This window comes from Photobacterium kasasachensis (assembly GCF_050336885.1).
Lineage (GTDB): Bacteria > Pseudomonadota > Gammaproteobacteria > Enterobacterales > Vibrionaceae > Photobacterium > Photobacterium kasasachensis.
In genome coordinates this window covers 576,146-691,488 of the sequence record NZ_JAKJSH010000005.1, presented here as the reverse complement: position 1 = coordinate 691,488, position 115,343 = coordinate 576,146, and the positions used below count along the sequence as shown (strand labels likewise).

At 44.9% G+C, this 115,343-nt stretch carries 94 protein-coding genes and 1 pseudogene (2 of these 95 running past the window's edge); 36 read left to right on the top strand and 59 right to left on the bottom strand.

Features of this window, described 5'->3' with window-relative positions; genetic code table 11:
- Both L4D19_RS07460 and L4D19_RS07455 read left to right on the top strand, forming a co-directional pair.
- Positions 1-120, top strand: the 3' portion of a protein-coding gene (locus L4D19_RS07460; RefSeq protein ID WP_428451916.1) for a CPBP family intramembrane glutamic endopeptidase. Its footprint begins 393 nt before the window's first position; only the last 120 of its 513 coding nucleotides appear in the window; the start codon falls outside the window, past its left edge; it ends in the stop codon at positions 118-120.
- 102 nt (positions 121-222) lie between these two features.
- Complete coding sequence (locus tag L4D19_RS07455) at positions 223-618, top strand: GNAT family N-acetyltransferase (RefSeq protein WP_428451915.1); 396 nt, start codon at positions 223-225, stop codon at positions 616-618.
- Positions 619-644: 26 nt separating this feature from the next.
- Here the strand turns inward: L4D19_RS07455 and ppiC are convergent, their stop codons facing one another.
- Both ppiC and L4D19_RS07445 read right to left on the bottom strand, forming a co-directional pair.
- The gene (ppiC, locus tag L4D19_RS07450; protein ID WP_007465584.1) at positions 645-926 is read right to left on the bottom strand and encodes a peptidylprolyl isomerase PpiC; all 282 of its coding nucleotides are present in this window, start codon (positions 924-926) and stop codon (positions 645-647) included.
- A gap of 153 nt (positions 927-1,079) precedes the next feature.
- A complete protein-coding gene (locus L4D19_RS07445) occupies positions 1,080-1,766 on the bottom strand; it encodes a VC0807 family protein (protein ID WP_428451914.1) in 687 nt (228 codons plus the stop codon).
- 225 nt (positions 1,767-1,991) lie between these two features.
- On the opposite strand from L4D19_RS07445, the gene L4D19_RS07440 reads away from it, so the two are divergent.
- Both L4D19_RS07440 and L4D19_RS07435 read left to right on the top strand, forming a co-directional pair.
- Positions 1,992-3,536 (top strand): glutamate synthase-related protein, encoded by a 1,545-nt coding sequence (locus L4D19_RS07440; RefSeq protein ID WP_428451913.1) that lies wholly within the window; start codon positions 1,992-1,994, stop codon positions 3,534-3,536.
- Between the two features lie 130 nt (positions 3,537-3,666).
- Positions 3,667-4,206: a hydrolase gene (locus tag L4D19_RS07435; protein WP_428451912.1), complete on the top strand. Its 540-nt coding sequence runs from the start codon at positions 3,667-3,669 to the stop codon at positions 4,204-4,206.
- Positions 4,207-4,287: 81 nt separating this feature from the next.
- Here L4D19_RS07435 and L4D19_RS07430 read toward each other — a convergent pair whose 3' ends face one another.
- Complete coding sequence (locus L4D19_RS07430) at positions 4,288-5,049, bottom strand: DmsC/YnfH family molybdoenzyme membrane anchor subunit (protein WP_428451911.1); 762 nt, start codon at positions 5,047-5,049, stop codon at positions 4,288-4,290.
- A 417-nt stretch (positions 5,050-5,466) separates the two neighbouring features.
- On the opposite strand from L4D19_RS07430, the gene nagA reads away from it, so the two are divergent.
- Positions 5,467-6,591 (top strand): N-acetylglucosamine-6-phosphate deacetylase, encoded by a 1,125-nt coding sequence (gene nagA / locus L4D19_RS07425; protein ID WP_428451910.1) that lies wholly within the window; start codon positions 5,467-5,469, stop codon positions 6,589-6,591.
- Positions 6,592-6,676: 85 nt separating this feature from the next.
- Here the strand turns inward: nagA and L4D19_RS07420 are convergent, their stop codons facing one another.
- Positions 6,677-7,060 carry an NADH:ubiquinone oxidoreductase gene (locus tag L4D19_RS07420; protein ID WP_160649429.1) on the bottom strand — a complete coding sequence of 128 codons (384 nt, stop codon included), beginning with the start codon at positions 7,058-7,060 and terminating at the stop codon, positions 6,677-6,679.
- Positions 7,061-7,261: 201 nt separating this feature from the next.
- Here L4D19_RS07420 and L4D19_RS07415 point away from each other — a divergent pair, with 201 nt between their 5' ends.
- Positions 7,262-7,417 carry a hypothetical protein gene (locus L4D19_RS07415; protein WP_428451909.1) on the top strand — a complete coding sequence of 52 codons (156 nt, stop codon included), beginning with the start codon at positions 7,262-7,264 and terminating at the stop codon, positions 7,415-7,417.
- A gap of 166 nt (positions 7,418-7,583) precedes the next feature.
- Here L4D19_RS07415 and fdhF read toward each other — a convergent pair whose 3' ends face one another.
- Positions 7,584-11,735, bottom strand: coding sequence for a formate dehydrogenase subunit alpha (fdhF, locus tag L4D19_RS07410; protein ID WP_428451908.1), 4,152 nt, complete (start codon positions 11,733-11,735; stop codon positions 7,584-7,586).
- 824 nt (positions 11,736-12,559) lie between these two features.
- On the opposite strand from fdhF, the gene L4D19_RS07405 reads away from it, so the two are divergent.
- Entirely contained in the window at positions 12,560-13,498 is a 939-nt protein-coding gene (locus L4D19_RS07405; protein ID WP_428451907.1) for a chemotaxis protein CheV, read from the top strand.
- Between the two features lie 150 nt (positions 13,499-13,648).
- On the opposite strand, the gene L4D19_RS07400 is transcribed toward L4D19_RS07405, so the two are convergent.
- On the bottom strand, positions 13,649-13,834 hold the full coding sequence (locus L4D19_RS07400; RefSeq protein ID WP_428451906.1) for a hypothetical protein: 186 nt from the start codon (positions 13,832-13,834) through the stop codon (positions 13,649-13,651).
- A 14-nt stretch (positions 13,835-13,848) separates the two neighbouring features.
- Entirely contained in the window at positions 13,849-14,622 is a 774-nt protein-coding gene (gene pdsO, locus L4D19_RS07395; protein ID WP_428451905.1) for a sortase-associated OmpA-like protein PdsO, read from the bottom strand.
- A 269-nt stretch (positions 14,623-14,891) separates the two neighbouring features.
- Between pdsO and pdsR the strand changes: the two genes are divergently transcribed.
- Entirely contained in the window at positions 14,892-15,578 is a 687-nt protein-coding gene (gene pdsR, locus L4D19_RS07390) for a proteobacterial dedicated sortase system response regulator (RefSeq protein ID WP_428451904.1), read from the top strand.
- A gap of 12 nt (positions 15,579-15,590) precedes the next feature.
- The gene (gene pdsS / locus L4D19_RS07385; RefSeq protein ID WP_428451903.1) at positions 15,591-17,771 is read left to right on the top strand and encodes a proteobacterial dedicated sortase system histidine kinase; all 2,181 of its coding nucleotides are present in this window, start codon (positions 15,591-15,593) and stop codon (positions 17,769-17,771) included.
- 1,153 nt (positions 17,772-18,924) lie between these two features.
- Here the strand turns inward: pdsS and L4D19_RS07380 are convergent.
- The 3 genes from L4D19_RS07380 to L4D19_RS07370 form a co-directional block, all read right to left on the bottom strand.
- Positions 18,925-19,200: a hypothetical protein gene (locus L4D19_RS07380; RefSeq protein WP_428451902.1), complete on the bottom strand. Its 276-nt coding sequence runs from the start codon at positions 19,198-19,200 to the stop codon at positions 18,925-18,927.
- A 180-nt stretch (positions 19,201-19,380) separates the two neighbouring features.
- The gene (gene gcvT / locus L4D19_RS07375; protein WP_428451901.1) at positions 19,381-20,499 is read right to left on the bottom strand and encodes a glycine cleavage system aminomethyltransferase GcvT; all 1,119 of its coding nucleotides are present in this window, start codon (positions 20,497-20,499) and stop codon (positions 19,381-19,383) included.
- A 331-nt stretch (positions 20,500-20,830) separates the two neighbouring features.
- Complete coding sequence (locus tag L4D19_RS07370; protein WP_075767615.1) at positions 20,831-21,466, bottom strand: helix-turn-helix domain-containing protein; 636 nt, start codon at positions 21,464-21,466, stop codon at positions 20,831-20,833.
- Between the two features lie 574 nt (positions 21,467-22,040).
- Between L4D19_RS07370 and L4D19_RS07365 the strand changes: the two genes are divergently transcribed.
- The 4 genes and pseudogenes from L4D19_RS07365 to L4D19_RS07350 all read left to right on the top strand — a co-directional run.
- Complete coding sequence (locus L4D19_RS07365; RefSeq protein ID WP_428451900.1) at positions 22,041-23,336, top strand: serine hydroxymethyltransferase; 1,296 nt, start codon at positions 22,041-22,043, stop codon at positions 23,334-23,336.
- Positions 23,337-23,445: 109 nt separating this feature from the next.
- The gene (gcvH, locus tag L4D19_RS07360; protein WP_075767617.1) at positions 23,446-23,826 is read left to right on the top strand and encodes a glycine cleavage system protein GcvH; all 381 of its coding nucleotides are present in this window, start codon (positions 23,446-23,448) and stop codon (positions 23,824-23,826) included.
- Positions 23,827-23,957: 131 nt separating this feature from the next.
- Positions 23,958-26,837 carry an aminomethyl-transferring glycine dehydrogenase gene (gene gcvP, locus L4D19_RS07355; protein WP_428451899.1) on the top strand — a complete coding sequence of 960 codons (2,880 nt, stop codon included), beginning with the start codon at positions 23,958-23,960 and terminating at the stop codon, positions 26,835-26,837.
- 410 nt (positions 26,838-27,247) lie between these two features.
- Positions 27,248-27,529 (top strand): annotated as a pseudogene (locus L4D19_RS07350) (MazG nucleotide pyrophosphohydrolase domain-containing protein); the annotation flags it as partial.
- Positions 27,530-27,722: 193 nt separating this feature from the next.
- Here the strand turns inward: L4D19_RS07350 and L4D19_RS07345 are convergent.
- The 6 genes from L4D19_RS07345 to L4D19_RS07320 form a co-directional block, all read right to left on the bottom strand.
- On the bottom strand, positions 27,723-28,469 hold the full coding sequence (locus L4D19_RS07345; protein ID WP_428451898.1) for an RluA family pseudouridine synthase: 747 nt from the start codon (positions 28,467-28,469) through the stop codon (positions 27,723-27,725).
- An 80-nt stretch (positions 28,470-28,549) separates the two neighbouring features.
- Positions 28,550-28,741, bottom strand: a complete 192-nt coding sequence (locus L4D19_RS07340; protein ID WP_160650618.1) for a YwbE family protein — start codon at positions 28,739-28,741, stop codon at positions 28,550-28,552.
- Between the two features lie 141 nt (positions 28,742-28,882).
- Positions 28,883-30,175, bottom strand: coding sequence for a DEAD/DEAH box helicase (locus L4D19_RS07335; protein ID WP_428451897.1), 1,293 nt, complete (start codon positions 30,173-30,175; stop codon positions 28,883-28,885).
- A gap of 250 nt (positions 30,176-30,425) precedes the next feature.
- Positions 30,426-30,608: a hypothetical protein gene (locus L4D19_RS07330; protein WP_428451896.1), complete on the bottom strand. Its 183-nt coding sequence runs from the start codon at positions 30,606-30,608 to the stop codon at positions 30,426-30,428.
- 390 nt (positions 30,609-30,998) lie between these two features.
- On the bottom strand, positions 30,999-31,823 hold the full coding sequence (locus L4D19_RS07325; RefSeq protein WP_428451895.1) for a DUF4037 domain-containing protein: 825 nt from the start codon (positions 31,821-31,823) through the stop codon (positions 30,999-31,001).
- A gap of 254 nt (positions 31,824-32,077) precedes the next feature.
- Positions 32,078-33,343 carry a RidA family protein gene (locus L4D19_RS07320; RefSeq protein WP_428451894.1) on the bottom strand — a complete coding sequence of 422 codons (1,266 nt, stop codon included), beginning with the start codon at positions 33,341-33,343 and terminating at the stop codon, positions 32,078-32,080.
- A 634-nt stretch (positions 33,344-33,977) separates the two neighbouring features.
- Between L4D19_RS07320 and L4D19_RS07315 the strand changes: the two genes are divergently transcribed.
- Positions 33,978-34,742 carry a DUF3313 domain-containing protein gene (locus L4D19_RS07315; protein ID WP_428451893.1) on the top strand — a complete coding sequence of 255 codons (765 nt, stop codon included), beginning with the start codon at positions 33,978-33,980 and terminating at the stop codon, positions 34,740-34,742.
- A gap of 86 nt (positions 34,743-34,828) precedes the next feature.
- On the opposite strand, the gene L4D19_RS07310 is transcribed toward L4D19_RS07315, so the two are convergent.
- Positions 34,829-35,440 carry a GNAT family N-acetyltransferase gene (locus L4D19_RS07310; RefSeq protein ID WP_428451892.1) on the bottom strand — a complete coding sequence of 204 codons (612 nt, stop codon included), beginning with the start codon at positions 35,438-35,440 and terminating at the stop codon, positions 34,829-34,831.
- A 318-nt stretch (positions 35,441-35,758) separates the two neighbouring features.
- On the opposite strand from L4D19_RS07310, the gene L4D19_RS07305 reads away from it, so the two are divergent.
- The 5 genes from L4D19_RS07305 (at position 35,759) to L4D19_RS07285 (ending at position 42,019) form a co-directional block, all read left to right on the top strand.
- On the top strand, positions 35,759-35,896 hold the full coding sequence (locus L4D19_RS07305) for a DUF2256 domain-containing protein (RefSeq protein WP_428451891.1): 138 nt from the start codon (positions 35,759-35,761) through the stop codon (positions 35,894-35,896).
- 57 nt (positions 35,897-35,953) lie between these two features.
- A complete protein-coding gene (locus L4D19_RS07300) occupies positions 35,954-37,276 on the top strand; it encodes a DASH family cryptochrome (protein WP_428451890.1) in 1,323 nt (440 codons plus the stop codon).
- A complete protein-coding gene (locus L4D19_RS07295; protein WP_428451889.1) occupies positions 37,266-38,825 on the top strand; it encodes a cryptochrome/photolyase family protein in 1,560 nt (519 codons plus the stop codon). Before L4D19_RS07300 ends, L4D19_RS07295 begins: the two co-directional genes overlap by 11 nt.
- 366 nt (positions 38,826-39,191) lie before the next feature.
- The gene (locus L4D19_RS07290; protein ID WP_428451888.1) at positions 39,192-41,447 is read left to right on the top strand and encodes a bifunctional diguanylate cyclase/phosphodiesterase; all 2,256 of its coding nucleotides are present in this window, start codon (positions 39,192-39,194) and stop codon (positions 41,445-41,447) included.
- Positions 41,448-41,455: 8 nt separating this feature from the next.
- The gene (locus L4D19_RS07285) at positions 41,456-42,019 is read left to right on the top strand and encodes an HD domain-containing protein (protein WP_428451987.1); all 564 of its coding nucleotides are present in this window, start codon (positions 41,456-41,458) and stop codon (positions 42,017-42,019) included.
- 42 nt (positions 42,020-42,061) lie between these two features.
- Here L4D19_RS07285 and L4D19_RS07280 read toward each other — a convergent pair whose 3' ends face one another.
- From L4D19_RS07280 to L4D19_RS07270, 3 genes are read right to left on the bottom strand one after another with little or no spacing between them, the layout of a single operon-like run.
- Positions 42,062-43,252, bottom strand: a complete 1,191-nt coding sequence (locus tag L4D19_RS07280) for an MFS transporter (protein WP_428451986.1) — start codon at positions 43,250-43,252, stop codon at positions 42,062-42,064.
- Positions 43,253-43,263: 11 nt separating this feature from the next.
- Positions 43,264-43,950 (bottom strand): glutathione S-transferase N-terminal domain-containing protein, encoded by a 687-nt coding sequence (locus tag L4D19_RS07275; RefSeq protein WP_428451887.1) that lies wholly within the window; start codon positions 43,948-43,950, stop codon positions 43,264-43,266.
- Between the two features lie 33 nt (positions 43,951-43,983).
- Entirely contained in the window at positions 43,984-44,850 is an 867-nt protein-coding gene (locus tag L4D19_RS07270; protein WP_428451886.1) for an MBL fold metallo-hydrolase, read from the bottom strand.
- Positions 44,851-44,959: 109 nt separating this feature from the next.
- On the opposite strand from L4D19_RS07270, the gene L4D19_RS07265 reads away from it, so the two are divergent.
- Positions 44,960-45,856 (top strand): LysR family transcriptional regulator, encoded by an 897-nt coding sequence (locus L4D19_RS07265; protein ID WP_428451885.1) that lies wholly within the window; start codon positions 44,960-44,962, stop codon positions 45,854-45,856.
- 93 nt (positions 45,857-45,949) lie between these two features.
- Here L4D19_RS07265 and L4D19_RS07260 read toward each other — a convergent pair whose 3' ends face one another.
- On the bottom strand, positions 45,950-46,489 hold the full coding sequence (locus L4D19_RS07260) for a redoxin domain-containing protein (RefSeq protein WP_428451884.1): 540 nt from the start codon (positions 46,487-46,489) through the stop codon (positions 45,950-45,952).
- A 361-nt stretch (positions 46,490-46,850) separates the two neighbouring features.
- Here L4D19_RS07260 and L4D19_RS07255 point away from each other — a divergent pair, with 361 nt between their 5' ends.
- Positions 46,851-47,102 (top strand): hypothetical protein, encoded by a 252-nt coding sequence (locus L4D19_RS07255; protein WP_075762299.1) that lies wholly within the window; start codon positions 46,851-46,853, stop codon positions 47,100-47,102.
- A 108-nt stretch (positions 47,103-47,210) separates the two neighbouring features.
- Here L4D19_RS07255 and L4D19_RS07250 read toward each other — a convergent pair whose 3' ends face one another.
- The 4 genes from L4D19_RS07250 to L4D19_RS07235 all read right to left on the bottom strand — a co-directional run bounded on the left by L4D19_RS07250 (position 47,211) and on the right by L4D19_RS07235 (position 50,387).
- Entirely contained in the window at positions 47,211-48,419 is a 1,209-nt protein-coding gene (locus tag L4D19_RS07250; RefSeq protein ID WP_428451883.1) for an IS256 family transposase, read from the bottom strand.
- Positions 48,420-48,487: 68 nt separating this feature from the next.
- A complete protein-coding gene (locus tag L4D19_RS07245; RefSeq protein WP_428451882.1) occupies positions 48,488-48,946 on the bottom strand; it encodes a GNAT family N-acetyltransferase in 459 nt (152 codons plus the stop codon).
- A gap of 20 nt (positions 48,947-48,966) precedes the next feature.
- On the bottom strand, positions 48,967-49,650 hold the full coding sequence (locus tag L4D19_RS07240) for an MOSC domain-containing protein (RefSeq protein ID WP_428451881.1): 684 nt from the start codon (positions 49,648-49,650) through the stop codon (positions 48,967-48,969).
- Positions 49,647-50,387, bottom strand: coding sequence for a glutamine amidotransferase-related protein (locus tag L4D19_RS07235; protein WP_428451985.1), 741 nt, complete (start codon positions 50,385-50,387; stop codon positions 49,647-49,649). The genes L4D19_RS07240 and L4D19_RS07235 overlap by 4 nt, the downstream gene beginning before the upstream one ends.
- A gap of 81 nt (positions 50,388-50,468) precedes the next feature.
- Here L4D19_RS07235 and L4D19_RS07230 point away from each other — a divergent pair, with 81 nt between their 5' ends.
- Positions 50,469-51,254 (top strand): AraC family transcriptional regulator, encoded by a 786-nt coding sequence (locus L4D19_RS07230; RefSeq protein ID WP_428451880.1) that lies wholly within the window; start codon positions 50,469-50,471, stop codon positions 51,252-51,254.
- On the opposite strand, the gene L4D19_RS07225 is transcribed toward L4D19_RS07230, so the two are convergent.
- The 4 genes from L4D19_RS07225 to L4D19_RS07210 all read right to left on the bottom strand — a co-directional run bounded on the left by L4D19_RS07225 (position 51,249) and on the right by L4D19_RS07210 (position 54,350).
- Positions 51,249-52,298, bottom strand: coding sequence for a hypothetical protein (locus L4D19_RS07225; protein ID WP_428451879.1), 1,050 nt, complete (start codon positions 52,296-52,298; stop codon positions 51,249-51,251). The two genes, L4D19_RS07230 and L4D19_RS07225, sit on opposite strands and share 6 nt — an antisense overlap.
- Before the next feature lie 143 nt (positions 52,299-52,441).
- Positions 52,442-52,756 (bottom strand): DUF1330 domain-containing protein, encoded by a 315-nt coding sequence (locus L4D19_RS07220; RefSeq protein WP_428451878.1) that lies wholly within the window; start codon positions 52,754-52,756, stop codon positions 52,442-52,444.
- Complete coding sequence (locus L4D19_RS07215; protein WP_428451877.1) at positions 52,743-53,357, bottom strand: short chain dehydrogenase; 615 nt, start codon at positions 53,355-53,357, stop codon at positions 52,743-52,745. The genes L4D19_RS07220 and L4D19_RS07215 overlap by 14 nt, the downstream gene beginning before the upstream one ends.
- 24 nt (positions 53,358-53,381) lie before the next feature.
- Positions 53,382-54,350, bottom strand: coding sequence for a haloalkane dehalogenase (locus L4D19_RS07210; RefSeq protein WP_075762294.1), 969 nt, complete (start codon positions 54,348-54,350; stop codon positions 53,382-53,384).
- Positions 54,351-54,524: 174 nt separating this feature from the next.
- On the opposite strand from L4D19_RS07210, the gene L4D19_RS07205 reads away from it, so the two are divergent.
- Positions 54,525-55,385, top strand: a complete 861-nt coding sequence (locus tag L4D19_RS07205) for a LysR family transcriptional regulator (RefSeq protein WP_428451876.1) — start codon at positions 54,525-54,527, stop codon at positions 55,383-55,385.
- Positions 55,386-55,460: 75 nt separating this feature from the next.
- On the opposite strand, the gene L4D19_RS07200 is transcribed toward L4D19_RS07205, so the two are convergent.
- From L4D19_RS07200 to L4D19_RS07145, 12 genes are all read right to left on the bottom strand, one after another.
- A complete protein-coding gene (locus L4D19_RS07200) occupies positions 55,461-56,792 on the bottom strand; it encodes an MATE family efflux transporter (RefSeq protein ID WP_428451875.1) in 1,332 nt (443 codons plus the stop codon).
- A 119-nt stretch (positions 56,793-56,911) separates the two neighbouring features.
- Positions 56,912-58,921, bottom strand: coding sequence for a GNAT family N-acetyltransferase (locus L4D19_RS07195; protein WP_428451874.1), 2,010 nt, complete (start codon positions 58,919-58,921; stop codon positions 56,912-56,914).
- Between the two features lie 176 nt (positions 58,922-59,097).
- Positions 59,098-60,684: an aminotransferase class I/II-fold pyridoxal phosphate-dependent enzyme gene (locus L4D19_RS07190; protein ID WP_428451873.1), complete on the bottom strand. Its 1,587-nt coding sequence runs from the start codon at positions 60,682-60,684 to the stop codon at positions 59,098-59,100.
- Between the two features lie 523 nt (positions 60,685-61,207).
- On the bottom strand, positions 61,208-62,194 hold the full coding sequence (locus L4D19_RS07185; protein ID WP_428451872.1) for an acyltransferase: 987 nt from the start codon (positions 62,192-62,194) through the stop codon (positions 61,208-61,210).
- 322 nt (positions 62,195-62,516) lie between these two features.
- The gene (locus L4D19_RS07180; protein ID WP_428451871.1) at positions 62,517-63,521 is read right to left on the bottom strand and encodes an AbrB family transcriptional regulator; all 1,005 of its coding nucleotides are present in this window, start codon (positions 63,519-63,521) and stop codon (positions 62,517-62,519) included.
- A 152-nt stretch (positions 63,522-63,673) separates the two neighbouring features.
- On the bottom strand, positions 63,674-65,065 hold the full coding sequence (locus L4D19_RS07175) for an MATE family efflux transporter (protein WP_428451870.1): 1,392 nt from the start codon (positions 65,063-65,065) through the stop codon (positions 63,674-63,676).
- Entirely contained in the window at positions 65,046-66,140 is a 1,095-nt protein-coding gene (locus L4D19_RS07170; RefSeq protein ID WP_428451869.1) for a phosphotransferase enzyme family protein, read from the bottom strand. Before L4D19_RS07170 ends, L4D19_RS07175 begins: the two co-directional genes overlap by 20 nt.
- 391 nt (positions 66,141-66,531) lie before the next feature.
- Entirely contained in the window at positions 66,532-67,239 is a 708-nt protein-coding gene (locus L4D19_RS07165) for a GNAT family N-acetyltransferase (protein ID WP_428451868.1), read from the bottom strand.
- Positions 67,223-68,659, bottom strand: a complete 1,437-nt coding sequence (locus L4D19_RS07160) for a flavin monoamine oxidase family protein (protein ID WP_428451867.1) — start codon at positions 68,657-68,659, stop codon at positions 67,223-67,225. The genes L4D19_RS07165 and L4D19_RS07160 overlap by 17 nt, the downstream gene beginning before the upstream one ends.
- Positions 68,660-68,768: 109 nt before the next feature.
- Positions 68,769-70,040 carry a sensor histidine kinase gene (locus tag L4D19_RS07155; protein WP_428451866.1) on the bottom strand — a complete coding sequence of 424 codons (1,272 nt, stop codon included), beginning with the start codon at positions 70,038-70,040 and terminating at the stop codon, positions 68,769-68,771.
- Positions 70,040-70,708: a response regulator transcription factor gene (locus L4D19_RS07150; protein WP_428451865.1), complete on the bottom strand. Its 669-nt coding sequence runs from the start codon at positions 70,706-70,708 to the stop codon at positions 70,040-70,042. The genes L4D19_RS07155 and L4D19_RS07150 overlap by 1 nt, the downstream gene beginning before the upstream one ends.
- 136 nt (positions 70,709-70,844) lie before the next feature.
- Positions 70,845-71,045, bottom strand: coding sequence for a hypothetical protein (locus tag L4D19_RS07145; protein ID WP_428451864.1), 201 nt, complete (start codon positions 71,043-71,045; stop codon positions 70,845-70,847).
- A 260-nt stretch (positions 71,046-71,305) separates the two neighbouring features.
- Here L4D19_RS07145 and L4D19_RS07140 point away from each other — a divergent pair, with 260 nt between their 5' ends.
- From L4D19_RS07140 to L4D19_RS07130, 3 genes are read left to right on the top strand one after another with little or no spacing between them, the layout of a single operon-like run.
- The gene (locus tag L4D19_RS07140) at positions 71,306-72,637 is read left to right on the top strand and encodes an ATP-binding protein (RefSeq protein WP_428451863.1); all 1,332 of its coding nucleotides are present in this window, start codon (positions 71,306-71,308) and stop codon (positions 72,635-72,637) included.
- Positions 72,627-73,052, top strand: coding sequence for a hypothetical protein (locus L4D19_RS07135; RefSeq protein ID WP_428451862.1), 426 nt, complete (start codon positions 72,627-72,629; stop codon positions 73,050-73,052). The genes L4D19_RS07140 and L4D19_RS07135 overlap by 11 nt, the downstream gene beginning before the upstream one ends.
- A 5-nt stretch (positions 73,053-73,057) precedes the next feature.
- Positions 73,058-73,978: a tetratricopeptide repeat protein gene (locus tag L4D19_RS07130; RefSeq protein WP_428451861.1), complete on the top strand. Its 921-nt coding sequence runs from the start codon at positions 73,058-73,060 to the stop codon at positions 73,976-73,978.
- A 100-nt stretch (positions 73,979-74,078) separates the two neighbouring features.
- On the opposite strand, the gene L4D19_RS07125 is transcribed toward L4D19_RS07130, so the two are convergent.
- The 4 genes from L4D19_RS07125 to L4D19_RS07110 form a co-directional block, all read right to left on the bottom strand.
- The gene (locus L4D19_RS07125; RefSeq protein ID WP_428451860.1) at positions 74,079-77,147 is read right to left on the bottom strand and encodes an efflux RND transporter permease subunit; all 3,069 of its coding nucleotides are present in this window, start codon (positions 77,145-77,147) and stop codon (positions 74,079-74,081) included.
- Positions 77,148-77,220: 73 nt separating this feature from the next.
- Entirely contained in the window at positions 77,221-78,345 is a 1,125-nt protein-coding gene (locus tag L4D19_RS07120) for an efflux RND transporter periplasmic adaptor subunit (protein ID WP_428451859.1), read from the bottom strand.
- A gap of 214 nt (positions 78,346-78,559) precedes the next feature.
- Positions 78,560-79,990: an alanine/glycine:cation symporter family protein gene (locus tag L4D19_RS07115; protein WP_428451858.1), complete on the bottom strand. Its 1,431-nt coding sequence runs from the start codon at positions 79,988-79,990 to the stop codon at positions 78,560-78,562.
- A gap of 182 nt (positions 79,991-80,172) precedes the next feature.
- Positions 80,173-81,324 (bottom strand): amidohydrolase, encoded by a 1,152-nt coding sequence (locus L4D19_RS07110; RefSeq protein WP_428451857.1) that lies wholly within the window; start codon positions 81,322-81,324, stop codon positions 80,173-80,175.
- Between the two features lie 376 nt (positions 81,325-81,700).
- On the opposite strand from L4D19_RS07110, the gene L4D19_RS07105 reads away from it, so the two are divergent.
- Positions 81,701-83,227 carry a YfcC family protein gene (locus L4D19_RS07105; RefSeq protein WP_428451856.1) on the top strand — a complete coding sequence of 509 codons (1,527 nt, stop codon included), beginning with the start codon at positions 81,701-81,703 and terminating at the stop codon, positions 83,225-83,227.
- Positions 83,228-83,267: 40 nt separating this feature from the next.
- Here L4D19_RS07105 and L4D19_RS07100 read toward each other — a convergent pair whose 3' ends face one another.
- The 4 genes from L4D19_RS07100 to torR all read right to left on the bottom strand — a co-directional run bounded on the left by L4D19_RS07100 (position 83,268) and on the right by torR (position 89,180).
- Entirely contained in the window at positions 83,268-84,077 is an 810-nt protein-coding gene (locus L4D19_RS07100; RefSeq protein WP_428451855.1) for a tetrahydrofolate dehydrogenase/cyclohydrolase catalytic domain-containing protein, read from the bottom strand.
- A gap of 464 nt (positions 84,078-84,541) precedes the next feature.
- Positions 84,542-85,123 carry a PadR family transcriptional regulator gene (locus tag L4D19_RS07095; protein WP_428451854.1) on the bottom strand — a complete coding sequence of 194 codons (582 nt, stop codon included), beginning with the start codon at positions 85,121-85,123 and terminating at the stop codon, positions 84,542-84,544.
- 180 nt (positions 85,124-85,303) lie between these two features.
- Positions 85,304-88,360 carry a cache domain-containing protein gene (locus L4D19_RS07090; RefSeq protein ID WP_428451853.1) on the bottom strand — a complete coding sequence of 1,019 codons (3,057 nt, stop codon included), beginning with the start codon at positions 88,358-88,360 and terminating at the stop codon, positions 85,304-85,306.
- An 88-nt stretch (positions 88,361-88,448) separates the two neighbouring features.
- On the bottom strand, positions 88,449-89,180 hold the full coding sequence (gene torR / locus L4D19_RS07085; RefSeq protein WP_428451852.1) for a two-component system response regulator TorR: 732 nt from the start codon (positions 89,178-89,180) through the stop codon (positions 88,449-88,451).
- A gap of 228 nt (positions 89,181-89,408) precedes the next feature.
- Between torR and L4D19_RS07080 the strand changes: the two genes are divergently transcribed.
- Positions 89,409-90,293 carry an AraC family transcriptional regulator gene (locus tag L4D19_RS07080; RefSeq protein ID WP_428451851.1) on the top strand — a complete coding sequence of 295 codons (885 nt, stop codon included), beginning with the start codon at positions 89,409-89,411 and terminating at the stop codon, positions 90,291-90,293.
- 119 nt (positions 90,294-90,412) lie between these two features.
- Complete coding sequence (locus L4D19_RS07075; RefSeq protein ID WP_428451850.1) at positions 90,413-91,390, top strand: CE1 family esterase; 978 nt, start codon at positions 90,413-90,415, stop codon at positions 91,388-91,390.
- A gap of 44 nt (positions 91,391-91,434) precedes the next feature.
- Here the strand turns inward: L4D19_RS07075 and L4D19_RS07070 are convergent, their stop codons facing one another.
- A complete protein-coding gene (locus tag L4D19_RS07070) occupies positions 91,435-93,348 on the bottom strand; it encodes a methyl-accepting chemotaxis protein (RefSeq protein ID WP_428451849.1) in 1,914 nt (637 codons plus the stop codon).
- Between the two features lie 1,130 nt (positions 93,349-94,478).
- Between L4D19_RS07070 and L4D19_RS07065 the strand changes: the two genes are divergently transcribed.
- From L4D19_RS07065 to L4D19_RS07045, 5 genes are all read left to right on the top strand, one after another.
- On the top strand, positions 94,479-96,563 hold the full coding sequence (locus L4D19_RS07065; protein WP_428451848.1) for a hypothetical protein: 2,085 nt from the start codon (positions 94,479-94,481) through the stop codon (positions 96,561-96,563).
- Positions 96,564-96,752: 189 nt separating this feature from the next.
- Positions 96,753-97,463, top strand: coding sequence for an SGNH/GDSL hydrolase family protein (locus tag L4D19_RS07060; protein ID WP_428451847.1), 711 nt, complete (start codon positions 96,753-96,755; stop codon positions 97,461-97,463).
- Between the two features lie 188 nt (positions 97,464-97,651).
- Entirely contained in the window at positions 97,652-97,891 is a 240-nt protein-coding gene (locus L4D19_RS07055; protein ID WP_428451846.1) for a hypothetical protein, read from the top strand.
- Between the two features lie 169 nt (positions 97,892-98,060).
- Positions 98,061-98,375: a hypothetical protein gene (locus tag L4D19_RS07050; RefSeq protein ID WP_160650682.1), complete on the top strand. Its 315-nt coding sequence runs from the start codon at positions 98,061-98,063 to the stop codon at positions 98,373-98,375.
- A gap of 351 nt (positions 98,376-98,726) precedes the next feature.
- Positions 98,727-101,270 (top strand): Ig-like domain-containing protein, encoded by a 2,544-nt coding sequence (locus tag L4D19_RS07045; RefSeq protein WP_428451845.1) that lies wholly within the window; start codon positions 98,727-98,729, stop codon positions 101,268-101,270.
- A 63-nt stretch (positions 101,271-101,333) separates the two neighbouring features.
- On the opposite strand, the gene L4D19_RS07040 is transcribed toward L4D19_RS07045, so the two are convergent.
- The 4 genes from L4D19_RS07040 to L4D19_RS07025 form a co-directional block, all read right to left on the bottom strand.
- Positions 101,334-102,335 carry an adenosine deaminase gene (locus L4D19_RS07040; protein ID WP_428451844.1) on the bottom strand — a complete coding sequence of 334 codons (1,002 nt, stop codon included), beginning with the start codon at positions 102,333-102,335 and terminating at the stop codon, positions 101,334-101,336.
- A gap of 219 nt (positions 102,336-102,554) precedes the next feature.
- Positions 102,555-103,019: a GNAT family N-acetyltransferase gene (locus tag L4D19_RS07035; RefSeq protein WP_428451843.1), complete on the bottom strand. Its 465-nt coding sequence runs from the start codon at positions 103,017-103,019 to the stop codon at positions 102,555-102,557.
- A 13-nt stretch (positions 103,020-103,032) separates the two neighbouring features.
- Positions 103,033-103,794: a PhzF family phenazine biosynthesis protein gene (locus L4D19_RS07030; protein WP_428451984.1), complete on the bottom strand. Its 762-nt coding sequence runs from the start codon at positions 103,792-103,794 to the stop codon at positions 103,033-103,035.
- 182 nt (positions 103,795-103,976) lie between these two features.
- Positions 103,977-108,248 carry a hypothetical protein gene (locus L4D19_RS07025; RefSeq protein WP_428451842.1) on the bottom strand — a complete coding sequence of 1,424 codons (4,272 nt, stop codon included), beginning with the start codon at positions 108,246-108,248 and terminating at the stop codon, positions 103,977-103,979.
- 133 nt (positions 108,249-108,381) lie between these two features.
- Between L4D19_RS07025 and L4D19_RS07020 the strand changes: the two genes are divergently transcribed.
- Positions 108,382-108,558, top strand: coding sequence for a hypothetical protein (locus L4D19_RS07020; protein WP_428451841.1), 177 nt, complete (start codon positions 108,382-108,384; stop codon positions 108,556-108,558).
- 192 nt (positions 108,559-108,750) lie between these two features.
- Positions 108,751-109,392: a T3SS effector IpaJ family cysteine protease gene (locus L4D19_RS07015; RefSeq protein WP_428451840.1), complete on the top strand. Its 642-nt coding sequence runs from the start codon at positions 108,751-108,753 to the stop codon at positions 109,390-109,392.
- A gap of 176 nt (positions 109,393-109,568) precedes the next feature.
- Here the strand turns inward: L4D19_RS07015 and L4D19_RS07010 are convergent, their stop codons facing one another.
- From L4D19_RS07010 to cobD, 5 genes are all read right to left on the bottom strand, one after another.
- Complete coding sequence (locus L4D19_RS07010; RefSeq protein ID WP_428451839.1) at positions 109,569-111,200, bottom strand: methyl-accepting chemotaxis protein; 1,632 nt, start codon at positions 111,198-111,200, stop codon at positions 109,569-109,571.
- Between the two features lie 233 nt (positions 111,201-111,433).
- Positions 111,434-112,021, bottom strand: a complete 588-nt coding sequence (locus L4D19_RS07005) for a histidine phosphatase family protein (protein ID WP_428451838.1) — start codon at positions 112,019-112,021, stop codon at positions 111,434-111,436.
- Positions 112,018-113,382, bottom strand: coding sequence for a cobyrinic acid a,c-diamide synthase CobB (locus L4D19_RS07000; RefSeq protein ID WP_428451837.1), 1,365 nt, complete (start codon positions 113,380-113,382; stop codon positions 112,018-112,020). The genes L4D19_RS07005 and L4D19_RS07000 overlap by 4 nt, the downstream gene beginning before the upstream one ends.
- Positions 113,383-113,440: 58 nt before the next feature.
- A complete protein-coding gene (locus tag L4D19_RS06995; RefSeq protein ID WP_428451836.1) occupies positions 113,441-114,475 on the bottom strand; it encodes a nicotinate-nucleotide--dimethylbenzimidazole phosphoribosyltransferase family protein in 1,035 nt (344 codons plus the stop codon).
- Positions 114,476-114,537: 62 nt separating this feature from the next.
- Positions 114,538-115,343, bottom strand: partial view of a threonine-phosphate decarboxylase CobD gene (gene cobD / locus L4D19_RS06990; RefSeq protein WP_428451835.1) — the 3' portion only. Its footprint extends 217 nt past the window's final position; only the last 806 of its 1,023 coding nucleotides appear in the window; its start codon lies beyond the right edge, outside the window; its stop codon occupies positions 114,538-114,540.

Genomic DNA, 115,343 nt, shown 5'->3' with positions numbered 1-115,343 from the left:
GTCAGAATGAGAATTGGAAATATCTCTGCACTGATTCTTGTCTGCATGGCACATATTTTCTGGAATGTGTTGGCTATTTTTGGTATTCCAGCATTGTTTACTCTATTTGGTTTGGGTTAAATTGCATCATAACTGAGTTTGCAACGACTACTTAATATTAGCAGTTAAAAAATATGGAACTCGTTATAACTTAGCAGAGCTAGTATTTCGAAAGGATCTAATATGTACAAAGTAGTAAGTTGTAAGGATTACGTTGGTGGCTTTGACAAAGCTATCACTTATATTCATAGCAAATGGGGATCACCTGAGAACCTCCCCTTTTACTATGATGCAGCAAAAAACGCTCAGATAGAGAAAGGCAAAATACCAAAGTTCTTCGTATTGCTTGAAGGAGATGAAATCATAGGCTGTTATGGCTTAATCGCCAATGACTTTATCAGTCGTCACGATTTAGCTCCCTGGCTTAACAGTTTGTTCATTGAACCAGAAAAGCGTGGGAATCGTTTGAGTAAATTACTCTTTGAACACGCAAAAACGGAGCTGAAAAGATGGGGCATCCTAGCGACTGGAGTGTCCCAACCCTGTCCCAACCCTGCCCCAACATTCGCACTAAGTTAGTGTGTAACGCGTCAGCTAACTAAAGCTTAAGTACGGTACAGCACCTTGATGATGTGATACCCAAACTTGGTTTTAACCGGACCAATTGGCTCTAGTACTTTGCCGGTGAAAACGGCTTTATCAAATGCCGGAACCATCGCACCTTTACGGAACTCGCCCAGGTCACCACCACGCTTGCCGGATGGGCAGGTAGAGTATTTCTTTGCCAGGGTCTGGAACTTAGCCCCTTTTTTCAGTTGCTTCAGAATGTCGTCTGCTTGTTCTTTATGCTTTACCAGAATATGTAGAGCTGCTGCTGTTGAAGCCATGATACAAACCTAATGTAACCAATATTAAACCGGTGAAAGTGTGCGATAAATCACTAAAAGTCGCAAGCGCTATCTCGATGAAATTACTTAACGCATAAAAAAAAGCCAGTCGATATGTCGACTGGCATTCTTGTCTGTTCGCTTAGAGGCAGATTACTGCGTCTTGAAAATCTCAGCCGTTTCGAGATTGGTCATTTGACGGATCTGGCGCCAGATGAAATAGAAGATCCCCATCATCATCACCATCGAAGGAATAGCAATCATTGGGTAGCTCATCAGGGTCAGCTTACCCAACTCTTCATTGAAGGCTTGAGAACCCGACGGGCTTGTCACGATCATCGTTGCCAATACATAGTTCATCACCGAAGAGAACACGAACGTACCAGAGAACAGGTAGTTTGATTTAGCCAGGCAACGCTGAAAATCTTTCTCTTTACCATTCTCTCCCAACTTCTCTTTAATCAGAGACAAGTTTAGTACCGTGTCGTTGAACAACATTTTGCTCACTACCGGATACTTGGTAAATGTCGAGATAAAGACTCCCAATCCAATCAAGCCTGGGATAAGCGCCTCTTTCACTGCCAGCCACTTGGCATCGAGCTCCAACAAGCCGATACCACCAGTCAGCAATACGCTGACGAAGCCAAGCAACGAAATAAAGTTAAACTTCTTGTACTTAATTAACTCATAGCCACCAAAAACAATCGGGAATGCTAAAGCGACAACTAACGCGCCAACTGATCCCAGATGCTCGTCTCCACTCAATTTCATGAGGACAACAGACGGGACAATGACGTTAAAAATCAAATCAGTAAATGGGTTCGCTTTTTTTTCTGCCATAATCTCTTTCAAACGTTACCTAAAAGTTAATACCGTGCCATTGTTCCGTGAAACGGGGCTGGTGTAAAGGGTGTTGCAGTTACAAAGCGTAAATTATCATTCTTGATACGCATATTCTTCTGTTTACTGGCCTGCAAATTCGCTCATCCTCTCCCATACTCTATCAACATGTCTATGAATTACCTTGTTACTGTCATCCAGAAAAAATGAACAAGGAGCCAAGCAATGGCCAAGCCGCTAATCGCCAATAATAAACCCGTCAAAGTCAGCCTTGAAAAAGGTCAGGAGTACTACTTTTGCCGATGCGGCCGTTCAACAAAACAGCCCTTCTGTGATGGTTCCCATAAAGGTACAGGCATCACTCCACTCCCCTTTAAAGCCGAGCAAAGCAGCGAAGAGTACTTGTGTGCCTGCAAGCATACCGGAAATGCCCCGTTCTGCGATGGTACTCATAAACAGTTTAGTGGCTCTGACGTCGGAAAAGAAGGCCCAGGGGTAACCGCAACCAAGGATTCAATGCCGGTAGCCTCTGCCACAAAGGAAGAACCCACTGTCGCCTTTATCCATCAGCTTGCCCGGGAAGGATTATCGCAGATGGGGCATCACGGCCCGATGACAGCCATGGGAGTACCGCGTTATCAGCTTCCTGACTGGAATGATATTCAAATCATGGTAGCTCAAATGGCTACCAAGCCGCTGCTTGAAAATGCCAAGGTTGGCAAAGAGCTGGTCGTTGGCCCCAAAGCAAAACGTCCATTGGTGCTTGATATTCCTCTGCTTGTCTCTGATATGAGCTACGGGGCACTATCCGAGGAAGCCAAAACAGCCTTAGCCATGGGAGCTGAGATGGCCGGTACGGGTATCTGCTCCGGAGAAGGCGGTATGCTAGCAGAGGAACAACAGGCTAACAGCCGATACTTCTATGAACTCGCCAGTGCAAAATTTGGCTATCACGAAGGTCTGCTAAAAAAGGTACAGGCTTTCCACTTTAAAGGGGGACAAGGTGCGAAAACCGGTACGGGAGGCCACCTGCCTGCAGCTAAGAACACAGGAAAAATCGCTAAGACGCGTTGCTTGAAGGAAGGTACAGACGCTGTTTCTCCGCCCACATTTACCGACTTGAAAACCGTGTCCGACTTCGCCGAGTTTGCCGACAATGTCCGTGAGATCACCGGCGGGATCCCAATCGGCTTCAAGCTCAGCGCCAATCACATCGAGCGAGACATGGGCTTTGCCCTTGAGGCAGGAGCCGACTACATCATCCTCGACGGTCGCGGAGGCGGTACCGGCGCAGCGCCTCAAATATTTCGGGATCATATCAGCGTCCCCACTATCCCAGCCCTTGCCAGAGCACGGTATTTTCTCGACAGAACTGGTATGTCTGATCAGGTCACACTCATTATTACCGGTGGCCTGCGCGTTCCAGCCGATTTCGTTAAAGCCTTGGCACTTGGTGCTGACGGCATCGCTATCGCCAACAGCGCTATGCAGTCTATTGGCTGTGTTGCCGCGCGGATTTGTAACACCAACAACTGTCCAGCAGGCATCGCGACACAGAAAGAAGACCTGCGACAGAAATTAAATCCCGACAAAGCAGCCAAACAGCTCGCTAATTTTCTTACGGCCTCCACTGAGCTCATGCAAGTGATGGCCAGAGCCTGTGGACACTCCCATCTCAACGAATTCAATAAAGATGATCTGGCTACCTGGCACCATGAAATGGCTCGACTCGCTGGCATTGAATATTCCGGCTTTAAGCAACGCGAATAACAAGGCAACGGTTCTGTGAAATACTACTAACCTATTATAGTTAAAAGAATATACCTTGATATTCTGATATGCTGGTTTTAGAGCAAACGGCCATGCTCTATATTGCTCACTCTCAAAAAAGGACTTTAAAATGCTTAAAGCTGATAATACTGCCCTCGTCATTGTTGATGTCCAAGGGAAGCTGGCCCAGATAATGGATCAGAAAGATGCGCTGTTCAGTAACCTCGAAACCATTGTCCGAGGTGCCAAAATTCTTGAACTACCAATTGTATGGGTTGAACAGATCCCAGATAAACTGGGTCCGACGATTCCGCAAATTGCCGATCAGTTGCATGACCACCAGCCTATCGCCAAAAATAGCTTCAGCTGCTATAAGTCTTCTGCCTTTGTCGAAGCACTGGCTGAAACGCATTGCCAGAACGTTATCGTTGTTGGCATTGAAGCGCACATCTGTGTTTATCAGACCGTTCTCGAAATGCTCAGTGCAGGCTTCCATGTCGAAGTGATCACCGATGCTGTGTCATCACGAGACCCGCAGAACAAACACGTTGCCTTGAACAAGCTTCAGCATGCAGGCGCAGAGCTGTCATGTACGGAAATGGTACTGTTTGAGCTCCAGGAAGTCGCAGAGGGCGAACGTTTCAAGCAAATCCTGAGTATTATCAAGTAAGCTTTTTATAGCAAAAAGCCGATGGTTTCCATCGGCTTTAAATGCAGGCTATCCCCTTCCAATAGCCGATATAGCCTATCGTTAGTACCCCACACCTGCGCAATATGACGAGATAAATATCAAGCCCAGAGCAAACGTGATCACATGTAAAACAGGCTTACTTTTCGTCAAAGTCGGCATCAACCACACACCAACCGCAGCTAACAGCAACCCTAAGCTCAGAACATGCGCGATAAACGGTGATAACTCATTGTATGCTTCAGCACGGCTCGCAAGATCAGCAAGCTGGGGAATACCAGTAAAGAGGCAGACTACGGCAATGACGCTACCTAACAAAGGCAAGTAACGGTTAACCTCTTCTACTTTATGCTCTGCCCTAATCAATGCGGTATGGGCTAGCAAGGTTCCACCGCATAATGTTGTCGCAATAAAATGAACAGCTACCAACCACTGTTGGCTACGCTCTATCAAACCATGGCCAAAATAAAGGAAACCACTTATTAGAACAACTGCAAGCATCCCCTTTCTAATAGCATCACTACCTACTAGGGCTTTCTCGGCAAACCAGTAAAGCAAGGCAAGTACGAAGAATACGGTTGTCATCAACGCTTCAACACTGAAGCTGTATACCGAATGGGTATGAGACATCATCAAATTGATTTCGCGTAGGATCAACGAAGCAAATAGTAACATCCAGAGGACTGGCATCGTTTTATGCAGGCGATCACTTTGACCAAAGCACAACTTTCCGCTGAAAATCACCAAGCCCAAGACAATGAAAGATCCAATAGCAAGCTGAGCAAACACACTGGATAAAATAAATGGCCAATCAAACCAAGCCATGATCTACCTCTTCAATCTGACCCCTGTTTCGCCACAGGATGTTCAGAGATTATATGGAGTAATGAAAGCCGCGTATTGTGCCTGAAGCCGAACCGATGTGCCAGAATTGATAGAGTTAAGCGCATAGCCCAATACCTCAATCGTCAGACAATAATGGGCAAGCTCACAACAAAAGAATTTGCTTCAAGAAATAAGCATCATAAGATACTGCTCTGATCACAGGTTTGAGGCCTGACCATCAATTATCAGACAAAAAATATCGCTTAGTTGTTGACTAAAATCCTATCTATCCGCTATCTTATTTTTAGAGAAAAAATAAGTATCATTGGATTTGTACATTACGGTTGGAAGCGAAGAGGCCGCATTACTTTGCCACTCACTTCTGGAATTGAACAGATTAATTATTCAGAGACGCCTATGTTTGCAATAACTCACGTTGATGTATTTGATGGCAGTAGCATCCTTACTAATCAAGCCATACTCGTTAAAGGTGACACGATTCAAGCCGTTGTCCCGATGGATCACGCATCATTACCTCAAGAGACCTACGATGGTAGTGGGTTAACAGCAACAGCCGGTTTTATTGATGTTCAGCTGAACGGTTGTGGCGGTGTACTGCTGAACACTGATATCCGCAAAGAAACCCTGGATGTTATGAACCAGACCAATCTGCAGAACGGCACGACTCAGTATCTACCTACTTTCATTACTAGCGGTAACGACGCAATGCGTCAGGTCATCGATATGGTTGGTGATATTGATAACAGACCTGCAGAAGGTATTCTCGGCCTGCACCTCGAAGGACCTTTTATCAGTAAAGAGAAAAAAGGCGCTCACGATCCTATCCATATTCGTCACCTTGACGAAATGACGGCCTACTACCTGGCTGACCACGCCGATAAGATCAAGGTGATCACTCTGGCACCTGAAAACACCTCCCAATCTGTCATCGACATTCTCACCGAGGCGGGTATTACTGTCTCTCTCGGCCATACCAATGCCACTTACAAACAGCTTGATGAAAAGCACGGCATTACCATGGCAACTCATTTATACAATGCCATGAGCCCGCTTGGGTCACGCGAGCCCGGCGTCGTCGGGTACATTTTCGATAAAAAACCGCATGCCGGCATCATTGTCGACGGCATTCACTCTGATTTTGCTTCTGTGCGTATTGCCCATGAGATCATGGGAGAGAACCTGTTTATGGTCACCGATGCTGTTACCCCTGCCGGAACAGACATGACTGAATACGATATGGCCGGAACCAGAGGCTATGTCACCAACGGAAAGTGCCACTATGAAGACGGAACAATAGCTGGTGCTGCAATCACAATGATTGAAGGAGTGCAAAACCTAATCAATCATGTTGGAGTTAGTAGAGAGGAAGCATTACGGATGGCCAGCCTCTATCCAGCCAAAGCCTTAAAGATTGATGACCACTACGGTGTCATTGCCAAGGGCTACAAAGCAAATATCACCTTGCTGACACCAAACAACGAAGTTCACAGCGTGTATCAGATGGGTACCAAGCGCATTTGATAGGCAGTGTGAATCAATAAAGCCTAAAATATATCAAACATAAAAAAAGCGAGCCTTTAGCTCGCTTTTTTACTGAATGCTGCAATTAAGCTGTTTTCGCTTTTAACTTGTTTGCCTCAGTGGCTGCCGTAGCTCTGGCCATCTGAAACTCACGCAGTTTTGAGTAGAGATAAGTGACCACAATTGAAAAGAACAGGTACGACAGAGCAAAAACGATTGGTGAGTTAATCACGTTCGCCTCCAGGCCCCACATAACGCCAGCTATAGTGACCGCCATTTTGGCCATCATCCCCATCAATAGCAGCAATAATGCAAGCTGTGGGTATCGTGTTGAGCAGCGAAATGCCAGCCAGTAACCTGTACCTACAGCAACTGATGCAATACCTAACCCGGCCATGAATGAATGAAAATGTTCTCCAGAAAGCACGCCGCCTAAAGTCGACATTAGAAAAATCAGAGCGAACTTCATACATACTCCTCTAAAACGAATAAGAGAAAAACAACCTTTCAATGCTAATCATTGCTAACAGGGGTATTTTCCCATCTTTTGTTCAATAATCATACTTCCCCAAAAGAAGCCGAAACCTAAAAGAATGCTAAAAGCTTATATTTTTACATCCTGTAACATGCTAATAGCGTATTATTACAGGAATATTTCACCAGGAGTTAAATGATTGTTAAAGATAGCATGAATTGTAAGAAATCTTTTCAAATCGTTAATATTGAAATAAATCTTCTAGAAAAAACAAATTTCTTCCAAAAAAAGCAGCAGGAGAATTTATCAACAGACCAGATTGGTTTATTAAATATGGAATTTAAGATTTAGCGAATGGATATGTTTTTTGCGTGATTCTGGCGAGCTTTATGCCAAAAAATCGTTCAACAATTGACCACCCGCGCTTCCAGTAGCTGACTACAGATAAAAAAACACCCGACCGAGGCCGGGTGTTCGAAAGTTAGAGCTGATGCTATAAAGCTCAGTTAGATCAGTTCTATGCTATCGCTGCTTCCAGTTTTTCAACTTTCACCGCCGCAACCTTGAACTCAGGGATCTTGGCGTGCGGATCCGTCGCTGTAATCGTCAATCGGTTTGCCGGTGACTCAGCAAAGTGGAACGGCACGAATACAACGCCAGGCTGCATACGCTTAGTTACAAATGCCGGTGTCTCTATACTCCCCCTTCGGGTCGATACACGCAGCATCTCGCCATTGCCGATCCCCAATCGCTCTGCATCAGCCACAGAAATCATTGCACGCGGACCAGCCAGATTATCCAGCCCTTTAGTCTTACGTGTCATGGTTCCGGTGTGGAACTGCTCAAGCAGCCGCCCGGTTGTCAGGATTAATGGATAGTCATCATCCGGAAGCTCTGCCGCATAGCGGAACGGTATTGCAACCATTTCACCTTTACCACGGATAAACGTCTCCTGGTGCATAACCCGGGTACCCGGATGCTGGGCGTCCTTACAAGGCCACTGGATTCCGTCTCGGCCAACGCGCTCCCAGTGAATACCGGCATATTGAGGTGTTACCTGACAGATCTCTTCGGTAATATCCTGCACAGATTCATATCCCCAATCGCTACCCATTGCGTTGGCAATGCTCTGAATAATCCACCAGTCTTCCTTTGCCTCGCCAGGCGGATTGATGGCCGGTGCGATACGCTGAACACGGCGCTCGGTGTTGGTAAAGTGCCCTGACTTCTCGGCAAACGAGCATGACGGCAGAACAACATCGGCATACTGCGCAGTTTCGGTGAGGAAGATATCCTGTACGACAAGGAAGTCGAGCTGTTCCAGTGCCTCAATCACATGTGCCTGATTCGGATCGCTGAGTACTGGGTTCTCACCCATGACATATAAACCTCTCACCTCCTGATGGCAGGCAGCGTCGATTATTTCTGTCAGCGTCAAGCCCGATTCAGATGGCAAATCCGGTTTATTCCAGGCCTTGGCAAACTTGCTGTGGACATCCGGGTTATACACCTTCTGATAGCCCGGCAGGTTATTCGGCAGTGCCCCCATATCACATGCGCCCTGAACATTAGACTGACCGCGAAGTGGATTAATACCCCCGCCTTCAATACCAATATTGCCACACAATAGCTGCAAGTTGGCAATCGAACGAACGTTATCATGTCCTGTCGTATGTTGGGTGATCCCCATTGAGTAGTACACAGCGGTTCTGTCCGCAGTACCGATCATTTCAGCCATCTTAATTACATCAGCAGCGCGAACGCCGGTGATAAGCTCGATCTTATCCGGCGAATATTCATCACGCATCACTTCAGCTTTCAGAGCTTCAAAGCCTTCAACGCGATCAGCAATATATTGCTCGTCATGCCAGCCATTCTTAATGATCTGCTGCATAATGCCGTTCATTAGCATTACGTCTGTTCCCGGACGATGAGCCACATAGAGCTGTGCATGCTCTGCAATATCGATCTTCTTCGGATCGGCAACAATCAAACGCGCCGTTCCTTTACGGATCGCCTGCTTGATGTGCGAAGCAATGATAGGGTGGGCAGAGGTAGTATCCGAGCCAATAATGAACACGACGTCCGAATGCTGGATGCTCGGTATATCGTTGGTCATAGCCCCGCTACCAAGAGAGGCTTCGAGCCCTGTTACCGTTGATGCGTGGCACAGACGGGCACAGTGATCGACGTTGTTTGTCTCCAGCTCGCGGCGAATAAACTTCTGGAAGGCATAGTTATCTTCGTTGGTTGTTTTTGCCGACGAGAACCCTGCCAGTGCATTGCCGCCATATTGAGACTTAATACCACCAAGTTTCTCGGCAACCAGCGTCAGCGCTTCATCCCAACTTGCAGGCTGCAACTCGCCATCCTTACGGATCAGCGGAGTGTTCAGTCGCTCTTCGCTCTGGATAAAGTCAAAGCCGAAGCGACCTTTAACACACAACATACCCTGATTGACCGGTGAATCCTTGGCACCCTGTACATATCGAATTTTGTTAGTGATCTCATCAACAAACATGGTGACCTTGCAGCCCACCCCACAATAGGTACAAATCGTATCGACCGGTTTTAGCATTTCAATTCGGCCTTGCGATTTGTCCCGGCTATCAACCAGCGCACCAGTCGGACATACCTGAACACAGGCTCCGCATTGCACGCAGTTTGAATCGCCCATGCTATAGCCGTTATCAAACCCTGGGCGACATTCCGGACGTTTGGCACTGCTGCCGTCACTATCTTTCATGAAGCTAAGCGCACCATGGACTGCCTGCTCATTACAGGCCTCGACACACTGACCACAGCTGATACAGCGGTTAGCATCAAAGACAATAAACTCTGAGCTATCATCAACACTGAACTTCTGACAGCTGCCCAAATCCAGATCTTTGTTCTCAACCTTATATTCGGTGGCATAATCACGAAGGCTACAATCGGTATTAGCCTGGCACCCACACTCAAGGCAGCGCTCGGCTTCCCGGATAGCGTCTTCGTTCATAAAGCCAGTTTCTACTTCGGCAAAGCTAAGTTCACGCTCTTTGGTACTCAGCTCCGGCATGACAGAACGCATAACTTTTTTGATCCCGGCGAACTGCTGAGGGTCAACCTGCTTCACCTTAGGTGCCTTCTGGGAATTGAACGGCTTGACCGGGATCTTTTCCATATCGCCATTGAAGAAGCGGTCTATCGACTCAGCAGCAATACGTCCGTCTGCCACTGCCTCGATGGCCGTAGCCGGTCCGCGACGGAAATCACCGATACTGAAAATATTTTCCAACCCGGAGTGCATCGTATCCGGATCCGATTCCTGAGTGAGCCAGCGGGTAACAGGCAGTTCAATATCGTCGTTTTCAAGAAACGCCAAATCTGGTTTCTGTGAAACGGCTGCAATTACCGTATCAAAATCTTCGGTGAAGTATTCGCCAGTAGCCTCAGGACGTCGGCGACCCGAGGCATCAGGTTCACCCAATGCCATCTTCTCAAGCTTTATCTCGCAAACGCGGCCGCTTGTATCAGCAATATTCTCGACGGGATTGGTCAGGAAGTGGAATTTAACGCCTTCATGCTCTGCTTCCAGGATTTCATAATCTTCAGCAGGCATCTCATCACGGGTTCGACGGTAGATCAGTGTGGTATCTGCCCCATCACGAACAGCTGTTCGTGCACAGTCTATCGCGGTATTACCGCCACCGATCACAGCCACTTTCTTACCTGTCGTATACTGGTGCCCGGTTACATAGTCTTTCAGGTAATCGACACCAAGGTAACAGCCATCAAGCTCACTACCCGTATAGTTCATCTCGACAGCTTTTGATGCGCCTACAGCCAGGCAGACGGCATCATAGTCGTTAGCAAGCTCGGATAAGAGAAAGTCTTTACCCAGCACTTTTCCGGTTTCAACCTTCATACCGTTTCGGCACATCAGCTCGATTTCTTTGTCCAGTATCGCTTTCGGCAAGCGGTACTCTGGAATACCGTAACGTAGCCAGCCACCAGCATGAGGCATCGACTCAAACACAGTGACGTTGTAACCTTCATTACTGAGGTAGTAACCACAGGTTAATCCGCCCGGTCCGCTACCAATAATGGCAATAGATTTGCCTTTGGCAGGTTTTACTTCAGGAACATATTGTTCCTGTGCTTCCAAGTCAGCATCCGCTGCATGACGCTTTAGCTGTCTGATAGCCAGCGGTTCATCAACAAGTCCCCGACGGCATTCCGTTTCGCAGAATGCCGGGCAGACACGGCCGATAGAAAGCGGCATTGGCAAAGTGCGCTTGATTACTTCGACAGCTTTTTGATGATCATTCTGAGAGATATGATAAAGATAAGACTGAATATCAACCCCGGCCGGACAGGCCGTCTGACACGGTGCCTCACAGTCTGCGTAGTGATCAGACAAAATGCGATTCAATGCTTTTTTGCGCGCAGCAGATAATGCATCACTCTTCGTAGTAACATTCATCCCCTCGCTAGGATGAATTTCGCATGCGCGCTTTGTGCCCTGTCCTTCGACTTCAACTACGCATAATTCACAAGGAACTTTTTCACCGTTTTTATTTAAGCCACATAGAGATGGAATATCAATTTGGCATTGTGTAGCGGCTTCAAGCAATGTTTGTTGATCATCAACAACCACGGCTTGTCCGTCTATTGTGACATTTATCATATATTGCCTCTTTCTATTGCTTGGCGCTGCATCAAGGTAATGAGTTATACGGATAAGCCGGATTTATACTCAGCTATCAACTCGTAACTAACTTCTTGTTCATAGGGAAAGCCAGTACAGCGCTCACGGATGATTTAGATAAATCATCATTTTTTTGTTATTCCCCCAACGTATCAGGTTCAGGATAAAATTCCTTGATTTGAAACACTGTAGTGGATTATTTTCCAAGCAAAATAAAGCTAGCAATAATTGCTATACCGCCTTAAATAGTCATATATTGAAATATATTTACATTATTAATTTTCAGCCAACCTACCTCCAAGGCGGTATATATATAATTCCAAAGTGTTAATTTCGTTAAATCATCACGACAAACTAAGATTAAATTTATAAACATACTGCTGACAGAATTATTAAGTGAAACAATAATACACAAAATGTCTTTTTATTAGACGGTAAAATACATTCTCACCAATCAATTATTGCTTGACGATAAAACAAAGTTTTGTGCAATCAGTTAATAGCAATTTCAAGGCTAGATTGAACAGCCTTTCAAACATGGGTGAATTGTATTCGCATTATAAATGTCAGCAGATAGCAGATAGCAGATAGCAGATAGCAGAGTATGGTGAACCATGGCGTAGGCATACACCCCGTTCAGCTTTGGCGAAAGAATGTAGTGAGAAAGCGAGGATAATCACAGAGTTGCCACAAAATCCGTTACCAAGCTATCAGGAAACGTTATATAAGGCGTGACTTTTACTTAATGAACATCATATAATTTGATGATAATGTTAATAATTTTGTGAGCTGCCGGGCAAATTATGGCCAATATTCTAGATTCTGTTGATCAGCGTACCCAGCTTGTCGGTGAAAACCGACTCGAGTTACTAATCTTCCAGCTGAACTCATCACAGCTATTTGCCATCAATGTGTTTAAAGTTAAAGAGGTTGTTAAGCTTCCTCGACTGAACTCACTTCCAGGTTCGCACCCAAATATCACCGGTGTTGCCAACATCCGTGGCCAATCTATTCCTGTCATCGATCTACGCCAGTCAATTGGTATGCGCCCCGTCGATACAGACGGCGAAAGCAATATGATCATCACCGAATACAACCGTTCGGTACAGGCATTCCTTGTCGGTCAGGTAATGAACATCGAAAACCTAACCTGGCGTGATATCCAGCCGCCACCGAGCCAGGTTGGTAAGAACAACTACCTAACTGCCCTGACTAAATTGCAGCGTGATGGTGTCGACCGACTAGTAAGTATCATCGATGTTGAAAAAGTGCTGGCAGAGATCATTGACTATGACATTCAGATCTCCGAAGAAGTTCTTGATAACAATATCGTGAACCACTTCCATGGCCGCAAGGTACTGATTGTTGATGACTCTTCAACTGCTCGTGCGCAAATCCGCGACACCCTTTCTCAGCTAGGGTTGCAGATTATTGAAGCAAGCGACGGTCTGATGGCTCTGAACCTGCTTAAGGGCTGGTGTGATGAAGGCAAGAATATCAATGAAGAAATCCTGATGATGTTCACCGATGCAGAAATGCCGGAAATGGACGGATACAAGCTTACCCACGAAATCCGCAATGACCCAAGAATGAACGACCTATATATCGCGCTTAACACATCTCTCAGTGGTAGCTTCAACGAGGCAATGGTGAAAAAAGTCGGCTGTGATCGGTTTATCTCCAAATTCCAGCCAGATCTCTTGGTTGAGGTTGTGCAAGACAGGTTACGAGCAGTACTCTAACCATCTCAAAACATGAAGAACTCGCCTGCGGGCGAGTTTTTTCTTTCTTCATGCCCCCTCCCTAGAAAAAGAGCTAGCAATAAATAAGACTGAAATGAAGTACGGTCAGTTTCAACAACAAGGTTAACCACAACTGTTCATCAGCAAACATTATTCATACTCCTTATGGGCCACTGGCTCTAGTTCATTCCAGGCTTTAAGCGTTTCTCCGTGCAAAATATCGATTTTCTGCTCAGTCACGTCTTCAGCTTTAACCGTTAGCTGCATCGTTAGTAACATGATGATGAGAAGAGGAAGCACCCAATCAGGTGCTCCTTTTGGTGTCTTTGGGGTCATACGTCATCGCTCCCTCAGTGCGTATTTGCCGTACGAACCTGGCTCTGACTGCTACGAAGCGTTACACGTCGGTCAAAGAAGTCACCTTCAAAGTTCTGCTCTGCTTTCAGTGGCTCCTGATCACCGTAGGCTGATGCGAAGATCTGGCTACCATCCACACCACGTTGCTCCAGGTAATCTCGAACAGCATCAACACGTTGTTGCGACAAGTTGTAGTTCTTCAGGCTGTCACCACGACGGTCCGCATAGCCAGCCAGTTCCCATTTCACATCAGGCGCCTGCTTCATCAGCTCTGCCAGTTCTTCCAACTGGGCTTCAAAGTGCGGTTCGATCTGGGCAGAACCGGTACGAAAGTGCACGTTCATCTCCAGTGCCAAATCTATCTGGCGCTCCTCAAGGCTGTTTTGATCGATGATTTGCTGCTGCAGACGTGCAATCTCTATCTGTGACTGGTTATAGCGCTGGCTAATGCGCTCAAGTTCGCCGTTACGTGCTGTCAGCTCTAGCATTTCTTCGTCTTGAGCCTGAATATACTGCTCCTGCCCCATTGCTGTACCGGCAATCCCGCCAACAATAGCGCCAATCACTGCCCCTGCCGGACCACCAACCAGCGCACCAAATGCCGCGCCGGAACCCAAGCCGATTAACTGCTCATCCTGGCCTGCGGTATACGTATCCTGAGTTGAATTAAGCCCGGATGCTTGCCCCTCTGCAGCCTGTGTTGCCGGTGCAATAACAGAAGCCATCATGGTGGTTGCAATCAGTGTTGAAATAAGCTGCTTTTTCATTTTTCATTCCTCATCAGTAAACAATGTGCTGATTGGTTGTTTGGTATCGACATCGTGTTTAAAGCGTTTGGACTGTACCGATGTCGTTTCGATGAGGTAATTAAACCAACTGGATCTGGCAATTTTCGGGAGGAAAAAGGGCAATATGCTGATCAATTGTGGCAAAAAAATGGCAATTGGTTGATATGGCTTTTTTCAGGCATTTTTTGTTGTATAGTCAGCACATATCAACATCCCGTACTACCCATTAACACCCGCTAAGGTCATACATGAAGAAGATTGTGATTGTCGAAGACGAAGTCGCTATTCGCGAAAACTATATTGATGTGTTAAAGAAACACGGCTATAGCGTGCAGGGATATGACAACCGGCCTGATGCACAAGCGGCATTCGAACAGAGCCTTCCGGATCTCGCCATTATTGATATTGGCCTTCAGAATGAAATTGATGGTGGTTTTTCGCTGTGTCAGTCTCTTCGCGCGCTGTCTCCTACTTTACCTATTATTTTTCTGACTGCGCGGGATAGTGATTTTGATACTGTCTGCGGGCTGAGAATGGGCGCTGATGACTACCTGACCAAAGATGTTAGTCTGCCTCACCTCATGGCCCGAATCGCCGCACTGTTTCGTCGCAGTGATCTGCTTGCTGTTCCGACAGAGCAAGAAACGCTGATTGAGCGCGGGGCGTTAACGATTGATAAGAATAAGATGCAGATTTTCTGGAACAAGCAGCTGGTTGAACTCACCGTCACTGAATTCTGGATGGTCTATGCGCTGGCCAAGCGGCCGGGGCATGTCAAAAGCCGCCATGACCTCATGGATGAGGCTCAGGTCGTTGTCGACGACAGCACAATCACATCCCACGTAAAACGGATCCGAAAAAAATTCCTGCAATATGATGATAACTTCGACTGCATCAATACCGTTTATGGCATGGGCTACCGGTGGGGCTCATAACCGAGGTTGATCATGAATATGCCTAAATTTCGTATCGGCCTCAGATTAAAAGTCATTCTGATTTCAAGCTTTCTGCTCACCCTGCCCTGGGTTGGCTATAAATATATTCTTGAAATGGAAAAACTGCTGCGTCAGGGACAGGAGCAGACGCTGGTAGGCACAACGCGTGCTGTTGCCACAGCTTTGAACGAGCGCCCTAAACTGTTTAGCTCTCAAGCAAGCTTTCTGGAGTCAGTCAAAAAAGGGCGCGACCTATATGCCTATGAACTTCAGTCTCCCATCACGCTCAATGGCCAACTTGCGGACTGGACAGACTATGATGACCGAATGGTGCACTACGGACGGGAATATGTTCAGTTCAGCCGTCGCCCGTATAGCAATAACAGTATCAGCTTCCGCCATCTTGTCGGAAAATATGACGGCTACCTGTATGCCGCCTTCGAAGTGCAGGATAAGAACCCTATCATGCGCCGAAAGAACTCCGTTCGAGTTGACCGCAACGACCACCTGATCATCGCAATGACCTCACCAGACGGCGAGTTCTTCCGCTATGTTGTTGCCGCCCATGAAGATGGCTGGGTCAATGCATGGCAGATTACCGATGATATCACTGACTCAACCAACCTGATCCTGCAAAACCAAATTCAGGGCTATTGGCGAACGACCGACAAGGGATACAACATCGAGCTCAGGATCCCGCTCTCGTTCCTCGGCAACAAACTGGGCTTTGCGTTCTACGATGTCAATAACAGTCAGAACCGTGAAATCGAGACAATCATTGGTACCTCCAATACCTCTCATCTTAATCGCTTGGGCACAGTATTGGTTCCGTCCCCGGAAATCGAGAAAATCTTAAAGGGTATGGGACATACCAGCACCCGTATCTGGGTTATTGATCGCCACCAGCGCGTACTGGCACAAACAGGCAATATCCAAGACTCAAACGGCGTATGGTCGTCATCGGTTAAATATGCCGGTAATGATGATTCGTGGTGGTCAACTATCGAGAAAAAAGTGCTTCATCCGCTTTATTATCGCTACTTTATTTCCGAGCCTACCGAGTTTGTCGACTCTCTCAAGGATGAAGCCTTGGTTAAGGGCGTGCATGTCTCGCAGGCGCTGAGTGGACGCGGGTACTCCCACTGGCGGCAGTCAGAAGATGGGAAGGCTATGATCCTTGCTGCGGCCTACCCTATCTGGTTGGGCGACAATGTGATGGGAGCCGTAATTGCCGAAGAATCAACAGTCGGTATTCAAACCTTGCGTAACCGGGCAATGGAGCAGCTGTTTAACGCTATTCTGACCATAATGGCTATTGGTACCATCACTCTGTTTTTGTTCGCATCGAAAATTTCATCGCGGATCCGCCGCCTTCGTGACGAAGCCGAGCAGGCCATTGACAGCCAGGGACGTATTCAGCAACACATTTCACCGACCGAAGATACCGATGAAATCGGCGACCTCTCACGAAGTCTGGCTGCGATGGTAGGACGATTAGGGCAATATAACCATTATTTGGAGAATCTTTCTTCTCGTCTTTCGCACGAACTGAGAACACCGGTTGCCGTTGTTCGCTCCTCAATAGAAAACCTGTCAATGCACAACCAGGATGAAGACTCGCAACGTTATATCGCCCGCGCACAGGACGGCGTGCATCGCTTGAGTACCATCCTCTCAAGCATGACAGAAGCAACACGAATTGAGCAAAGCCTTCAGGGAGCAGAAAAAGAACGATTTCCACTCAACGAACTTGTGACGGGATGCATGCAGGGTTACCAAATGGCCTATCCGCATCAAGCTTTCGATGTACAGACTGGCAAGTCGGACATTTTCATTTACGGAGCACCCGATTACCTTGCCCAGCTTCTGGACAAGTTAATTGCCAATGCAGAAGACTTTAGCAAGGATGAAGATGCGATTGAGGTTTCATTGGTACAGAAAGGGTTGTCTGCAGTTCTCACCGTCAGCAACCGGGGACCATTACTTCCAGACAATATGTCGGATCAACTGCTCAATTCAATGGTATCGGTACGCAGTCAGCAAAAGCAAACTAAACCCCACCTAGGTCTTGGACTGTTTATTGCCCGTCTGATCACCCAATTCCATCATGGTGAAATCGAACTTAAAAACCGTCTTGATCAGCAGGGTGTCGAGGTTGTGATTACCCTTCCCGTACAAATCATCGATAAATAAAACTATACCCAAACTACTTATACCCAAGCTACCTCAAGATGCTCGTTTCAGCGAGAATTACTTGGCTTGTAGGCTAGGCACCGATTAGAAAATCTAGTAGCTCTAAATTAATAATCGGTAACAACGCATAGAAGCCAAGTAAACTCGCCCTTAGGGAGTGAGCCAGCGCGCCCATTTCTGTGTCAAATAACGTTGAAAGGGAATACCATTCCTACCGTTATTTTCCTTGAACTGAACACGCTGGTCTCACTCTGAATCCTGCATCTTGAGGTAGTTTGGGTATAGAGACATTTAAATAGTTTGGGTATAACATAGCACCTTAACGTGATTCACGTTTGCCTACACCACTGCTGTATACAATCCGATAGCAATCGTAATAGCAGCAATAGCTAACAGCACTTCAAAAAGCATATTTTGCATAAATTATCCAACCAGCAGTCCCGATTATACTTGGGACGCTTAAGATCCGATGAGTGCTACCACGCCAAAGCTATGCCTTCCCACCAGGAGCGAGCAAGTTACCGGGCTTTGTTAACAACAACGAAAGATGTGAACTGTATGACACAGGCTCCATTGATAAAAAAAGTTTGATTATTGATTAACTAGCTTAGCTCGGTTCGAAGCATGGAAATGTAAACTTCCCGGCTCAACCAGATCACCTTCAATGCCAGCAGCAGACGAATACGATGAGTTAGGCGTTGCTTTGAATGCACGAATAACGCTAATCGCCGTATAAACACTAACTAATACAAATAACAAACTAACAATGGTGTCCAATATGCCTTCCTCTGTTTAGATTACATTATTAATACTAACGGCTGAGGCTAAATCGAACCTGAACAGCACAACAGAAGCAGCTTTGTGAATGTAACTTTTTGATTTTTTGGCTTTTGAGCCTCTACTACTCTCATCATTACATTTCATTACTTGTCATCACTCGCAGAGTTAAACCTACCACTTTGAATAACAAAGTATGAAACGCCACATCAGCACTGTGATAATAAAGTTGTCAACTTACCTTTTAACCAATACAAAGACGTGATCCATTCACAATCAGCCCTGCACTCATTTCAGCACATGGCTTACAAGCGCTTTAGATCCTTTACCCGTAAAAACGCTTGAAGAATAGCGAGAGCAATTTATGTGTCAGAGCTTATTTAATTCTCTCATCTCGCAGCTCATCGTATGACGACGCTGGCATCCACGATTTCTGCTCACCATTATCGGCCTGCGCCATCAGCTCCTGCTCTTTCTTTTCGATAGCTTGGTATTGAGATTCGCATACACTTTTCGTCACCTTGTCTTCGCCATAGGTACTAAGACAACGATCCATGTATTCATCATATTTCATCAACAAGGTTTCTGAATGTACCGGCGCCATAAAGAAAACAGCCACACCAGCCATCAATAGTGCACTTCGTTTCATCATCATTCACACCAAGGTAATTTTTGACCTTTTAAGTGAAGTTGATGAACAACGACAACGCCAGCTTATTAATGAGACACTCAATAAAAAAGGAGCCATCGGCTCCTTTTCCTTCAGTATCAGACAGTTTAACTATCTACTCACCACGGTCGACTTTCTTCTTAACCACGGTAGGCTTTGTTCTTATCCACGGTAATAGTTTTGAGGCACGAAAGGCATTTTCTCGACAGTCATCGGAAGCTTCTTGCCACGCACTTCAGCAAATAGCTCGGTTCCAATCTGAGCCAGATCCGTCTTCACATAAGCCATTGCAACCGGGGCACCTTTAGTCGGACCAAAAGTACCGCTGGTTACGATACCCACTTCGTTATCGTCAGCATCAAATAGCTTGCTACCTTCACGAACAGGCGCCTTAGACTGACCAACCAGACCAATACGCTTACGGGCAACATCTTTAGTCTTGATTTGCTCAAGGATCAAATCTGCACCAGGGAAACCACCAGCGCGCTCACCGTCTGCGCGACGAGGCTTGCTGATACCCCACAACAGGCTAGCTTCTACTGGCGTAGTCGTCGGATCGATATCATTGCCGTACAAACATAGGCCACATTCCAGACGCAGTGAATCACGCGCACCCAGACCAATCCACTCAACTTCAGCGTTGCCAAGCAACTCACGGGCTAGTTCATCAGCCTTATCGGCAGGAACAGAAATCTCATAGCCATCTTCACCTGTGTAGCCAGATCGGCTTACCAGACACTCAGCACCAAGCAGATCAATAGAGACCGCATCCATGAACAGCATATCGCTGACAGCAGGATTCAGACGAGCCAGCACTTCTGCGGCTTTAGGGCCCTGAAGCGCAAGCAATGCACGGTCGTCAATTAGTTCCATCTCAACGTCTTCAGGCAAGTGCGCTTTGATGTGAGCAATATCCTGATCTTTACATGCCGCATTAACAACAACAAACAGGTGATCACCAAAGTTTGTCACCATCAGATCATCAAGGATCCCGCCCTGCTCATTGGTAAAGAAGGCATAGCGCTGCTTGCCTGCTGGCAGATCAATAATATCGACAGGAACCAGAGCTTCCAGTGCTTTCGCAGCATTGGCACCATGAAGGCGAAGCTGCCCCATATGCGACACATCAAACAGACCTGCTGCTTCACGGCAGTGAATATGTTCTTTGCGAACGCCTAATGCGTATTGAACAGGCATGTCGAAGCCAGCAAAAGGAACCATTTTTGCACCCATCTCAACATGAAGTGCGTGCAGAGGTGTTACCAGTAATTCTTGGGACATACGTTTATACTCCGTGAACCGCGAGCATGCGGCTATTTTCCATATCACTTGTTGCGACTATGTTAAACTAGGTTTCCTATAGTAAACAAAGTTTCTTTCAGTTCAAACTGCGCGACATCACATAATTTCACAAAGACGTAAAATATTTCCTTTTGTCTGACTTTGCAGTCATACAAAAACGAACGATACGGTAATCAAGAAGCCAGCTTTGCCCTGTTGTTAATAACCTGTATCACCTGTTCCGATGAGTTACAGCCCTCCGGGCTGGTCACGTTTGGAATGGCAATAAACATCATAGTTCATTGCCAAACAATCGCCCGTTGCGAGGTTGTCACGATGCGGTCACCCATAGGATGTGTGCATCCTCTTTACTGATAGACACCAGCATATGCCCCATTGTGGCATCGTAGTAAACGGAGTCACCTTCTTTAAGCTGCACCGGCTCGTAGAATTCAGAGAAGAAAGTGATCTCTCCGGAGAGAACAAGCAGGAACTCTTCGCCGTCATGGCGGATCCAATCAGAGTAGTCCTCAAACTGACGCGCTCTTACCCGTGATTTGAACGGCATCATCTTCTTCTTGGTCAACTGTGTGGCCAGCAGCTCATGCTCATAGGTCGTTGTCGGGTGAGGTTTACCTTCATCCTGACGGGTAATGTCTCTACGACCGGTTGCCTTAATCTGCTTGGGAGGCGCAAATAGCTGAGGAATATCAATTTCCAGGCCGCCAGCCAACTTTTGCATTGCCTGGAATGTCGGAGAAATTTGTTCGTTCTCAATCTTTGAGAGCGTCGAACGGGCAAGACCAGTACGCTTGCTGGCTTCTTCCAGTGTCAGGCCATGGGCCATCCGGATTTCTTTGAGTCGCTTGCCAAGTTTCAGCGGTTCGATTTTTTCGTCTTTATCTGCGCCCTGTTCTTTCGCCACCGTCATCGATGGGTAGACATCAAGCTGTTGTTCGTCACTCATTACATCCCTCCTTGGTACTACTGATACTTCATTTTGGCATAGCCGATCGGAAACTTAAAAGTCATACGAATAAAAAAGTTTGACCCATGCATCATATTTGAAACAAAGTTTCCAAAAGGAAACATCAACTTTTCTGCTTCCTTTTTGACCGCCTAACAGGGCAATAATTGCACTGCGGCACATTCCTTTCTCCCACATTACCTCATTTGCAAAATACTTACAAAACCCTTACCAGAACTGGGTTTGTTACCGAATCTAACTACATCGCAACAACACCAATAAACTTAATAATGACTAAGAAATTGGCCTTTTGGTAGAAATTCACATGACAAGACGCAAACGTTTGCTTAAAATGCACGACACTAAAGTGGACGATGTTCCACTATTGGAAATTTTCGTTTGATCGGCTATCTATAGAAAGGTATGTTACGCAGTTGTTAGGGTCAGTTAGACATTCGGAATCATTTTTTCGTCTGATTAGAGCAATAAGCTGCAGATATTATCCATAACAACAAAACAGCCAACGACTCTGGAAATGGAACACCCACTAGGGCGCACTTGAGGATAACGTGAAATGAAAGCTTCATACCAAAACCACGATTTAGAAATGTTCTTCTCCACCAACCTTGCTCAGGTGGACGGAGCAGTCAACGCAGGCATCGAGGCAGAACTAACCCGCCAGAACCAGCAAATCGAGCTGATTGCCTCTGAGAACATCGTTTCTAAAGCGGTTATGCAAGCACAAGGTAGCTGTTTAACCAACAAATACGCTGAAGGCTACGCAGGACGCCGTTACTACGGTGGCTGTGAACATGTCGACGAAGTAGAGAAAATCGCCATTGCTCGTGCCAAACAACTTTTCCAGTGCGAGTACGTGAACGTTCAGCCACACTCTGGCGCCCAGGCCAACGGTGCAGTCATGCTTGCACTACTTCAGCCGGGTGACACCATCCTGGGCATGTCTCTGGATGCAGGTGGCCACTTAACTCACGGTGCTCGCCCTGCCCTTTCCGGCAAGTGGTTCAATGCGGTTCAATACGGCGTCAGCGAAGGAAACTGCGAAATCGACTACGACCAAGTGCGTGAGCTTGCTATCGAAAGCCAGCCTAAGATGATTATTGCCGGCGGTTCAGCCATTCCTCGTCAAATCGACTTTGCCAAGTTCCGCGCAATTGCCGACGAAGTTGGCGCATACTTGATGGTTGATATGGCACACATTGCCGGCCTAATCGCCGCTGGTGAGCACCCTAACCCAATCCCACACGCACACGTTGTAACCACTACAACGCACAAGACACTGCGTGGTCCACGTGGCGGTATGATCCTGACTAACCACGAAGACATTAACAAGAAAATCAACTCAGCGGTGTTCCCAGGCCTTCAGGGCGGTCCGCTGATGCATGTTATTGCCGGTAAAGCGGTTGCTCTGGGTGAAGCCCTGGAGCCTGAATTCAAACTGTACATTAAAAATGTGATCAACAACGCGAAAGTATTAGCAGAAGTCCTGCAAGCTCGCGGTTGCGATATTGTTACTGATGGTACAGATACGCACCTTATGCTGGTTGACCTTCGTCCTAAGGGACTGAAAGGTAATCAGGTTGAAGAGGCACTGGAACGTGCAGGTATCACCTGTAATAAGAATGGCATCCCATTCGACCCAGAAAAGCCTATGGTTACATCAGGCATTCGTCTTGGTACGCCAGCGGGCACAAGCCGCGGCTTTGGCTCTGAAGAGTTCAAACAAATCGGTGAGTGGATCGGCGATGTACTTGACGGTCTGGTTGCCAACCAGGAAGACAACAGTGAAGTTGAGCAACGTGTGAAACAGCAGGTACAGAAACTGTGCAGCCGTTTCCCGCTATATCAGTAATCCTCTACGATTATTGATTAAGACAAACCGAAATCTGTGGCCCGGAGCCTTTTTATACGGGCCTGTAAAAATAAACAAAATCTGCGGAAGCATTGCGCAAGGAGTAAAAATGGAAAATACATTGAAGTTCGCTGAAAGCCATGAGTGGGTACGCGACAACGGTGACGGCACTATCACTATGGGTATCTCTAACCACGCTCAGGGCCTACTAGGTGACGTTGTATTCGTTGATCTTCCAGAAGTTGGTGACTCAACAGAAGCAGGCGAGTCTTTCTCTCTTGTTGAATCTGTTAAAGCAGCCTCTGACATCTACGCGCCTGTAACCGGTGAAATTGTTGAAATCAACGAAGAGCTGGAAGACAGCCCAGAGCTGATCAACGAAGAACCGTACGAAGGCGGCTGGATTGCTAAGATCAAAGTGGCCGATGTTGAAGAGCTAAGCAAGCTTATCGACGGTGAGAAATACCTAGCGTCTATCGACGAAGACTAATTGAATACCGGCTTTTAGGTAACGAGAAAAACAATTTTCCGCTTAAAAGCCGTTTTCAACCTACTCTCGATGACTTCCCACTATTGCATCATGCTCAGGTGTAATAGGCAGTAACTGTTCAGGAAAGAACCATGACCGACATGACTCTTCTAAATGCATTAAGTGACGATAAGGAATTCGCAGGTCGTCATAATGGCCCGGATTCAGCACAACAAAAAATCATGCTGGAAACTATCGGCGTTGCAAGCGTTGATCAGCTGATTGAAGAAACCGTCCCGGCGGCAATTCGCCTGCCAGAACCAATGAAGTTAGACCAGCCTCAAAGCGAAGCAGATATGCTTGCCAACCTAAAAGCCATGGCAGGCAAGAATATCATCAACCGCAGTTTTATCGGTCAGGGTTACTACAACACCTTAACGCCAAACGTTATTCTGCGTAACGTCCTGGAAAATCCAGGTTGGTATACAGCCTATACCCCTTACCAGCCAGAAATCTCTCAGGGTCGCCTCGAGTCGCTGCTAAACTACCAGCAGATGATCATGGATCTAACTGGTATGGAGCTGGCCAACGCCTCGTTGCTTGATGAAGCAACAGCAGCAGCCGAAGCCATGACTCTGTGTCAGCGTGCTGGTAAAAACAAGAGCAAAGCATTCTTTGTATCGAACGACCTACACCCGCAAACTGTAGACGTCGTTCGTACTCGTGCCGGTTATATCGGCATTGAAATCATCACTGGCTCTATCGACGAGCTGGACAACCACGACGTATTCGGCGCCTTGGTTCAGTACCCTGGCACCAGCGGTAACGTGGTCGACCTGACTGAAACTATCGAAAAAGCACACGCCAAGAAAACACTGGTTGCCGTTGCCTCTGATCTGCTTGCACTAACGCTTCTGAAATCACCTGGCGAAATGGGTGCCGACGTAGTTATCGGTAGCGCCCAGCGCTTCGGCGTACCAATGGGCTTCGGTGGTCCGCACGCGGGCTTCATGGCAACCAAAGACAAGCACAAGCGTACAATGCCAGGCCGCGTTATCGGCGTATCGAAAGACTCCAAAGATAACCAAGCCCTGCGTATGGCAATGCAGACGCGTGAGCAGCATATCCGTCGTGAAAAAGCGACATCTAACATCTGTACCGCTCAGGCGCTTCTGGCAAACATGGCTGCATTCTATGCCCTTTACCACGGTCCGGAAGGCCTGCGTAAAATCGGCCGCCGTGTCCACCACCTAACAGCAATTCTTGCTGCAGGCCTGCGCAACTCTAGCATCGAACTGGCACATGACACCTTCTTCGACACCATTACGCTAAACACTGGCAAGAAAACGAACGAGTTCTACAAAAAAGCACTTGATGCAGGTATGAACCTTCGTAAGTATGACACTCAGCTTGGTATCAGCATTGACGAAACCACCAAGGTTGAAGATATCGAAGAGCTATTGGCTCTATTCAGCGGTAATGACCTGAAAGCATCCATGTTCACGGCTGATATCGCTTCAGACGAATTTGCAGCAATTCCAGAAAGCTGCCGTCGTACCAGCAAGTACCTGACGCACCCAGTATTCAGTGAGCATCACAGTGAAACGCAGATGATGCGTTACATGAAGAAGCTGGAAAACAAAGACTACTCACTGACTCACGGCATGATCCCGCTAGGCAGCTGTACCATGAAGCTGAATGCTGCAGCTGAAATGATCCCTGTCACCTGGCCTGAATTCGGTGCCCTGCACCCATTTGCTCCTGCTGATCAGGCGAAGGGCTATGCAGAGCTGGCTGAGAAATTCTCTGAAATGCTGTGCTCGGTAACAGGCTACGATGCATTCTCGCTACAGCCTAACTCAGGTGCCCAGGGTGAGTACGCTGGCCTAATCGCAATCCAGCGTTACCACGAGTCTAACGGTGATTCGCACCGTAACGTATGTTTGATCCCAAGCTCTGCACACGGTACTAACCCGGCTTCTGCCGCCATGGTATCGATGAAAGTTGTGGTTGTTGGCTGTGACGACCTGGGTAACATCGACGTTGAAGATCTGAAAGCGAAGATCGAAAAGCACCGTGACAACCTGTCATGCATCATGATCACCTACCCTTCAACCCACGGTGTATACGAAGAAGCCGTTCAAGAAGTGTGTGAACTGGTACACGAAGCTGGCGGTCAGGTTTACCTTGACGGTGCCAACATGAACGCACAGGTTGGCCTAACCAGCCCAGGCTTCATCGGCTCTGACGTTTCGCACCTTAACCTGCACAAAACCTTCTGTATTCCACACGGTGGTGGTGGTCCGGGCATGGGTCCTATCGGCGTTAAATCGCACCTGGCTCCGTTCCTGCCGGGTCACACAGAAAGCTCTGAAAGCGACAAGCCTCAGTACGCTGTATCAGCTGCTGAACTAGGTTCTGCTTCAATCCTGCCAATCTCATACGCTTACATTGCGATGATGGGCGAAGAAGGCCTGACTGAAGCCACGAAACTGGCTATCCTTGGCGCAAACTACGTGATGGAGCGTCTACGTCCGCACTACCCTGTTCTGTACCGCGGTACGCACGGCCGAATTGCTCACGAATGTATTATCGACATCCGTCCAATCAAAGAAGCCTCTGGCATCTCTGAGGAAGACGTCGCGAAGCGTCTGATGGATTACGGCTTCCACGCGCCAACCATGTCATTCCCTGTTGCCGGTACACTGATGATCGAGCCAACAGAGTCAGAAGACCTGGCTGAACTGGATCGCTTCTGTGATGCGATGATCGCAATCCGCCACGAGATTGCCCGAGTTCAAGATGGCGAGTGGGATCTGGCAGACAACCCGCTAGTCCACGCACCACACACTCAGGCAGACTTGATGGAAACCGAGTGGAACCGCAGCTACAGCCGCGAGCTAGGTTGCTTCCCGTCAAACCAGACCAAGGACGCCAAGTACTGGCCGACGGTTAACCGGGTTGATAACGTATTTGGTGACCGTAACCTAGTATGTTCTTGCCCGGGTATTGAGAACTACATTGAAGACTAAGGGTTTGTAGTCGTCTATATAAAATTTGGACAAACCTAGTAAAAAATGGACAAACTTCGGTTTGTCCATTTTTCTTTCTCTTCACTAATTACTTGAAGATAACCAAAAGCAGAGTCGAGCTGAATCTAATCTGACGCGTTCTCTAAGTCACTTCTGCCCCTTCATTCGCTTGTGTAAAAGCTCATACACGTTCTGTTAATGTGCGTTTGCCTTACCAAAATATATCCGATTTCAACACATCTCGAAATTATGCTTCACTGTGCAACCTAACATCTTACCATGGTCACTAACCTATTGATTATAAATTAAAGTTCTCAATAAAAGACTGCATTATATGTGCATAAAATGCGGCGCTGAGCCGTATAGAAAGCGTTATACGCTAAGACGGAAAAGGCACAAAATAGGAAATTATGAAGTTATCTGAACTGCAAAGTCATATTAAAGAATTTGACCATGCCCCTGAACTACCAGAGCATTACTTTCTCAAGTTGATTGAGGAGGTTGGCGAATTATCAGAATCAATTCGCCAGGGTACAAGTGGTCAACCATCTTTAGAAGAACTCAAAGGATCCATCGCTGAAGAATTGTATGACGTACTGTACTATGTTTGTGCTCTGGCGAATATTTACGGTGTGAATTTAGAGAAAACTCATGACCTCAAAGAAACCTTAAACAAGGTCAAGTACAACCGTGAGAATGCTTATACAACGCGTTTAAGGCAGATTCCCAACGGTCGGCATTCTGAGTTCCATGCTGGGTTTAGTGCTTTCGGCACAAAGTTTAGGCTATTTAGCTGCATTGCTCACTAATTAACCTAGCGTTATGTTGCTAGGAGTAAATATGTTGAAATTTGAGCGCACAAGTTCGAAACAAGTATCTTATTACTTAAAATGGATTAGGGCTATGACCATGGATAGGCTCGCCTGTGACTGGGTGAGTGAAGTAAATATCGCTGGCATGGAGCATTAAGCGCTGTGATATGTTATTCGCTTCAAGGCTATTGCTTTGCTCTGGGTTGTTATACAGATCACAACCTAAAATAGGGTGTCCAAATTCAAGGCTATGGATCCGCAACTGATGGGTGCGGCCTGTAACGGGTGTGTATTGCACTAAAGTTCTAGGGGGGTTATCCAAACGACTAATTACCTGATAGTCGCTAGTGGCACTTTTCCCTGTATCGTGGCAAATCTTTACTCGGGGGAACAAAGCCTTATCTTTAGCAATAGGGGCAGATATTTGGCCACTGTCAGCTTCAACCCACCCTGCTAACATAGCGAGGTAACGCTTTTGCACTCTCCGTGCTTGAAACTGTTTATTCAGACTCTTAGATGCAGAATTGTTTAAACCCACCACCATAACACCAGAAGTCCCTAAATCTAGCCGATGTGGTAATTTGGCATCCTCAAAAGCAGGCGTTGCTTTTTCAGTCTGGGTGGCGCCTTGACCATTAACTAAACGATAATGCACTGAATCCCAATTAAGAAAGTTTTTACCCGATAAACTTAACAAACCACTCGGCTTACTAATCAATAAAATATCATCATCTTGATAAAGGATCTCTACCCTAGCCTGACACTTAGGGGCCACAAAATTATCAATTATTTCACTATTAGAAGAGTCAGATTTAGACATTTAAGTTATCCGATATTTCTCAGTCTCTTAAAATTCGCAACAAGGTTTTGCCCGAAGTGATTGCCATTTAAGAAAAATGACTAACAGATCACTTTCACACGACCAACATCACCATTTTCTAAGCGGACTTTTATTCCGTGAGGATGATTTGGTGACTTCGTTAAAAGGTCTTTTACAATGCCAGAGGTCAGTGTTCCGCTTCGTTGATCTTTTTTAAGGACAATTTTCACTTCTAATCCAGGGTGAATATTGGCTCGATTGGTTCCACTCATTTTCTCTACCTTATTGTTCAGTGTGTCTTTGATTAAACGCTTCTCAACTCAAGTAAGTTCAAGATACTTGAGTATATTATCGTGTCAGCAACTATCAACTGACACGATGTTTATCGCTTGGTTGATCGGTTAATTGCTTGGTTATGAATTTCTCAACCAAACATCAGATTGACCAAGCCCTTTCTTCTTACGCTTTTTCTTACCCGTACCTTCTGGTTTTGCCATTGGCTTACTGGCCTCTAGCATCTCTTGGGTAATGGTTTCATCGAGTTCGTACCCTTCTACCTGTTCATGTTCAAGACGAATTTTGTTCTTCTTCTCGATCACTTTAAAATGATGAAAATCTTCATAATCAATCAGAGATAGCGCTAGGCCAACTTCACCGGCACGGCCACTTCGGCCAATGCGGTGCATGTAGTCTGATGGGCTTCTTGGCAGATCGAAGTTAATCACCACTGGCAACTTTTCAATATCCAAACCACGGGCTGCGATATCCGTTGCAATCAATACATCAATCTCACCCGACTTAAAGGCTTCCAGTATACGGGTACGGTAGCCCTGCCCTTTATCACCATGAAACACTTCGGCTTCAATGCCGCGTTTATAAAGTTTGTCGGCTAAGTGCTCACAACTGTTCTTCGCATTAACGAAAACAAGCGCTTGTCGCCATTGATGCTGTTTGATCAAATGCGCTAGTACCGCAGTCTTTTCGCCTTTATTGACGTTAAAAACACGCTGTACGACGGTGCTGGCATCATCACTTTGCAGCTGGATTTCAACCGGGTCGTTAAGCAGTTCTTTAGTTAGCGTCTGTACTTGCTCAGGGAACGTCGCAGAGAACAACAGCGTCTGCTTTTGTTTCGGCAATTGACCCAACAATTCAGATAGCTCATCCGTAAAGCCAAGGCTTAACATCCGATCGGCTTCATCAAGCACTAAGGTCTTTACCTTATCTAGCTTGATCGCATTACTTGAAATTAAGTCGAGTAATCGACCTGGCGTTGCAACCAAAATATCGGTGCCGCCACGGAGCGCAAGCATTTGGGTATTTGCAGATACTCCACCGAAAACAGCCACCGTTTTAATTGCACCGTTAAAATGCACAGCATAGGACTTAACGCTGTCAGCAACCTGTTTAGCTAGTTCACGCGTTGGCACCAAAATCAGCCCAGTAACATAGTTACCTTTGCTGTCCCTCGAGTGCTCGGCATTTTTTTGAGTAAAAATATCCTGCAACAATGGCAGTGCAAAAGCCGCTGTTTTACCCGAACCTGTATTTGCACCTGCAATTAAGTCACGCCCCGCTAACACACTCGGGATAACTTTCGCTTGAATCGGTGTAGGTTGTTGATATTCAAGCTCTGTTAATCGTGCTAACAAAGGTTGAATTAAAGCAAGTTCAGTGAAGCTGGCTGGCGTTGTGGCAGTAGTCATTGGGGAATAAAGGCTCTAGCAAAGATAATGGCGTGCATCTTAGCGTATTTAAGCCCTATGAAGTAGCACAATGATAAGTCTAATCGTTCAATGGATGAAGTAACTTTCAGATACAAGAAAGGGGCGATTGCTTCGCCCCTATTATGTTTGCTTGGTTATTTATGACCTATAATCTCCGCCATTTTTCACCATCAACGAGTGGATTACCTCACAGATCACTATAAGCCGTTTAGGTTTAAGAGTGCTCAAACTAATCCAAAGTTCTAATCATATGATTGATTAGTTGGTCGATTTTTTCTAGGCCATATTGATCGCAGAGCTCTTTTCTATAACCCTCATCACCTATCGCCCTTACGATATCTTCATTAGCCGGATCTCCAATAATAGGAGTATGATGTACGTTATCACCTGTATACTGAGATTTGTCAGTCATCTCTTTATCTCCCTTATGTCTTGCATCGAAGTACGGGCTTTTGGAGCGTTACCGGATTCACTGTCCGTCCCCTACTCGCTTTCGACCCTGACCTCGATTGAGCTTACGCCGTAAACACTTTCAAGCGCTTTCTGCAAAAGCGACATTTCTATTGTAGCCAAACTTATTGGTATCTTGAGGCAAGAGGCGTATGTGGCTAAGGTGATAGTGTTGCTATTTCAGCACAGTGCTCATTCTGGCAACGACATTGAGTCTTACACTTATTCTGCAACATAACCAAGTTTTCTTTATTCATCTTAAATGCTGTAATTCGCTTACCCTCCCCTGTTTAACGAGAGTCGATAAGCGTTACTTCAGCAAAAGCAGTTAGTTAGCAAAAAAAGTATGAAATCAACAAACATGGTAATTGATGCCAGATTCATCAACGACGGCTTTCAAGTTCTCAGTGGCAATATTCAATGCCAGAGGCAATTCATTACTTCTAGTCCCGGCAAGAAACAGGAGGTTCTCCATTGTTTGCTCAAAATCAGCAGGTAAGCTTGAACACTGCTTCACCGCCACCTCAACCAAACGCTTTTCACCTGGATGAGGTATAAGATTTACGGCAAACAAAATATCAAAATAGCTCACCAGATATTCGGTTAGTCGATGCTGAACGCTGAGATAATCTTGCCGCTTTATCGCCTTGATTATCTGTTGTGGATAAGCAGGAGCCGCATCACAAAGCAGAGGCAAGTTTTTAGCGATCACTGCAGCGGCTAACTCTCGGCTGTAGTCTACGGTATATTTATCTTGAAGCCTCGTTAACTCATCATGTCGATCAAAGAAAACTTTCGAGCTCAGCAAGTTAGTCCAAAAGCACGTGCTATATCCCACGTTTGGCTGATGCTTGAACAACACACGCTCAAGTTCCTTGTCCAACCAATCTATGCTTCGATAAATGAGCTCGACCTCAGTTCCAGAGTTTAGTCGGCCATCATCCTCGGTTTCCCAATATTGGTTGTTTATCTCCATTTCACAACAATGATGTGAGGTTATCTTTTGCCTTACTTCAACCGGGATAGTTTCATTAACGTAGACATAAATATCATAGTCAGAAAGTGAATCGCTCATTTGCGTACCATGAGAACCGGCTATTGCTATAGCATCAACTTGTTTCAACCCGGCAAATTCATGTAACAATGCTAGCAATACATTATCTTTCACTTCTCTCATTTCTTTCTCCTCTCATCTTGACTTCAAGCTTGGAACAAAATAATCACCCCAAACGAGTGCCTAATCACAAAGAAGAAGATTGGGCTTAATTTATGCTTGCGGAGTGTGAGTTGAGTTACTGCATGAAAAATAAAGGGCAGGTTTTTATCATTTAGCAGTTAATCTAACTACCAAATAATAAAAACCTGCCCTGTTTTATTTGATGAATACAGCTGGTAGTTATATTTAACAACCAAACTGCAATCTATTAGCTATTAAGCTTGTGGAAGCGTACCTTCGCCGTTAGATACAACCGCGTCAATTTGCACTAGTGCGTCCATCTCGATTTGTGAAACACCCACTACTGTGCGAGCAGGTAGCTCGCCCTGGAAGAAGGTTGTATACACTTCGTTAATTGCATCGATATCAGCAACATCTTTAAGGTGGATGTTGATTTTAACGATGTCGTCCATAACGTGGTCAACACTTTCTACGATCGCTTTGATGTTCTTCAGGCATTGTTCTGCCTGCTCTTTCGCACCACCAGCAACAAGTGCATTTGTTGCTACGTCAACTGGAAGCTGAGCGGCAATGTGGTTGTAGTGAGAGAAAGCTACAGTTTGCGTGTGTAGCGGGCTACGTGGTGCTACATCTGTGTTGTTCGCACGAATTACGATGTTATGACGGTCTTCGACTTCTTGCGGTGGTGTGCCGTCACCGTGTGATACAGAAGCATCGATTTGAACTAGTGCGCCCATAGGTAGTGCATCTGCAGCGATGATAGAACGCGCAGGAACGTAAGCGACTGTACGTGCAATAGATGAATCAGGGAAGAACGTTGAATAAACTTCGTTCACTGCATCAACGTTAGCCAGATCAGTTACGTACAGGTTGATTTTAACGATGTCATCGAAAGGTACATCGATGCTTTCAAGAATCGCTTTCATGTTTCTCAAACACTGAGCTGTTTGCTCTTTCACGCCACCTTCAACAAATTCGCCAGTTTTAGGGTCAACTGGAAGCTGAGCGGAGATATTGTTGTAGTGAGAGAAAGCCACTGTTTGTGTTGCAAGTGCATTTTGAGGTGCATTCTCAGTGTTGCGAGATAGTTTTACTAGCGGGCAAGGCTCTTGAGGAGCAGTACCTTCACCGTTAGAGATTAGGGCATCCATTTGAACAAGTGCATCGCTCATTGGTAGCGCAGCAACTTGAACAACAGTACGAGTTGGAATTAGGTTATCGAAGAATGTAGCGTAAACTTCATTTACTGCTTCCATATCTGCAATATCTTTTAGGAAAACGTTGATTTTAACAACATCGTCCATAACGTGATCGATACTTTCAACGATTGCTTTAATATTAGTTAAGCACTGTTTTGCTTGTTCTTTTACATCACCAACAACAATCTCACCTGTTTTAGGATCTACAGGTAATTGTGCAGAAAAGTTATTGTAATGAGAAAAAGCAACTGTTTGTGAAGATAGTGTGCTTTGAGGTGCATTTGCAGTGTTTCTAGAAACTTTAATGATACCGCCACTCATGTCGATATTTATCCTTATATGTAGTACAGAGTTAAGAAATTATCTTTATAGATTTTTATTTAATTGAATGATGAAAGCGAAGCCATGTTAAGTGAAATTATCTTGGTTAATTGTGATACATATCAAAATATCATTTTACTAGCACATGAGACTGAACAGGATAAATAGTCACTTTACGAATAAATATCCGCCCTTTTATTAAAAATCTGGGTAAAATGACCGTTTTTATGCGAATAATTCGTCAGCCGTGAATATGTTCCCAGCAAATTAAATGCGACTTTTTCATATTTTCATCCAATTCTGATAAGTTGATCACAATAAGTTCACTCAATTTCAAGCATATGCTTTTTTAGAACATCTTTTATGTCGTTAAAAATGCATAAATTCCCTAAATCGACTCTATTAGCTACATTATTAGTGAGAAATGTTAACGAATGAGAAAGGTGCAGCCCTTAGTTTTGTGCAACCAGATGCACCAGCTTGATTATTTTCATGCAAACTTTAGTTCTGTTTAATCAAGTCTAATATTCTTCAGCCCCACCTTGTTAAACATACGTTATCAGATTGATTTTAATCATAACAATATACGCTGAATGACTTGCCTTTTTTATTGAGCTACTAGATCAGCATTTAATTGGACAATCCAGATTCATCAACCATCCTTTTATTAATGCAAACCAAGTGGAGAGAGATGATGATAACTGTCGATAATACATATCGCTCTATTAATATAAAAACGGCCTTGTTTGCCATTTTAGCATTGGGTATTACACTTATAGGTTGCACCTCTAAAACGACTAAAGAAGAAGAGTTTTCTGGCTTTCTCAGTGATTACTCCCAACTAACAAAGGGTTCCAGTGTTGATGGTGATAACGCTGTTGTTCTTAAATGGGTTAGTCCTGTCTTATCACAACGAAAATACACTAAGGTTATGCTTGATCCCGTTATTATCTACCCTGCCCCTCAACCTGGTCCTCAGCTTCGGGCTGAAGTTCTCAAGAGTATGCTGGCTTATTTAAATAAAGAAGCCAAACAACAAGTTGAGCAAGCATATGAAGTTGTCACTGAACCGGGAAAAGATGTCGTTCGGCTTCGAGCCGCGATAACTGGCGTGGAAACCAGCCCGGAAGATTTGGCAGCCTATGAGTATGTTCCCATAGCGCTTGCGTTGGCTGGCGTTTCAACGGCTACCGGGTCTCGATCGCAAATGGTCGAAGTATTCTTAGAGGCTGAACTGACAGACAGCTTATCCGGAGAAAGGCTGGCTGCTGCGGTAAGAAAAGGCTTTGGCGAACCAGTAGAAAACAAAGATGATCAAGTGGAACTCGAAGATGTTCGACCGGTACTGGATGGGTGGGCTCGTTCTGCAGTAAACCTTCTAAAAGCGACTATCAAATAGCGCTTCTGAGTATTAGCAACATTATATCGATATCGGGCGAATCGCTTTCCTCGCTTCCCCGATATCGACTATATTTCAGTTACTTATCAATTTTCCGATGTGCATTCTAAAGGTTCTCGCCTCAAGATGTAAGTTGTAATACCCTCAATTCGTTGCACTTTCTCAACAACAGTAAAGCCATAGTGCTCATACATGCCCACATTTTTCTCATTGTTAGTATCTGTTGAGCACACTAACTGGTTTTCATCCATATACGAGAGCATTGGCTTCATCAACTCTGATGCCAGACCTTTTCCCTGACACTCAGGAGCAACATATAACAGGTTTAGATAGTAGTCTGACCTACGTTTATTAAGGTCAATTCGCTTTTGTATTTCAGATAAGCGTTTGCCGTAAGTGCTGATCTCTTTAATACAACCACATGTGATCATCTTGTAATGACAATAAAGAACCTTAAATGGATTCCTTAACTTTTTAACACCGACACGTTCCCAAATCGCAAGCGCATTATAGCTATCATCAGCTGTGTATATAAACGTCTCGCCTTTGCTATTGTATAAGGCAAGCTGGCAAATTGAGATAATTGCTTTTTTTCGGGCCTTAATATCGGTTGTAAATAAGGAAAACAATGGATCACCGATAAAAGCATCGGCTTGTTTATCATATATCGTCTGATTAAGTTCATATATACGTTCCATACTTGCACTCCCTATACCCAGTAAGGTTACGACCATGTACCAACAGCTTTAATAAGACAGACTTGAATGACTTGTCTTAGCGTCAGTGCAGAATTAAGTGAAGAAAGCTTGTTGATATTAAATCATGTCAATGAGGATTAATCTGTTCAATAAATCAACATATTGAATTGATTCATATTTAAAGATGAAATAAGAAGCGTGTTTATCATAAAAAGTTGAAGGGTAAACAGGTTTGATCGAGGCCAAACTGCCTTACGTAATAGTTATCAGAAGGAAAATATCAATAAGCAGTACTAAGCACATGATGAGGAAGTTGCCGTGGCGCTCGATAAGAAACAACACTTACCTGCCAAGGTATGTGCCACATGTATGAGGCCGTTTTCCTGGCGAAGGAAATGGCAAGCATGCTGGGATAACGTCAAGTACTGCTCAGAACGTTATCGAAGGCAACGGTAAAACAAAGCAACGTAAAAGAAACAGCTAAGAGAACTGATACAGACAAGAGGCATAGTAATGATAACCGGGCTCTTCTTATTCCAAAACGATCTGCGTCTTCATGATAACCCGGCACTGCAGCTAGCAGCCCAAGAAGTGGACGCACTGCTCTGTGTCTATTGCATGCCTACAAGAAAACAGACACATCAACCTTACACCTTTAAAGAACTGGGTCGGCACCGTCAGCAATTTCTGCTGCAATCACAAAGCAGCCTTAACAATCAACTTAGCCGTTATCATCAATATCTGCTCGTAATACCCGATAACCCCCTAAGCACATTTCCTGAAATCATTACACGTTACAATGTCACAGCACTTTATCGTAGTCAGCATTGTGGCTACTATGAGAATCAAATCTGGCAGCAACTTAAACAACAGTACCCGTATCTCTCGTTTACGACAAAAGCCACTCATACGATCTTTGAACAATCAGAACTTCCTTTTGACGTTAATGACCTTCCTCCAACCTTTTCAAAGTTTCGAAAACAAGTTGACGATAAACCTGTACAGCCTTCTATCCCTAAAGTTGACTGGTTGCCTCCCCTACCAGCCAACCTGGTTCAGCCCGCTTCAATACCATTTCCATCGACAGCATTAACCAATGAATTTACAGGCGGTGAAACGGCAGCTCTTCAGCACCTACAGGCCTATTTTTCTACTACCCATCCCAGCCAGTATAAATTAACCCGTAATGCACTGGAGGGTTGGAATAAATCCACGAAATTTTCTCCCTGGCTGGCACTTGGCTGCTTGTCGGTACGCACATTACTTGAGACGTTAAGTCGGTATCAAAGCGAAATTAAACAGAACGCTTCTACCGAATGGATTAAATTCGAGCTACTCTGGCGCGAATACTTCCAATGGTACGCCCATTGTCACAAGGCGAAGCTGTTCTCGTTCAAGGGAATAAAGCCCCACGCACCAACAACCAGTTTTTATTTTGAACGATTCCGCCGCTGGTGTAACGGCAATACTCCCTTTCCGATCGTCAATGCCTGTATGAACCAATTAAATCAAACCGGCTATATGTCGAACCGTGGCCGTCAAATCGTAGCCAGTTGCCTGGTTAATGAATTAAGTATCGACTGGCGCTACGGTGCGACTTACTTCGAACAGCACCTAATAGATTATGACGTTGCATCTAATTGGGGAAACTGGCAATACCTGGCGGGAGTAGGCGCAGATCCCCAAGAACACCGCCACTTTAACCTGCAAAAACAAACCGAGACCTATGATCCCAACCTCAGCTTTATTCGTAAGTGGAGAGGCAATCAGACCGATGGCAACTTAGATGCAGTGGACGCAGCAGACTGGCCGATAGGATTTAGTGATGATGAATAAGAACTACAACACGCTTCGCTTAATACTTGGTGATCAACTCAATGCCTCGCACAGTTGGTACCGAGAAAAGGATGAACAGACCCTTTATCTCATTGCCGAAATGAAGCAAGAAACAAACTATGTGAAACACCACATCCAAAAAGTGTGTGCATTTTTTCTCGCAATGGAGCATTTCGCCAATAAACTCAAGAATGATGGACACCATATTCTGCACCTTACACTTGATGACACGTGCTCATATCACTCACTCTCTGACATGATCGCGTCACTCTGCAAACAGTACGCCATTAAACACGTTGAGTTCCAGCGGCCGGATGAATACCGTCTTTACGAGCAATTACACAGTCTGAATCTGCCTGAGAACACCTCCCTAAAAGAGTGGGATACTGAGCACTTTCTACTCGGTTATCATGAAATTATGGAGCTGTTCCCGCAAGGCGAGCATATATTGATGGAACATTTCTATCGCCGCATGCGAAAGCGTTACAACATTTTAATGGCAGAGGGTAAACCCTGCAGAGGTAAGTGGAATTTCGACAAAAAAAACCGCAACAAAATTAAACCTGCCGAACTGGCTGATATTCCCGCTCCCTTGATTTTTGCAAACCCGCTCTCTCAGATTTTAAAGCGATTAGGCCAGCATGGTATTACAACAATAGGCAATTGTGATGCTCTATTACTCTGGCCTGTTAATGAAGCGCAGGCCCAAGAGCTACTGGCGTACTTTTGCCGATACTGCCTGCCAAATTTTGGCCGATTCCAGGACGCGATGACCAACCAGACGGAACATCAATGGAGTCTCTACCACTCCCGCCTCTCTTTTTGCCTAAACAGCAAACTTCTCCATCCTATGCAGGTTATCAATGCCGCAATAAATGCGTATCACGACACAGAGCTACAGATAGACATTGCCCAAGTCGAAGGCTTTATTCGTCAGATCCTGGGCTGGCGTGAGTATATCCGCGGGGTCTATTGGGGCAACATGCCGTATTACCGGGATCTCAATGCGCTTGATAGCCATCGCGAACTGCCAGATTTTTTCTGGACCGGCAAGACTCAGATGGCATGTATGAAAGCCGCAATAGGCCAGTCTCTGGATTATGCTTACGCCCACCATATTCAACGCCTAATGGTTACCGGGAATTTTTGCCTGCTAACAGAAATTAATCCTGATGAAGTGGATGCTTGGTATCTGGGCATCTATATCGATGCTATCGAGTGGGTCGAAATGCCGAACACCCGCGGCATGGCCCTTTATGCTGACAACGGTATCGTAGCCACCAAGCCTTATGCCGCAAGCGGTAATTACATCAATAAAATGGGTGATTATTGCAGTGGTTGTCACTATAACGTCAAGCAAAAAACAGGCATACAGTCCTGTCCGTTCAATAGCTTATATTGGCGCTTTATGCACGTTCATGAAAAAACACTGACAAAAAATCCTCGTATCAGAATGATTTACCGCAGCTGGGACCAGCTCAGCGATGATCAGCGACAAGAAGTGCTTGACCGGGCTCGATATTGCCTCGACAACCTATCTTCCCTTTAATATCGATGCATCTTTGGTCGTTCCGAACTTATTATGCAAGCATGAGAGCAAGCAACTAGGTTAGTAATAATGTTTTATATAAATACAAATAACAACTTAACAAATATAATGATTAACATTGTAAGTTGGGCTTAGAAAATAACTACCACCACACACAATCAAGACTCATTAATTACTAATAAGAATCATACACTTAGTACAGGAAATATTAATTACCAAAATATAAGGGCCTGATTTAACGTATGTTTAGCTATGACTCGCGATGTCAATATATTGACTTATTTTCTGTTCATTCTACACGCGATTCAGTAATATATAGCAATATCAATAAATAAAATTCTAATTCAAATGAAATCTAATCCCCACTTGTTAACACAAGTAAATCAGTTACGGACTGAATTAGCTTCTGTAAACGAAACAAACGAGCTACTTACTAACGAGCTAAATAAAAGTAGCGAACGATTTGTCACTGCGATGCGTGGAGCGAACCAAGCAGTGTGGGATTGGAACCTTGACACTGACGAAGTCTATTACTCCCCTCTCTGGAAATCGATGCTGGGCTATGATGACGACGAATTAGACAACCATTTAGATACCTGGAAGTCGCTAGTTCATGCTGATGAGCAAGACGTAATTTTAGAAAAAGTAAAAAATTACATATCGGGCGAATCAGGATCATTTGAAGTAGAAATGCGTTTACGTCACAAAAATGGCAATTACGTATATATTCGATCGATCGCATTTAGTGTATCAAAGTCTTTTGATTCTAAGCCTAGTCGATTGGTGGGGTATCATGTCGATATATCGAAACACAAAAGAGCTGAGTTGTTCAGTACAAACCACACCAAGATCTTGGAAATGATCGCCAAAGGTTTTCCTACATCCGACATCTATACCGAAATAGCATTGATGTACGAAGGACTCTTTGTAGGAATGCGCTGTTCAATGCTTGAACTCGAAGGAGACACACTTCTTCATGGTGGTGCTCCGAGCCTACCCCAAGAGTATTGTGACGCAGTACATGGCCTTAAGATCGGCCCCAATATTGGCTCTTGTGGAACTTCTACCTATACGGGAAAAAGAGTTGTTGTTGAGAATATAGAAACGGATCCCAAATGGTCTGCGATTAAACACGTTGCCCTTCCGCATGGTATGCGTTGTTGTTGGTCTGAGCCGATAATAAGTTCAACAGGTAAAGTATTAGGTGCATTTGGTATGTATTATAACCACCCTGCACGACCGACTGAAGACGAGTCAGAGGCTTTAACTTCTGCAGCCATGCTTACTGGCATTGTTATGGAGCGAGATCATAACCAGAAGCGAATACGAGAACTCGCGTATACCGATGAGCTAACTGGATTTTCAAGTCGAAATTGCTTATATGCCAACCTTGAATCATTAATAAAACGATCTTCCAGCGAGAAAAGCCAGTTTTGTTTGTATTATCTTGATCTTGATAACTTCAAAGATATCAATGATAGCCTAGGACATGATGTTGGTGACAAGCACCTTCAGGAAGTAGCAAGCCGGATAGCCTCTGTTGGCCAGGGAGCGCATTTGTTAGCCCGACTCGGTGGTGATGAATTTTGCATCATTGTCAAAGAGGCTACGAATAAGGACACTGCAGCAAGCATTGCTGCTCGCTATCTTGACATAATAGCTAAGCCCTCCGACGTCTGTGGCAGAAAATTCATTCAAACATGTAGTATTGGAATCGCATCCTACCCAGAAGATGGGACAGATCTTCAAAGCTTGCTGAAAGCGGCAGACACAGCTCTTTACACAGCAAAAGATCAGGGTAAAAGCCAATATGCATTTTATAGCAAAGTGCTGGCAACAGAAGCTGAGTATCGTTTTAAGGTAGAGCAATACCTGAGAGAAGCCATCGAACAACAAACCTTATCACTTGTCTATCAGACCCAGCATGATTTAGATTCAGGTAAGATCGTTGGGGTTGAAGCATTGTCCCGGTGGCACCATCCTGAGTTGGGACAGGTTTCACCTATTCAATTTATCTCTATCGCTGAACGAATAGGCATGATAAAGCAGCTAACTGAACAAGTACTTATAACGGCATGTACACAATTAATCGCATGGAAGAAGCAAGGGTTAGCTTCTATACGCATGGCTATCAATATTTCTCCCAATCACTTTCTTGATCCTGACTTTGTTCCATTAATTTCAAGAGTTATTGCTGAAACAGGCATAGCGGCATCAGATTTAGAGTTAGAAGTGACAGAAACTGTCGTTCAAACACACCAGAAAAACCTATTAGTATTTCAGGAACTGAAAACACTAGGTGTATCGTTGTCTATCGATGATTTTGGCACGGGGTATTCGTCATTCGCCTCTCTCAAACACCTCACTGTAGACTGCATTAAAATTGATAAGTATTTCATTGATGATTTGCTTACCGACCAGAAGACACAGCTGCTAGTTGGCTCAATGATAGAAATGGCGCACAACTTAGATTGTAAAGTTGTCGCCGAAGGAATCGAAGAGCCGGAACAAACGCACAAATTGAAGCAACTTGGATGTGATATGGCGCAAGGTTATCTCTTCAGCAAACCTGCCCGCCCCGAAGACATTTCAGCAATGGTTAATGGTAACGAGCAAATATAATGATCCAAATGATAAACAAGATTGAAGGTGTACTACAATTTTTACGTGATGCCGAGCAACTGAAGAACACACTAAGAACGGCATGGACGTCCAACGGACGCCGGGAAAGTACTGCCGAGCACACGTGGCGATTATGTTTAATGGCCTTGTTATTGGAGGAGCACTACTCTCATCTGGATATGCTTAAAGTCATTAAGCTGTGCATTATCCATGATCTTGCTGAAGCTATTGGCGGAGACATCTCTGCACTTGAACAGCACGCAGGGCTTGATAAAAGCGCTATTGAGCGACGAGATCTGGAGAGCCTGATAGCCCCGCTGGATGACACCTTACAAAACGAAATCCTGGATCTGTGGCTCGAATATGACAATGCCTCCACCGAGGAGGCACGTTTGGCAAAAGCTTTAGATAAAATTGAAACGCTATTACAGCATACTCAAGGGCGTAACCCGGCAGACTTTAATTATGCATTTAACCTGCAGTACGGCAAGAAACACACCGACTATGATGAACTAACCAGTCAAATTAGAGCCATCATAGACCAGGATACAGAGCGTCTGGCATCACAATAAGTCGCCACGGCAAGTTAGCGCTAATAAATAGGCAACCACATCCTACTCAACGGCAGCTGCACTATGCACAGACTTTTTGTCCATCACAACAAACGCCAAGGCAAAGAAGGACAACAAATACACTACTGCTAACGTGGCAATACCAGATAAGTCCAGGTAACCGGATATTGCCACCAGCAACGCGCCACCTATCATCCTTAAGAAGCCGTCAATTGAGGAAGCCAGCCCCGCACAATTCTGAAAGGGTTCCAATGCCAAAGAAATCGCAGAGCCTGAAAGCAAGCTAAACCCTGCACTCCCTAAAGCCGCCATAGCAAAAAAGACATAAATAGCATCATTGGCTGTAAACAACAGCCCAATTCCAGCAACGACTACCAAGCTAGCCCCAGATAGCACTGTACTTTGTCGCCCCCATAATGCCATCAGTTTAGGTGCAACCAAACTGGCAATGACTTGCATCCCACCAATAACGCCAAACAAAACAGAGAACTCAACCTGACCTATTTCCCCGTCTTTCATGGAAACAATAGGGGCAACTGACACGTAAGTGAGCACACCTCCAAAACTCAACATATTGGCAAGAGAGTATGTTCTGAATACCTTACTGGAGAGTACATTTTTCAGGTTACATTTCAGCGCCTGCGTATTGTCGACATCAACTGTCACCGATTTGGTGCCTTTTGTTTCAAGCCCCAGCAGAGTCAAAACAATCAAAGCCAGAGCCAAAATCGCCATCAAATAAAAGCCCCCCGTCCAACCCCAAAACATCGCCAGCCCACTACCAATTAACGGGGCTATGGTCGGTATGGCACTGGTTACACCGCCTATATAGCTTAAAAGTCGCCCTGCATTCACCCCCTGGTAATTGTCTCTCACCCATGCCATTGCAGTAATCATGGTAAATGAAGCACCAACACCCTGTAGTGCCCGGGAGAGGTACAACTGAAGCAATGATTCAGATACAACAACAGACAAACTACCTGCGGCATACAGAAACAGCCCGAGCAACGCTGAGAATTTACGACCTCTTTTATCCGATATCGGCCCCGCTATGAGCTGACTCATTCCCAGAGCCAGCACATAAATAGCAATGGTTTGCCTTATTTCACTGTCAGATGCCCCAAATGCCTCAACCATTTGTGGAAATGATGGCAAATAGACATCAATCGCCAGCGGCCCCAACGGGACCAAAGAGAATACTATCGCCAATGCGAATTTTTTGCTTATTGCCATCATTCTTCTCACTAAACCTGACAGTTCTTACTAATAGACGGATACAAGGTGACCGTGGTCACTCCGGAGATATAATTGAGATACGCCAACAACCCGGCAGGTAGTTGTAAGTCCTCTACCATGGTTAAATTTCGTAGCTCGGCAAAGACAACAATGTCATTAATCGTTAGTTTTCGTTCGCCATTCAATAGCGCTTCTGTTTCTAGTTCGGCGTCCAATGCCAAAAGCGGCGCTTTGATTTCAGAAAGGTGATCTTCAGTATCTATTAACGCTTGTTGCAACGTTTTACCCAAATAGGCTTCTCGAGAGGTTGTAAAAGCCACCATAGCCGACTCTGTCGCCAACTCCGGTAAATTCAGGAACGGCATACGCGGATAACACAGCAATGCCTGCGGCTGCCTAAGAGCTAATAAATGCTGTTCAATCTCACCTGAAACTTCATACTCTTTAAAATATGCTTCTGTTAACTGGTCAAGCTTTTTAAAGATATTAAAGCTTTCAGTCATTACGGCCTTTTCGTTTATATCCTCAACCGGATACTCCAAAATAGGCACAGTAAAGTTTTCCAGTTTATCAACAATATCTGTAGGTAATTCCCCTAGCGCAAAATATTCGATCTTACAGTCAATATCTTTCAGCCCAATGAGCGCCCTTACTCTTGTGCAATATGGGCAACTATCAAAAGCGTATAGTTTCATCTTTTGTTCCTGTATTTAGTTCAGTGCTTCGGTTTAGTTCCCATGCCAGATTGAATAGGCCATTCTCTCAACGTGTGCGGGCAAATTTTCTTCGTAACCACGCCAGTGACTGAATTCAGGAAGTTTGACGGTATACTTAAGCTCTTCAGGTTTCTTACCTTCTTGCATCCCTTTCCAAACGGCATCAAACAGTGCCTGATTGAAACGGTAATCTTCTTTGAAGGCTTCAACGGAAGAGACTGGCATATGGCCACTGATAACCGTATCGAAATCGAGTTCACGATCGACACGCTTGAAGGTATTTAAAATACTGACGTAATTGTGGGTATTGAGCCTATGCGGTTCGTTGACATATCCCGGCAGGTGCCAGTCAACCGCTAGCAATACTTTATCTTCAGGCATATGAACAATGCTCATGCAGTCACCATCATTGGGCCCGTAATAATGAAGATCAATTTGCTTACCCCCCATAGTTACACTCATGTTGTTCTTATAGGTAACGTCAGGCGGTACCACACGGTCTTCTAAATCTCGGCTCAGCAGTTCAACGCATTTTTCCTGAGTGATGAATTCTGCACCTTCATCTTTAAAGATTTGCCCACCGCGAGAATGATCGAAGTGATCGTGCGAATAGATGACTTTTTTCACCGGTTGGTCGGTTAGCTTTCTGATCGCTTTTCGCATTTGCGCTGATCGCGCCTCACCAGACGGGTCGGTCACCAAAACACCGCCATCAGTGATCACAACTAGGCTGTTATAGAAATATTGTGTGTATTGATAAACCCCCTCTTTCAGTTTGGTCATTACAGGCTTCGTCGGATCAAACCCATCTGCCGCCTGGGCGTTTAGCCCCAGGCCAATCAAAAGAGAGAACACGGTTTTCTTTGTGAAGGCGTTCATCTTGTTACTTCCTCAGCTCAACATCATTTGGTATGAGCTAAAGATAATTTGTATACTTTACTTAAACAATTACGCTAAATATCACTTGATAATATACAAATAGTATCGAATGGATAAATACAAGAACATGCAGCTGTTTTGCACTGTTGTCGACAAGGGCAGCTTTGCAAAAGCAGCAAAAATGATTGGCGTTACTCCCGCGATTGTCGGTCGAAGAATTGCTGCATTAGAAAATTCTCTGGGATTCATACTCCTCAACAGAACCACCAGAAGTATGCAGTTAACGCCAGGGGGAAAAGCCTATTATGAAGGGGCTAAACAAATCATTGAGAATATTGAGCAGCTTGAAGACTCACTCAGTAGCGCTCATCAGGTCAACCCAGCTGGCTTGATCCGCTTGTCTGCCCCTGATGCCATGGGGCCTATCCTGATGCAGGCAATTAAGACCTTCAGAATAGACTACCCCAACATCCGGTTTGACCTAATGCTGGATAACCGCCAGGTTAACCTGATAGAAGACGAAATCGATCTGACCTTCCGCTTTTCATTCGACTTGCAGGATTCTTCGTACATCGCAACCAAACTCGGACAGACGACATTCGGATTATATGCTTCTCCTAGCTACCTTGAAGAGAGAGGAACGCCCGCTCATTTCAGTGAGCTCGAAGCGCATGACTGCCTGCACATGGGGGCCAACCGCTATGGAGATATCTGGAATCTCAACGTTGACGGCAAAAACATCTCTTACCGTCAGCCTTGGACAATCGTTGTATCAGACACCAATACTTTAATTAAAGCGATTGTCAGCGGAATGGGGATTGCCATGGTACCGACGATTTTTGTCACCAGCGATCTTGAGCAAGGTAAGCTTGTTGAAATTCAGGGGCTGACCAGTTTTCCGGAGATTAGCATTTACGGGATGTATCCGACCCGAAAACATACTCCCTATCGTCTTAGCCTGTTTCTTGATTTTTTGAAAAAATGGTTTCCTGAGTACCTAAAATGAATCTAGCTACACTATTTCATCTGCCCTAATCAATAGCTACCGGAAAGAATGCCAACAACTCATTGTAAGCATTCTTTCCATCAGTTCAGACTATCAATAATCCAGTGTGCCTCGGATAGGATAGTTGTTATCCGGATTTCGGATCCAGGCCAAACCGCGAGAAAGCGCACCAAGCTCAGGACGCACAAACGGGTTATTCGAAATATCAACCACATGCAAATTGCCGTGTTCGTTAACGACAAAAAGCCCCGGCTCTGAGAAATTATGATCGGTTTCTTGCTCGGAGCGTGGCAGTGAAATATACAAACCAAGATCTTTCATCTGCTCTTCCGTTAGCCCGTAAGCTATTGGAAAACTGATATCTAATGCATCCAGGTGGGCTTGCAACTGCTCTTTGGAATCACCAGACACGGCCAGAAGATCAACCCCTGCATCAGCAAAAGCTTGCTTGTAACTTTCGAGTTCGTTGAGATATTTGGTGCAAAGTGGGCAATGCTTTCCACGATAGACAAATACCGCTTGCCACGCTGCCCCATTTCGTGGCTTTCCGAGGGTTGCGACTGTACCATCAAGTAATGCCGCTTCCATCTCAGGAAATACATCCCCAGCCTTAAGTTTTACTGAACTAGCCATAGTTACTCCAAAAACAATTTCGCTTTCTAGATTCGAAATCTTATTGTGGGCACTGAACTAAAGGTATTCAAGTAGTTACCAAAAGGTAACCATGCAAATAATTTTGAATTAAGGCATTAAGTAGCATTACTATCATTGATTACATCTTAAGCTATCAAGCTGAAAATAGGCTTTTTTCATAACTCCCGACGCTTCGCAGGTTCTATTAATCATGCATCAACTGTAAAGTATATTCATTGATAACTCTCGCCTCTATACAAGATGTAACACAGTAAGGTATAGCCGAGTGAAGTACCTACTGGCTATCCGTCCTATGCTGTACTCAAGGGGTGGGTATACAAACAAGCAAAGTGATAATCATATGAAATTTGATGAAAGCGTGATTGACAACCTTGAAGAACTCGAGAACTTTCTTCGACTGGTAGAAAGTGGCGGATTGGGCCTGAAGAACGCCGCCGGTGTCGCTCTGGCAACTAACAATGCTGACGGCCGCCATTTTGTTGCAGTCCTTGATGACAAGCATCAACTGCTTCTCGGGCGCTGGGTGACTGAAGAAGTATACGAAAACGGTAAGGACCTTGTTCGTAACGGCCCTAAAAAGAAGCTGCACTAAAAGCTTTTAGCTGACTTAGCCTTTTCTGACAAAAACGCGAACTATTGGTTCGCGTTTTTGTTGTTTAATTTCAAGACCCTGTAAATAATTCTGTGTAACTGCCCTGAGTTACAAGTAATTAGTCAATCGATCTTCGAACATAATCATAAAGCGGTTCAGGGCTTGTCGCCAGTTTCTAATTGGCATCGTCCATTTTTTGGAGGCATCCTGAATCGCAAGATAGATAACCTTTCTGGCTGATTCATCCGTCGGGAACAGCTTACGCTTCTTAATCGCCTTTCTGATAACACTGTTCAGTGACTCGATGGCGTTGGTTGTGTAAATGGCCTTGCGTATGTCTTGAGGATAGTTGAACAAAGTATTCAGGTTATCCCAGTGAGCTGCCCAAGAGCGGCTGATTTGGGGATATTTGGCATCCCACTTATCAGAGAGTTGCTCAAGCGCCAGCAAGGCTTCGTCCTCGGTCGATGACTGGTAGACTCGCTTCAGATCAGCCGTCACCGCCTTGTAGTCCTTCCAAGGCACATATCTCACCGAGTTTCTCACCATGTGCACGATACACAGCTGGATTTGGGTTTGTGGGAACACGGAGTTAATGGCATCGGGAAAACCCTTTAAGCCATCGACACAGGCGATAAGGATGTCTTTGACCCCACGGTTTTGCAGCTCAGTCAGGACACCGAGCCAGAATTTGGCACCTTCTGCCTCGGACATCCACATCCCCAGCAGCTCCTTCTGGCCTTCAATATTGACGCCAAGGGCAAGGTAAACGGCCTTGTTGATGACCTGTTTGTCCTGGCGAACTTTGACCACAATACAGTCGAGGTAAACGATAGGATAAACCTCATCGAAAGGGCGAGATTGCCACTCGATAACCTGCTCCAGAACAGAGTCAGTCACCTTGGAGATAAGCGCGGGTGAGACGTCGGCATCGTACATTTCCTTGAACGTAGCGACAATTTCGCGAGTGGTCATTCCCTTGGCGTACAGGCTTAAAATCTTGTCATCCATCGACTGGAAACGGGTTTGGTGCTTCTTGACGAGCTTAGGTTCAAAGCTGGCATTGCGATCACGTGGCGCATCGATGGTGACCTGCCCGTCATCAGTGATAATTGTTTTGTTGGAGTAACCATTACGGAAGTTGTTCGACGGGTTTTCAGCATGTTTATCATAACCAAGGTGCTCATCTAATTCAGCATTGAGAGCCGTTTCGACGGTCACCTTGGTTAGCATTTGACGAAAGTCGTTGAGGTCACTTTCCGTCTTGATGGACTTTGCGGCTTCACGCGCAAGCGCTTCGAGTTGTTTTTTATCCATGAGCCTATCCTTAGCCATTACTGGCTTTAATAATAGGCAATTACACGAAGTTATTTACAGTCTCAATTTCAACCCTTATTGATAACCGACATATCTTTATCCATAAAAATTAGGGTCCTGCCATTAGACTCATCAGTCTTAAAAGTTTTATATCCCATTTTTTCATAAATATGTTTTCCTCGAGCATTCTCTTCAAACACATCAAGCCAAATTCGACTCGCTTTTAGGCGAGTAACCACAAATTGCTCCATTAACTTCATTGCTTTCTGGCCAATCCCCAGCCCCTTTTGCGATACAACAATACGTCTAAATTCGGCACTATTACTGTTTTCATCAACCACAAGAATGATAAATCCAGCAATCTCATTAGCATTTTTAATCGTTAGGTAATGGGTGTCTTCTTTCGAGTACTCGACAAGATGCTTCTCAGGCGTATTGGGAATGATATAGCTTGCGTTGTCAGCAAGCTGCTCCATTTCCACAAATTGGTTTAGCTCTGTTTCTAAAGATGAGGATAGCTGGACCATTACTATTTCCTTGTTTACATTCATGCGTGACCAAGCAGTCTGAAGTTCCAATTTTCAACCTTTCTCGTTTCCAACCGAAGCTCGACTTTACTCATCCAGCTTTGCGATAATCGATCTTGTTGTAGGAGCTTATTCAACCCTTCCTGGTTCAATGGGTCACCAAAATAATACTCGCAGACTTCTCGCACTGACATTGCACTCTCGACACGTTCTACCAGTACTAATGGCTCTTTCAGATTCACTTTACCCGGGCGAATAACACGGTAGAGCCAGCCACAACGGCTAATGTCTTGCATCTCTACCGCAAATTTTTCCACGCCCCAACGTTTGCTAAGTTTGAAACACGGCGAACGCGGCTGACTGACCTCAATAAGGGCTTCTCCCCATTGATAACGGTCGCCTATACATACTGTCTCTTCGGTCATCCCTTCCGAGCTAAGGTTTTCCCCCATTCCCGGCGCCTGCCATTCAGAGTCGGATTGGTATTTATTACTCCAATAACGATAGTGCTCCGCCGGATACTGATGGAGTGCGCGCTCAGCACCACCATGATGTTTCTGGTCTGCACACTCATCCCCTTCCAGCCCTTGCTCAGAAAGATAGATATCTACTTCCACCGCACTCTTATCAATGGCCGTTTTCATGCCATACCGACTGGCCACTTTGCCGCAATATACACCGCTAAGAGGGTACTTCTGTGTCATACCAACATCCTTCTGTACTTATTTTCGCAATAGGCTACCACCAGCCTATCTAAAAAGTCGCCTAAAATCTTATTCATACGGCTAGTGGGCGCGTTCAGGATGTCACTTTCAGGTTGTATATAACGATGCTTTTCTCGCTCGGAGAAATCATTTTGACTATGGGTAATTAACGCCGGTAACTGGGCAGCAACAAACTCTAAATGACATTGGAAACCGTATACCAAATCGGCGTAACGAACTATTTGTCTCGGGCAGCCACTACTACTTGCCAGCACGACAGCAGACTCGGTCAACCCCGGCATATCGTTATGCCAATGTCCCACCAACTCGGTCGACTCAAAAGCGCTGAGCTTGATATCGTTGCTCCCCTGCTCAGTTAACTTAATAGGGAAGTACCCTATCTCCTTTTCCGGGCTGGATTCATAACGAGCACCAAGAGATTCGCCAATCAACTGTGCACCGAGACAAACGCCGACTACCGCTTTATCTGCGTTAATCGCACTGCAGATTAACGTTTGCTCTCCCTTCGAATCAAAGTACGCGCATTCGGCTGTACTTGTAGCGGGGTTTTGCGGACCACCCAACACAATCAAACAGTCAAACTCTGCAGTACTCGAAGGAAGCGCTTCTCCAAGATATACACGCGAATAGCTAGCCAGATAACCGCGCTCTCGCACCCAATGGTCAAAATACCCCGCCCCTTCAAATGCTTCATGAACAATAAAATGGATCTTCATCATCTCTCCTTACTGACTTGATTGTTCAAGATGATAGAATTATTTACCCTTGACCAGGTAAGGCCATAAGGACACAAAACAATGCCAAGCCGCCATTTAAAATCTGCCAACGAAATGATTGCAGACAATCCTGACTCTCCGGTTTTAGTGAAGACCATTGATATGCAAAAAGGATATGTCGATAGCCTGCACCAGCATCAGTGGCACCAGGTAATATTTCCGCTCAAAGGTTTACTGCAAACTCAAGCTGATCGTTATCAGCACCTTGTTCCGCATACCTCTGCTCTATTTGTTCCGGCCAACCTATCACATGAATCAGTCGCCCTATCTAACACCACGTTTATTGGCATATATATCAATCCCAAACTTGGTCGCCCCTACGAAAGAGAGATTCGTACGATTTCCCTTACACCATTTATCCGCGAGCTACTCAAAGAAATTCACCGTTCAAGCCAGCAAAGTGGCAACCGGGACTCACTATCACGCCTTTTGGATGTATTGCATGATCAAATCGCTAAAGATGACTTACTGACTTTTAAGCTGTTATTACCGGAAGATAGGCGGTTAAAACTGATTTTTGAGACGTTGACCGACACTCCAGGGTTGGATTGGTCATTATTGAAGTGGGGAGAATGTGTTGGGGCTTCGGAACGCACACTATCAAGACTGTTTGCCAAAGAGTTCAATACCTCATTTTCTCTTTGGCGGCGCCACCTGAGACTTATTTATTCGCTGTCACTGTTGGATGAAAACTTGTCAATCCAAACTATCGCCGACAAAGTGGGATACCAAAATGACTCTTCCTATATCAAAGCATTTAAAGAGAGTTTCGGTACCACACCACAACAGTTTCGAACTAAGCTATGAAGCACTCAAACGTCTCATAATTTTAGGCTTTTGGGCTTCTTCAAATAACGATAATTTCGCTGACCAATCATAATGACAATAAAGCGCCATTTCGCTTTTAGTCATTTGCCCTTTTCTTTGTAACTTTTTCTCGCCTTCTGTTTGATGATGATAGATTACCTCACCTGACTTACAATGAGCCTGAACAAATATGTTCGGCTGATGCTTATTGAAAGTGAGTGTGGTGAAAATATATTCGCTCCACTGCAATTCTTTCGCCCCCTCACGCACAACAGGCATTACCATAGAGACAGAGTGAAGAACAGGACGATACCAACTCATTGGCTCTAACAGTTTCCCTTCAATATAGGAATAGTTTACTGCCTGCATCCACGGCCTTTTTTCTATTTGCGCCAAGGCATGCTTTTCAAACAGATATAACGGGTAACTCATATTAACGAATGAGACAAGCAATAATGACGTTACCCATACTGGGACGGCCAAAAATTCCACGCTAAGTAATTCTTTACACCAACCATGTGGAAGACAATCGGAAATTACTGTGCACACCAATACAACGGCGATACTACCGACGGAAGCAACGAGCAGAAGATCCAGGGCACCAATTGTACCAAGCATGTACATGAACCAAGATGTGGCATCTTTCTCAGAGATTGAAAAGCTATAAAAGCCCCATAACGGCGCAATGACATAAAAGAAAACAGTTAGGTGGTCTCCATAATCCTTTTCTGGTTTCAGTAAACCGAGTACGAATCTGATCAAGAAGGTCACCGCAAGCACGGTGAATAAAATGCCTACAGCGCTTTGTGTCGTCCAATTTTTCAGTGTTGTCAAAACATCATATTGCGAAAGACTAATATTGAAAACGATCAGAATAGAGCAGGCCGAGATAAAGACAGTAGATGACAATTTCCCATCTTGCTTAATCCCAAGTTTAAATTTATGAATTAAATAATTTACAAAATAAATAGCCACCAAGGCGGTTATTAATACGCCAAAAGGAGCTGTAAGCAACCAATTAATTACCGATTGTACCGTTTCCATTCACTCTCTCTTACCATCATAAAAATGCGGTCGTGAATGTTAACGATATCAATAAGATGTTTCAATATTTTCACTAGCTTAATTAATAACTTGAGTGGTATGAGTGATGTATCTCGACATCACTCATCAACATTAATTGCTATTTAGTCAATTGCGACCGAAAAATTACTGGCAATAATATCGGTTCTTAAATGTTTAATGGTCAAATATTCATCCGAGTTCAAGCAAGTTTTCAAATGCTGCATTGAGGGAAATTTAACCAGTGACAGCTTGGCATCTGAACCTAACCAATTACCTTCCAACACATCGACACTTTGATCCAAAGTTCCTGCCACCAAAATCTCAGCGCCATGAGCCTTGAATATTGGCATTGCAGCCTGAGCATAATCAGCCAGAGAAGCGTGCCCTTGTGGTAATTCAATTAATGCCACTAAATAGGCAGGTTTATGCTGACTCATATTGCCCCCCAACTGCATCAAACACGATCCCTTTGTATTGGCCATCAAGACTGGCCTGATAATACGTAGCGACATCCTTTGCTGGTATTCCAGTACTGCTATCGATACCCCAAAGCTCCATCGTTTCTTTTACCATGCCAGGGCTCACCGCATTGATTCGCTTGCCATCTTTTAGCTCCAAGGCTGCAGTTGCGACAAAGGCATTAATTGCTGCCACTCCCATGGCAATTGCAGTGGTGCCCGGCATCGGATGATTAGCCGCCTGACCCGACGTAAGCGTGATTGAGCCCCCTTCATTTAGATAATCAAGCCCCTGGCGAACCACGTTTACCTGGCCCATCACCTTGTTGTTTAGCACCTCAAGGAAAGCAGAATCAGGCATTTCATCCAAACTCCCCATTTGCCCATTGCCCGCCATGCTGATAATGGCATCGACCTTTCCGACCTTTTCAAACAGAGACTGGATGGACTCCTTGCTTTCAATATCAACCGTATAATCACCCTGGCTGTGTCCTACAGCAATAACTTGGTGATCTTGCTGTAGATGGCTAACAACCGCTTTACCGATAACACCGTTCGCGCCAATTGCTAAAATTTTCATCACTTCTCCTGGTAAATTTGTAAATTAATATTGTGTTTGCTCTAACCAACTAATGACTTTCGACGCCAGATGCTGAGATTGATCTTCTTGTAAGAAATGCGAGGCGTTTTTTACCGTTATATGTGGTTGGCCCTGCGCCCCACTAAAATTGTTCTGAAACTTCTTGTCATAACCTCGCTCTGCCAGAAACGGGTCTTTATCACTGAATAACGTAAGAACAGGTTTGCCCCACTGTTTAAGCTGCTTCCAGTCTGCATTGACCTGATCCAATTCCGAAGCCACTATTTCCGGCATTTTGCGAGGCGCGGCATAATAATCTGACGTCGGAAACGGCGCATCGTAAGCCTGCATTTCATCCTGACTAAGCTGCCTGGTCGTGAGGGTCTGGATGATTTCCCCTATTTCCAGTTGCTCTGAATGTCTGAAATACCCAGCCCAGTTACCGTAATTGATGTTATCGGCAAATTTACTGATGCTTGGTTTACCCGCCATCGCCGCCATCAGCTTAAGCACTTTAGGCACCATGAACTTTTCCAGACCTTTCATTTCAGCCAGTGCGGTATTAGATACTACTAACCGTTCCAGCCACTCAGGTTCCTTGGCAAGCACTCGTAACCCGATCATTCCTCCCCAGTCCTGCATGAAGGCCGCGGCATTTTTTATTCCTAATTGGCGAACAAAACTGGTCATCCAGCGAACATGATTACCATAGGAGTGAACATCGCTGCTAACCGGTTTATCTGACTTACCAAAGCCGATTAAATCTGGCGCAATGACTCGATAACCGGCATCAACAAACAAAGGCACCATGTGTCGGTATAAATAGCTCCATGAAGGCTGGCCATGAAGCAGAAATATTGTTTTGTCATTGCCTTTACCTTCATCGAGGTAATGCATTCGCATGCCATCAACTTCCAGGTAATTTGCTGCAAACGGATAATCCACTAGGGATGCGAACGCCTCGTCCGGAGTCCTGAGTATTTGCTGGTTCATTTCCATTTCCTCTCTGGCTGCTTTTCTTAATGGCCTACAATTTTGACCACCCTGTAAATGCCCTGCTCGTGACTGATTGAGGGCCCTTGGGTGCGGTTGATGTGTCTACTTTATTCGGAAATAACGGTCGAAAAAAGCATAGCTTTTAGACCGAAATGGTCATATTATTTGACCATGATTGCATTAGAACATTTGCACGTTATCAACGTGATCCATCAGGAAGGTAGTTTTCGCAAAGCCAGTGAGCGTCTGTTCAAGGCTCGCTCCGCTGTTTCATATTCAGTCAAACAGGTAGAGGAGTATTACCAGATAGAGATCTTTAGCCGAGACACCTATCGCCCGGAGCTCACACGCAATGGAAAGATTCTGATTAACAAGATTCAGCATTTGCTCAGTGAAGCCAATGACTTTGATATGTTCGCCCGCCAAATGAACAGTGAGGTTGAAGCCGAGCTGCGCATCAGTATCAGCGCTATATTTGCCATGGATAAAGTCACGAAACTGCTGGAAAAGCTCAAACAAGAATTTCCGAAAACCATTATCCACCTCGATATTGAGACAGCATCGGGGGAGCGGATGTTACTCGATGATCTGGTTGATATCGGTATCTATGGCGGGCTAGAACAAGATACAAGGGTGCAATACCGCTGTATTGACCATTGCAAGCTACCGGTGTTTATTTCAGACAAATTTCCCTTGGCTAATAAGAGCAGTATCAATCAGGCAGACTTAATCAACTTCCCTCAGGTAGTTGTTAAATCTTCATACAAGACCAGCCCAGACTCCGGCATCGTAAAAGATGGGATTCAGTGGTATGTCTCAGATCAGCACACAAAAAAATCACTGATACGCAGCGGACTCGGCTGGGGACGATTACCTGCTCATGACGTTGAACAAGAAGTTAAAGACAAAAAGCTTATTCCTATAACGACACAAAGGACAATGGAAGTGCCTGTCTATGTTGCCAAACTAAAAACCAAGGCCCTTGGGCCGGTAGGCATGACGGTGTGGCAATTCTTTGAAGATCACGAATAAATATACCCAAGCTACCTCCTTATCAACCAACTGGCTAATACTGGTGAATAAGGAGGAATAATCTTACTTGTGTTATCAGGTCAGGCTCTTGGCCCAATCCAATCTCACAACGCGCAGCCCACTTAGCATCAACTTAACCAATTCCCCTCCCCCAATTGCAATCAGGTATACATACATCACAGGCAGGTTGAGTTGAACACACGCAAGTGCAAGTGGTACCGACGTCCCCCACATGCAAATGGTATCAACCATAAATATGTACCGGGTTTGGCCACCAGATTTTAGCGTTCCCATCATATTGATCGAATTCACTGTAATTAGCGGCAACAGCATACAAAAAAGCAGCGTTATCTTTCTAGCCATCTCCCTAGTACTTGGCTCAAGCTCGTATAGCCCAATAATCGGTTCAACAACGTTCGCCAGAACAACAGCAACAACCGCAGCAAATATAGCCCCGATGATATTGAGCTCTTTAGCTATACTAACGGCCTTAGCAATATTATTTCGGCCAAGTTCATGACCGATAATAATGCCGGTCGCACAACTCATCGCAATGATCCCTGTGGTTGCTATTTTTTCAAGGCTGTTGAAAACATTGACTGACACCAATATGTCGGTTCCCATTCGGGCGTAGATGGCCGTTAATGTCGTCGTACCAAGAGCCCAGCACGTATAAGAACCAATCACCGGCAGAGCCGTCTTCAGGTAACGAAAAATAAACCCTCGCTCAATTTTTCTGAAATCATCAATCGATACAAATACCGGATAATCACGTTTGCGCGCCAAATAAAATAACAGCAGGCATTCGAAAAGTCTGGCACATGTTGTCGCAATAGCCGCGCCAACAACACCCAGCGCCGGAAAGCCAAAGTGGCCAAATATTAAGACATAGTTCAGCGAAACATTGATAACCAGCGCAAGTGCACTGGCATACATCGCTTCTTTGGTATGGCCGAGCCCACTGAGCATTTGTCCCAACGTAATAGACGCAGCTGAGAAAAAGTAAGATACCGCAACGATAACCAGGTATTCTTCCGCCAGATTAATCACCTGGGTATCTGCAGTAAACACCCGCATCAACTCATCAGGAATGAAGAATGCAGCTCCTACAAATGCACAGGTTACTAAAACGACAAGCATGCTGCAGAATGCAATCACCTTACGAATGCTGGCGAAATCTTTCACGCCATAGAACTGAGATACAAATATAACGCCTGCGCTGCTCACGCCGAACAATGAGATAATTAGCAGCATCATGATCTGGTTGGCAAGGCCAACGGCAGCAATAGCTGCTTCACCAACCTGGCCGATCATAAATACATCTGCCAGGTTAATGGTTGCGGTGATAAACCCCTGAAGCGTTATTGGAATCGCTATATGGAGCAGCTTCTTATATATATCTTTCACTGATTATTAGCTTCTATATGAAAATTGATAAACGTGCATCGCTTTAATAATTGAAATAGGACAGCTGTAAACCCAGTGCCAACTAGGTATCACAGCTATTTCAATGAGAATATACAGTCCTACCTGTCGGTCAGGTTATAAGCGAACAGCTGAACATTATCGAAGAAGATATCCTGTACATAATCAAACGTTCCGATAACTTCAAACCCCATCTTTTGATAAATGGCGAGCGCATCACTACTTTCATATACAGTAAGTACTACCCTGCTACATTGTTTCGCCTGAGCATCTTTTTTGACCCGGTTAAGCACCTGGGAGAAAACGCCCTGACCACGGGCACTGCTTTTAAGCGCAACGGTACTTATAAAATAATCATCATCTCTGAGATATGTCAGTACAAAATCATCGTATGCATTATCAACAGCTTTCATGTCATCACGATAATAATAGGGTGCCTTGATGGCATCGTATTGAGCACTGCTTCCCGAAATCACGAACCCCATAAATTCACTAGACGAGTAATCGTAAATACCATCCAGCAAAGAAAGATAAGGCTCAATATTTTGTTTCTTCTGTAACTCGGTAAGGTTTAATCCCAAAGCATTAGCTGCTGAGCAGTATTCCAGATAACTTGTTTCAAAAATTAGTTTTGCCATTTCATGGCGATCTGTTTCACTCGTTTGATCTCCGGGAGTAAATCTCACCGCCTCCCTTGCTGTTAAACGGTTGTGATTGTGGGGCTGTATATTTGCTTCGGCCCTCGACGTAACACCATGCCAAAACGATCCTTGCTCAATGGCCTGCTGATTACTGGCAATCATGAAATCACCAAACACTTGGTTTACTCGATCAAGGTATTCATCGGTACTTAGTACGTTGTAGTAATGATAATGCTCGATATCGGAACGAAGCTGCAGTGGATAGGCCATCCTGGGTACTTCATCGACATGGTAAACATCGCCCATTTGAGCCAAGTCCAGCGCGTTGTCTAATGCCCAGTCCGCCTGAGTCAGATTGGCTATGCAGCGATCATAACTTTGGCCCTCTTGCTCATCCAGCGGAAGGTGAATACCCGTAATAATGTCATGAGACAAACGCATCCCACGCATACCGCAAAGTACTGGCTCAGTTTGATGATCGAACAACACTGAGTAGGCCTGGGTGAGTTCATCATGGCTCATAAAGCTGCAGCCAATATGCAGCTTCCATTCATCATAAAGCTGTTCAAACACAAACAGTTCAAACTCACGGTTTTTATACGGCATATCCTGAGGCAGGCGCATGTACTGCTCATGCAGTTTATCGAGAATACTGCGCAGTGATTGGTTGTTCTTTCTTGCGACGATCAGCCCGGTTTCATCCAAAAACAAATTCATCCAGTCAAGATGATGACATTGCCACTCACCGGCATCATTTTGGACGTAATGGCTATAGTCAGGCACTTCAGGCTTGGCAAGGAACAGTGCAGCCGGTTTATAGGGAATCGTGTCACTGTCCATATACATACCGCCGAACTCAATCACAATCATAAACCTGAAATAGTCCGACAATGTTGCATAATAGCCTTTGTCATGCAGCAAATTAACAGCACTGAAGTAGTCTTCTGCCTTTGCCAAGGCCAGCATTTTTAATGAATTGACATGAGAGACATGATCACCAAAGCGATACTGACCAAGAGTGAACTCCCCGGTTCCTCCCGTCGAGACATAATGTGAGTCATTACGGAGTTGGTTCTCATCCCAGACCCAGAGGATACTCTTATACGCACTATCATTAACCGCCTGAATTGCATCGTCCCATTGAAGCATCGCACTTTTTGTTGGTTCAGGCAGACCCCCTCCCATCCAGACCCGATGAATGAGCTTTTCATCTTCACCCAGTTGCTGGGTCGGCACAGCGAACAACGACGAGCAGCGTGAAATATCTAAGTGATTCCGGCTAACCCATTCCCTCATTGCTTCCAGTTGCAAATGAAAATGCTCTTTGCATTCATCCGAATCTTGGTTCTTTTCCTTAAGGGATTGCTGAAGCTTGAGAAAATCCAATTTAAGCGAATTTATTTTTTTCTCAAATTCACCGTGAAGAATATTACTTGCTATTGTTTCAACATCTAAATTTATAGTCGCCATATATTAACTCGTTATCTTAGGTCATTCGTGATATTTAAATCCGGCACGCACCAGCAAACACAACCGATGTTTAATCAAACAATCCGCCTTTGTTGTATCTTCTGGTAATATGAGTTGCCAGCCAAAAGCCAAGCCAAGCCAAGCCAAGCCAGTTAACTGACTGATTAAGTAGTGAATTAACCAGTTTTCATGATATCGGGTTCAAACATTTCCGTACTGCATTGACTAGGCTCCACCTCGTCATAATAATCATGAACAGTGGGAGCTCTGAAGATATTTGAGGAACTAACCTTATCTTCTATGATATTGATATACTCAAGGTTTGAGTCTTCCAATCCTTGTACTGAAACATTAGTTGATTTGAGCATGTCGATATAACGGATTATTTCATCCGTAATTTCTTCTCCCGGATACAAAATAGGAATACCCGGGGGGTAAACCATAATAGACTCACCACTTTTTTTGCCCACGGCCTCAGTTATCAAACATCTGGTCTTAGGGGCAAAAAACGCCTCCCTGGGGTTATCAATCATTCTCGGTGTATTACTTATATAATTAACAACAGGGATCGTCTCATTATTTGTTTTTCGAACATACTGTTTTGAAATAGCACCAAGTGCTTGTAATACCACCATGAGATCATCTTTACTATCCGCATAACTGGTAATGAAAAGGACATTGTAGAAGTCTGACAATTCAACTTGAATATCAAATTCAGAGGTTAATATTTTCTCTAGTTGGAAACCGGTAAGCCCTAACGCCCTTGCACTGACAGTTATCTTGGTTGGATCAAACGCAAACACCCCTTGGTAATCTAGCACCTCTTCGCCGAAACAGTGCATCCCTTCTATGCCATTAATGGCTTGTCGAAGCCACCTTGCATTACTGATAGCCTGAGCCACCAACTCTTTCCCCTCTAGAGCAACTTGTTTCCTGGCAACATCCAGCGACGCCAACAGTGGGTAGGATGGCGAGGTCGTTTGCAACATACTCAATACTTGTCTTACCCTGCTCCCCTCAATCATATCGCCTTGAATGTGTAGTATGGATCCCTGCGTCAACGCTCCTAGCAGCTTATGTGTACTCTGGGTACAAGCATCAGCACCGGCAGCCATTGCCGAAATTGGAAGCTGCTCAGAAAAGCACAAATGCGGACCGTGCGCTTCATCAACAAGTAACGGAATATCATAGCTATGTACGAGATCGACAATAGAAACAAGATCAGTAGAGGTACCATAGTAAGTCGGATTAATCACCAAAACGGCCTTGGCGTCGGGGTGCAGAGATAGAGCATGCTCAACAGTTGAAGGGGAGACACCATGAATAATCCCGTTATTTGGGTCTATTTCAGGTTGCATGTAGACAGGAATAGCGCCGCTTAGAATAACCCCTGAACTCACAGAAACGTGGATATTCCGAGGAACCAGTATTTTCTCTCCCGGTTTCACAGCAGATAAGATCATTGCCTGAATGCCACCAGAAGTACCATTCACCGTGAAGAAGCTTTCTTTCGCGCCAAATGTGTCAGCTGTCAGGGCGAGCGCTTTCTTAATATGACTCTTGGGATGGTGAAGGCCATCAACCATCTCAAATATAGTGACATCTATCTTGAATATATTAGGGCCAATATAGTCGTAAAAATCTTTATCTATCCCACGCCCTTGCTTGTGACCGGGCACATGAAACGGGGCCATATTTCTTGCCGCATATTCATCTTTTAAGCTGCTGAATATTGGTGTCTCACTTTGGTCTAATTTCCCCATTTTTCGCCACTCTACTTATTCGTAACCAATATAATCTGTAGTGACTCACCTAAATAGATAGCCTCGCTAAATTGGAGCACCACTTAACCCAGCAAAAACCTTACTGTGATAAGTAATAACAGGACGTGTGTTTCTCTACAAAAGCCAGATGCTTAGGAAAACATATGTTTATAGCAACCAATTTATTGCGGTTATTATCACTGTTGCGAATCACATCAATAACCATAAGCAAAAGCATACAGGCGTAACATTAAACAATAAATCGAACAATTTGCTTTTGCGAAGCAGTTCAAGCAACAAAAAGAAACAGATTACAACGAAAGAAAACCTAAACAGATTCTGATATTAGAAGGAAACACTAGAGAAAAGTTACAGCGTTGTACTAATTATCACAAAACAAATCACAAGGTTTATTAAATTCACCGCTAACATTAACAGGCTCAATAACAAAGAGAGCTAACTTAACTAATAATGGCCTCTTCATTGTAAAAAGTGCACAATAAAAAGGCCACCTAAATGGTTTCTAGAACCCTACCCACTTGCCGATTTTCTTAACCTTGCTGAGGTAGTATATGAATACAAACGAGATCCCAAAGGTTGCAACAGCATAATAACTAGCATCTAATACCATTATGCCCGTAATGGATTCTCCAGAATAATTTACTAACAAATCCAATATCAAGTGATGAATACAGTAAACACCCATAGTGTAAATACTAAGCTTACTCAATACGCTCTCTTTACCTGTCAAACCGTTAAAAAACACATACAAGCAAATTGTTGCAATCGTCGTTGTGTACATAGTACTAGCTGAGAAGTTAAAAGCGATATCATTCTGTTGGTCAATGAAGTACACGGTAAAACCCACCGCTGTTAGCATCGATATCAAATAACTAAGTAGGCTAATTCGTTTCCCCTGATCCGTGACAACATAATCCTTTAATATGTCCCCCATTGTATAGTATCCAATATAGGTAAATAGCTGTAATATCTGAATTTTAGCTGTCATTTCGAATAGTGGTGCAATTAGTAATGACACGATGCTAAATATAACATATCCCTTTGGGGATAGTTTTTCCTTTATTTTGTATAATATTGGTGTAACTAGATATAAGCCGAAGATCATGTATAAGAACCACAAGTGAACATAAGGTACTCCCATAACAAAGTCCATTATATTGCTCTCTAGCGTACTACCTTCAACAAATACCAGTTTATATACACTATAAACTAAAGACCAAAACAGCAATGGGTATATTATTCGTTTCGCCCTTTTTTGATAAAACTCTTTCAAGCTAATCGAAGAAAGGCAACTCATCATATACCTACCGCTCACCATCACAAAAAGAGGTACAGCAACTCTGGTAAAAACAGCAATAGACGTTGAAACTTTCAAGTCAACATTATAATAGTCATAATTCGCAACTATATAGATGGCAAAACTGTGCAGTATTATAACCATCAAAATACCAACAACCCTTAAAGAGTCTATGTTATACTCTCGATTCATTTCCAGATCCTTCAACTGTTTTATTGTCAACCTTAACAATAATTATCACCATGACGTCATAATCTCATTGTCGTCGATGATAATTAGCAACCCGAACAATACAATATTTGCGTGTTACAAACCAAATCGAAATTTAAAATGACAGTATATACTTTCATTATCTATATAACTCAAGAGATAATCGTAAACTTTTTACGGCTCTTTATATATATGTCATATTGGAATCTTTTATTTATATATAATTCTTATTGAGAACTACTAAATTTGTAAAAGAAGAATTACCTCACAAAGAAGCTCAATAAATAATTAACACACTTAAATATTAACTCTTAGACATTCGATTCAATAAGTTATGCGCGACAGGCAAGCAGTGAAGTAGTAGTAGGCGAATAACATGACTCATCATTATCAATGCAGGTTCAAGCCCCAAATATATAGCCGCGATAGTCATCGCCTCGATACTACCTGGAACCCAAGACATAATCAGCACAAGCACACTCTTATCAAGCATATAACTAAAGCTAAATGCAAAAAAGACGGTAACTAGCAAACTGAGTAAGGTAGCAATAATGCCTGATTTGATGTTTAGAAAAAAATCTCTAAGACTTACCTCAGCCAAACGTACACCAATTAACGCACCTAAAGCAGAAGTTGCTATGAATATCATGACTGGTGGCATAGCATAGATTTCAGAAGGTAGTGATGCCACAAAGGTAATAGTCACCACCATTCCAGTAACCATATATGGTGCAGGAAAACCTATTTTTTCGAAAACGACTCCTGCTATCCAGGCCACTAGAATTATGGCAATTAGCATTGGTGACTCGCTACCCGCCATTTCTGGCGGCATTGAATCAATACTCCCAGACACGATTAAGCCAGATAGAACCGTTAAGCACACCAGCCTAACAGTATGGGTAAAAACAACTCTAGTAGAAGGCACATCCTGGGATTCATTCAATGCTAGTACCGCTGCCATCGCTCCCGGCAATGAGCCCAACAGACTATCGGTTTTAGACCACCCTTCTCGCTTATATAGCCAATAATAACAAATAGCTACTTGGCCAAGCATACAGCTTACAAGGCCGAGTAAGAGTGATATCGGGAATCCGCTATAAATCGCCTCAATGGGGACCATCAACCCAACAACCATACCTAAAATCAATTGAACAAAAGTAATGGTGTGTGTTGATAATGACATCGACAGCCCGAGTTTCCCCGCGATTATCACAGCAACCATTGCACCAAACATTGCCCCAAGTGGAATATTTAATAATGTTGCGGCAATCGATCCGGCCAGTGCGACAGAAACTGTAATAAATACCAAGCTAACTCCATAAACGCCAACAAATGTGATGCCATTTATGCCATATTTCAGACTCGTAATCCATCTTGAAACATTAGCTGTATTTACCTATATTCAAGCCTGCTCGAGCTATCGGCTCTATTCATTAAAAAGTGTACCCAACTTAAACCTCATCAGACTAAGCTCTTCAACCAAAACCCCGCCCTCATTCGACGGATAAATAGCCCGGCCTTAAATACTTCTTCCAAACAGATTCCGACAAAGGCGCCGATCAGACCCCAATCACACCATATACCAAGAACATAACTCGCGGGAGCTCCTACTATAGCGAAACTAAGAAGCGTAATGTTCATGACTGACTTAGCATCGCCTCCGGCCCTTAAGAGCCCAGGTATTACCGAGTTAATGGAAGTAAAATAAAGTGAAAATGCGAGAATCCAGATGCAGATATAAGCCAATTCACGTGTCTGGTCCTGAATTTTATACAAGCTCAATAAAGGGTTAGCAAATAGAATTAATAACAAAGCAGGAACCGTCATTATCAACAAACCAACCATAATTGCACTGTTAGCACTTGCCTGTGCCTGGCGAAACTTCCCTGCACCAAGCAGCTTGCCGATATGAATTGCGGTTGCTTGCTGCAGCCCTCCTACAGGAAGCATGAAAAGACTTTTAAACGTTCTGATAATTGCATATCCCGCATAAGCAATCGCCCCGACTGAATTCATCAGTACCGTATAAAAGACACGTGCCCCCTGCCAGTAAAAACCATCAATAGTGTTCGGATAACCAAGCTCTACGATTTGTCTAAGATAGTGCCACTCTGGCATTAGCAGGTTCTTGATTTTGAATTGACGTAATAAGCAGATCAGTAGAGTTATACTCTGCCCTACACTGGCAATAAGCGTTGCAAAAGCGGCCCCTCGAAGCCCTAGCGGCGTAAATAGTGACTCTGCAATACCAAGGATAGGAAGGCCAAAAATAAGAATATAGTTGCCTACAAAGTTCACCACATTGAAAAATATCGCTATCTTAACCGGTGTTTTTGTATTACCTGACGCGTTGAATACCGCAGATATCATTTGCGAGAGCAACATACAAGGAACGGCGAAAGCAACTATTCGCATGTAGCCACCCGCGATAGCAGGCACTTGAGACCAGTCATCACGAGGAAGAAAAATATCTGTCGTTAATACAGCTATCAATTCCTCAGCATATGAATAAAAGACAGCTCCCAGCAATACTCCACACAGCCAACCTGTTGCCACCATACTCTGTGCGACATGTACTAACTTTTGCGGCTGGCCTGCACCTGAGTATTGCGAAACCAGAATGCTTCCCCCCGTCGACAACGCAGCAAACAGCAGGAAGCTAAAAGATAACAGCTGACTTGAATTCCCCAGCCCAGAAATGGCACCTTCACCTAATTGGCCAATCATTAATGAGTCGACAAAACCCATCAAGGTAAAGAGCACCCCCTGAATCATAATCGGCAGTGCCAATTTAATGATAGGACGTGCCAGACTCGGCCTCACATATCGTAAACTATTTTGAATCAAGATCATTCAATACTCTCTTGATGACTGTTTGAAGCACTTGCCTATCTTTTTCCAGACGAGAAAGCTCCCACTCAAACCATTCGATATGCTCCAAGCATTCTTCTTCGCTATTCGTCAGTTCGAAAAACCGAACGATATAAAGAGGTACAGCTTCAACAAACAGATATATATACGACAGCTCTTCCGCAGTTAACTCAGCTATCTTACGATATTCACTGATAATCATTCGCCAATTATCAAATAATACTTGCTCAGCGACCTCTGGTGGAACATCAAAGTCATCTGAATTCAACTCTTCACGACTGTACCTTTTCCTCATCTCACTGAAAAACAATATCCGGCTCGTCCAGTAAATGTCAGCTAGACGATGGTCATAACGCGAAAAATCAAAATCGATCACCCCAGTGTAGCTGACATCCTGATCATAAAAGAGATTAAAACAATGAAGATCACCATGGATATAGCATTTACTCAATACACTCAGATCATGAGTCGCCATCTCATCCTCTAATCTGCTAGCAAGAGCAATTAGTTTCGGTAGCAAATGGGACATTTGCTTCACTGAATTTCTCGACTTGTCTGAAGCTTCAATCTGCACTTCTAAATCTGTTAGCCATCTTTTACATTCAACCATATCCAAAAATTGGATACGCAACCCCGGATACGGCTCTTTGAAGCTACGTGTAGCCTGATGGAAGTCAGCTAAAGCATGCACCGTTTCTCTGTAGGCTTTCTCTGGAATTTCGCTTTCCCAGTTATATGTCATATCAGGAACATACTCCGTCATGACATAGTAACTACCATCAAACTCAACAAATGGCGCTCCTGTCTTATCCGCAACAATTGCCGGTGTTGGGCAACCATTACGATTGAGGTGCTCTATCAATGCAACCTCATTGCTCAGTAGCTCATGCGTATTACTCTTAAAGCAGTTCTTTAGAACGTACTTGCCATCTTTGGTAGGAACAATGAATACTTCATTTGCCATACCGAAATAACATAATGTGACATTATCGTTGGGATACTTCTCATATACGTCTAATACAAACTGTAATCGACGCTGCACGGGTTCTGCAGCCATGCTTGAAACCTCTCCATGAATTCATAATATAAAAACATTTTCCCCAACAATTACAGCCTCAACAAACTTGAGTCCTGGAGAAACACCAATGCAATTTTATAAACAATTGTGGTTCATGTAGGTTTATCTAGAGCTATTAAACCAATCCCGTTGGCCTATGTTTGTATTCTACAGAAAGTTACCAATGTGGTTTTTAGGCTATCAATATCAACAGAAGACGGGTAAACCAGCGTCAGAAACCTATGATCGAATCAAACGAACGATTCAACCTAAAGCTGACGCTATATCATTAGATGATTACAGACTAAACACTCAATTAAAATTGCATAATTTGTAAAGTCTGCACCAAAAGCCTCTCACGTAACGTGATCTAAATCTCGGTTTATATATACTACTTAATGACGTCAATATAGAAAACCATCCCATTTTCTACTTCTGAACTGTTTTTCGCTTGATTTGAACATTTGAATTTCTGATGAAGTTTAAAACCGAACTTATGGTAAAAAGAATAATTACAATCCATATCTGTCCAGAGAAAAGCTGTTTCTATGGCGTTCTCTCGACAAAAACGCATGTAGCGATCCATAAGTTTTCGCCCAAGTCCCTTACCTTTTAGTTCAGGACTGACAATGAATAAGTTTACCTCACTGTCAAAGTACTCAGCATCAATTTCACCTTGATGATCGTTAAATGCAAAGTCCTCTAACAACTGCTCAGCTCTATCTCGATCACCAAAAGCACCAAGTCTTATTTTCTTGTTTTTCCACTTCTTAATTTGCCTTTCTTTCCTGAGATATACCAACTCTTTAAATACTGATGAGTCTTCCTTGCTAGCAAAAAGTAATCCTTTCACATTGCCATTCTCATCGACAATAACATCGAGGTGCTGATTCCAATTTAAGCATGTTTTGAAGTAATACTCATAAATGATGTTGTCATCAGATATATTTATAAAGTCAATGTGGAAATTCCAGGTAGACTTGATGAGTTCGACACAACTAGTAAAGTGCTGGTTACTGTATTTTTCGAATCTCAGTCTACCCACATGATGCGTGTTCACCATATGCTCGCTCTTCATGGCATCATTTACCCCTAGCATGCTTCATCGCTTTTTTAGCAGCATCGGTTCCAGAGTTAAACGCTGACTCTATAGTCGGATACTCCATGTAATCACCAGCTAAATATATGCCATCAAAACTTTTCTTTAGCTCGTTCAGACGTCCGTAAGCACCCGGACTCATTACCGGATAAGCGTACATAAATCGTTTAATGTCATAGCCTTTAATCTTGCTCTTGATACCAGGAACAATCGTGGCAAGCTCTGTTTCAACGATGTTCATTATTTCCCCATCACTTAAGGTCATTAATGACTTGTCCGAAACACCTTTAGGCGCAAGATATGCACTGGCAATATATTCTTTAACGTCTTTTAGACCAGGTGTGTAATGACGTTCTACCCAGGTGGCATCATAAAGATCTGTGATGATATCACCATCAAGGATTGCTAAATCAAAGGCTTTGTTAAATATGGGCGTCTCCGAAAACAAAGCAACCGTAATGTACTGAGCATATTCAACCTCGCTTAATAGTTCCTCCTGACGGGTGGTAAGTACATCTTTGGCAATCCATTGCGTGACTGGTGAAGGCGTTGCCACGATGACCTTGTCAGCAATAACAACAGACTCTGTACCCTTGTTATTCACCATGATCTTGAACTTACTACCATGTTTGGTGATTCTGCTAACTGTTGAATTGTACTTAATATGCTCACCAAGCTCCGAGGCTATCGCATCAGTGATCGCTGCAATCCCGTGAACAGATGTCCATGAGCCTGAATTTTCTGAAGGCTGGAAAAGGTCTTCAAATGAGCTTGTTCCTACATAATCAAATGCAGCCTCAGGAATTAGGCTAAGCGCCGAGATATCATTCAGATTGGCACCAAAAAGACCCCGCGCCATTACATTGTATCGACGCTGAATAAATGGCGAAATTTCATTATCATCTAACCATTGCTTAGCTGTAATATTATCCAGCTGTTTCCAATACTCTACAGATTCATTATCGGTTGCATCTTTCAGCATTTTCAAAAAATGGATAAAGTTTTGGTTACCAGCCTGTTTAGCCGTTAACTCAGTAATATTATGATCACCTATGTATGCTTTTCCTTCAAAATGACTGGCATCCATTGGCATTGGTATCTCCACCATAGGTATGTCCAGTTTCTCAATTATATTTGCTAAAGCGCCATAGGGCTCTCCTAAGTACTCTGTCCCCTTCGCATAATGAAAGCGACCTCTACGGCCATTCTCTGCTATCCCACCAGCTCGATTGTCTTTCTCAAAGACAATATAGTTTTCATTGGATTGGTGAAGGGTGAATGCCGCTGATAACCCTGCCGCTCCTGCACCGACAACGACATAGTCGTACTCTGCATACTTGGCATTGGCTATGTTACACACTGAAAGTACACAGACACTGATTATCGGCAGTAGCCCTTTCAACGCTTTGGATAATGTCATCTTGATTCCTCTTAGATATCTGACATGGTTAGTTCTGTATCAATGCAGAGAGCATGATGCTCACTTCAATGCCACTCAGTTTAACCCTGGCGCAGTTATCAATCGGTTATCAACGAGTAAAGGATACCGTTGCTTTGACTGTGTTAGTTTCTGTCATGATTTCAAAGCGGTAGTTCTGTGCCTCACATATCTTTTCGACCAAATACAATCCAATACCATATGATGATTCAACCTTTTGGTCAGAGTTATCATCGTCAACGGGGTTGGTTATAGTGACCGTGCTTGAGAAGCTTTCAAAGGTAATACACCCCTCATGGGTGTATTGAATGGCATTACGGACAAGGTTCATCAGAACTAACTGCACGGCACCATAGTTATCATGTAACATATCTCCGGCTGCCAACTTATCCAAGTCAAACTCAATATCTTTATCCTGCGAAAGATATTTATTGTCTTCGACGAGTTCATGGATCATCGCATTGATATCTATTTCTGTCACCGGTAGCGGACTATCAGATTTTCTTGAAATCCAAAGTAGTGTTTGAACAAGTGTTTTCATATTATCGACAGCGTACATGATCCTATCTGTTGCACGCTGTGCGACCGCATCTCTCAGTGACATCCGCTCCAGCAACTCTCCACTTGTTGAAATAATGGCTATAGGAGTCCGCAACTCATGGCTAATTGTTCGCAAAAAGAACCCTTCCCTATCGATGAACTCTTTCTGTTTTCTTAAATTATTTTTTAACTCTTCGGCTAAATGAACCAGTTCTATATACTTTAGGCGTTTTCGTGATGGCGCATTGTCTTCATCTAAGCTGTTCACCCAATCAAAAAGTGTTTCAACTGGGCTCAATAATCGCCAATACAATACTTTGACAAACAGCAAGATTGTAAAAATAATCATGCTGATACCTACTCCAATATAGAGCAAGTTACCTTCGCGAATCGAAGCCTCGTATTGTATTTTCTTCTCTAAATCATCATCGTAGCTAGAAATGATATAAATAGGCCTGTTCAGCCCTTTTATGGCGTATTTCATCGCATAAACATAACGAGCATTGCCCGAATCATCGTGAAGTGGCTTTTCTTCCAAGCTTGCCACTTCCATCTCTGGCCATGAGAAACCAGCAGCTATATACGATGGAATATCTTCTACTTCTTTGTATACACTCAGAATTTCACTATTAACCAAGGCTGGCAAAGAGCCTGTAGAATGATACGATTGCTCAAGCAAGGCTCCCTGGTATACGAGCATGTTTTCAGTATCAGTACTGATGCCATACTTCACATTGAGAAACATCAGTGACGCAAACAGAAGTATTAGTAAAACAATAAATCCGCCAAGTAACTTATAGACTTCCCGTTTAATACTCGGCATCAATTATCACCTTTCAGTACAAATCCGACTCTGGGAACAGCATGAATCAGCGGAGTGTTAAACGGTTTGTCTACTGACTGCCTCAACTTATGAATTTGCACTTTTAGATTATTTGCGTTTGTTTCCTCTCCCCACACCTCCTGTTCTAACTCTTCCTTTGTTACAACAGAAGGACTGTGCTGTGCCAAGGTCAATAACAGCTTCCAACTAAGAGGAGAAAGCTCCAAAAGGGTGTCATCGCGATAAGCTTGATGCTTATCCAGATCCAAGGTGAGATCTTCTATTTGCAATTTACTGGCTACCTGCCCTTTGCTTCTTTTTATCAATGCATACAAACGCGCATATAGCTCTGCCATCGCAAAGGGCTTGGTTATATAATCGTCAGTTCCCGCACTGAAACCTTCCAGCTTATCATTCAGACTGTCTCGCGCTGTCATCATCAATACAGGCGTAGACACGCCCCGCTTTCGCAGTGTCTGACACACAGTTAGTCCGTTTAGCTTCGGAAGCATAATGTCGAGCAATATCACGTCATAATGATTTTGGGTCGCGAGCTTTAAGCCTGATTCACCATTAAACGCATAATCGATTTCGATATTATCCAGCGCCAAATAATCACTTATCGCCGATGACAAGACCTTGTCATCTTCAACCATCAGAACAATCATTTAATTCCTCAACTAACCTGTGCGATTTCTCAACTTGCAATTCTTCATACGATAACAGAAACATAGTTATCATTCGGTTATTAGCTATCATCTGCTGTTTAGCACATTTACTTCCCATAACCGAGAGCAAGGGCGGCTATTTTATTATTTCTATACAGCTATGTCCGATACTGTTTTTGCTTAGCCAATACCGGTTGTTCTTCAGTACTACCTGCTTAACCTGAGTTGCTGCCGTTTCGCATCTTTCTTTTGATGTAAAACCATCCACACTGGTCAACGCTGACGATGTCTGGCCGCTTGTTGCATGCAAATAGACGATTAATAAGAAGGTTTTCATGGTCTCTTCCGTTCTTATGGTAATGCATATCTATTAATAATAATGGTAGAAAAGCCAGATTCGGACAGCTGAAGCATTAATTTAGAATTGCTGGCAATATTCAGCAGATGATGGTTCAGATTAGCGCAAGATGTACAAACAAAGCCAAAAACATTCGCATATTCAATAGCATGAGCAAGTGGTATACTGCCAACCGTGCAACTTGCCCATCATTCTAGACTGTTGAACTAATACCTACACCTCATACACGGAGTTAAAGTTTGGATAATACCACTCTTGTAAGTCTCAAATCGGCGTTTAGCGTAGCTCCCTCCTCAGAGTTGGCCAAAGTCATCGTGCTACACTCACTCGAAGACGAGAACAACGATATTGCTGACTTCATCGATTACCTCCCAAAACCGCTAAGCGATGATGATGCGGTGGCGATAGCTGATTTCCTATTCCAAAAGAAGCAATATCAAGAGGCCGTTGAACTGCTAGACAGTTCTCAGCCCTATCAAGCTATTAGACAGGTAGAGATCTTACTTGAATCAGGTGAGAAGGAGCGTGCTCGCCTTTTATACGTAAATATATTGAAGACCTCCCCTGACTATGAGAACGAACAACTCAATGAAGCGCTGAATATCGAGCATGCTCAAGATTTAACCGCGCAACATGAACAAAAGCGGGCAAAACTGCGAGTAGTAGAAAAAATCGATATTGCTGAAATCACCGATCTCGACCACTACCGTGAGAAAAGCACCAACTTCAAAGATGTTGTTGGTCTTAACCACATAAAAAAACAAATCCACAAGAAGATTATTCTGCCCTTTCACAAGCCGGGGATCTTTCAACGTTTTAAGAAACGTGTTGGTGGTGGTGTTTTGTTATATGGCCCTCCGGGCTGTGGTAAAACTCTTCTGGCTAGAGCTACGGCAGGTGAATGCAACGCCACCTTTTACAATATCGATATCTCTGATGTACTAGATATGTATATCGGTGAGTCAGAACAAAAGCTTCATGCTATTTTTGAAAAGGCACGCAGCAATACACCTTGCGTTCTGTTCTTTGATGAACTTGAAGCCCTTGCCGGAAAACGTGAACACAGTAAAGGAAGTGCAAGCCACATTGTAAGCCAGTTTCTCACCGAGCTTGATGGTTTCGCACAAAACAATGACGGTGTACTGGTGCTCGCCTCAACGAATGTTCCTTGGGCGATAGACTCGGCATTTATGCGCCCCGGCCGCTTTGATCGTATGTTCTTTGTTTCCCCTCCTGACAAGCCTGCAAGACAAGCGATTCTGGATTACTACCTGCAAGAAAGGCCGACAGACGCAGATATTGATACCCATGCAATTGCCAGCAAAACTTCTAGCTTTTCCGGAGCCGATATTGCCAACCTTATAGACATGGCTGCCGATGAAGCAATCGACGAAATGATTGCCCTAGAGAAAGATGTCAATATTTCGTATTCACATATGAAAGAGGCTCTAAAGCATATAAAACCAACAACAACTGAGTGGCTAACTACAGCCAGAAACTACGCCCGTTATGCAAATGACGGTGGTCGTTATGACGAGGTATTGGAGTTTTTAAAGAAACATGGAAAATAACAGCAGTAGTTACCACATTATTGATGAGCCAAAAATAAGAAGGTGGGAGCACCTCATTGTAAACCCTGTTCTTATTATTTTCGCTGGGATCCTAGTGCCAATTTTCTGGATGCCACCTCTTGGTGGAAAGTTCTGGATGCCATTACTGTGGCTATGCGTAAACGGGTACCTTCTTGGAAGCGCTAGTTTTAAGAAAGAGGTGCTTTTTTGCGTTGCCGGAGGACTGGCAATTTTTGCTAGTATGGTCGCTTTTGGCTTTTATGTTACTCAACAGGGGGAAGCGGCTGATATTAAGCAGTTGGCACCATATTTAAGAATTACCTTAAATGGCTTACTCTTTATCACCCTATACCTTGCGGCTTTTACTCAATCAAAGGCCTTTAATTTATTCCTTTACATTAGAGGGAGACAATAAGCGCTATGGATGATTATAAACTTGAGCAGGCATGGCGCTGTTACCACTACGGACAAACGGATCAGGCCATTGAACTGTTAAAAGAACTACTTGGCAACAATCCTAATGACGCCTTTTATCATGGCTTACTTTCAGCTTGCCTCCTTAAACAAAAGCGACTTCATGCTGCAGAGTACGAATTGAAGATTGCCCTTTCGCTCGATCCTGAAAGCGCTTTTCTATTAATGACACAAGCGAATATTCAGTATTGCAACAATCATTTTAAGCAAGCAATTGATAGTTGCGATGAGGCATTAACACTTGATCCGGAGTTAGTCGAAGCATTATTGTTGAAAAGCAGGCTGCATTTCGATATGGAGAAGAGAGAGCTCGCTCAAAGCTGCCTTCAACAAGCCTTATCACTGGCCCCCGACTCAGTCAGTGTACTTACTGCTCTGGGAGAGCATTACTATAATATAGGCGAACTTCAGGACTCATTTGAAATTGCTTCCGAAGCCCTTAGAGTCGCTCCCCAAGACGAAGACGCTAATGTACTGATGGGGAATGTTCAGCTGGCTTTGGGAGATGTGGACGATGCGACATACCACGCCAAGTTCGCTATCTGCCAAAATCCAAGCTCAGAAGAAGCCTTAAAGCTCTTTGCCAATATTAAAATGCGTAAAAACTGGTTCTTAGGCTTATGGTGGCGTATTAATAGCAAAATATCTGGTATGAGTAATATCAAGTCAAGTATGGTGCTCATATCCGGCTATTTATTATTTAATTTACTTGCCACTATTCTCTCGGATTTGGGATACGGAGACCTGTCCTTAATCACCAGTTATGCGTGGCTGTCGATTGTAGCATATTCGTGGATCTGCTTACCGCTATATAACAAACAGTTGGAAAAAGAGCTTCAGCAATTTAGCTTTAACCCCGACTTCTAAGATCTACCGTCAAACATCCGACAGTAAATTAACACAAGGCCAGATTCTTAGAATCTGGCCTTGTGCCTATTTGCATTCACACAAAACAAATTCAAATCAGTTAGTCACTACCTGTCCGATAATCACGAGCAATAAGCATATAAATCGAAGGAATAACAAACAGTGTAAATAAGGTGCCAATCGCCATCCCTCCTACCAGTACCAAACCGATGGAGTTACGGGCTTCTGCCCCCGCACCTGTAACCAGAATCAGCGGGAAGTGACCGGCAATTGTGGCCGCACTGGTCATTAGTATTGGCCTGAGTCTGGTTAATGCCGCCTCATGAACAGCTTCAAGTTTTGCCAGGCCTTGCTCCTGAAGCTTGTTGGCAAACTCAACGATTAAAATCCCGTTTTTCGAAACCAGGCCAACCAAGGTCACCAGCCCAACCTGCGAGTAGATATTCATGGTTGTAGTCCAGCTGTGAGTCCAAAACGACACATTCGGATCAGGCATTCTTAAAAAGGTGAAAGTCAGGGCACCGAACATAGCCAAAGGCACCGAGCCTGCAAGAATAACAAACGGATCGCGGAAGCTATTAAACTGAGCTGCGAGGACAAGAAAAATCAGAGTCACAGCGAGAATGAACGCTGGGAGAAAACGATCCCCTTCGGCTCGTAACTGCCGTGACTCACCGGTATAGTCAAGCACATAACCATCAGGCAGGATTTTGGCGGCCTCTTGTTCCAAATATGTCAGCGTTTCATTTAACGGACGTATCGAGACCCCGCTGATTTTAACTGCGTTGAGCTGCTGAAAGCGGTTCAGGGATCTTGGTACAGTCGACTCTTCAATGGTCGCGATAGTCGATAAAGGCACCAACCCGCCATCCGGCCCTGTGATATAAATATCCTGTAATTGTTCAGGGTTAAGACGATTCACACGCTGGATCTGGGGAATAACCTTGTAGCTACGCCCAGCAATGTCGAATCGGTTAACGAAATCACCGCCCACCATCACGCCGAGATCGATGCCAACCTGCTCTAGACTCAATCCGAGATCGGCCGCTTTATCACGATCAATCACATATTCGGATTGTGGTTGGTCAATCTTGACGTCAATGATAGGCGGGAAGGCAAACATTCCGCTTTGCATCGCCTTAAACTGAATTTGTTGGGCCATTTCTAAAATCTGCTCGGATTCAACCGTTGAAGCGATGACGAACTCCACCGGAAACTGCCCGCCACCGGGCAATGCAGGCGGCGTCACCGGAAACATCTGAATACCGGGAATGACCTGCAGCTTTTGTTGAATTTCAGGGAGAATTTCAAATACGGTACGCTCCCTGTCGTCCCATGGCCGCGTTACCATCCCACCAAAGCCCGATGCTGGAAAAGTAATTTGAAAGGTAAAATCTGTCTCGGGCACACTGTGAAAAGCCTCATTTGCCGCAGCGGCATACTGACTGGTCTGGTCGAGAGTAGCATTAGCCGACGCATCAATGATCCCGAAGATGACGCCTTGATCCTCACTGGGCGCCAGTTCTTGTGGCGACATCCTAAACATCGGGACAGTCAGCAGACTAATGCTCCCCCACACTATATAAACAGCGGGACGCGTATTCAGAGTGACATCGAGCATTCGACCATATAGCAAGCGAAGCCGTTTAAATCCGTTGGCAACCTTGCCCGCCAAGCCGTGTTCTTCAATCCCCGGAACAAGGAGTTTCGATGACATCATAGGAGAGAGAGTCAGTGCCACTATGCCTGAGATAGTCACGGCACCAGCAAGAGTGAAGGCAAACTCGCGAAAGAGCGCGCCGGTAAGCCCCCCCTGTAACCCGATAGGCGCATAGACAGCAGCGAGCGTAACCGTCATCGCAACAATTGGTCCAACAAGCTCGCGAGCACCGAGAACGGCCGCATCCAGAGGACTCTGCCCCTCACTAAGATGACGCTCGACATTCTCAACCACCACAATTGCATCGTCGACCACTAGCCCAACCGAGAGCACAATAGCCAGCAGAGTGAGCAAATTAACAGTAAACCCGAAGGCCTGCATCAAAAATACAGCGCCGATCAACGACAGAGGAATAGCCACCACAGGCACGAGCACAGAGCGAAAAGAACCAAGGAAAAGATAAATAATCACCACCACAATTAGCAGCGTTTCCCCTAAGGTCTGAAGTACCTCATTAATCGCACTATCGATATATTCCGTTGCATCGTAGGCTATACGTGCCGACATGCCGCTAGGTAGCCCTTTTTGAATAGCGGCCATCTCGGCGCGTACTAGTTTAATCACATCGAGAGAATTGGCGTTAGGCAATGGCCAAATTCCCATAAAAACAGCAGTCTGACCTGAAAAGCGCACTTCGGTATCATAATCCTCTGCACCAAGCACAACATCGGCAATATCTTCAATACGCACGGTTGCCCCGTCCTGCTGACGAATAACAAGACGCTTAAACTCCTCAACAGATTTCAAGTTGGTATTTGCTGTCAGGTTAACCTGAATTAAAGCCCCTTTCGTCTGCCCGAGTGCAGACAAGAAATTATTGGCAGACAGGGCCTGACGCACTTGCGCCGGACTAATATTGAAGGCGGCCATACGTTCCGGATCAAGCCAGATCCGCATCGCAAACGTGCGTGCTCCCAGGATATCGGCTCTCTGTACACCTTCAATCGCACTCAGGCGAGGTTGAACGATACGAACCAGATAATCCGTGATTTCATTTTGCAGCAATACATCAGAGCTAAAACTCAGATATGCAGAGGCAAACTCACTGTCTGCCGACTCGATATTGAGCGTTGGAATTTCTGCTTCAGGCGGAAGATCATTACGTACCTGATCGACCTTAGAGCTAATCTCCGCTAGTGCCTTGGTGGCATCATAATTAAGCTTTAGCCTCACCCTAATCGTCGACAGACTATACGCACTCTGAGAATCGATGTAGTCGATACCATCAGCTGCAGCAATCACCCGCTCCAAAGGGGTGGTAATAAAACCCCTGACCAAATGAGCACTTGCGCCGATATATAGCGTACTGACTGTAATCGTCGCATTTTCGCTACGGGGATATTGACGAACATTCAACGACTGAATTGCCTGCAACCCGGCAATGATGATCAAAAAACTGATCACCAGCGAAAGCACCGGACGGCGTATGAAGATATCAGTGAATCTCATCGAAATACCATTCCCCTTGCAGCCACGCCAATCAAAGCTAAATCACTCCACATAAGGTAAATCACAATTGCCATCAGTTATTTTCTGGCTTCGGTGCAAGCTTGAAATCCGGCGCTAACGTATTGTCTACCACCACAGGTTGACCGTTACTTAGTTTGAATACTCCGCTGCTTACAACAACCTCATTTTCCTGCAAGCCAGATAATACAGATATGTAGTCTCCACGCTTTTCCCCTAGGCGAATAAACTGCTGACGCAGTACCTTGCCAGACACGCCATTTTTTTTATTGCTTTCAACAACAAAAGCCGAGTCACTGTAAGGCGCATAAAACACGGCAGTTGATGGAATAGCCAGTACTTGTTTTCGAGCAGAAAGCAATATCCTGACATTAACGAACATACCGGGGCGAAGCAGTTCTTCCGGGTTAGGCACAGTTGCCTGTATCTGGAAGTTGCGGGTAGCGCTGTCTACCTCAGGATTAATGGCGGTGATTTTCCCTTTGATCATGGTATCCGGGTGAGCATCAGTGCTTACCTCTATAAAAGTACCTGTTGTGATCCGGGCAATTTCTCTCTGCGGAAGCAGAAAGTTAACGAGGATAGAGCCGTAAGCCTGGAGAGAGACAATTCCCTCCCCTTCGCTTAATATTTGGCCGAGGTCAACCTGACGAATACCAAGTCGACCGGCAAAAGGAGCGCGAATGGTTTTCTTGGCGATAGTGGCCCTGATACTGTCTGCCTCAGCCACTGACTGACGAAGATTTGCCCGAGCTGTATCCAGCTCGGACTTTGAGACCAGCTTTTGTTTATACAGATCAGCAATACGATCAAAATTGAGGCGGGCAAGTTCGACACTCGCCTCTGAACCAGCAAGCTGCGCACGCTCTGAGGCTATGTTCTGACGGACGAGCAAACCACCTTTATTTACCTTCGCACCGGATTCAAAGGCCACCTGAACCACTTTACCGGGAAGTTCGGCTGATACGGTGACTCCCTGCACGGCCTCCAGCGAGCCGACAGCCGTCAATAGCGTATCCCATGACTCAGCGCGTACGTTGGCCGTTGTCACCGTCTCGGGGGGGGCCTCAAATGCCGCTTCATTGTCGATCATCCGCTGGATCTGCAATACCTTAATACCGGCGAGTACACCGATTATTACCATCAATCCGACAATCGTCAGTATTACCCTTTTCGCCATTGGCTTGATTTTCCGAACGTTAAAATCACATCACCAAATTTTGAGTATAAGCGGGATCGAGCACTTGTGACTGAAAGTCAAATCAGCATATCAACGCTAGGGCAAGGTGTACCATTGATTTCGTCTGAAAGAAAAAGCGAGCACCACATTTGCAGTACTCGCTTTTCGATGATGAACTTAACCTTCGTGGTATTTTCACTGTGCTAAGACATCATCAACTCTCTTTCTTCTTAATTTTCCAAGCTTCAAGATCAATATCGAGATCAGGGAACTTTGACGCATCAAAGACAGGGTGCTCAGCCCCTGCTTTCAGCTGTTCTTTATAATCTGTCAGAATACGGATCAGTGTTGGGAACAGCATTAACAGTGCTAACAAGTTAACGATCGCGAGTATGCCCATCATTGGATCCGAGAAGAAGAACACAGACGTTGCTCCCGGCGCAACGGCCCCAAGAAAGACTATTCCTATCACAAAGATGCGAAGGATATGAACTGTAGCCTTATTCTGCGACATAAAGGTCAATGCGTTCTCACCCAGGTAGTAGTTGTAGATAATCGAACTGATGGAAAAGAGCAATATGGCTATTGTCAAAAAGTACTGTGACCAGGATCCGACATGGGAAACCAACGATTGCTGGGTCAATACAACGCCATCAATGTTCTCAGCCCCCGGTACATAGACATCACCGAGCAAAATCACAAAAGCCGTACAACTACAGATAAGAATGGTATCGATAAATACGGACAGCGACTGTGTAATCCCCTGACTTATCGGGTGAGTCACTTCTGCTGTTGCAGCAACATTAGGGGCCGAACCCAACCCTGCCTCGTTTGAGAACAAACCACGACGCAAGCCCTGAGCCATGGCCGCGCCCATTCCGCCACCTACAGCTTCTTCCCAACCAAACGCGTTAGAGACAATGGTACCTATAACCGCAGGTATCGATGTAATGTTTAACAGAATAATCAGTAGCGCCATCACAACATATCCGATGGCCATAATAGGGACTATCACATCTGCTACTTTGGCAATACGCTTAATACCGCCATAAATGATAAAGCCCGTACCTATTGCAAGCAGGGCCCCGGTCCACATACGGTCAATCCCCATACTATCTTGAGCAGCACCAGCAACAGTATTTCCCTGAAAAGCGTTAAAACCAATCGCAAAAGAAGCGATAAGACAAACGGCATACAGATAGGCTAACCAGCGGTAGTCTTCGCCCAGGCCGTGAATTATCGTGCGAGCAGGCCCACCACGAAACTCATCACCTTCTTTGCGCTTATAAAGCTGAGCAAGTGAACATTCAACCAGGCTTGTTGCCATCCCTACCAAGGCAATTGCCCACATCCAGAAAACCGCTCCTGGCCCACCTAACGTAATAGCAACGGCAACACCGGCAATATTACCGCCACCGACACGTCCACCAACCGATAAAAGCAGTGCTTCCCGACCAGAAATTGCGTTTTTGTCAGCCGTTTGGTTTTTGTTTAACAGCACATGGAACATGCGCCCAAAGAATGTAAACTGAACGAACCCGGTAACAAGCGTAAAGAAGAGACCCAATACCACGAGGAAGGGTATCAATGCCCATCCCCAAGTGAGATCGCCAATGACACCAAATAGACCTTCTAACCATTCCATATCCACTCCTAATCAGCGTGTTCTTTAAGCTTATTGCTCAGAGTTGATCTTCAGAATCGAGCCGATAACTGGGCTAAGTGATTAACAAGCCCTGAATTGATAATTGTCAGAAGTATAGTCGCTAGTTACCTTTTTGATCGGAATTACGGCATATGATCACGGGCTATCCCGTGATCATATACTCACTTAGAGTGATGAATTCGGCGGATAATACCTAGGAAGAGTCCACTCGCACTGCTTATCAAGGCATCAGGAAAGTCATAATCAGGATTATGCAGTTCGGGATGCCCGCTTCCACTCCCTAAGCAAAATAAAGATCCCGGCCATTTTTGCAGGAACTCGGCAACATCTTCCGACCACCTCATTGGCTCTGAAAGTATCTCTACCGGTAAACCAAGCTCGTTAGCTTGTTCACAAACCAGTTCACAGTGTGCTGGTGAATTAACTACAGCATTAAACGATTCCTGCCATTGAACCTGGCTGGTCAGCTTATCCTTTGCGGCCAGCGTCGATACCATCTCGCATAGGTCATGTTTCATGCTATTTAACACTGCACTATTATCACTTCTCAGGGTTGCCATAATGGTAGCCTTGCCGGGAGCTGTCCCGAATGCTTCCTCTCCCAACAGCGCATGAACAACCGTCACCAAGGTGAAAGACTCCCTGTAACGCGTTGGCATGCATTGCAGGTACTCAATCACCTTAAGCATCGCTGTGGTCGGATTTACGCCATTCTCAGGCCTGGCCGCGTGTGAGGTCTTTCCTTCCAGCTCTATCGTCACCCCCGTTGATGCACAAGCGAACGCATCAGGCTTAACTATTACCGTGTGTAGTGGGTACCCGGGAAGGTTATGATAGGCAAAGACATTATCAACCTGCTGCTCTGCTAACCAGTCATCATTGAGCATGCTCGCCGCCCCCATACCTGTTTCTTCAGCTGGCTGAAAGAGCAGTATGACTTTTCCCTGATTTGGCGGGTTAACCGACAACGTTTGGGCTACAGCCATCAGGGTTGCCGTATGTCCATCATGCCCACAAGCATGCATCACTCCCTCATGCTGCGAACAGTAGGAAAAGCCGTTCTTCTCTGTAATTGGAAGTGCATCAAAGTCAGCCCTTAGCAGTGTTGTTTCTCCGGGTTGTCCGCTATCAAAAGTACAGACAACGCCATGCCCACCAATCCCCGTATAGGGGCTCAAACCGAAAGCTTCTAACTGCTGAGCAATCAAAAGTGCGGTATTTTCCTCAAACGAAGATAGCTCAGGATATTGATGAAGGCGGCGGCGAAAGTGGATAGCGTCAAAGTTACAGTCGTTATCGGTGGGTGTATTCATAACTGCTAGTAATTGATAAATTAAATAGCAAGACTACTGCTGTTTTAGAAATAACACTGTGACTTCAATCGCAAATTAAATACCTGTTATTTCAAGCATAATCACTATATTACAGAGAAATAATTCATACTAAATTTGAAAACATAGATTTACAATCACCAAGAAACAGCAAACTAATATAGTTCCGCCCCTCTCTAAAGCAGGTGATTATTGATTAATTTCACCATAGAATAAATTAGCAGCACCTTCAATAATTAATGAATAATATTTCAGACTCTAATTTGCGACATCATCGACATACTTTTAATTTGTTTAGCCCTATTTTAATTTCACTTGGTAGGCATTTCCCTTACCAAATAACTTTAGGGGATGTATTATGCTCGCAGTTAAAGAGTCAACGAAAACTTTTCAATTTCCGACAGCCTTTACAATTCTATTTATTATCATGCTTGTGGCTATTGGTCTTACATGGATTGTTCCCGCTGGCTCGTATTCGAAGCTATCGTATAATTCGGGCGATAATACCTTGTTAATTACCAGCCCACATGGTGATTCAATCTCTGTTCCGGCCACTCAGAACGAATTAGTCAAGCTGGATATAAATATCGGTATCGATCAGTTCATCAATGGCACAATACGTAAGCCCATTGCGATCCCGGATACATATCAACAGCTCGAACAATCGCCCAAGGGACTGGGAGATGTCGCTGTCAGCATGGTTGAAGGAACGATCGAAGGGGCCGACATTATTGTCTTCATTTTAATTCTCGGTGGAATGATAGGAGTCATCAATAAAACAGGTGCCTTTAATGCGGGATTAATTTCACTTTCAGAAAAAACAAAAGGCAGGGAATTTTTATTTGTCGCGCTTGTTTGTATTGTAATGGCACTTGGTGGAACAACCTGCGGATTAGAAGAAGAAGCAGTTGCTTTCTATCCTATTCTGGTACCCATTTTTCTTGCCCTCGGTTTTGACTCAATTGTCTGTGTCGGTGCAATATTTCTTGCCGCTTCAATAGGTACGGCTTTTTCAACAATTAATCCGTTCTCAGTCGTTATCGCCTCTAATGCGGCAGGTATTTCCTTTACTGAGGGGTTAGGCGTTCGAACTTTTGGTTTAATTGTCGGAACCATTACCGTCATCGGGTATTTATACTGGTATTGCAAGAAAATTAAAGAAAACCCATCATTCTCATATACTTATTCTGATCGGGAGGCATTTAAAGAGCGGTTTTTAAAAGGAAAAAGTCTAGATGAAAAAGTCCCTTTCACAGTGCGCCGTAAGATTATTCTATTCTTATTTGCCATTGCATTTCCAATGATGGTCTGGGGAGTATCGATGGGAGGATGGTGGTTCCCTCAAATGGCTGCTTCGTTCCTGACCATTGCCATTATCATCATTTTTATCTCAGGCCTGAAAGAGAAAGAAGCGGTAGAGGCTTTCACCCAAGGGGCATCCGAGCTTGTTGCTGTCTCGCTGATTATTGGTATGGCGCGCGGCGTCAATATCGTTCTCGAACAAGGAATGATTTCCGATACGATTCTGGCCTATGCCTCTGATCTTGTCTCAGGAATGCACGGAAGTGTCTTTGCCGTATCCCAGATGTTCGTCTTCTTCCTGCTTGGGTTAGTTGTCCCCTCTTCTTCAGGGCTGGCAGTACTATCAATGCCTATCATGGCACCGCTGGCTGATACGGTAGGAATTCCACGGGATATCGTGGTCTCGGCCTATAACTGGGGACAATATGCGATGTTGTTCCTGGCGCCAACAGGGCTGGTGTTAGTAACGCTTCAGATGCTGGATATTCCCTTTAACAAATGGGTTAAGTTTGTTCTTCCAATCGTGGTTTTCTTACTTGGCTTTGGCTCTCTATTGTTAACAGCACAAGTTATGATGATCTAAGTTGAGATGAACGGGCTCAATCTTATTGAGCCCGATAATACTAGCGAGCACATTCCGCCAGCTTAATAGCGTTACCCAGGACATGCAGACAAGTCAGACGACCTACCCCGCCAGGCACAGGTGTAATCGCCGCTTCAGAGAAAATGCCGTCATGGTGCTTGATATCCCCTACCAACTTACCGTCAACACGATTGATACCGACATCGATAATCAGTTGCCCTTCGATAAACTGGGAGTTATCCAAGATACCGTGAGCACCGGTGGCAACCACAATAACGTCATACTTGTTCCAATCAACCGCTACGAGGTCTGAACGACTGTTAAAACTCGCAACCGTACTCTGGCGGTTAATAAGTTCAATCGCCAATGGTTTACCGACGATATTACTCCGGCCTACGACCGCCACTTTCAAGCCGGGAAAATTATATTCGCCGCAGTGTGCGGAAATAATATCTACAGTTGCCTGTACCGTACACGGAAGAACGGCATTCTGGCCTAATACCAACTGACCGAGCGCCTCGGAACCAAAGCCGTCAACATCGACAGTCGCCGGAAGATCCGGAGCTATCAGTCCGTTTGGTAAAGGAAGCTGAAATAAAATCGGATGCTCGGCTTTTTCTGCAAGCACATCAAGGTCCGACTGTGTTGTTCCTTCTTCGGCAAGGACAATGTGATGGCACTCAAGACCAAGCTCATCAAATAGCCTGATTTTATTACGGACATATACTTTGCTGGCCGGGTCTTCGCCAACGGTGACAATAGTAAGCTGAACTGGTGTACTAAGAGTCTCTATTTTGTCTTTTAACTCAGCTAGTTTTGATTCATAAATTGTATTTATTACTGATTTCATTTTTCTTGGCTTTTGTGACATGTCCTTGCTTTATAACCAACTGATTTTACATGCACATTGCGTTAGGACAAGGAATCAACTGTTACTTAATAAATTAGGACAGAAGAATAATGATGTGATAGCAGCAAAAATAAAGCTACTATCACAAAGGTTTAGCAAAGAGGCGTCGATTGACGCCTGTTCAGAAATGTATTTTTCCAACCTGAGCCTGCTAACTAACAGGCTCAATTGCATGTTAGCGGCAGCCGAAGTTTATACGCTGCCACCCCTTTACTAATAATGTGTACCTAGAGCCAACTTGGCCCTGGCCATCCAGACTTTCAAGGCTAACTTATTGATTTTTATCACGTCAAATACAGAAGTTGTATTGGCTTTAGTTATTGCTCTCGCTTGTTTGTATTGCGCCTTGTTAATGCTCTTATATCAAAAAATTAAACGTAAATAATTCGTGTTAAATTAGATATTTACAGGCAGAGGCATGCATCTTCTTTAAGACTGTCCTCTACACTATCCAGATCTTTTAGCTCCGTCAGCGCTTCTTCGGCCCAGTTAACCCAAGCCTGACGAATGTGTACACCGCGACGAAGTGTTAGACGGTTTAACCGTTCCTGACGATTAAGCGTTCTATGGTTAGGGAAGTAGATTTTTTCCAGCTCTTCGTAATTATTCATGAGGGTGTGTGACTCTTGAATTAACGCTTCAAGCTGTTGTTGCATAGGAGTAGAGTGATGGATACCGCATACTGCTAGCTTGGCAGCAAACTCATCACGAATTGTGGGCGTACGTGTAGGTTCCTGAAACCACTCAAACAGTGCCTGACGCCCCTCATCAGTAATGGAATAAACTTTTCGGTCCGGCTTACTCTGTTGCAACTCAAGCCTAAAACTTGCCCATTTTTTCTCAGCCATTCTGTTGAGTTCACGATAAACCTGTTGGTGGCTCGCCTTCCAGAAATAGCCGATACTGTGAGAGAACTCTTTGGTGATATCGTAACCGCTTACGTCACGACTGCTGAGCACGGTGAGTATTACATGTGCTAGTGACATCTTTTCAATCCTTTTAAAAATATACCGCAATAATAAAGGTGTTCCGGAAGCTGTGTCATCACGACCTCTGTCACACCTCACCAGCAATTAGTTGCGATATCAATGATGCATATTTTATGGGAACAAGTATTAAAAAAATGCGTAAAATTATGAACAGAATCGCCTGGCCACATTTATCGTTTACGACTGAAATTCCTCTTTCAATATGTCAATCGAGGCGGTATACGTCTCCAGCAACTGTATAGACAATTGCTCTATCTCTTCCTCGCCTGCCGCTTTCTTACAAGCGATTTCCAGTGCCTCGCAAGCTTTACTAAGAGCAATCAGACCTATCGCGCCAGCAGAGCTTTTCAGACTATGTGCCGCGGATTCTAGCTCATTGGCTGTGCGAGCAGCTCGAATATCTTGACTAATGCTTGCCGAGCGTTCGAAGAACAGTGTAACCATCTCTCCGACCAACTCATCACCAAGTGTCTGCCTATCGACCTCTAATACAGACGGATCAAATAACACAGCCTGGCTTTCTAAAGGAGCTGTAGCAACATCATTAGCTGCACGAACTTGACGACTGCGACCATGGTAAACACTGGTGATAATAGCCTTCATCTGGTCAAACTGTACCGGTTTGCCAAGAAAACCATCTAAACCGGCTTCGAGATAGGATTCAATTTCCTGACGAAAGACATGAGCAGAAAAAGCGATAGTTGGGATTCGGCAATCAGCTTTCTTTCGAAGAACATGGGTCAACGTCACGCCATCCGTATCCGGAAGGTTGATATCCATCAAGATAAGATCGATATCATGTTCATCAATAGCCGCCTCAGCCTCAGCCCCTGACATGGCAACGATTACCTTATGCCCCAGCCTATTCATAAACCCTTTTGCTACCAGAACATTGGTATCATTATCTTCAACTAACAAGATATTCAGAGGCGGAACTGAAAGAGAAACTGTATCGACATCTGAATTCAACTCGCCTTCAGCAGCGACATTCATCGGAAACGTCAAAGTGAACCGGCTGCCTTTATCCGGTACGCTGGAGACAGTCAGCTCCCCGCCCAGCATCTCAGCAAATCGCCGGCTGATAGGCAAACCTAAACCGGTTCCTCGTTCCGACCGCGTCGCCTGCTCAAACGGCAAAAAAATCGCTTCGTGCTTGTCTTCAGGGATCCCTTTACCTGTATCAGCCACCTCGAAACAAAGCATCAGCTGGTTTTCTGCCAGTTGTTCTGCCAGCTCCTCGGCTAGATACACAGAAATATTAACCTGCCCTTGCTGGGTAAACTTAATAGCATTTCCGACCAAATTGATAACTATCTGGATAACTTTATTGAAGTCACCGCAAATGTGACCTGGTACGTCGCTACCGATTGCATACGTTAATTCTATATTTTTTTCTTCCGCCCTTGCCTTAAAAATATTAATTACATTGGTCGCAATCGAACTGGTAGAAAAGCAGCTTTCGTTGATATCAAAATGACCCGCTTCAATCTTGGAATAATCCAGAACGTTATTCAGCACCCCCATCAGGATCTCTCCAGACGAGATAATCGTCTTGGTATATTGCTTCTGCTGACTATCAAGCAAGGTACCATCAAGGAGATGGAGTGTTCCCATGATCCCATTCATTGGTGTACGAATCTCATGACTCATATGAGCCAAAAACGTCGACTTGGTCTTACTAGCCTCTTCTGCTTGCTCCCGTGCATTGGCATGCTTAATAACTTCACTATTTAAAGCATCATTGGCTTTTGTAAGCTGTGCAGTACGATCATCGACCAGCTTTTGCAATTCGTTCTGATGTTCTTGCAATGCGAGGGCATTTTTTTTAAATACCGATATCGCATCGGCAAGGTGCCCGACATCTTCCCCTTCGCCGCGAGGGATATCGACAGATAAATCACCGGCCGCGAGTTTTTTTATCGCTGCCGTCATTCTGCCAGAGGGTTCAAGAACATCATTGCCTTGCATTACAGGGGCACCAATCGAGGCCTGATGTCCAGCAAGGGAAGTTGCCACCGGTTCTGATTCAGAGAGAGGAATCATACTGCCCGTGATATTGGCGGAAGCTTGCGAGATTTCCAGAGTCATCGACTGAAGGTAGGCGATAAACTTGTTCACCGATTTACCAATATCCCCCAGCTCATCATGGGACGTAATCTCTATTCGTGACGATAAATCGGCTTCTCCGGTCGATAGCGTATCGATACGCTCTTTTAGAATCACTAACCCTTTGACAATCTTATTTATCGACCAGGTCGCAACCAACAGAGCGACCACCAGCAGAACTGCCGATGTCGCAATACTTATATAGACCTTGTGATTAAAAATATCTTCGGTGGCACTCGTCAGGCCATCCTGGATATTGGTAATATCGCTGGCATATGTGCCAGTGGCAATCGTCCACCCCCATTCCGGATACACATTCCGTGCATAAGCTATCTTGCTCTCGGTCTGTTTAGTGGTTGGATTCTCGTAGGCAATTTGAACAAAAGCCTCTGTTTGGCCTCGGATCGCATTGGCTATCTTTGTCGTCGTTGACGGAATCGTTGTCCCGATAATTTCAGACTTGGGGTGAGCCAAGATCTTGCCATTTTTGTCCTGAACCCAGAAATAGCCGTTTTGACCGTATTTTGACGCACTGATACTGTTTAGTGCAGCCTGAAGTTTATCCTTCCTAAGGGTACTAATGTACTCACCGGTAGCGATAACCAAATTTAAAGGTGCAAAATAAAATGAAGCGGTCAGTTTCTCTTCGACCTTGCGAGTCACCGGGTTCAAAAAATGATAGCTTGCAAAACCAATATCATTGGATCTGGCCTCAGCTACAATATCTCGCGCGTAGTAGACACCTTTTGAATCCGTTTTATTGATGGCGCTAGAACCAATAATACTGGCCTTTACCCCGTTTGCCTTATTCACCAGCGTGGTCGCATCATAGGCAAAAATATAGCGGCCATTATTCCAATGGTACTCGTTGATAAACGCATGAATACTGGTTTCTGCCTCGGCAGCCGAACCGCTGTTACGATATATGCTTTCGATAGTATCTCTGAATGTCGAAATATCCGTTGCCAACTCGGCCCTGATACTTTCTAACTTTGAGTTTTCGTAATAGTCAGAAAGTGACCGGGTAACGGTATCAACCTGTCCTTTCAAATGATCATTCAACAACAAAGCAACTTTATCACTAACATTACTTTGCTCAGCCTCAAGGACGGCCTTTTCGGTACTCATCAAGCTAGTAATGAAAAAACAACTCATTATGAGTAAAGATGCACACATAATGAGTGATAGCTTGGCTTTTATGGTCAGATTCATCGAGCTACATAACTTCCGGTGCAAACAAATATCCCTCGCCATGTACCGTAATGAAGATCTTGGGGTTCTTAATGCTCTCTTCCATTTTGTTTCTTAACCTGCGAACGAGCACATCTATAGTGCGATCACTGGGGGAGTCAACCCGGTGTGATATCAAGTTAAGCAACCGGCCGCGACTTAGCACTCGACTAGGATGAGTAATAAACGCCACCAGCAACTCATATTCCGCTTTGGTAAGCCTTATTGCCTCACTACCTTTCGATAACTGGCGCTGCGTAACATCAAATTCAAAGTCCATGAAACAAAAGCGGCTATCATCTTTTTCCAGTTGCGCCCAGGCCGCTTCTGCCTGTTGTAGCGCATCACGAGTAAGCTGGATCCGCCATAACAAGTTCTTAGCCCGTACCAGCAACTCTCGTGGTTCGACAGGTTTGGTAACGTAATCATCTGCCCCCATCTCCAGACCCAAAATTCGGTCAATGGGATCAGTCCTGCCCGTCACCATTATGATAGCGATATCGGACGTATTCCTTACCTCACGGGTTAGTTGGATCCCGTCTTCACCCGGCAGATTGAGATCCAGAAGGATTAGGTCAATTTTTTCATTGCCCAGAACAGCCTTCATCGCCGCACCGTTTTCAGCCTCATAAACGGTATAGCCAGCCTGAAAAAAGTGACCTCGGAATTTCATTCTAACGATGGGATCATCTTCAACAATCAAGATCTTATAAGTCATAGGTTCTCTATATACAGCCATGCGTTGAAACTGGAGGAACAGCCCCCGCCCAAATTTATACCCAAATACTTTCTTATATTCTTGGCAAGAATAATAACACACTCGATTACTGCCTGTTGTAAGCAAATGCAATTGCTTACACTTAACCACGATAGCAATATCTGTCAGGATATTTGCCTTCTTCAAGGCGATACTAGCAAGCAATCAGAAGACGAACTGGAACATACCGTGAAAGCAACGACAGGCCATACATTGGAAGTAAATGAGAATTACCAGCAAAGAATCGATGAAATCTGTAACTACATCCATTCACACCTCGATGAGGAGTTAACTGTTGCCGAGCTCAGCAAAGTGGCACATTTCTCTAAATATCACTTCCATCGGCAGTTCAGCCATTACATGGGGATCAATGTATTCAAATTTGTCCAGCAACTGAGACTCAAACGCGCAGCCTATCAACTGGTTTTCCATCAGAAGACGCGCATTATTGATATTGCGCTTGATGCGAAATTTGAGTACCCGGAATCCTTCGCTCGGGCATTTAAAAAGGAGTTTGGCCAGTCGCCTTCTGAGTTCCGCAACCAACCCAATTGGTTGCACTGGAATCAACAGTATCATCACCGTGAAAGAGCATTGGAGAGACACATGAAGGTAGAAATCATATTCTTCGAAGAGGCCAAAGTGGCAGTAAAAGAGCATCGTGCAGCGCCGGAACGCGTCAACGAATCGGCAAGCCAGTTTATTGAATGGCGCAAATCAACCGGACTCTCACCGATTACCAGCAGCAGAACCTTTGGCATCATCTATGACGATCCTAAGGTCACGGCCCCTGAGGACTTTCGCTTCGATATTTGTGGTGAAGTCAAACAAGCGATCGGCACTACCACCCATGGGATTATAAACAAAACCCTTCCTGCTGGACGATGCGCAGTTATCAGGCATCATGGTTCACATGATGACCTAGATAGCAAAGTCCATTATCTCTATGGGCAATGGCTGCCTGAAAGTGATGAGGAGTTACGCGATTTCCCCTGCTTCTTTCATTATTTGAACTTCTTCCCCGAAGTTGCGGAGCATGAATTAGTAACAGACATCTACCTACCACTAAAATAAATAGTACTAGATAAAAGGGCAATCGGCGTAATGATTTAAGCAACTTCAATTTGTATCATCGGCGCCGATACACAACAAAAGTACACATGAAAATATATTTCAGCATTAGGAGTCCAAGGATGACTAAACTACCCTATTCACGACTCGGCTTCGCTCTGCTTGTTATATTATTATCAGCTATAAGCTCATATGTTTTTGCCAAGCAATCGCCTCATGATGGCCTTCGTCTGGAAACAATCCATCATGACGGCCGACAACGAAGCTTCTACCTGCATCTACCGCCTCAACACACATCTTCCGATCAATTTCCCTTACTACTGGCCCTACATGGCGGAGGCAGAGCCGACGGAGACGAACTGGCGGAGAGAACCGGGTACAATAAACTCGCAGACCAGAAAGGTTTTTTTGTTGCCTACCCCAATGGTATCGATGCGCAGTGGAACGACGGCCGTGGAAAAACAGCCAGAAAATCTGACAAGATCATTCTCATTGACGATGTCGGCTTTCTCAGCGCACTGATCGATCATCTTATAGATACCCACAATGTCGACCCGAGCAGAGTCTACATGACAGGCCTTTCCAATGGCGGCATGATGACACTCCGAATGGGCTGCGAAGCCAGCAACAAGCTCACTGCCATTGCTCCTGTCATTGCCAACATGCCAGCAAAGCTAGCCAACACCTGCCGTCCAGGCTCACCGCTACCAATGCTATTAATGAACGGAACCCAGGATCCAATGATGCCATGGCAAGGTGGTACCGTCCGTTTTATGCGTAAGAAAATGGGAAATGTGTTATCAACGGACGAAACGTTGAAATTATGGAGGAAACTTAACCAATGTTCATCCGTCACCTCTGTTGAAATGCTGCCTGATACAGATAAGACAGATGGCTCAGTCGTCAGAGTCGTTCGCTATCAGTGCGCTAGCAATCACGCTGACGTGATCTTGTATGCTATCGAAGGCGGCGGCCACAATTTCCCGGGCAGTAACACGCCAGATTTGCCTCGCCTCTTGGGTAACAAGAACAACGATATTAACGGTCCGGAAGTAGTTGTTTCCTTCTTTATGTCAATAAACAAACAAAGCCGCCACTGACGTGACGGCTCTGGGTTTATCATTGCAGGTTAACTATCCAGTAACTACTGAAGCTTAAACTGGTTCACAATCGCGACTAATTGCTCGTTGCTGCTGGCAAGGTTGTTGGTACTGTCCATAGTTTGAGTACCGTTATCTGTCAGCTGGCTAACCATCTCCTGAATTGCCATCATGTTGCGGCTGATCTCCTCAGTCACCGTACTTTGTTGCTCGGCTGCTGCCGCAATCTGAATACCGAGATCGTTGATTTCGACAACAGATGTCGCCATCGAATCAAGGCTCTCAGTCACATTCGACGTTGTATCCGCCGTTTGCTGACAGCTATTTTTCGTCACATCCATGGCTGCGACAACCGAGCTTGCCCCGTTGCGCAAATTGCTCAGCATCTCATTGATTTCAGAAGTACTCTGCTGTGTTCTTGCCGCCAATGCCCGTACTTCATCAGCAACAACGGCAAAACCGCGTCCGTGCTCACCGGCACGTGCGGCTTCAATGGCAGCGTTAAGAGCCAGCAAATTGGTCTGATCGGCAATTCCACCGATAACACCAAGAACAGAGCCAATCTTCTGGGTATCTTCGTTCATAGCCTGAATACTCATCGCCATTGACTCGACTTCGTCAATTAAAGCCGCAACGCTGCTCACCGCCCCATCAACCACACGCTTAGACTGCTCAGCCTCTTCACTGGTCTTCTGGGTAAATGACGCCGACTGAGAAGCACTCTGAGAAACACTTTCAGCTGTTGAGCTCATCTCGTTAACGGCTGTGACGACCTGCTCGGTTTCTGAATAGTGAGCGGTAAGGACATTGTTATTGAGTTCCGTTTGGGTTTTAAGCTGCTGTATCCCATCTGAAATATGCTCGGTAGACTGAGAGACCTCCAGCATCATTGCCTGCAGGTTACCAATAAAGGTATTCACCGCTTCTGCTATCTGCCCTAAATCATCATTGGTATAGACATCAAGGCGACGGGTAAGATCGCCATTACCTTGTGAAAGCTCGACGATAGTCGATTTTAGATCCAGGATTGGACGATAAATTCGATTTAGAACAACCAGAATAATCGCAATCGCAAACACCAGCAATATTCCTGCTGTTGCCAACGAGGTATTCACTGCCTCATCAACCTCGGCGTGAGCGACAGACTGATCGATACCCACCAGAAGGTGCCAGCTGTTTTCTTCGTCGAGAACAATCTCCTTAAAGTAAGCAATCTTGTCGACCCCTCCCAGACTATAATCGAAAATCCCCTGCTCTTTAGAGAGCACCTGGCGTTCTAGTTCTGCCAGTTCAGGAAAGTCTGAGAGCTTTGTCTTACCAGGAACATCCACCTCTCCCGTTGAAGCGACGGTTGTACCCTTATCGTCATACAATCCGGTCATCGCACCAGGGAAGGGAGACTCGTTGACGACTTCGCTCAGCAAATCCAAATCCAGATCTGCGAGCAAAACACCACGGAACTTATCTTCGTAAAAGAATGGTTCTGCAATACTGATCATCAACTTTCCAGAAGATGCTCCTTTATAGATACCAGTAATGACAGTACTCCGCTTTTGCTTGGCTGCTTTGTACCAGCCACGGACTCGGGGATCGTACAATGCCAGGCTACGCATACCACTTTTGGCGCCGTAAGAGCGACCATCTTCAAAACCTACAACAAAGTCTGAGGCCTTAGATACGCTCGCAATTTGTTTCACCATTAAGGTGATTTGCAAGTCACTCCGATCGATAGCGAAATCGGGTGCGGTGGCAATGACACCTTCCTTAATGGTTTGAAACCAATCTGTGATTCTGTCTGACGAACTGTCAATTTTAAGCATTGAATATTCATCAATGTTCCTCAGAATCGAGGAAGACAGCTGCCGGTAGGATAAAAAAGACGAGATAGCCAATGAGGCTACCAACAACAAGACTGCGACCGATATGATTCGGCCTTTAAAGCTTGATAATATGTTCACAATACATCCACTACTCTTCTAATTACGCCAAAAACAATTATTCAGGATAATGATTGCATATGATTACACTAATTTATCACGCCCAAGTCACAAAAATACTGACATGCATGTATAATAAACACAACAATATGCCATTAAGGAATACAGAATCAAATTAGTAACAAATGACTGTATTTCGTAGTCAATATAAATATATATCTAGACCACCTAACAAGTTATCACTTAACCTTGCTGCTAATACTTATTGCCGATTGTATTTATACATAAGGCTATTGGGTGTTATTCATCACAGTGAACACTACAATTAAACTTGTCACCACTGACCAAAATTCAATCAAAACTGTTACATCTCATTGTAACGAAACAACAATTGATAGATATATTTAAAGATATGCAGCATGCTAAACAAAACATAATTTACTAAAAGTAAATATAGAATAAAGACACTAGATTTTAAATTCTAAATAATGAAAAACAATTTATTGAATTAAGATCACACTGACGTTTTCTTTGTGATTACCCCCATACAATACCCGCCGTCTCAAAAGGTCCCGAAAAGCCATCAAGGCATTGATAATCAAGCAGCAATCTCAAAATCAATCTTATTGGGATACAATATTCCATTAGAATAGAGTTATTAAACTAATATATCACAGCGCTTTCAATTCGTTTTTATCGTCATTTTTTTGGCGATAATGATATTGTCTGGCTGATTTAGTCGTCAATTAATTAACTAATATTGTTCTTTCGCACAATATTAAAAAGACAATAAAACTTCTCTGTGATTTTATTATTCAYCAGGATTATAATAATCACGTACAGCGACAAATAAATTAAATGGATTTCATATCAATATACATTAGTTTTTCTACTTTCCAATTTTCAGCAACTTATAAATTGACTTTTAGCTTGGGCATATTAAACCAAGCGAATACATGACGTGTATTAAAAGGGATATATCAATGAAATTATTAAAGCACTTGTTATGTTTAATTACATTAAGTTTTGTTCTTACTGCTTGTAACAGCGGGGGAGGAAGTTCCAGCGAAGCAGACCAAGCCGTTAGTGGGATTAGCACTCCATCAACAGTCAGTGTCGTTAACTAACAATAATAACAAAAAGGACTTGATATGAATAAGATATCTTTAGCAGCGGCAATCACCAGCGCCCTCTTTTCAGCTTCCACTACTGCTAATTTTAGCGATCCGGGCACCGACTACTCAAACACCATTGCTGACAGCTATGTCGGAGAGCAAGCCGCCGAGCCGCTTAATATGGCTAACATGCTGCTATGTATCATGAAAGCTACCGGTGCCGAGCATTTTGCCAATGCCGATTACCGGGCTTTGGTCGACTCAGCACAGTGTGAGCAACGCCAGGATGACTCCAGCTCACAGGCCGCCAGTAAAATTTCCTACTCGGAAGTTGTCGTTAGCTCCAAGCGTGCCAACAGCAACAGCCCTCAGGAAGTTGAAGTATGGTTCCAGGACTCTGAAGAGCAAGATGGACAATACATTATCAACACCACGGTTTCGGCAGCACCTGGCCCGAACAGCCCTTTTGGTGAGCTGCAGTTTACCTTTAAACATGCGACAGGTGGCGACAAAGGTGACCTGAACATTAGTGTTCAGAACGGTCAGAACGTCATCAGCCTGATCAATACCTTCGAGGAAGGTAGTAACACCATTGAACAAGCTGCCATCGTACAAATTGACGATGCCCAGGGCAACAGCGGCCGCGGTAAGACACAGGGCATCGACTGGAGTCAGAGCCCGCCGGTACCTGTTGAATACAAACTGGCGTACAACGAAAACTTCTACTTTAAGCAAGTAGGCAGTAACCCTGAGGTTTGCCTAAGCCGAAACAACCCTCGCGAAAACGTTCATAGCTATTCGCTCTTTAATCTTGCCACTGGTGCCCTGCTAGATATTAAAGCTGGATTCAATTTTGAATATATCTCCAATATCAACGGCCAGCCCCAGCACGGATTTATCGGTGAATGGGGACTATGGACAGAAGAAGAACACCAGCCGGGTTACGTTGCTCCTACCACAATTACTGATGAAAACGGTGTTAGCTACAACGTAGTTACAGCGCCTGGCAAACTGGTTCGCCAGACAAAAGGTCAACGCGATCTAAAAGACGGTGAGGCTTTCGAATACTGGACAGGCAGCAACTCAGTGACAGTCTACTGGGTTGAAAGTGCGGGTCAGTTCCAGACTGACAATGGCTCAGGCAGTCCGGACGGTGTTGACGCCGGTATTACGCAAAATACTTACTTCTGGTCTCCTCTACTGCGCCAAAACGTCAATTACCTAGGTAACGGCAGTGGTGCACACCGAGTCGCTTACACAACCAGTGAAACTGTCCGCGCTAATGATGCCATCTTTAACAGCGGTTCGATTGGTTTAACCTGTTACGGCAGCTGTCCGCAAAGCAACGTCAGCATGAATGATGCTATTAACTGGACCTTCACTCAGGCCTACGAAGACCCCTCTTCAACAGGCATCGCCTATACCATCGATCCGGCGGATATGACACTAAAACTGTCAGGACAGCCTGTTAAACTGAACTTTACCCGTGCAGATCTTAGCAATGACCAAGACTTCTGGGGCGCGTCAAGCGGCGAATTTGTCCTTAGCTCTGATGCAAGTTCGGTAACCAGCTGGGATGATCTTAATGGACAGAGCGTAGTTACCTATCGCTGGGAAATGGGGCTAGACAGCTGGAGCCAGCTAACCATGCTGCAAAATCAGACTGACCAGAGCTTCTATGAGTTTGATAAAGCTATCAACTTTATTTATACCCACACCACAGCAAATGATCGCAATGGTGAATCCAGCAATAACAACACCCAGGTCATGCTTGAGTACCACGGTCCGGGTAATTTACATGGCATTCCATGGAATCAGACTAATGGCCAGTGGGACGCACAGTTCAGTATTGCTGACGGTACCGAAGTCTATACCGACACCAATGGCAACCGTTATGTACTGAAAGCAACGGGTATCGACAAACGCTTCTTGCCAGCCGCTGGTGGTGCCGCTGACTGTACAAATTCAGGGTTGAATCTAGCCGGAGCATCGCTGCTGACACTACCAACTGCAGTAAATATCCCGACTATCACTACCACCTGGCAGGATAAAGACAGTCTGACAGTTGCTGACGAGCCTTGGGTCGTCCATGGTGAAGTCCAGCCAGCTGCCAATAAGTAATATACGCTTGTAAATCAACAGCCGATAAATTGATGGCCAAAAATTATGGTTGCTTCCCAATAATGGCAACCTGGTTTTTGGCCTCTTTTTATTATTGAAATAGAAAAATCAGACCAGTACAGCTAATAATTAATCCTATGCTAGAAGACACTTTTTCCATGGCTATGGACTTCTACGTAGGAGAAAAATATGATTCACAATCTGATTCTACTACTGATGGCACCGGTGTTCATTGTTCAGGGCCGTTATGTTCGCAAGGTGACCCCAAAACTGGAAGAGGCTTCCGGTCCACGAAGCGGTAGTGCCGGGCAAGGAAGAGTGCTTCGTTTATTACTGGTCGGCGACTCGGCTGCAGCAGGTGTCGGTGCCGAGGATCAATCTCAGGCACTATCAGGCAATGTAGTCAATCAGCTAAGCAGTCATTTCAAGCTAGAATGGCAGCTTCATGCCAAGTCAGGTTCCACGACAAGAGACACTCGCTCCACCCTTTCTCAACATCCCAAACAAGCCTATGATATTGTGATTGTCTCGCTCGGCGTCAACGACGTTACCAAGCCTTTAAGTTCAATCAGATGGCTACAACAACAAAAAGCCCTTGTTACGCAAATCCGTACTCATTTTTCTTGTCGACAGATCATATTGACTAAAATCCCGCCGATGGAGCAGTTTCCGGCGTTACCCCATCCCTTGCGTTGGTACCTGGGAAGCAAAGCCAAAGCATTTAACCGCCAACTTACCCGTTGGGCTGCCACACAGAACGATTGCGAGTTAATCGACCTCAACTACCGCCTCAAGCCTGAGCAGATGGCTATCGACGGTTTTCATCCCGGACCCGAGATATACCAGTTCTGGGGAGCGACAATTGCCGAAGTGATTAAGGCGCGTTGGAGCTCAGATTGACTCAGTTCCCTGCCGACCTATAGTTAATAGGTAACTATAGCCAAGGCGCGAAGGAGGCAGGAAACATGCCCTCTCACATCTCATATTCCAAATTGGAAAGAACATATACTCCAAATTTTAGGAATAAAATAAATACAGCCAGAAGTACAAATGATGTTTATGATGTCTTCTGCCACACCGTTGCATCTATGTTCAACGACATAACCGACTCCAAGAAATTCAGAGACAGCGATATCGATTTCTATCCTGAAAGAGAGTGTCATTATGAGCTCGGCACCAACCTGAAACGCGAACCGAGTGTTGTTGAATGTTTGCACACGTCAGATATGGGCAGAATACTCGATAATATGGCTCAAACGGCTACTAATCGCCATACCCACCTGATGAAGCACCCAGAGAAAACCAACTCTAAAATAATGCGTCATTAACAGATGTCGAATCGCCACCAGCGATGGTGACGATTCGGTAAAATGCCTAGCCCCTTCAGAATCAGCCTCGACAAACATAGCGTTAACACTTTTTAGAGTATTCTCTCAGTTTTTTATGCATGGTTCTTCTACCATATGCACAAGCGACACATGTTGTTAGGAGTTTACTATGGATCAAAGTCACTTCGTTGATGCTATTCAAAACAAAAAAATGGTGCGTCTAACGTTTATCTCGAAAGAAAATGGCCAGAAACTGATAAGAACCTGTGCGCCAATGGACTTTGGTCCAAGACGGTTGGCTCAAAACCAGTCTGATCGTTATCACCTATGGGATTTTGAAAGTGACCACCGCCATCATATTCTTTCTTTACTCCCTGAGCGCATTGTCGACATGGAGATTTTAGGTGATGAATTTTCACCAGATGAATTTGTTTCCTGGCCAACAAACTGGTTCGTCAAACGCGACTGGGGTAAATATAGTTAGTAACTAACTCCACGATAACCGATTCAATGAAGCTGAAAGGTGAAGTGTTGACCTCACCTTTCTGACCTAGTATGCCTATAGCAAAACTCTCGCTGCTTTTTGAGCCTGTCGAAAATATAAACTCACTCGCAATATCCTATCCAGAATTTCCCCCTTGCTTATCACTGATGTGATAAGCGCTTGAAGTATAGAATAATATCCATAGTTTCATTATCAATAATACTCTTAGGCACTAATGATTACTGCACGCCACCTCGATGCTTGCAACATAGGGAGGAGGCTTCGCTGAGTGATATGGGTAAACAGCGACTTTATCTAACATTCTAAGGATACTTTGATAGGAACTTTATTATGCAAAAATCGTTGATGGCAACGGCAATACTGTTAAGTATTAGTGCCGCCGGTCAAGCCTATGCAGTCAATTGTTCGCAACTCACGGTCTGGGAACAAGGAACGGCTTATAACACCGGTACACAAGTTCAGAGCAAGAATATAGCTTATGAGGCCAATTGGTGGAATATCGGCAATGATCCGGCAAACCATTCTGGACCGTGGCAAGAGTGGACCAATCTTGGTCAGTGCGACACAAACCCCGGCAATCAACTCCCCATTGTGACCCTCACCTCCCCTCTGGCCAATGCACAATTTACCGAAAAAGATATTGTAATACTGACCGCGACTGCCAGTGATACTGACGGTACTGTCGACAGCGTCGAATTCTTGCTGGGAACACAATCACTTGGCGTCATTTCCGCTCCCCCGTACACGCTGAACTGGAAATCGGAAATCGGTAATCATCAGATCGAAGCAATAGTGACTGATAATCAAGGGGCAACCAACAGTGACACGGTTACTATTACGGTTGTCAGTGCCACCGGCAACCTACCGCCTTCGATTGACCTAATCAACCCTACAGCATCATCACAAATCGTTGCCGGCAACAGTATTACCCTCACAGCAAACGCAACTGATGACAAAGGACCTGTCGCTAAAGTTGATTTCTATATTGATGACCAAATTATTGGGACGGACACGAGTGCCCCTTATGAATATCTATGGACCGCACAAGCGGGTATCCGTAGTTTCAAGGCCAAAGCAACCGATATAGATAATGCCTATACCTTCAGTGAAATTGTTACCGTTGCTGTCAGCGATGGAAACACGGGGGGAGGATGCGTCGGTATACCCGCCTATATTGCAGGCCAGGCGTACCTAGTCGGCAATATCGTCCAGCATAATAACCATAAATATCACTGTGATGTAGCAGGCTGGTGTTCGTCAGATTCGGCATGGGCCTATGAGCCGGGTAAAGGCCAGTACTGGGCTGATGCTTGGACGGATCTGGGTATCTGTGCCATTGTGCCTGAAGTCAGTATAACCTCGCCCGCCGATAACAGTACGGTATTGGCAGGAAGTACCGTTACCATCAATGCTCAGGCAACAGATGCAGACGGCACAATTAGCCAAGTTCAGTTCTATGCAGGCAACCAAAGTATCGGTACGGATACCACAGCCCCCTTCTCCGCCAACTGGCAAGCCGCGGGACTTGGTGATGTCGCGATTAAAGCAGTCGCCACCGATAACGAAGGGAATAACGGGGAGTCTTCTGTTCTGGTAAGCATCAGCGACCAAGCTCTTGTTACCAGCCTGACCTCTCCGGCCAGTGGGACGACTGTCAGCTTAGGCCAGGCCTTTAATTTCGCGGCTACTGCGGAATCACTCAATGGTTCCGTACAAAAGGTGGATTTCCAGGTCAACGGCACCATAGTCGCTACTGATACAACGGCACCCTATACAACCAGCTGGACTGCCGGCTCTGCAGGTAGCTATAACGTCATGGCCATAGCAACCGATACACACGGCGCGACGGCCATTTCTGCTACAGCCAGCGTCAAGGTTATCGAACAATCAGCCACTAAGCATAAACTCATTGGCTATTGGCACAACTTCGTCAACGGTGCCGGCTGCCCAATGCGCCTTCGAGACATTTCTCCGGCGTGGGATGTGATTGATATAGCCTTTGCAGACAATGACCGAAACAGTGACGGTACCGTACATTTCAACCTCTATGCCGGTGACATCCACAGCACCTGCCCGGCGCTAAGTCCAGAGCACTTCAAACAAGATGTCCGTGACTTGCGGGCTCAGGGAAAAGTCATTGTTCTGTCTCTTGGCGGAGCCGAAGGTACTATTACGCTCAACACAGACGCGGATGAAGTCAACTTCGTCAACAGTCTCAGCCAGATCATTAAAGAATGGGGCTTTGACGGCTTGGATATCGACTTGGAAAGTGGTTCCAACCTTCTGCACGGCACCCAAATTCAGGCGCGTCTGCCACGAGCGCTAAAGCAGATTGAGGCCAATACAGGCGGAAACATGTACCTCACCATGGCTCCGGAACACCCTTATGTTCAAGGTGGGATGATTGCCTACTCAGGTATCTGGGGAGCCTATATTCCGGTTATCGATCAACTTAGAGACATGCTGAACCTGTTACATGTTCAGCTTTACAACAATGGTGGATTAGCCAATCCATACATGCCGGGCGCAGCACCTGAAGGTTCGGTTGATATGATGGTCGCGTCGGCAAAAATGCTCGTCGAAGGATTCGAGCTTGCTGACGGCACTATGTTCCAGCCACTCCGCGATGATCAGGTTGCCATTGGGCTGCCTTCCGGTCCAAGCTCGGCTAACTCCGGCCAGGCCCCGATACAAAACATCGTCAGCGCCCTTGACTGTCTAACACTAGGAACAGGTTGCGGAACGGTTATCCCGACTAAGCTGTATCCAAACTTCGGCGGTGTGATGACATGGTCTATTAACTGGGACAAACACGACGGCTATAACTTCTCTGGCCCTGTGGGTGACAAACTCAAGGCTATGAACGGAAAATAGAAAACCAATTAAGACTTATAGGAAGCTCAGGACTGCAGTGCCCTGAGCTTCTTTATTCATCATTTACTGTGTCAAATAGGTCAGTGTCTCTTTCTGGAGACGAAGTTTTTCACTCTCCGAAATGAAACTGGCTTCGATGGCGTTCAATGTAAACTGTGCGAGTTCTTCTTTGCTCATCGGATGCGCTTTGGCAACGGCAAGGAAGTTGGCATTCATATACCCACCGAAATACGCTGGATCGTCCGAATTCAACGTCACGCACACCCCCCGACGAAGTAGGTCAACAACATTGTGCTGATCCATATCCTCAAAGACTTTAAGCTTGGTATTGGATAATGGGCAAACGGTCAACGGTACTTTATCTTCAATTAACCGATCCACCAGCGTTTCATCTTCGACACAACGTACACCATGATCTATGCGCGCAGTTCCCAGTAATGCTAAAGCATCATCAATATTTTGCGCCGGCCCTTCTTCGCCAGCATGAGCCACTGTCAGGAAGCCTTCAGTCAAAGCCTTTTGAAATACATTTTCAAACTTTTGCGGTGGATGCCCCAGCTCAGATGAATCAAGCCCAACAGCAATTATCTTATCCTTATGCGGCAATGCCTGCTCCAGCGTTTCAAAAGCCGACTCCTCGTCAAGGTGACGCAAGAAACACATGATCAGCTGACTGGTGATCCCCAGTTCATGCTGGGCCTGAACAAGCGCGCGATGGATCCCACTAATCACGGTATCGAACTCTATCCCCCGGCTAGTGTGCGTTTGGGGATCGAAGAATATCTCAGTATGCAAAACGTTATCTTCTCGGCAACGGAGAAGATAAGCCCAGGTTAAATCGAAAAAGTCCTGTTCATGAATAAGTACGTTCGCGCCCTGGTAATAGATATCGAGAAAAGACTGTAAGTTATGAAACTCATAGGCATCACGCACTTCTTGAGGCGTATTATACGGAATCGCTACCTGATTACGTTTAGCAAGCTCAAACATAAGCTCAGGCTCAAGCGAACCTTCAATATGAAGGTGAAGTTCAACTTTGGGTAAACCACAAATAAATTCTTTCATATCATGCTCCCCACGCCCTATTAATGGGGTTATACGAAATTGTGTTGATAAACACCTAGACAGTAAGTTCATCTATAACAACAGTTTTTAGTTTTTCACAGCTTTACCGTTCTTGCAAATGACAAATACATTAATTGCACATCCACTCAAGTAACTACGTACTTCATAATCACTCATCGGCAAAGTATAACATCACACACCTCATGTTCGACGAGACCATTAGCCAGTACAGTGTAGTTTCATAGGAATATCAACCATTCCGTTACGTTCTCGAATACCATCAATTCTTTCAAAACCAAACTTAAGATACACATCTTCCGCATTCAACGCTGAATTAACGGTAAACTCGCCTTTATTGCCCTTCAATAAGCAATCAGACTTGCCTTTTTCCCACAGTTGGCGGGAAAGACCCTGACCGTTGAAACCGTCTCTTACGAACAAATGATAGAGGTGAGAATTATCTCTGATACCAACAACGCCGACGATACCTACACTAGCATTCTCAGCAACATGATAAACATATCCATCAGACAGATACTGCTCTATTTGCCCCTGTGCCATGGAGCCGAGCAATAAGTCATGTGCCTCTTCTCCCCATGTCGGTAGAATGTATTTTTCTGTTAACGGGATGATTAGATCACTTATCGCTTCGGCATCGGATTTATCTGCTTTTCGTATTTTCATTACTTTCCATTTTCTAAATTAACTTTACTGTTTTTTGTAATCGTACATTGGCGGTTAATGCAATACTGTCCACACTCGCCTGCTTCACTTGAAAGTATCCACCTTGTTGCGAAAGCTGAGTCACTTCAAGTTCCTGAAGAGATAACTGCTCGAACCAATACGGACCTAACGAACACTGTGCTGAACCTGTGGCAATATCTTCATTAATACCAATACTTGGTGCGAAATACCTGAGTACGTAGCCATTATCACCGTTTTGCGCGGTAACAATAATTGCATGGAAATCCCTAATCGTGCTGATCTTGTCAAAGTTCGGCTCAAACCGACACACCTGCTCTTTATTTTCAAGCACAATGACCAAATCCCTTGTGCTAAACACATCAATAGGTTTTACACCTAGCAAATCGCCGTATTTCGACAACTCATGACCATGTAAAGCCTTCCAGCTTGGCATCGTCATCGTAAATGCATCACTACTTTTTGTGACTGTTACCATGCCATGTTTGCTAACGAGGGTAATATCAGGCATATGCGCTGACACCATTTCAAAAATAGCGGCTGCCGCGGCCAAACTGCCATGACCACAAAGGTTTATTTCAATCTCATCGGCAAACCAGCGAATTTCATAACCTTGCTTCACTGCGACAATAAACGATGTAACAGGCTGACCCAGTTGTTTTGACAGTTTTTGTAGCGTTTCGACAGGCAACCAGGTATCGAGTTTTACTACCGCAGCTGGGTTGCCGTTAGCATTATTTCCAGTAAATACATTCAGAATAAACGCATCAATAATATCTTCCTCCTGGGTACTTAACTTGGCTCTGGGCTATTTTCGCAGATAGAAAATAGTGAGCTCAGGTGCTTCATTTCAATCGCAAGTTAAATCATGTATATAACAAATATCCCCTTATGATCAATAAGATCATAAGGGGATATATCTTTCGTATCTAACTGTGATTAGTCTTTACTGATTTGCTTGAAAATAAGGCTCGTCAATTCACCCTCTCCTTCAGCAGGGGCTGGGTTTGCCCACTCGCCGGATGTATCTATCCAGAAAGTTTTTACTGAGAAGTATTCACCATCTGTTTCAACGATGGACATTTTTTCCGTGGAACCTGCATAATCCTGATGGGTTATAGACAGCAGTAGCTGACCATCGTCGATTTGCCAGTCAAACCCGAATTCTCCGTCTTCGGCATCCACAAAAGCCCCTTTATTGTTTGGATCAAAGCGTAGCCGCTCATCCTCTTTATAAATAGGCTCTCCCTGTTCATTTGTGCCTTCAGTATTGAGCAGTGCCCATATTGAAGACTTGTCATTTTTACCAACCAACATATCTTCAGTGAACTTCAGGGTTTGATCATCTGTTCTTACCCGACAGCTTCCAGTGGCGGCAGAATAATCGTCAATAACGTTAAAGGCTGAAGGTTGGTCAAGCTCACTGTTCCACGGACTGTTTCCTTCATTGCATTCAGTGATCTTGTTACCTTCGTATTCACGGAAAACAAGGCTCCATACCTCTTTGACCCACTGATCATCATCTTGATAGACATCGTAGACAACGAAGCTGCTTTGATCATCCGAGTACAGCAAGTTAGCCAGTATCATGTACTCTTCAGGGTTTGCGGTATCCCAAGTAATTTTGAGATACCCCTCATCAGTTCGTTCCCAACGACGCGTTGAACTTACACGGTTCTCACCTGCACGGTAGTAATCAACGGCGCTATCGGCATTAAACTGATACGCCCGAGTATCACCGTCGCCACGTACACGAACAAACTTGATATTGGCTATTTCAGCTGCATCTTCTTCTGTTATGACGTGATGTCCGCCACATGATTGTATCGCAGTGGTAAAATCAGCCATTGTTGCGTTTGAGGTTGCTAGATCGACCTTACAGCTACGAACGGTATAGTCTTCTGGGCGGTTATATGTAAAGCCCGATGACCAAACCTCTTTCAAGTCTTGCCCGTCTTCATTCCACTCACTATAGAGTTTGAAACTAATACGGGTATCATCCTTGCTGACATAAGCGAAATAGTCTAAATCGCCGTTACCGTAATCAATGACAACAATCCCTTCTGAGTTTATTTTCCAGGTAAATTGACCATTCGGGTAACCGTTTTTAAAGTACTGGCCAGTTCCGTCAGCATTAAGCACCCAATGACGGAGTTCACCACGGCTATTCGTCCGATAAAATGCATTCCCGCCAATATCAGATACCGTCATAGCTTCATATTGGCAGCTAGTTGCACTGGCAACAAACTCCTGATAACTAGGGCTTGTAGCCGGTACATCATTGACGTCATCCCATTCGGTATCGCCTTCTGTACAAACAGCATACTCTTTGCCCCCCACCCCTAGCTCTAGTGCCCGAGCAGTTGCCTGCGCCTGATCAAGATAGAACTCGCCAAGCCAGCTGGTCCAGCTATAACTATTACCACCTTCGTTGGTATTGAAGCTGTCAATATCGACCATCATCCGCCAATAAGCGTTATACCAGTCCCATGGAGAATCAGAGACAGGAACCGATATTACAACTGTTCCTACCCCGTTATCATTAACCAGCCAGCCATCCTTAATACCGTTATTTGTCAATGTGATGTCTAGTAACTGATAATTTCCATCATTGTTGCCCGTAATTGCCGAGTTATTAGTGATAAAGTGCCAAACCACAGGCTGGCCACTGTCATCAATTCGGAATGACGGTGTTAGGACCTTACCATCATAGTTACTCAACCCGGGAATTTGCTCCGATGTTATTTGGGCTAACTCATAGTTCGCGACTCGAAGGTCTTCAACCTTACCGGCTAAGTCGACAATGTTCTGGCTTCCCCACTCCGCAAAGCGATGACCAAGCCACATCCCATTATCCAGGCGCTGGAATATTTTATAGTCCTGCCCCATATCGTCACTTAATACGGTAAAGTTTTCCCTGTCTTGGCCAAAGTAGCTGTCGTCTAGTGCAAAACTCGCCCAACTGGATGATTCGACTTTTTCACTATCGCTAACGTCACGGGTTTGCGTTGTGTATTGACTAAATAACACCCCATCCGGGTTATCGTCATCTGTCCGCTTCTGGTGACGCCCGTCTGTTTCATCAAGCAAGAAGCGCTTGCCGGACAGAAGAACTGTCTTGAGCCCGTCCTGCCAACTGATTTGCCGATTAACTTCATACCACTGCGGTCCAAGTTCTCCCGCTTTGCCCTGAACATAGGTATAGTGAGAATACTCTTCAAAATCGGCATTATGAGGATTTGACCATACCGGACGCTGATAGGCGAAGGTATAGTTCTGCGCATCAACATCAGTAAGCTGAAGACTGACATTAACCAGGCCATCGGCATTCCAGTCTCGCAGCTCTTCGATGCCTGTAAGCACTCCACCAGTGAATGTCGAAATCGTCTGATATTGGTATTCAGGAATATACTCTTCGGCGTCAAAGTCAAAACCACTAGCTGAATATTGCTTAACATCTTGGGTGATCTTTTGGCTACTCTCGCCTTGTTCATTGGTTTGAGTAATGTGCTGTATGACATCAACCCCTGTAAGATCTTTGGCTGCTATTTGCGCGACAAGATCAAGGTTGTCAAACTGGCGAGAGTCTGCCCCATTTTCTCCCCCTTCAGGTTGAGCGCTCGATTCATCGATATATCGCCAGAAGGTTTCACCCTGCGAGGTGCGACTTCCCTGCTCAAAAGCTTTCCCTCTGAATCCCACGATACCATCGAGGTTAAAATCATATTCCCAACCCCGTGTTCGTACGAAGTCACCGGCTGGAGACAAGTCACTGACTTCATCTTCTTTTCCGAAATAGCGGTTACTGCCTACCATAGAATACGTTGTAGTCTTGGTTGTACTGATGTTTCCGCTATTAAACGTCTCTACTACAGTGGTGGTACTGGTGTTCAGTTCACGCACGTCACTGAGCAAGGAGATCAATACCGGACCAGAATTATTGATAGTGGTCGTTGTATCGGCAACCGACTTTTCAGCGTTATCAGGATAGCTGTCGCTATTATCACCGACATTGTCACCGTCTGAGTCAAGCCACTCTGTGCTATCTTCCGGGAACCTGTCAGCTAGATTATCACCATAACCATCGCCGTCACTGTCCGCCCATTCAGTACTGTCTTCAGGGAATTTATCGGCAGCATTATCACCATAATTGTCACCGTCGCTATCCGCCCATTCGGTACTATCTTCGGGGAACACATCGGCAAAATTATCACCATGGCCATCACCGTCAGTATCAGCCCACTCTGTAGGGTCATCAGGGAATTTATCGGCAGCATTATCACCGTAATTATCACCGTCGGCATCTGCCCACTCGGTACTGTCTTGCGGGAACTTGTCAGCTAAATTGTCGCCGTGACCGTCACCGTCGGTGTCAGCCCACTCGGTACCGTCCTCGGGGAATTTATCTTCAGAATCAGCGACACCGTCTTTATCTTTGTCAGATTCAACATTCTTATTTTCGTTGACTATACGATCAAAGTCATAATCATCACTAACCTCATCCCCGCGGTCACTCTTCAGTGCCGTGCCCACTTCATCCCCGCTACCCAAGACATCAACAAGGGTATCGGCGAGGTTATTTCCATTCAGTGCATCTTCATCGCTAGGTAATACGCCGGCTGAAACTATCGACTTCGCTGATTGCTTTACCAGCTTAACCGCAACGGTATCAATTTGCGGGTTGTTGTCACCGTAATCATCCGTAAGCAATTCCGCTTCAATGCCAAGCATACTGGCAACGTCTTCTACCGCCTGCTCGACTGGTATTCCTTCGCTACGTACTTTCATATCAACCATTGTCGTCAAGGGGCTAACCACTTCACTCCCCGCTGGTGCCGACATAATGAAGTCTTTCGTGACCGTAACGCCTGGGTTATCTTCATCGACTGTTTCACCAGTAACGGCTTTTACAATAATGGGATACTGCTCTGGGTTATCGATCCCAGTGACATCCAATTCTGCCAACCCTTTGTCGCCGCTTTTTACATTCGGCTCATTGGCATCAAGCTGATAGTCTCTATCGAGGTCTAGCCAGACCGTTGCTTTATTGAGATAACCATCAATCGCCGTCACGCTCATGGTCGTCTGGGGTTGCGGGTTAGGCTGAGGCGTTTCAACAGCTGTGTTGTTGCTGCTGTCATCATTACAGCCCGCTAGCATCAATAGGGTCCCCAGCCCTACTGCGATAGCAAGAGGATGTTGTTTCATCATACGGTTCCTTGTATCTCTTCTACGAAAAGACATCCCAGCGTCAATTGCTGGCTCAGGATGCCCCGTCTTCACCTGGTTCATCTCTGTTCTTGAGCTGGGTAAATCTCACTTACTGACGGTTATAGAACTTAGGATGACGATCAGCATCACCCGTTCGGGGGACAAGTTAGTGCTTGAATCAGAGAAGGAGCAAAGTATTGATCTCAATCATGATTGTGCTGTCGGGAACACAAGCCAATTCACCATCCTAGGTGTAGAGCTATTGGCTATCGATGCATTGGAGGAAGATCCAGAATATTATGTCGCTTGAACTCTCATAACATTAGTTTCATGCGGTTGCTCTCGCATTTATATTAACTATAGATATGTCAATACCGTTCAGTCACATAATATTTCCACTAATGATTAATAACAGACCATCTGAATTGGTGGGCAATATTTAATTTAATAACCTCGTTTTGTACCAATTTAATATTTTTAGTCAAGTACTCGGATTACATGAATGAACAAGTTTCCAAATTTAAGGCAACCCAAAGGAAGTGCCTACTGCGGCCCCTATTGCATTGTTGCATGTTTATACGCATTGAAATTACTACCACACGTATTGCTAACAGAAATCAATAAATATAATTTTAAAGAAAAGAATTTCAGCGGTGAATTAGTAGATTTAACATCAGCCTATAACTTGAATGAACTCGCCTTAAAGATTTACTCAGTAACAGGCATATTGTCTGAGGGAAAAGATCCTGCCTACATTGATGGTTCGGGCTCTAACTCATTAGCCGCAGTGTTATATGTGCTCAATAAATTAGGACTAAAAACTGAAGTAGTAATAACAGATAGCACTCATTACACATACTTACAGACTCTGTTTCCTTTCGAATTTGAACTTCTCAATCAGTTAAAAGCCCCTATCACAGTACTAAATGACCAGCCTGCTATGCTTGGCGGGCAGTTGCTTATCTCTGTCATAGCTTTTCCAGACAGCCTCCACTTTGTCGCCAATAATGACAAGGGCGAATGGTTTGACTCCGAACTCAACGATCATCAGTTAAATTGGGACGCGATAGAACAATGGGATACTAGTTCAAATAAAAGAGAGAAGGCCACTTGGCTCGGAATTTCTATTAGAGTCAGCATTTAGATTTCTACTTATACCTTTTAATGCTAATTAAAGGCAATTAGAAATTGAAATACCTCCGATAAAAAAACAGTCACCTATAGTAGGTGACTGTTATTCTTAAAAATAAGGGTTACCTATTAATCAGGTTACTCTCTCATTCAGTAACGCTAATTACTCAGGCAACAAGCCTTTACCTGCTAGCAGCGAAAAAACTCAAGCTGCTTGCGCTGCTGCTCTGCCAAACGTGACAGCTCCTCACTTGCACTTGCGCTTTGCGTAATTCCAACCACGTTCAGGTTCACCAGCTCAGACATATTCACAACGTTCTGGTTGATATTTTGTGTGACCTGAGATTGTTGTTCTGCAGCTGTCGCAACTTCGGTATTCATGTCACCAATCATATCTATTGCATCAGTGATGCCACCCAGCACTTCATTTGCCACACCGTTAAGCTCTTCGGCTTGCTGCAACATCTTCAGCGACTCTTGCATACCTTCGTTGGCGCCAGTCGATTGGTGCTGAAGATCTTCAATAATAGCCTGGATCTCGCGTGTCGAATCCTGAGTCCGTGCGGCAAGCATTCTCACCTCATCAGCAACAACTGCAAACCCACGACCGGACTCACCGGCACGCGCAGCCTCGATAGCTGCATTCAGCGCCAGCAAATTGGTCTGCTCTGAGATGGACTGAATAACTTCAATTACTTTGCTCACTTCTTCAGACTGTTCACGCAAATGCGTCACAACCTGCGCTGCTTCAGTCATCTTTACCATGGTTTCGCGACTTGCCTGTTCGCTCTGGGCAAACACACTCAGTCCCTCGTTAACCATCTTATGACTCTGCTTGGAGCATGTATCAGCCTCGGAAGCATTTCCGCTGACATTCTCAGCAGTGCTGGAGAGCTCATTTACAGCCGAAGCAACCTGTTCAATTTCACTCAATTCGCTCTGGGCATTATTTTGCGCAGATATCATCACTTCGGCCAGCTCTGTAGAAGCTGACGCAACCTCATGGCTAATTCGGTTCAGAGAGTCAATTGTTTCATTTAATTTACCAAGCGTTAAGTTAAGATCATGACTCAACTGGGTGATCTCGTTATCACCTAGCTCTTCAGTACGAACTGACAAATCCCCTTGCGCAACGCGTTTTAGCGCACCACACACCGACATAATCGGATTAACAATCAGTCCCGACAAATACCAGGCGATCATCAAGCCAACACCAACGATAACGGCCATAACAACCATTACCCCCTGCATCATCTGACGGTAGTCTGACTCAACAGATTTCAGTTCAACTTTGACATCTTCCTCAATCGCAGTGGCCAGTTGGTCAATCGCCTCAATCAGCTCGCTTCCCACTTTCCGAAAACGAGATGCTAACTTCTCTTCATCGCTAATCGTTACTGTCCCTGCGTTCTTCCGTGCGACAAATGGTTTTAAATCGCGATCAATAAAATCCTGATAAGCCTGCATCTTATTACGGATAGTACTGATATAGCTGCTTAAGTACTCATTCTGACTTAGCTGATCAAGCAAACGATTATTATTACTAAAGCCCGTTCTCACAGCACTGTCTAGATTAGCTAATACCGTTTGATCATAAAGACTATAAATAGCACTGACCCGCACCTGATAGGTATTTTTCAGAACGTCTTGAGCAATACTCTTTTCAGAAAGAGCGCTAAAGGTTACCTCATTAGATAACGCCCGCTGCTGACGAGACTCTTTGGTTACGACAACAAAAGCAATCAGCATGATCAGACAGATCATGACTACAGGTAACAGAACCTGCTTTCGTACGGATATGTTATTGATATTAAACAGCATGCACTAGCCTATAAAGCCTTGTTTGTATTTCAAAATGCGTTCGAATTTAGCACGGAAAAGAACAAAAATATTGATTTTTATCAATATGTTATAGCGCCCCAAGCCGTCAATATAATGACCAGCTCCCTATATTTTTTTGACACCCGTTTATTTATTTAAATATCAATAATTTATAAATTGCATCGATTTACTGCATGCAACATTTTCGAATAATCAATTAATAATTAGATACATTAATCACAATGCAAAATGGTGTTTCTTTCAACAGATTCAGCAAGCCGGATAGCCAAAGGCTCGCCGTTACTCAAGATCCCGTTGCCCTGTTGCCAGGATAGTTTGCCTAAAATGATGTTTTGTAGCGCCCGCAACCATTCACCGTGGCTCACCACAAGCACGGTATTACCATAATGCCGAGCGGTAATATCGCTAAGCCAACTGTTTATTCGCTGCTCAAACTGTTGCTCTTTTTCAACACCCGGCACACTTGTCATCTTAGCTTGATACCGTTGATGATAACCGTGCCAAAATGTTCCGCCACTTACGCTATCAAGTACCTGCTTTCCTTCCAGCGCCCCGAAACAGCGCTCACGCAAGCGAGTGTCAGTGATGATATGAGTCCGGGAGATATTGGCAATAATACGTGCCGTTGACTGTGCTCTTCCCAAATCACTACTGTATATCACATCGCTTTTGATTAATGCTGGCGACATGGCCGAAAGCTGGCGTTTCGCCTGCGGGGTCAGCGAGCTATCTCGCCAACCCTGAAGCTTGTTTGTGAGATTCCATTGAGTCTGACCATGACGGAGTAAAATCAGCTTCATCGCTTAATCACGTTACCTAAGAAAATGTCGGCAACCAAGGCAGGGTTCGACGGGAAATACCAATGGATATAAGAGGCAATCAAATTATTCTTGAACCATACCGGATCCGTTTTGTGCCCACGCTGAGTACAAGGCTGGGTAAGCACTTGTTCTGTTGACTGGGTTGTTGAGTAATGGAAGGTATGACCTCGTAATACATACTTATTATCATCATCGAGAACATAGTGATCAGCGGCAGCGTCGCCCTCTCGATAAGGATTAAAATCTGCTTCGACCATACCCAGTGCTGCCAGTTTCGGCTGCATTGCAGACTCAGCTTCAAGTACGCCACTCAAGGTAGTCGTCATACCATCCAATGTCTTCAACGCTCGGTTCAGGTAAAGCATACCGCCACACTCTGCCAAGCAAGGTTTACCTTGTTCAACATGTTGTTTTATCTGTTCAATCAGCCTTTGATTTTCAGCCAACGCACCAGCAGATAGCTCAGGATATCCTCCCGGCAGATACAGTGCATCACACTTTGGCAAGCTATCCCCTAGCACCGGCGAGAAGAAGTGCAGTTTCGCCCCCAGCAATTTCAGCAAGTCCACATTAGCTCGGTAAATAAAGCTAAATGCCCTATCTCTGGCAACGGCAATCGTTTTTCCTGCCAGCATAGGAGAAACTGTATCGTCAAATACCTCATCAAAAACAGTTGAAGGCGGTAGCGAGACAGCTCCATGCTCTCCAATCAAACCGGCAGCTCTGTCTAGCCGGATATCCAAATCATCAAGCTCATCAGCCTGAACTAATCCCAAATGACGCTCTGGAAGTGTAATATCGCCGTCTTTGGGTAACCAGCCACAAAATGCCAAGCTCTCCGGTAAGCTTTCTTGCAACATTTGCGCATGGTGAATCGAGCCTACACGGTTGGCGACCACGCCAAACATTTCGATATCATCCCTGTAATTCGCCAAGCCATAGGCCAAGGCACCAAATGTCTGGGCCATCGCACCGGCATCAATAACTGCCAATACCGGAATGCCGAGCTTTGCTGCAATATCGGCACTTGAACAATGGCCATCAAACATCCCCATCACACCTTCAATAAGGATCAAATCGGCATCTTTCGCAGCCTCTGTGATGAGTGCTTTGCAATGTTTCTCACCGCACATCCAGAAATCTAGCTGATAGACAGGGTGGTGAGAAGCAAACTCCAAAAAACGCGGATCAATAAAATCTGGTCCAGTTTTAAACACCCTGACTCTCTTTCCCTGCAAGTGAAAATGGCGAGCCAAGGCTGCCACAACCGTCGTTTTTCCGCTGCCAGAAGATGGCGCGCTAACTACCAATGCCGGGCATTGAACTGACGTATTTTTCATTATTATGTTACCTAACACTCATGCTCATACTACGCATGTAATCTATCCAATATTCAACCTATTCCAGCCAAGGCTTTACTGCCGTATCCAAGCACTCAATGATCTGCTGCTGAGATAAACCCAGTTGCTCTGCAAAGACCAGGCTTCCCCCTAAGCCGCAGCCTTCGACCACATAACCCTGCTCATACAGATGCAGCGCGCGATAGGATGACTGATTAAAGTCAGTCACTGATGGCACAACTTCGATTGAAGAAGGTAAGTTTGACAATACCTTACGGGCATTTGTTCCTTCTAATACCCACCTTGTTGTCGCGATTTGTAAGTGATGTTGTATGTCATCAATCCCAATCGCCAGCAACGGTGCGATAAACATCATTCCTCCAGCCAGATTTAGCTCAAGTACGGTTTTGTCATGACTTTGTGTCATCAGCAATGCACACAGAGCACGTTGAACGGGATCGGAAGCTTGCTGGTGCTGTATGAATGTATTGACATTACGGGGGAAAGAAGAGAACTGGTCCATTAGCTGCTCAATGGTTTTTGCCTTCATCATCAGCTTTTCTGGAGCCTTTGTACTACCTGCTAAAGTAATTTCATTTGTTAACCAATGCCTTAGCCATAAGGTTGCAAATGTTGTCCCCCCTACTCCACACTCGGCAATCATATGCTCTTCACCGGCGTGATACTGACGCACTAACTCAGGCAACAACTGCTGCCTGACCAGACGATCCTCTTCACCGGGCAAACAGAAATGGCAAACAATGTTATCAAGCGCACTACCACTAAAATCCGGCTGTTGTTCTAGACCGAGCTGATAACAATGAAGGCGTACTTTTAGCCCCTGACGTTGTAATGCTTTCAATAACCCGTGTACAAGAATGGCCGGGCTAACGGACTCAGAACCTGCGACCGGTGATGGCGAAAACTCCCCGTTTAATGGTGTATTGGCACGTCCGCAAGCGATTAATTCGGCATCCCTTGTGGGTGTCAACTGCATCAAGTTTTCACCGGCACCAGCATCACTCACTCGATGAAGGGCGGGCAAGGGTGCGACAGCATTAAAAATAGTAAAGTTAAGCCACTGCACGGTCATTGCCCCACCTATGTTTGCTGTATTCCTTTACAATCATCATTTAATTGGTTCCCTCAGAAACATCAGACCGATTGCGTTATGGCTTTTAATGCCACATCAAGGCGTTGCCACTCTGATTCATCACGCGGCAGGCCAAACCTAAGTGCATTCTTCTCATCGCACAAACGGGTTAAGATGGCATGCCGACAAAGCTGTTGATGAACCATAGGTGCATCATGCAGACAAACTGTCTGAAACAACTCTGAACCACTCACTGGAGTTGAAAAGTAGCAAGTTAGCAATGTTCGCAATCGCGATGAGTGCCCCGCCAACTGTTGCTGCATCCTTCGCTGCCACTGCTGGTCAACCAAGGCCTCGCGTGTAACCCAACGACTCGGGCCGGGAACCGTCCACGGCCCCAACTTGAGTGCAATAGCATCAAGAAGCAGATGGTTTCCGAAAAGAAAACCGACCCGAGCACCAGCCAGGCCAAAGAATTTTCCTACCGAGCGTAGTACTACAACATTGCCCCCCAATTGCCGGCTCAGCAGGGAGTGCTGTGGGGTACAGTCAATAAACGCCTCGTCGACGATTAGCATACCTTGTCTTTGCTGAAGCTGAGCTTGCCACTGCTGTAGCACCTCTAGCGGTTGCCTTATACCTGTTGGGTTATTTGGATTAATGACAACAACGACATCTGCACGTGCTAGCTCTGATTCACTCGGAGCGGTATCGTAGAACTCTATCTGCCACTTCGCCCCATTAGGTCCAATGAAATGTTGCCAGGCATGCTGATGTTCTTTGTAGCCCACCCGTGGCAATAACACGACACCAAGCTCTCCACGCTGTGTCGCTATCACTTCAGGCAACGCCATAATGGCTGCCTGAG

Bases quoted from the DNA above. Each gene is read 5' to 3' on its own strand.
- L4D19_RS07455 (WP_428451915.1), top strand. From the start codon at position 223: ATGTACAAAGTAGTAAGTTGTAAGGATTACGTTGGTGGCTTTGACAAA.
- ppiC (WP_007465584.1), bottom strand. From the start codon at position 926: ATGGCTTCAACAGCAGCAGCTCTACATATTCTGGTAAAGCATAAAGAA.
- L4D19_RS07445 (WP_428451914.1), bottom strand. From the start codon at position 1,766: ATGGCAGAAAAAAAAGCGAACCCATTTACTGATTTGATTTTTAACGTC.
- L4D19_RS07440 (WP_428451913.1), top strand. From the start codon at position 1,992: ATGGCCAAGCCGCTAATCGCCAATAATAAACCCGTCAAAGTCAGCCTT.
- L4D19_RS07435 (WP_428451912.1), top strand. From the start codon at position 3,667: ATGCTTAAAGCTGATAATACTGCCCTCGTCATTGTTGATGTCCAAGGG.
- L4D19_RS07430 (WP_428451911.1), bottom strand. From the start codon at position 5,049: ATGGCTTGGTTTGATTGGCCATTTATTTTATCCAGTGTGTTTGCTCAG.
- nagA (WP_428451910.1), top strand. From the start codon at position 5,467: ATGTTTGCAATAACTCACGTTGATGTATTTGATGGCAGTAGCATCCTT.
- L4D19_RS07420 (WP_160649429.1), bottom strand. From the start codon at position 7,060: ATGAAGTTCGCTCTGATTTTTCTAATGTCGACTTTAGGCGGCGTGCTT.
- L4D19_RS07415 (WP_428451909.1), top strand. From the start codon at position 7,262: ATGATTGTTAAAGATAGCATGAATTGTAAGAAATCTTTTCAAATCGTT.
- fdhF (WP_428451908.1), bottom strand. From the start codon at position 11,735: ATGATAAATGTCACAATAGACGGACAAGCCGTGGTTGTTGATGATCAA.
- L4D19_RS07405 (WP_428451907.1), top strand. From the start codon at position 12,560: ATGGCCAATATTCTAGATTCTGTTGATCAGCGTACCCAGCTTGTCGGT.
- L4D19_RS07400 (WP_428451906.1), bottom strand. From the start codon at position 13,834: ATGACCCCAAAGACACCAAAAGGAGCACCTGATTGGGTGCTTCCTCTT.
- pdsO (WP_428451905.1), bottom strand. From the start codon at position 14,622: ATGAAAAAGCAGCTTATTTCAACACTGATTGCAACCACCATGATGGCT.
- pdsR (WP_428451904.1), top strand. From the start codon at position 14,892: ATGAAGAAGATTGTGATTGTCGAAGACGAAGTCGCTATTCGCGAAAAC.
- pdsS (WP_428451903.1), top strand. From the start codon at position 15,591: ATGAATATGCCTAAATTTCGTATCGGCCTCAGATTAAAAGTCATTCTG.
- L4D19_RS07380 (WP_428451902.1), bottom strand. From the start codon at position 19,200: ATGATGAAACGAAGTGCACTATTGATGGCTGGTGTGGCTGTTTTCTTT.
- gcvT (WP_428451901.1), bottom strand. From the start codon at position 20,499: ATGTCCCAAGAATTACTGGTAACACCTCTGCACGCACTTCATGTTGAG.
- L4D19_RS07370 (WP_075767615.1), bottom strand. From the start codon at position 21,466: ATGAGTGACGAACAACAGCTTGATGTCTACCCATCGATGACGGTGGCG.
- L4D19_RS07365 (WP_428451900.1), top strand. From the start codon at position 22,041: ATGAAAGCTTCATACCAAAACCACGATTTAGAAATGTTCTTCTCCACC.
- gcvH (WP_075767617.1), top strand. From the start codon at position 23,446: ATGGAAAATACATTGAAGTTCGCTGAAAGCCATGAGTGGGTACGCGAC.
- gcvP (WP_428451899.1), top strand. From the start codon at position 23,958: ATGACCGACATGACTCTTCTAAATGCATTAAGTGACGATAAGGAATTC.
- L4D19_RS07345 (WP_428451898.1), bottom strand. From the start codon at position 28,469: ATGTCTAAATCTGACTCTTCTAATAGTGAAATAATTGATAATTTTGTG.
- L4D19_RS07340 (WP_160650618.1), bottom strand. From the start codon at position 28,741: ATGAGTGGAACCAATCGAGCCAATATTCACCCTGGATTAGAAGTGAAA.
- L4D19_RS07335 (WP_428451897.1), bottom strand. From the start codon at position 30,175: ATGACTACTGCCACAACGCCAGCCAGCTTCACTGAACTTGCTTTAATT.
- L4D19_RS07330 (WP_428451896.1), bottom strand. From the start codon at position 30,608: ATGACTGACAAATCTCAGTATACAGGTGATAACGTACATCATACTCCT.
- L4D19_RS07325 (WP_428451895.1), bottom strand. From the start codon at position 31,823: ATGAGAGAAGTGAAAGATAATGTATTGCTAGCATTGTTACATGAATTT.
- L4D19_RS07320 (WP_428451894.1), bottom strand. From the start codon at position 33,343: ATGAGTGGCGGTATCATTAAAGTTTCTAGAAACACTGCAAATGCACCT.
- L4D19_RS07310 (WP_428451892.1), bottom strand. From the start codon at position 35,440: ATGGAACGTATATATGAACTTAATCAGACGATATATGATAAACAAGCC.
- L4D19_RS07300 (WP_428451890.1), top strand. From the start codon at position 35,954: ATGATAACCGGGCTCTTCTTATTCCAAAACGATCTGCGTCTTCATGAT.
- L4D19_RS07295 (WP_428451889.1), top strand. From the start codon at position 37,266: ATGATGAATAAGAACTACAACACGCTTCGCTTAATACTTGGTGATCAA.
- L4D19_RS07285 (WP_428451987.1), top strand. From the start codon at position 41,456: ATGATAAACAAGATTGAAGGTGTACTACAATTTTTACGTGATGCCGAG.
- L4D19_RS07280 (WP_428451986.1), bottom strand. From the start codon at position 43,252: ATGGCAATAAGCAAAAAATTCGCATTGGCGATAGTATTCTCTTTGGTC.
- L4D19_RS07275 (WP_428451887.1), bottom strand. From the start codon at position 43,950: ATGAAACTATACGCTTTTGATAGTTGCCCATATTGCACAAGAGTAAGG.
- L4D19_RS07270 (WP_428451886.1), bottom strand. From the start codon at position 44,850: ATGAACGCCTTCACAAAGAAAACCGTGTTCTCTCTTTTGATTGGCCTG.
- L4D19_RS07265 (WP_428451885.1), top strand. From the start codon at position 44,960: ATGGATAAATACAAGAACATGCAGCTGTTTTGCACTGTTGTCGACAAG.
- L4D19_RS07260 (WP_428451884.1), bottom strand. From the start codon at position 46,489: ATGGCTAGTTCAGTAAAACTTAAGGCTGGGGATGTATTTCCTGAGATG.
- L4D19_RS07255 (WP_075762299.1), top strand. From the start codon at position 46,851: ATGAAATTTGATGAAAGCGTGATTGACAACCTTGAAGAACTCGAGAAC.
- L4D19_RS07250 (WP_428451883.1), bottom strand. From the start codon at position 48,419: ATGGATAAAAAACAACTCGAAGCGCTTGCGCGTGAAGCCGCAAAGTCC.
- L4D19_RS07245 (WP_428451882.1), bottom strand. From the start codon at position 48,946: ATGGTCCAGCTATCCTCATCTTTAGAAACAGAGCTAAACCAATTTGTG.
- L4D19_RS07240 (WP_428451881.1), bottom strand. From the start codon at position 49,650: ATGACACAGAAGTACCCTCTTAGCGGTGTATATTGCGGCAAAGTGGCC.
- L4D19_RS07235 (WP_428451985.1), bottom strand. From the start codon at position 50,387: ATGAAGATCCATTTTATTGTTCATGAAGCATTTGAAGGGGCGGGGTAT.
- L4D19_RS07230 (WP_428451880.1), top strand. From the start codon at position 50,469: ATGCCAAGCCGCCATTTAAAATCTGCCAACGAAATGATTGCAGACAAT.
- L4D19_RS07225 (WP_428451879.1), bottom strand. From the start codon at position 52,298: ATGGAAACGGTACAATCGGTAATTAATTGGTTGCTTACAGCTCCTTTT.
- L4D19_RS07220 (WP_428451878.1), bottom strand. From the start codon at position 52,756: ATGAGTCAGCATAAACCTGCCTATTTAGTGGCATTAATTGAATTACCA.
- L4D19_RS07215 (WP_428451877.1), bottom strand. From the start codon at position 53,357: ATGAAAATTTTAGCAATTGGCGCGAACGGTGTTATCGGTAAAGCGGTT.
- L4D19_RS07210 (WP_075762294.1), bottom strand. From the start codon at position 54,350: ATGAACCAGCAAATACTCAGGACTCCGGACGAGGCGTTCGCATCCCTA.
- L4D19_RS07205 (WP_428451876.1), top strand. From the start codon at position 54,525: ATGATTGCATTAGAACATTTGCACGTTATCAACGTGATCCATCAGGAA.
- L4D19_RS07195 (WP_428451874.1), bottom strand. From the start codon at position 58,921: ATGGCGACTATAAATTTAGATGTTGAAACAATAGCAAGTAATATTCTT.
- L4D19_RS07190 (WP_428451873.1), bottom strand. From the start codon at position 60,684: ATGGGGAAATTAGACCAAAGTGAGACACCAATATTCAGCAGCTTAAAA.
- L4D19_RS07185 (WP_428451872.1), bottom strand. From the start codon at position 62,194: ATGAATCGAGAGTATAACATAGACTCTTTAAGGGTTGTTGGTATTTTG.
- L4D19_RS07175 (WP_428451870.1), bottom strand. From the start codon at position 65,065: ATGATCTTGATTCAAAATAGTTTACGATATGTGAGGCCGAGTCTGGCA.
- L4D19_RS07170 (WP_428451869.1), bottom strand. From the start codon at position 66,140: ATGGCTGCAGAACCCGTGCAGCGTCGATTACAGTTTGTATTAGACGTA.
- L4D19_RS07165 (WP_428451868.1), bottom strand. From the start codon at position 67,239: ATGCTAGGGGTAAATGATGCCATGAAGAGCGAGCATATGGTGAACACG.
- L4D19_RS07160 (WP_428451867.1), bottom strand. From the start codon at position 68,659: ATGACATTATCCAAAGCGTTGAAAGGGCTACTGCCGATAATCAGTGTC.
- L4D19_RS07155 (WP_428451866.1), bottom strand. From the start codon at position 70,040: ATGCCGAGTATTAAACGGGAAGTCTATAAGTTACTTGGCGGATTTATT.
- L4D19_RS07150 (WP_428451865.1), bottom strand. From the start codon at position 70,708: ATGATTGTTCTGATGGTTGAAGATGACAAGGTCTTGTCATCGGCGATA.
- L4D19_RS07145 (WP_428451864.1), bottom strand. From the start codon at position 71,045: ATGAAAACCTTCTTATTAATCGTCTATTTGCATGCAACAAGCGGCCAG.
- L4D19_RS07135 (WP_428451862.1), top strand. From the start codon at position 72,627: ATGGAAAATAACAGCAGTAGTTACCACATTATTGATGAGCCAAAAATA.
- L4D19_RS07130 (WP_428451861.1), top strand. From the start codon at position 73,058: ATGGATGATTATAAACTTGAGCAGGCATGGCGCTGTTACCACTACGGA.
- L4D19_RS07125 (WP_428451860.1), bottom strand. From the start codon at position 77,147: ATGAGATTCACTGATATCTTCATACGCCGTCCGGTGCTTTCGCTGGTG.
- L4D19_RS07120 (WP_428451859.1), bottom strand. From the start codon at position 78,345: ATGGCGAAAAGGGTAATACTGACGATTGTCGGATTGATGGTAATAATC.
- L4D19_RS07115 (WP_428451858.1), bottom strand. From the start codon at position 79,990: ATGGAATGGTTAGAAGGTCTATTTGGTGTCATTGGCGATCTCACTTGG.
- L4D19_RS07110 (WP_428451857.1), bottom strand. From the start codon at position 81,324: ATGAATACACCCACCGATAACGACTGTAACTTTGACGCTATCCACTTT.
- L4D19_RS07105 (WP_428451856.1), top strand. From the start codon at position 81,701: ATGCTCGCAGTTAAAGAGTCAACGAAAACTTTTCAATTTCCGACAGCC.
- L4D19_RS07100 (WP_428451855.1), bottom strand. From the start codon at position 84,077: ATGAAATCAGTAATAAATACAATTTATGAATCAAAACTAGCTGAGTTA.
- L4D19_RS07095 (WP_428451854.1), bottom strand. From the start codon at position 85,123: ATGTCACTAGCACATGTAATACTCACCGTGCTCAGCAGTCGTGACGTA.
- L4D19_RS07090 (WP_428451853.1), bottom strand. From the start codon at position 88,360: ATGAGTACCGAAAAGGCCGTCCTTGAGGCTGAGCAAAGTAATGTTAGT.
- torR (WP_428451852.1), bottom strand. From the start codon at position 89,180: ATGACTTATAAGATCTTGATTGTTGAAGATGATCCCATCGTTAGAATG.
- L4D19_RS07075 (WP_428451850.1), top strand. From the start codon at position 90,413: ATGACTAAACTACCCTATTCACGACTCGGCTTCGCTCTGCTTGTTATA.
- L4D19_RS07065 (WP_428451848.1), top strand. From the start codon at position 94,479: ATGAATAAGATATCTTTAGCAGCGGCAATCACCAGCGCCCTCTTTTCA.
- L4D19_RS07060 (WP_428451847.1), top strand. From the start codon at position 96,753: ATGATTCACAATCTGATTCTACTACTGATGGCACCGGTGTTCATTGTT.
- L4D19_RS07055 (WP_428451846.1), top strand. From the start codon at position 97,652: ATGTTCAACGACATAACCGACTCCAAGAAATTCAGAGACAGCGATATC.
- L4D19_RS07050 (WP_160650682.1), top strand. From the start codon at position 98,061: ATGGATCAAAGTCACTTCGTTGATGCTATTCAAAACAAAAAAATGGTG.
- L4D19_RS07045 (WP_428451845.1), top strand. From the start codon at position 98,727: ATGCAAAAATCGTTGATGGCAACGGCAATACTGTTAAGTATTAGTGCC.
- L4D19_RS07040 (WP_428451844.1), bottom strand. From the start codon at position 102,335: ATGAAAGAATTTATTTGTGGTTTACCCAAAGTTGAACTTCACCTTCAT.
- L4D19_RS07035 (WP_428451843.1), bottom strand. From the start codon at position 103,019: ATGAAAATACGAAAAGCAGATAAATCCGATGCCGAAGCGATAAGTGAT.
- L4D19_RS07025 (WP_428451842.1), bottom strand. From the start codon at position 108,248: ATGATGAAACAACATCCTCTTGCTATCGCAGTAGGGCTGGGGACCCTA.
- L4D19_RS07020 (WP_428451841.1), top strand. From the start codon at position 108,382: ATGACGATCAGCATCACCCGTTCGGGGGACAAGTTAGTGCTTGAATCA.
- L4D19_RS07015 (WP_428451840.1), top strand. From the start codon at position 108,751: ATGAACAAGTTTCCAAATTTAAGGCAACCCAAAGGAAGTGCCTACTGC.
- L4D19_RS07010 (WP_428451839.1), bottom strand. From the start codon at position 111,200: ATGCTGTTTAATATCAATAACATATCCGTACGAAAGCAGGTTCTGTTA.
- L4D19_RS07005 (WP_428451838.1), bottom strand. From the start codon at position 112,021: ATGAAGCTGATTTTACTCCGTCATGGTCAGACTCAATGGAATCTCACA.
- L4D19_RS07000 (WP_428451837.1), bottom strand. From the start codon at position 113,382: ATGAAAAATACGTCAGTTCAATGCCCGGCATTGGTAGTTAGCGCGCCA.
- L4D19_RS06995 (WP_428451836.1), bottom strand. From the start codon at position 114,475: ATGACCGTGCAGTGGCTTAACTTTACTATTTTTAATGCTGTCGCACCC.